Genomic DNA, 103,294 nt, shown 5'->3' on the forward strand with positions numbered 1-103,294 from the left:
GGGGCGGGCGCGCACGGGCGGGTCGATGCGGAACGACACCGTCGACGTCGTCCGACATCGAGCCTGTCGTTCACACGCGCCTGCAACTGTCCGCGCACGCTACAGGTGACCGAGTCGGTGTCGTACGACATCGACCCTGTCGTTCGGCGTCCACACGAAGCCACAGTCGCGCAACGTAACGGGCCCGATCCCTCGTGGCAGAGTGGCACTGCAGCGCACCGCGAAGCCTCGCGCGCGGCCCCCGACTCCCGACAGTCCGCACCCATCGAGAGGAAGGCAGCGCATGCCCTTCGAGAACACCGACCGCATCCAGGCCACCACCGCCGGATCGCTCCCCCGCACCCCGGAGCTCATCGCCGCGAACGCCGCACGGCCCGTGGCCGCCGACGGCTTCACGCTCGAGACCACCGACGAGGTCCGCGCCCTGACGAGCGCGGCCGTCGACGACGTCGTCGCACGGCAGACCGCGCTCGGCATCACGCAGCCCGGTGACGGCGAGTTCGGCAAGGCGATGTCGAACAGCGTCGACTACGGCGCGTGGTGGGGCTACTCGTTCCAGCGCGTCAGCGGCCTGAGCCTGACCGACGAGAACATCTTCTCGCAGCAGCCGGTCCGGTCCACCCCGGGGAACATCCGGCTCACGAGCTTTCCGGACCGCCGCGACTGGACGATCTTTCACGACGCCTACACCGACCCCGAGTCGGGCATCGGCACCGGCAAGAACGCCACCGCGTTCCCGACCACGACCGGTCCGATCACCTACACCGGCCACGAGGCCGCGGCCACCGACGCGGCGAACCTCAAGCACGCGGTGGAGGCCGCCGGCGCGGACAACGGCTTCATCACGGCGCTCTCCCCCGGGTCCGCCGCCCGCATCGCGAACGAGTACTACGCGACCGAGGAAGAACACATCTGGGCGTGGGCGGACGCCCTGCGCGAGGAGTACACGACGATCCTCGACGCCGGCCTCGTGCTGCAGATCGACGACCCCTCGATCGCCGAGAACTGGGACCAGATCAACCCCGAGCCGAGCATCGAGGACTACCGCGCCTTCACCCGCATCCGTGTCGAGGCGCTCAACCACGCGCTGCGCGGCCTCGACACCAGCCGCGTGCGCTTCCACCTGTGCTGGGGCTCCTGGCACGGCCCGCACACGACCGACATCGAGCTCCGCCACATCGTCGACCTGATGCTCGACATCGACGCCGGTGCGTACTCGTTCGAGGCCGCGAACGCCCGCCACGAGCACGAGTGGACCGTCTGGCAGGACGTCGCCCTGCCCGAAGGCAAGGTCATCGTCCCCGGTGTCGTCGGCCACGCGACGAACGTCGTCGAGCACCCCGACCTCGTCGCGCAGCGCATCGAGCGGTTCGCCTCGGTCGTCGGGCGCGAGCGCGTCATCGCCGGCACCGACTGCGGCCTCGGCGGCCGCGTGCACCCGCAGATCGCCGCGGCGAAGCTCGAGTCGCTCGGTGAGGGTGCCCGGCGCGCGAGCGCGAAGCTCTTCTAGCCGCCCGTTCCTTCCCAGAACGGCTGCGGTACCTGGTGAGATCGGGCGTACCTGCCAAGAAGAACACGGCAGGTACGGCCGGTTCCGCCAGGTACGCCCGATTCCGCCAGGTACGCCCGATTCCGCCAGGTACGCCCGGTTCGGGCAGGTACGCCCGATTCCGCCAGGTACGCCCGGTTCGGGCAGGTACGCCCGATTCCGCGAGGTACGCCCGGCTGTGCACGCGCGCACGGACGATCGGGAGGCCCGGTGCCAGCTGGCACCGGGCCTCCAGGCCGTCAGCGGATGCGTCTACCGACGCGAGCGGCCGAGCACGACCGCCGCGCCCGCAGCGGCGACGCCGAGCCACACGAGGGGGCGCGTGACGCGCCGTCGTTTCGCGACCCAGCCGCCGTCCGTCGCGTTCGCGGCGTCGGCGGGGGCGTAGAGGTTCCCGTCGGTCGGCGCGCCCTCGCCACGGAGCGCGAACGTCTCCACCATCGGCTTCGTGATCTTGTGGAACAGGCCCGGGAACACGTACTGCAGCGGCACGAGCGATGCCTGGATCCGTCCGACGAAGCGGTAGCGCTTGGGGTGCGTGGCGGCCTGCACGACGGCACGGCCAGCTCGCTCAACCGAGACGGTGGGCGGCAGCGGGTGCGAGGTCTTGCCGGTGTAGTTGGCACCGTTCTGGTAGATCGGGGTGTCGATCGTGGACGGCAGCAGCGCGGTGAACTTGATGCCGGTGCCCGCGAACTCGTCACCGAGCACGTCGACCAGGCCGAGCGCAGCGTGCTTGCTGGTGACGTACGCCGACTGGTACGGCGCCGAGAGCAGCGACTGGATCGAGCCGACGAGCACGTAGGTGCCCTTCCCGCGCTGCTTCCAGTGCGGCAGCAGGTGCGTGATCGCGTTGAGGTGCCCGTACAGGTTCGTGTCGACGACGCGCTTGAACGCCTCGGTGGGCGTCTGCTCGAACAGGCCGTAGACGAACAGGGCCGCGTTGCCGACGAAGACGTCGATGCGACCGAAGCGGGTCGTCACGGTGCCGATGAGGTCCTTGACCTGGTGCTCATCGGCGACGTCGGTCGGGATCGCGATCGCCTCGGCGCCGAGCTTCCGGCACTCGGCGGCTGCGGCCTCGAGCGAGTCGTGCCCGCGTGCGGCGAGCACGAGCGTGGCGCCCTGCCGGGCGAACTCGTGTGCGGCGGCCCTCCCGATGCCGCTCGATGCTCCGGTGATGACGACGATCTTCCCGCGGTACCGATGTCCCATGTGTCCTTGGTACCCGGCCGTGGTCCGTTCCCGCACAGCCGGGTCGTACCCCTGCACGCGGTGCGAAGATGGAGCATGCGCAAGGACGACCTGACCGTCGACGAAGCCGCGGTCATCGCCGAGCACGCCCGCGCCGGTGTCCTCGACGTCGACGACCCCGAGGTGCGGAAGGTCGTCGAGCAGGCGAACCGGGTGCTGGTCCGTGCACAGATGTGGGGCGAGGAGCGGAGCCCGAAGCTGCGGCGTCGCCGACGGCTCATCGCGGTCGGCGCCCTCGTGATGGTGCTCGTCTGGGTCGCGGGCCTGCTCGTGCCGCTGGCGATGCGCTTCGGCTGACCGGTGCGTCCCGCGGACGAAGCGGGATCCGGGCCTGTTCAGGTGCGGCCGGATGGTGCATGATCCGACGACCACACCACCATCGCGCTGCAGGGAGCACGACATGGACCAGCACATCGATCGACGGCGCTTCATGGCGCTCGGACTCGCCGGAGCCGCGACGACCGCCCTCGGCGCGACGGCGATCGGCTCGGACGGCTCGGCACAGGCCGTGACCGGAGCTGCGGCGCCGACCGCTGCGCCCGTGCTGCTCGCCGCCGACGAGTTCGACGGCCCAGCCGGCAGCGCGCCGAACCCCGGGATCTGGCGGTACGACCTGGGTGCCGGCGGCTGGGGCAACGCGGAGCTGCAGACCTACACGGACTCGCGGCGGAACGCGGCGCTCGACGGTGCCGGCAACCTCGTGATCACCGCACACCGCGAGGCCGACGGCTCGTACTCGTCGGCCCGGCTGAAGTCCGAGAGCACCTACACCGCGCAGTACGGCCGCATCGAGGCGCGGATCCGCATCCCCCGCGGCCAGGGCATCTGGCCGGCGTTCTGGATGCTCGGCGCGGACATCGGGCAGGTCGGCTGGCCGGCGTGCGGGGAGATCGACGTCATGGAGAACGTCGGGGACGAGCCGGGGAGCGTGCACGGCACGGTGCACGGCCCCGGGTACTCCGGCGCGCAGGGCATCTCGGCTGCCTACACGAACCCTTCCGGAGCAGCGTTCGCCGACGACTTCCACGTGTACGGGGTCGACTGGCGCCCCGGCTCGATCACCTGGACGGTCGACGGTGTCGCGTACCGGACGGTCACCCGGGCCGACGTCGGCTCGGCTCCGTGGGTGTTCGACAAGCCGTTCTTCGTGATCCTCAACGTCGCGGTCGGCGGGAACTGGCCGGGTTCGCCGGACGCCTCGACACGGTTCCCGCAGCAGATGACGATCGACTGGCTGCGGGTCCACCAGAACGGCTAGCCGGGATCGCCGAAGCGGACGAGCGTCAGGGACGGCGGTTCGCCCGGGCGACGAGCCACAGGTAGGTGCTGTGCCCGACCAGGGCGAGTCCGAAGAACACCGCGGCGACCGCGTAGACCCGGTCGAGCTTGCCCTGCCCGATCACGAGCATCACGACGCAGAACGCGACGGCGATCGCGAGGACACCGACCTGCACGGTCGACCAGATCCGTCGGAAGCGCGGCATGCCAGTCTCGTTCACACCACCCATTCTGCCCGATGCCGTCAGTGCTTCTCCGGGTCGTGGCCCCAGTTCATGAGCGAGTACCGCCAGGGGGTGTCGTGCACGTCGCCGTCGGGCCGCTGCTCCGAGTGCCGGGCGACGTAGCCGACGACCTTCCGCATGTGCGCCAGGTCGTCGTCGGTGCGGTCGGCCTTGTGCTTCTCGAGGATGCGGACGATGTGCCGACCGCTCTCGTGCCCGGTCGACTCGCCACCGCCCGAGGGCTTCTGCCCGACGGACTTCGACTCGTCGGTGTCGAGCCACTTCCGCAGCTCGGTGGCGGTCATGTTCACCGCGTCGTCGAAGTCGGCTCGGGTCTGCTCGTCGTCGTGCTCGCTCATGCGGTCGAGACAACCCGACGGTGCTGGACGACTGCGCAGGGCGGATGCGCCTCCGACCGCGCCCAGCCCCTCGCGCGTTTCCTGACACTGCGAACCCCGCACCCGAACAGGAAGAGGCATCACATGCGCGCAGTCGTGTGGCACGGCATCGGCGACATCCGGCTCGACGAGGTCCCGCAGCCGACGATCCAGGACCCGGAGGACGCGATCGTCCGGATCACCCGCAGTGCGATCTGCGGCACCGACCTGCACTTCGTCCGCGGCACGATGGCACCGATGGTCGAGGGCACGATCCTCGGTCATGAGGCCGTCGGCGTCGTCACCGAGGTCGGGGACGCGGTGCGCGGCTTCAGCCCCGGCGACCGCGTCGTCATCAACTCCACCGTGTCCTGCGGTGCCTGCCGGTACTGCCGGATGGGCAAGACCGCCCAGTGCGACCGCTCGAACAGCAACGGACCGCAGGCGGGCACCGCGTTCTTCGGCGGCCCCGCCTCGACCGGACCGGTCGACGGCATGCAGGCCGAGTACGTCCGCGTCCCGTGGGCCCGCAACACCATGCACCCGCTCCCGGACACCGTCTCCGACGAGCAGGCGATCCTGCTGTCCGACATCTTCCCCACGGGGTGGTTCGGCGCGGAGCTCGCGGGCGTCACGCGCGGTGACGTCGTGGTGGTGTTCGGCGCCGGGATCGTCGGACAGTTCGCGGCGGCCTCGGCGTACAAGCAGGGCGCGGCCCGCGTCATCGTCGTCGACGGCGAGGAGACCCGGCTCGCCGCCGCGCTCGCCCAGCACTGCGAGGTCGTCGACTACAACGCCGAGGACCCCGTCGAGACGATCATGTCGCTGACCGACGGCATCGGCGCGGACTGCGTGATCGACGCGGTCGGCGTGGACGCCGAACGCCCGAAGCGCGGCCCGGCGGCGGTCGACCAGGACCAGGCGGCGGCGTTCGACGCCGAGGTCGCGGCGGTCGCACCCGATGCCGCGCCCGACGGCTTCGGTGCGCAGCAGCAGTGGAAGCCCGGGGACGGCCCCTCGCAGGTGGCTCGCTGGGCGGTGGCGAGCGTGGCGAAGTACGGCCGCATCGGGATCATCGGCGTGTACGGACCGACGGCCGAGCACTACCCGATCGGCGAGGCGATGCTCAAGAACCTCACCGTGCGGATGGGGAACTGCGATCACCACTCCGTCACCCCGCCGCTGATCGACATGGTGGCCGCCGGACAGTTCGACCCGACGGCCCTGATCACCGAGCACGAGCCGATCACCGACGCGATCGCTGCCTACCAGGCGTTCGACCGACGCGAACCCGGCTGGATCAAGGTCGAGCTCGGCACCTCCTGAACCGAACGCGACGCGCCGGAACGCGACGCACTGGACCGCGCTGCATCGGACCGCGCTGCACCAGACCAGGACGACACCGGGTGGGAATGGAACGGCCCCGCCCGGTGTCGAACTCTCCACCGACCACGAAGGAGCCCACCATGAGCCTCGACCTCCACAAGAGCACCGGCGCCGGAACCGTCACCGACGAGCGCGCCTGCCTGCCGAAGCCCGTCCTGCCCACCCTGCACGACGAGCGCACCCCGTCCTTCGGTCGCTGGCTCGGACAGATCAACCACACCGACTGACCCACCGTCGGGAGCGAGGGCGCCCACGGCCCGGCCCCTCGCCGCGCACTGCTACCGTGCACCCATGTCCTGGGGCCGGCGGTACTACGCGCTGCAAGCCGTCGGCGGAGCGGCCTGGTGGATCGCCGTCGCGACGCTGCCCTGGATCCGCACGGCCACGCTCGGCTCGCTCGACCCGGTGCTCGTCGCCGTGTTCGACGTCCCGCTGTTCGTCGTCGCCTCGGCGCTCGCCGCCGCCGGTGTCCGAGCCGCCGCGGTGGGCACGACGGTGTGGACCGCCCTGGTGCTCGTCGCCCTGAGCGTCTGGGCCACTGTGACCGGCGAGGCCGGCTGGGGCGTGCTCGTCATGCTCGCCGCCACGATCGGCTCGGCCCTCGCCCTCGCCCTGGTGCTGCTCGGACGGGTCCCGACGGAGTGGGTGACGAGCGGTCCGCTGCGGATCCGCACCGCCGACGCCAGCGCCCCGCGCTCCCGGCACGTCACCGCGACCGTGCTGCAGATCGTCGTCTTCTGGGGCCTGTTCCTCGGGGTGCTCCCCCTGCTCATCGCGTTCGCCGAGCAGCGCTGGGGCCTGCACCCGGACCTGCCCGCACCCTTCGTCACCACCCGCACCGTCGTCGGTGTGGTCGTACTCCTGCTGGCCAGCGCGCTCGGCATCGCGTCGGCAGCGGCGATGTCGACGAAGGGCGAGGGCACGCCGCTGCCCTCGGCCACCGCGAACCGCCTGGTGGTCGCCGGGCCGTACCGGTCGGTGCGGAACCCGATGGCCCTGGCCGGCATCACGCAGGGCGTCGCCGTCGGGCTGCTGCTGTCGTCGTGGCTGGTCGTCGTCTACGCGGTCGCCGGTTCCGTGGTCTGGAACTGCATCGTCCGCCCGCTCGAGGAATCGGACCTGGCGGAACGGTTCGGCGACGACTTCCGCCGCTACGCCGAGCAGGTCCGGTGCTGGGTGCCGCGGTGGCCGGTGCCGGCGCGCGTGGGTTCGCTGCCGCTCAGCTCGTCGCGCCGCTGATGTTGACCAGCCACGACACCCCGTGGCGGTCGGTCAGCATGCCGAAGGTGTCGCCCCAGGGCGCGGTGGTGAGTGGTTCGATGATCGTCGCGCCCTGGGCGAGGCCGTTCCACCACCGCGTCAGCAGTTCGTGGTCGTCGCCGCTGAGCGAGAGCGAGATGCTGCTCTCCGCCGGTGTCGGCATGCCGGACGGCGCGTCCGAGGCCATCAGGAGCAGGCCCTGGTCGCCGTCGAGCTGGCCGTGCATCACCTTGTCGGCGTCGGCGGGGTCCTGGCTCATGCCGGCTTCACCGAACGTGCCGATGGTGAGCGTCCCGCCGAAGACCGAGTGGTAGAACTCGAGCGCTTCGCGGGCTCCGCTCCGGAACCCGAGATAAGGGTTGAGGCGAACGGTCATGACGGTCTCCCTCGTCCTGCGCGGGCGCCGTCGCCCGCGTCGTGATCATCGTGGCAGGTCCCGCGTCCCCTCGGAAGGAGACGCCGTCGTCTTCGTCCGGCGCCGCCAGGTCGTCGAGACGCCTCCACATTCGGCGGCGTCTCGACGACGGCAGGGCGTCGCAGCAACACACCGGCGTGTTCGAAGCAGCACCAACGCCGGACTGGAGGCGCGTGGCGGCGCCGCCACGCGCCTCCAAGCCGTCACGCGGCGGGGTCCACCACCCGCGGTCGCGCGGACGGGGCGAGCTCACGGATCCGCTTCGCGGGGACGCCGGCGTAGACGCCGTGCGCCGCCAGGCGGCCGACGACCACGGCGCCGGCGGCGACCACGACGTCGTGCTCGATGTGGGCGCCCGGCAGGATCGTGGCGCGGCCGCCGATCCAGACGTGCTCCTCGACGACCACCGGGCGGCCGGTCGCGACGTCGCTCCACCGGCCCTCGGCGTCGATCTCGTGGTGGCTCGTCATGATGAGCACCTGCATCCCGATCGCGGTGTTCGCACCGATCGTCACGGGGGCCACGGCCTCGACGGTCACGTTGCGGTTGCAGAAGACGCCCCGGCCGATGGTGAGGTGCTTCGGGTCCCCCGTCAGCGAGAACCCGGTCCCCACACCGGACTCGGCGCGTGCCCCGGCGGCACGGAGCAGCAGCCGCCGGACGATCCGGGGCAGCAGCGGGGATCCGAGCAGTGCCGTGAAGACGAGGTGCTCACGGGCGTAGGAGGCGTCCTCCACGAGCCGACGGCCGAACGTCGACGGATCGGTCGTCGGCGGGACGGCCGTGGTCGGGACGGGTGGTGCTGCTGAGCCGGCCATGGGGTCTCCAGTCGTCGTGGCTGCGTGTCCGTGCAGCGCAAACGTAGGGCGACGATCGTCGGCGATCGGCCGGACGGTGAGCGGTTGCGGGATTCTTGCGGGGCCGCGCGGCTGCTCGCTACGCGCGGGCGCCGTCGCGCGCGGTGGACGCCGTCTGCCGGGGCAGCTCGCCGAACTCCTCGCGGTAGCTCCCTGCGAACCGGCCGAGGTGGGCGAACCCGGTGGCCCGGGCGATCTCGGCGATGCTCCGCCCGTCGCCCGACTCGAGCTGTTCGCGGGCGAGCAGCAGCCGGATGCGACGCAGGTACATGGTCGGGGTGATGCCGTGGTGTCGCTGGAACGCCGCCTGCACGCCGCGCACGCTCAGGCCGGCGGCCTCGGCGACGTCGTCGACGGTGATCTGCTCGGTGGCGTGCTCGAGCAGGAAGGTCTCGGCACGGGCGAAGCGGGCGGTGGCGGCCATCGCCGGCTCGTGCTGCCCGACGGGCCAGTGCGGGATCGCGGTGAGCAGCCCACCGGCGGCGAAGCGCGCGAGCTCCCGCTCGCGTTCGACCGGGACGGCGTCCGGTCCGGCCAGGACCTCTTGTGCGATGGACCGCACCATGAGCCACCAGGCAGCGAGCGGCGCGCCCTCGGGGACGTGCCGCGGACGGAACTCGATGGGACCCGGGGCCCAGTCGCCGCGCTCGGCCGCGACCTGTTCGACGATCGAGCGGTCGATCCGCAGGACGTCCTTGTTGCAGGCGATCCAGCGGAAGCGCTGGGGCCCCTGACGGAAGAGCGTCGGCCGGCCGATCTTCACGGTGTTCTCGTCGAGCTGGGCGACCCCGGACTTCATCCAGAAGATCATCATCGCGTCGCCGGGCTCGATCGTGCCGCTCAGGACCCCGGTGCAGCGGGTCGACTCGAGCGACAGCAGCGCCGTTCCGCGCACGCGCTCCTCGAACACGAACTCGGCGTCCGTCGGTTCGACCGACAGTCCGTGGGTGATGTGCGTCCGGGCCATCGCCTCGGCCGCCACCGACGGCTCGGCGGTCTGGATCTCCCGCAGCAGGCGGTGCATGGTCTCGGGCACGTGATGATCCTGACGACAAGTCGGCGTCGGCGCAACGAGCGACGCGCCGTGTTCCTGTACGGCGGCCAGCAACGGCGCTGTTGGCTGTGCAGATGGAGGCCCGGACATGAAGCAGATCCAGTACGACCGTTCCACGATCTTGACGAGCGACGACGTGGCCGATGCCGTGATCGAGTACGCCGCGGCCCTGGCCGGTGGCAACCGGGCGGACACCGTCGCGATCCCCTCGGTGGCGACGGACGGCACCATGACGACCACCAAGGTCCTCATCGGTCCGTCGAGTCAGCTCGTGGTCGAGGACGCCGAGGAGGACGAACTCGAGCGCGAGGACACGGTGTTCGTGGCACGGCTGCGGGCCGCCGCGCTGACGTTCGAGCACGACGAGGTGATCCACGCGGACACCCGGACGGACCTGACCGAGGGGCCGGTGGCGTAGGGGCGCCGGCTCAGCGCCCGAAGTCCGGCGGCGACGCGTTGGTGTCGACGGCGAGCGCGGCCTCGGTGCGCCGGTCGAGTTCGACCAGGAACGCCTCGCCCTCGGGTTCGAGGTCGTCGTCCGGAGCAGGCTCGAGGGCGACCGGGATCGCCGGGGCCAGGAGCACCTCGATCGTGCTCGCCACCCCGAAGTCGTCGGCCGTCGGGATTGACACGACGTCGCTCAGCCGGCTCTGGTGCAGTGCGGCGGCGTACCGGATCACCGCGTCGGCGATCGAGTCGCTCGTCAGGATGCGGACGGTGCCCGCGTAGTTCACGTACTTCAACGTTGCTCCCTGGTGAAGAGGAGCTTCCGTCGCGGTGACGGTTCCCTGATCCGGTGCCACGGTAGGCCGCCGTCGTGCCGGGTACACATCTTCGGGCACCGAACGGGGTACGCCGTGACCCTGGACAGGCGTTCAGTGGCGCCCGCCCAGCATCGGGGACGTCCAGGGAAACCGACCACAGGGAGAGACATGACCGAGCAGCAGCAGCCCCCGGGGAGCGACCAGGAGCTCACCCCGAAGGCCGACCACGGCGAGGAGTCGTACCGCGGCTCCGGCAAGCTCACCGGCAAGCGCGCCGTCATCACCGGCGGGGACAGCGGCATCGGGAAGGCCGTCGCGATCGCGTTCGCGCGCGAGGGTGCTGACGTCCTGATCAGCTACCTGCCGGAAGAGGAGGACGACGCGCAGGACACGAAGCGCTGGATCGAGGAAGCCGGTCGGAAGGCCGTGCTGTTCCCGGGCGACGTGAGCGATCCCGCGTACTGCCGATCCGTCATCGACCAGGCGGTCTCGGAACTCGGCGGGCTCGACGTCCTCGTGAACAACGCCGCCTACCAGATGACCCACGAGACGATCGAGGAGATCAGCGACGAGGAGTGGGACCACACCCTCGCGACGAACCTCAGCGCCTACTTCCACCTCGTCAAGGCCGCGCTGCCGCACCTCGGCCCGGGGTCGTCGATCATCGGGTCGAGCTCGGTCAACTCCGACAACCCGAAGCCGAACCTGGCACCCTACGACGTCACGAAGGCCGTCGTCGCGAACCTGTCGGCCGCGCTGGCGCAGCTGCTCGGGGAACGCGGCATCCGCGTGAACAGCGTCGCCCCCGGTCCGATCTGGACGCCGCTGATCCCGTCGACGATGCCGCCGGAGCAGGTCGAGCAGTTCGGCAAGCAGTCGCCGCTCGGCCGTCCCGGCCAGCCGGCCGAGCTCGCACCCGTCTACGTGCTGCTCGCCAGTGACGACGGCAGCTACGTCTCCGGCGCGCGGGTCGCCGTCACCGGCGGCACCCCGATCCTGTGACGGGACGCCGGTCCGGCAACGGGACACGGTCCGGCAACGGGACACGGTCCGGCAACGGGACCAGGTGACGGACGGGAGGCCCGGGGCACGACGTGCGCCGGGCCTCCCGTCCGTCGTCGGGGGACGCTCCTGGCTGAACCGCCGCCCACCGGGGCCGGCCTACGTTCAGGGCCATGTCCACGCGAGCGAAGACCGTCACGGCGCTGTTCGGCGCCGCCACCGTAGCCCTCCTGCTCACCGCCTGCGACCCCGGCGGAGCGCAGAACATCAACCCCGTCGGCAAGGTCCCCGGCTCCGAGGAGAAGTCGCAGTCGGCCCAGTGCGACGTGGCCGCCAGCGCCGCCGTCGACATGATCGACAAGGCGGTCGGTTCGCACGACACCACCGAGTTCGCGAACATCCAGAAGGGTGACGGCGGCTGGTACCTCGGTGCCGCCATCGTCCCCGCGGACAGCAACGACTCGAACGACGACGAGGTCACCATCTGGGCGACCACCGCCGACCCCACGGCCGACGACTTCGACGGCCCGCTGTACGCCGTGAACGACGTCGCCAAGCAGGCCGTCGCCGACGAGACGACCACCACCTCGGATGCGCCGACGCCGTTCGCCGACGACTCGAAGGCCGCCGAGCAGGTCGAGAGCTGCGTCGTCGAGGCGTCCGACCGCTAGTCGTCGGACACCGCGCAGTGGCCGATCAGTCCTTGGGCTGGTCGGCCACTTCCACGTCCTACGCGGCGCCCGAGATCGGGGACCGGCGGTTCCTCGACGATAGCGGGAAGGTGCGAGGACGTCTGCCACGAGTTCGGGTCAGGAGCAGACGTCCTCGCGCTACGACGCCGTCGGGTTCGACGCGGTGGTCATGACGAGGCCAGCCCGGGAACGGGGGGTCGGGCACCCGCCGGTAGGGTCCGGCGGGGCAGCTTCCGGAGACTGTACGTCGACCACGGCTCAGACGTGTCCATGTTCCGCAGGAACCGGACAGTGCCCGACCGTCCGCCGCGCGCCCGGCTGGGCGTCCGCCCGGGGACTCGTGAAGGCCCGCTCAGCAGCGTCGCAGTTCACTAGACGATCGTCTTCTGAACGCCTACGGTTCCCAGCACCCCGTTCCGCTCCCGAACCGTGAGAGACCGCATGCGCAGCCCCCGCCAGACCACCGAGCTCGAGACCGGCCGCTGACGTGGCCGCGGCGAAGGCGACCGTCCTGCTCGTGAGCGACTTCCCCCTGTCGGCGATGCGGGGTGAACGCGCCGCGCTGGTCGAGCAGGCGAAGGCCTTCGCGGAGTCCGGTCACGTCGTCTGGGTGGCGACTCCGCGCTCGAGCGAGACCGCGGAGCTGCGGAAGCACGGCGTCCGCCTGTTCGAGGTCGAACCGTCGATCAGCGCGCCGGAGAGCGACCTGCCGGTGGTCCGCAACTCGGTCCGTGTCCGCCGGTGCCTCGGCACGCTGATGCTCGAGGAACGGATCGACCTCGTCGTCACCCACTCGGACTTCGGCCTCGCCGCGGCGGCGCTGACCACGGCGCGATCCCTCGAGCTGCCGACGATCCACACCGTGCACGGCTCGGCGCCGGTCCGGGGCCGGACCGCGGCGGCGATGGCGCCCCTCGCACGGCACGCGCACCGTGTGGTGACCGGGATCCGGCCCACGCGGCACCGCTTCACGGGGCACCCCATGGACGACGCTCGCCGCAACATGGCAGTGGCCGTCTCCGGGGCGGCCGACGTCGTCGTCACCCCGACAACGCGGCAGGCCCGCGTCCTGCGCGAGGCCGGCGTCGGCCCGGTCCACGTCGTGCCCAACGCCCTCGGCCGCCGACCGGTCGAACCGCCGCCGGCGCCGGAACTCGGCCCGCTCCGGCTCGTCTGGGCGTCGCGGTTCACCCCGGACAAGCGCCTCGACGTCCTCCTCAACGCGATCCGGCTGGTGGAGATCCGGCTCGGGGCACACGCCGTGCGGGTCGACGTCGCCGGCGGGACCGTTCCCCCGACCCGCACGCCGGTGTCGGTCCGTGTCCACGGCCGCCTGTCGTCGCAGGCCGTCCACGACCTGCTGCTGTGCGGGCACGCGGCGGTGGTCTGCTCGCTCGAGCACGACGGCCAGCCGATGACCGCGCTCGAGGCGTTCCGGGACCACCGTCCGGTCATCGTGTCCGACATCCGCCTGGCGAGCGAGTTCGGCTCCGCCGCCGTCCTGACCGACGACGAGACCGCGTTCGGGCTCGCCACGACGATCATCGAACTCGCCTCGGACCGGACGCTGCTGCGGCCGCACACCGCCGCCGCCATCGAGCACGCGCGGCTCGCGACGGCGGAGCGGCACACCGATCAGGTCCTCCGGCTGGTCGCCGGCAGCTGCCGGCCCTGAGTGACGGCTCCCCCGCGAGCGCGCGCCGCCCTGGGCGCACCACGGGACGGACGGGAGGCACGGTGCGGGCCCGCCCCGGGCCTCCAGTCCGCAGGCGGTCGAGCAAGGAGAACGCCCCGATGAGGAGGGGGGATCTCATCGGGGCGTTCCGTTCGTGGGGCCGCGTCAGGCGGCGAGGCGCGCAGCGAGCGCGGTGGCGCGGGACCGGAGGTCCGCGTAGGTGGCCTCGTACGCGTCCGGCGTGCCGAGGCGCGAGGGGTTCGGCAGCGACCAGTGCAGGCTGTCGCCGTCGTCGATCGACTCGTGCGCGCGGTCGCAGACCGTGACGACCAGGTCGCCGTCGGCGACGAGGTCGCGGAAGGCACGCGGGACGTGGTCGCCGAGGTCCAGGCCGTGGCGTTCCCCGACGGCGACCGCCCCGGGGGCGATGGCGGCCGCGGGACGCGTCCCGCCGGACAGCGAGCCGATCTCGCTGACCTGCGCCCAGACGCCCGCGGCCAGCGGGGAGCGCGCGGAGTTGCCGGTGCAGACGAACAGCACGCGGGACACCGGTCGGCGCACCGCTGCCGAACCGTGCGGGACGCCGCTCGGCTCGAGGTGCAGGTAGCTGCGGCGCCCGTCGCCGTCGGAGCGGCGTCGCGTGACCAGACCGGCCTGCTCGAGGACGCGCAGGTGGTGCGCCAGGAGCGGCCCGGAGATCCCGAGGGCGGCCCGCACCTCGCTCGGGCTGGCGTCGGACGCGGCGAGCAGGTCGACGATCGCCAGGCGGGCGACGTCGCCGAGGGCCGCGTGCTGCGCCGCACGCCGCTCGAGGTCCTGCCGCCCGGTGTTCATCGGTTCAATGTTGACTGAACCATCTGCCGTCGTCAAGATGAGCGGGTGACGACGAGCCCCGAGCCCCTGCGGTCGTCCGCGGCATCGGTGTTCCTGGTGTTCCTGCGGCTCGGGCTGACCTCGTTCGGCGGGCCGGTCGCACACCTCGGGTACTTCCGTGAAACCTTCGTGGTGCGTCGCCGCTGGCTGCGGGACGACGCCTACGCAGACCTCGTCGCGCTGTGCCAGTTCCTGCCCGGACCGGCGTCGAGCCAGGTCGGGATGGCCCTCGGGCTGCAGCGCGCCGGACTGCTCGGGCTCCTCGCGGCGTGGTGCGGGTTCACCCTGCCGTCCGCGGTGCTGCTCGTCGCGTTCGCCCTGCTGGTCTCCGGCACGCCCGACCTGGCCGGCGCCGGGTGGCTGCTCGGGCTGCAGGCAGCCGCCGCCGCGGTGGTGGCGCAGGCGGTGCTCGGCATGGCGCGCTCGCTCACACCGGACCGCCGTCGGGCGACCATCGCGGCCGCCGCCGCGATCGTGGTGCTGCTCGTCCCCGGCCCGGCAGCGCAGGTCGCGGTCATCGCGGTGTGCGGTGTGGTCGGCGCGGTGTGGCTCCGCGGCGTCGTCGCTCCGCCCGAGGACGTCGCCGACGCCGACGTCGCCGTGCGCCTCCCCCGCTGGGTCGCCGTGTCGGCGCTCGTCGCGTTCGCCGCCCTGCTCGTCGCGGCACCCGTCGCCGCGAGCGGCACCGGGGCCGTTCGCCTGTTCGGGGTCTTCGCGCAGGCGGGCTCGCTCGTCTTCGGCGGCGGCCACGTCGTCCTGCCGTTGCTCGAGTCACAGACCGTGGCCACGCACCTGGTGGGCCACGCGGACTTCCTGGCCGGGTACGGCGCCGCACAGGCCGTGCCCGGGCCGCTGTTCACCTTCGCCGCGTACCTCGGCGCCGTCGCCGACGGCAGTCCGAGCGGGCTCGTCGGCGCGGCGGTGGCACTCGTCGCGATCTTCCTGCCGGCGGCACTCCTGGTCATCGGTGCGCTGCCGTTCTGGCACGTGCTCCGCGCCCTGCCGTGGGCCCGGCGCGTGCTGGCCGGCGTGAACGCGGGGGTCGTCGGGCTCCTCGCCGCGGCACTCTGGGACCCGGTCATCACCGAGGGGGTCCGCTCAGCACCCGCACTGGCGCTCGCCGTGGCCGCCTTCACCGCCCTCACCCGCTGGTCCGCTCCCCCGTGGGCCGTCGTCATCGGAGCCGGCCTGCTCGGCGCCGTCGTCCTCTGATCGGAGCACCCCATATGCCCACCGTCCTGTTCGTCTGCGTCCACAACGCCGGCCGCTCCCAGATGGCCGCCGGCTTCCTGCAGCACCTGGCGGGTGGCCGCGTCGACGTCCGGAGCGCCGGCTCCGAACCGGCCGACCAGCTCAACCCCGTGGTCGTCGCGGCGATGCTCGAGGAGGGCATCGACATCCGGAACGAGCAGCCCGCCCTGCTCAGCACCGATGCCGTCCGCGCCGCCGACGTCGTCATCACGATGGGGTGCGGCGATGCCTGCCCGGTGTTCCCGGGCAAGCGCTACGAGGACTGGGAGCTCACCGACCCCGCGGGGCTCGACCTGGACGCCGTCCGGCCGATCCGCGACGACGTGCGCGCGCGGGTGCAGGACCTCATCGCCCGGACCGCTCCCTGACGCGGTCGAGCAGGCGGTCGACGAGCTGCTCGCGCCACGGGACCGACGACCAGACGTGGTCCGCACCCTCGACCGCGGTGAACGTCGCCCCGCTGAGCAGTTCGCCGTAGCGCCGGCCGTACTCGACCGGGACGATCTCGTCGGCGGTGCCGTGCAGCACGTCGACCGGCCCGTCGTACCCGCGTGCCTGGGCGTAGACGTCGAGTCCGTCCCGGACCTCGTCGACGAACCCGCGCCCGAGGGCGGTCCCACCGAAGTCGAACCAGCCGCGGTCACGGACGGGTGCGAGCGGCTGCCCCTGGATGGTGTCGTGCACGGCGATGTCGTCGACCACGACCCCGGCCGGCGACCACAGGGTCAGGCTCCGGACCAGGTCGGGGACCCTCGCCGCCGCCATCGCCGACTCGACGGCGCCCAGGCTGTGGGCGACGACGTCGATCGGTGCCCCCTGGTCGTCCGAGAACGCCCGGATCATCGTGACGACCTGCTCGACCTCGTCGCCGATCGAGATGTCCGCGAACCGTCCGTCGCTCGTGCCGTGCCCGAGACGGTCGTAGGAGCGGACCGTCAGACCGGTGTCGGTCAGGGCGGTCGCGGCCTGCACGAAGAGCTGGCGCGGACCGATCGACGAGTCACCGAACCCGTGCACGAACAGCACCGAGCCACCGGCAGCCGAGGGTGCCGACGGTGCCGACGCCGACGCCGACGCCGACGCCGGGCGGTACTCCCACCCCCGGAGCGCCCCGCCCCGGTGCTCGAGCCGGATGCTCGTCAGGGCACGCTCCAGCGGGCGTTCCGCGGTCATGCTCAGTTGCTCCGGTCGGCGAACCCGGCCGGCAGGTCGGCGGGCGCAGTGTCGACGACGGTCTCGTCGTCCTGGCCGACGAACTCGAACAGGGTGATGTGGGCGAACTCGGGGACGACGTAGATCGGGTAGGTGGGGCCGGCGTCGCGGTACTCGCGCATCCGGTCCAGGTGGTCGTTCTGGAACAGCACGGTCTTGCTGCCGTCCTCCTCGACCCAGTGCGGGAAGAAGATCGTGCCGTGCAGCACGCGCTCCCCCGGCACCACGGTCACGACGACGCTCGTGCCGGTCGGCTCGTTCCACGACACCTTGTAGACGCCGGCGGTGAGCACCACGAGGTCGACCTGCTGGTCCTTGACCCAGCGCCCGCCGACCATGCCGGAGTGGATGCGGTAGTCGATGGTGGTGGCGTTCTTGACGTACATCTCGTACTGCCAGCCATTGGCGTACGTGTAGATGAACCGGTGTCCGACGATGCCGGAGAGGTCCTGCGACGGGACGGGCTGTGCGACTGAGGTGGTGATCGTCATGCACCCATCCTGCGCCAAACATAGTTTTGTTCCAAACCTTTTTCGAGGACCTAAGCTGAGGACATGGGCAGCGAGCACGACACCGCAGGACTCCGGGACATCGCCCGGCGGCTCAGCGACCAGGTCGGCCCGTTCCGCCGCACCCTGCTGAACGCATCACGCCGTGACGGTGCACTGCCGGAACTGCCTGACGCCCAGATCGAGGTCCTGCGACGACTCGACGAGGCCGGATGGCTCACGCCGACGGCGCTCGGCCGGTCCCTCGGCCTCGCCCGCTCCACGGTCAGCAACCTCGTGACCGCGATGGAACGCGGCGGGCTCGTCCACCGGCGGCTCGCCACCGGCGACGGCCGCAGCACCGAGATCGCCCTGACCGAGCTCGCGTCCGAGCGGCTCCGGGTCTACGACGCCTCGGCCGAGCACGTCCTGGTCGGCGCGCTCGAACGCCTGGGCCCGGACGGGGTCGACGCGCTGCGCGCCGCGCTGCCCGTGCTCGCCGAGCTCCGTCTGGCCATCGAGGAGCCCGGAGCGTAGGGATCGGCTGACAGTGCGCGTGAGCCGTCCCACAGGTCCGGACCGTCGATCACCAGCGGGAACGGGTCACCCTGGCAGCGCGTGCACAGGCCACCCTGGAGGCGCGCACCGGGACTGAGAAGCCGGTCACGGTCGCAGCGCGCGGCGGCTCCAGGGCGCACGGCGGCCCCCAGGGACCGGTTCCATCGTTCTGCCGTGCAGACGACATCACTTCTCCCCATCATCGCCAAGGCGTGTGCGGTGGCAGCTCCGGTCGCCATCGCCGTGTCGCTCGTGGCCGGTCCGGCCGTGGCGGCACCCCTCCACACCTCCACCTCCGACACCTCCACCTCCTCGCACCACACGGTGAACCGTGCGGCGCGGACGACCTCGGGTGGCACGGCGGTCTCGCGGCTCGACCGTCGCGCCGAGCAGCGCAACGAGGCCACGGTCCGGCACCTGTTCCGGTGCGCGTTCCGGTCCCCCGCGTCCGCGAAGGCCCGAGCGGCTGCGCGGACCGCCGTCGCGACCGGTGCCGTCGCGCACGGTGCGACGAGCGCCTCGGGTCCGTCCGCGTTGCTCGCCGAGTTCACCGCCGACCGCTCCCGGGTGCCCGGCGCCCACGCCGTGATCAAGCACATCGCCGGTGACGCGGACCTGGTGGCCGTGCACTGGCAGATCACCGCGAAGCCGAAGGACGAACGCACCGGTGACGCCGCCGTCGACCTGTTCCGCATGCGCGACGGGCGCATCAGCGAGTGGTGGGCACTCCGTCAGACGGTGCCGACGGGGACCCCGGCCAGCGGCAACACGAACAGCATGTTCAGCGACCTGTACCCGGCCGCGAAGCGTGACCGTCACCTGACCGAGCGGCAGGAGGAGCACAACCGGGTGCTCGCCGTGACCGCGTACAACCGGCTGTTCCGCGACCACGACGTGTCCGTCCTCGACGAGAAGTTCGACCCGGCGTACCTGCAGCACAACTCGGTCGCCGCGAACGGCACGGCCGCGCTCAAGCAGTTCTTCGCCGGCAGCGCCGCGCAGAGCCTGCCGAAGCAGGAGTCTGTCATCTCGCTCGCCGACGGCGACCTGGTGTGGACGTTCTCGAAGCCGGTCGGAGCGAAGGCCGACGCACCGTTCGGCGCGGCCGACCTGTTCCGGGTCGACCACAACCTGATCCGCGAGCACTGGGACGTCGTCCCGACGAGCTGAGGCTCGACCCCGGAGCCGCGCGTCTCAGGACGCGCGGCTCCGTCGTGCCCGCTCCTTGATCGCGGTGATGACGGCCGTCTTCGCCTCGGCGTAAGCGTTCATGTCGTCCCAGCTCCGGTCGAGCAGCTCCCGCTTCGTCCGTTCGTACAGCGCCCGGTCGTCGGCGTCGGCGCGCAGGTGGTCACGGAGGAGCAGGTACTCGTCGACCGCCGTCGCACCCCGCTCGTAGACGTGCACGTGGACGTCGCGGGCCGGCGTCCGGACCAGGCGGTGGCCCGGCTCGCGGACGCGCAGCTCGTACCCGGCGGCGAGGAGCTGGTCGAGGTACGTGGCCTCGGCGGTGATGTCGGCGACGACGACCACGATGTCGACGATGGGTTTCGCTGCCAGGCCGGGGACGGCCGTGGAGCCGATGTGCTCGACGACCGGAGCGTCCGCGCCGGAACCGGGGAGGGCCTCCAGGATGCGTCGCCGGTGGTCCGCGAAGACCGCAGCCCACCCGCTGTCGGCGGGGTGCAGGGTCACGGTGACCGGCTCCGGGCCGCCGATGATCTCGACGGTCGTGACGTCCGGGCGGGGGTGGTCCTCGTCGTGCTGCACCCGGACATGATCGCAGCCCGTGGTCGCCGTCGTCGATCGCGTCAGAGCTTCGCGGGGAACGCCGATCCGCGGCCGATGACGGTGAGGAGCGCCGCGACCGCCCCGAACACGATCATGACCACGGCGAGCACCAGCCCGTCGGAGGCCGTCAGCAGCGCGGCGCCGAACAGGCCGGCCGCGAAGATCGCGATGTTGAACGCGACCGGCAGGAACGCGCTCGCGACGTCGGCGTCCTCGCCGCCGGCGGTCGTCAGGGCGGCCTGCAGCTGCGTGGAGGAACCGCCGAAGCCGATGCCCCACAGGCCCGCGGCCACCAGGACCGCGACCGGCGACGTGTGGCCGACGAGCAGCACCACCCCGGCCAGGACGAACAGGCCGACGCTGCCGTGCAGCAGGGGTCGGGGGTGCCGGTCGAGCAGCGCGCCCGTCACGACGACGCCGAGGATCGCGGCGATCCCGTAGACCAGCAGCACCAGCCCGGCGCTCAGGTCGGTACCGGTCGCCCGCAGGTACGGTGAGATGTACGTGTAGATCGTGTTGTGCGCCACCATCCACGTCGCGATCACCGCGAGGATGACCGCGATGCCGCGGATCCGGAACACCTGCACGACGGACATCTTCGCGGCGCTCGTCTGCCCCGGGGCATCCGGCACGAACAGCGCGATCAGCGCCAGGACCACCACGCCGACCAGGCTCAGCCCGATGAACGACGACCGCCAGCCCAGGGCGTTGCCGATGAAGGACCCGAGCGGGGTGCCCAGCGCGAACCCCACCGGCGCGCCCGTCGAGACGATCGCGAGCGACACCCCGGCGAAGCGGGCCGGGCTGATCCGCCGGGCGTAGGTGGCGAACATGCCCCAGATCGTCCCCGACATCGCGCCGGCGACGAACCGGGTGACCAGCGCGACCGCGACGTTCGGCGCGAACGCGGTCAGGGTGTTCGCGACGAGGAGCACGGCGATGGCGGCGACGATGAGCGGCTTGCGGCGGAACCCGCGGGTCAGGGCGATCGCCGGGACCGTGGCGATGACCGTCCCCATCGCGCACGCGCTGACGAACAGGCCGACCGTGCCCTCGCTCGTGCCCATGCCATCGGCGATCGCGGGCAGCAGCCCGGCCGGCATCGTCTCCATGGCGACCAGGAGGAACCCGATCGCGGCGAGCAGGGCGAGCGGGAACCAGGGCAGTCGGCCGTCGCTGGCCCGGTCGGTCGTGGGGAGGTCGGAGGTCGTCGTGGTCACGGACCGACGGTAGGGGCATGGTCCGGCGGACAGGGAGGTTCGGCTGGACCCCGTTTCGCCGGAGCCTCACTGGGCGGGTGGTGGTGGGGCTTCGATGGTGGTGTCCACGAACAGAGGGAGCCCCGATGCCCGTCCGCACCAGACGCCGTCCCGCCGCGGGTCCGCACCTCGCGCTGGGCCCGCTCGCGCTGGCTCCGGTCGTCGCGCTGGTGGTGGGGGCGCTCGCCGGGTGCAGCGGCGTCGACCGCGCGGAGCCGCCTGCGTCGGCGCCGGCATCGGCGGCCGCGACTGCGACTGCAGCTCCCACGATCACCACCCCGACGGAGGCCGACCCCGTGCACATCACCATCGAGCTCGACGGCGAGACCCTGACCGGCCGGTTGACGGACAGCGCGACGGCGCGCGCGCTGGCCGCCCGGCTGCCGGCGACGCTGACCTTCGCCGACTACGGCGGGCAGGAGCAGATCGCCCGGCTCCCCGCGCCGCTCGACACCACCGGCGCCCCGAGTACGAGCGATGCGCCGGCGGGCACCATCGCGTACTACGTGCCCGACCAGTCGATCGTCCTGTACTACACGGACGTCGGCAGCTTCCCGGGGATCGTGCCGATCGGCACCGTCGACGACTTCGGAGCGGTGCGCGACCTGCCGTCCGGCGCCGCCACCATCCGAGTGCGCGGCTGACGGGCGTCCGCCCCTTCCCGCGTCCCTGCCTCGCCTCGCGTCCCTGCCTCGCCTCGCGTCCCTTCCACCGAACAGGAACCACACCCCATGACCGGAACCAGCACCTTCCTCATCACCGGCACGACCCGCGGGATGGGCACCGACTTCGCCCGGACCGCCCTCGACGCCGGGCACCGGGTCGTGGCGACCGGACGCGACCCCGAGCGGGTCCGCGCCGTCCTCGGCGACCACGAGCGCCTGCTCGCCGTCGCGCTCGACGTGACCGACCCCGAGTCGGTCCGAGCAGCAGTCGACGCCGCGACCCACCGCTTCGGCGGCGTCGACGTCCTGGTGAACAACGCCGGGAGCTTCCAGGCCGGGTACTTCGAGGAGATCTCGACCGAGCAGTTCCGCGCGCAGATGGAGACGAACTTCTTCGGAGCGCTCGCGGTGACGCGTGCGGTGCTCCCGGTCATGCGACGGCAGCGCTCCGGGCACGTCGTCAGCATCAGCTCCACCGCTGGCATCGTCGCCGGCGCCGGCGGGAGCGCCTACTCGGCGTCGAAGTTCGCGCTCGAGGGCTGGATGGAGGCCCTGCACGACGAGGTGGCGCCCTTCGGCATCCACACCACCGTGGTCGAGCCCGGCTTCTTCCGCACCGACCTGCTGGCCGAGGGCGACTCGACCTTCTGGGGCGACGTCGCGATCGACGACTACGCCCCGCTCTCGGCCGGGTCGAAGGAGTTCTTCCGCGGCATGCGGGGCAACCAGTCCGGCGACCCCGCGAAGCTCGCGCAGGTGCTGCTGACGCTGATCGCGATGCCCGAGCCGCCGCTGCGGTTCGCCGCCGGCGCGGACAGCGTGGCGGGGATCGTGCAGAAGGGACAACAGCTCGTCGAGCAGGCGCAGGCGTTCCCCGAGCTGTCGACGACGCTCAACCTGGATGTGTGACGACTGCCCCTTGCCACCGTCGGCTACGGGTATTAGCCTTTGAGTTACTACCCGTAGCCGAAGGAGCCACGTCATGCTCGAACACCTGGACACCGAGGGCGGCACGATCGCCTACGACCTCTCCGGAACAGGGCCGCTCGTGGTCCTCGCCCACGGCATGGGCGACAGCCGGCACTCCTACCGTTTCGTCGTACCGGAGCTCGTCGCGGCCGGCTACCGGGTGGCGAACGTCGACCTCCGCGGCTGCGGCGACTCGAGCACCGGGTGGGACGGCTACCAGCGCACCGACATCGCACGTGACCTCGTCGCCGTGGCCCGCCACCTCGGTGGCCCGGCCGTGGTCGTCGGGCAGTCCATCAGCGGGGGCGCGGCGACGATCGCCGCGGCGACCGCACCGGACCTGCTCGCGGGCATCGTCGAGCTGGCGCCGTTCACGCGCAAGCAGTCCGTCGACGTGGGCGGACTCCTGCGCAACCGCCGACACCGCGCCGGCACCGTCCAGCTCGCGCGGGTCATGACGAGCGGCAGCCTGCCCGGCTGGCTCGCGTACCTCGACATCGCGGTCCCCGCCAAGCCCTCCGACTGGGCGACGGAGCGCAGCCGGATCGAGACGACCCTGCGGCGACCGGAGCGGATGGCGGCCCTCCGCGCCATGACCCGCACGTCGCCCGCCGACGCCGGCGAGCAGCTGGGTGCCGTCCGGTGCCCCGTGCTGGTCGTCGAGGGCAGCGCCGATCCGGACTGGGCCGTGCCCCGCGCCGAGGGCGAGCGGATCCTCGCCGACCTGCCGGACGGCCTCGGCGAACTCGCCGTGATCGACGGCGCCGGCCATTACCCCCACACCGAGACGCCGGCGGCGCTCCTCGCCCTGCTGCTGCCGTTCCTCGCCCGCACGCTGCCCGTCGCAGGTCCCGTTGCCTAGGGCGGGGCTCGACCCGGCGACCGTCACCGAGGCCGCGGCGACGCTGGCCGACGAGATCGGTCTGGCCCAGCTGAGCATGAGCCTCGTCGCCGACCGCCTCGGGGTGAAGGCACCGTCGCTGTACAAGCACGTCGACGGACTCGGCGACCTCACCCGCAGGATCGCGATCCTCGGCGCGAACGAGCTCGGTGACGCGCTCCGCGACGCCATGCAGGGGCGCAGCGGTCGGAGTGCGCTCGAGGCGGCGGTGCAGACCGTGCGCCGGAGCGTCCAGGAGCACCCGGCGCGGTACCAGGCAGCCGTCGGCGTCCGGCCGACCGGTGCCGATGACCCCCTGGCGGTCGCACTCGGCCGCACCCTGGCGTCCTTCGCCGCGGCGCTCCGCGACTACCCGCTCGACCCGGCCGACGAGGTCCACGCGCTCCGGGTGCTCCGCAGCGTCCTGCACGGGTTCGCCACGATCGAGGCGTCCGGCGGGTTCCAGATGGACACCGACGTCGATGCGAGTGCAGCGTGGATGGTCGACTTCCTGGATCGCGGCTTCCGTGCCGCGACGACACGGTGACCGTCACCACGGCGGCGCGCCCGCCGAGGCCCGTCGGTCACGACCCGCTCCGTGGCGGCCTCCGGTTCCTGGCGGAGCTCGTCGCGTGGGTGGGCGTGCCGTGGGCGCTCTGGCCCCACTCGCCGGTGCTCGCGATCACCGCCGTCCTGGTCCTCGTCGTGCCGCCGGCGGTGTTCGGGACCCCGGGTGACCGCCCCGGAGGCGATCCGCCGGTCGCGGCACCGGGAGCGGTCACCATCGCGTCGGTCCTCGCGCACCTCGTCGGGGCCGTCGCTGCAGCCTGGGTCCTGTGGCCGACGGCGGTCGCGATCGTCGTCACCGCGCTGTGCGTCGCCGTCGTCGTCTCGGAACAGCCGCGGTGGCGCGCGCTGGTCGGACGCGGGCGCTGAGCCGTTCGTAGGCTGACGCCATGGCAGCAGCAGACGAGACCGGTCCGTTCTGGCACGGCACCGTGGCGGCCCTGCGACCCGGGGAGTTCCTCTCCCCCGGTTTCCGCTCGAACTACCGCCCCGACGTCGTGATGAACCACGTGTACTTCACGGCGACCCGCGACGGAGCCGGGCTCGCGGCCGAACTCGCGGCCGAGCTCGTGCCCGGCGATCGTGAGCCGCGTGTGTACCGCGTCGAGCCGACCGGTCCGTTCGAGGACGACCCGAACGTGACCGACAAGAAGTTCCCCGGCAACCCGACCCGGTCGTACCGCAGTGCCCTCCCGCTCCGTGTGGTCGGCGAGGAGACCGGGTGGACACGGCTCACCCCGGAGGCGTTGCGCCAGTGGCGCGAACGACTCGTCGCGCTCCCGCCCGAGGAACGCGGCGAGATCGTCAACTGACCGACGTCAGGCCGCGATGATGTTCGGGGCGAACCGGCACCAGTAGTCCGTGATCGGCCCGTCGGACTCGCGGATGCCGACTCCGAAGGACTCGCCGCCCACGACCCACGACCCGAGCACCGGGTGGTTGTGTCCGTTCGACCCCGGGAAGTCCGGGAGCTCGTGGTACTGCTGCCACACCCGTTCGGCCCCGGTGCCGGGGCGCCGGTACTCGCGACCGTTCGTCGTGACCGAACCGTCGGCTCGGTGCACCGCGATGCCGTCGCCCTCGCGCCCGAACACGGGCTTCACGACGAAGTCGCGCATGCCGTTCGGACCGTCCGCGAAGGCCGGCAGCAGGTTCGGGTGGCCAGGGAACAATCGCCAGAGCGCGACGAGCAGCAGCTTGTTCGACAGGAACATCTTCCACGCCGGCTCGTACCAGCGGCCGAGCCGCCCGCGGTCGCTGACCAGGAAGGCGCCGAACTCCTCGTCGCCCTGCGCCCGGTCGTCCCCGGAGACGAGGTCCTCCCACGGGTACAGCTTGAAGAGGTTGCGGATCACCGGGTACTGGGTCCCCGGCTCGTCCCCGGGCAGCGTGAACACGCTCCGCGATGAACCGGCCGGCTCCTGGTCGCCGACGAACTGGCGGGCCGTCGGGTGCCAGCCGATGTCCTTCATCTCGATGCCGGTGTGCTCCCACCCGGCCTCCCCCGCCAGGTCGCGCATGTAGGCCACGGTGTCCCAGTCCTCGCCCGCCGTGTCGAGGTCGGAGTGCGCCACGAACAGTCGGCCACCGTCCTCGGCGCGCAGGGATTCGTGCAGCAGTGTCCGCCAGCGCGCCACCATCGCCTCGTGGATGCCGTTCCACTGGTCGGTCTCGGCGGACAGTTCGCCGGTGGTGAGCCGGTCCTGCATCCAGTGCCACTGCGTGACCGATGCCTCGATCAACCCGGTCGGGGTGTCCCCGTTGTACTCGAGCATCTTGGCGGGTGAACCGTCTCCGGCGTACGCCAGGTCGAACCGCGCGTACAAGTCGGGCTCATCGTGCTCGAGCGACCACGAGGCGAGGTCGAACCCGGCTCGCGTCAGGCCCAGCGTGCCGAGGGCGCCGGTGGCGAGGTACCGGGCGGCTTCGAGGCACATCCGGTGCAGTTCCTCGGTCTGCCGCTCGAGCGCCTCGACCTCCGGCAGCGTGAAGACGTACGCGGCGGTGTCGTTCCAGTACTCGACGGGCGTGCCGTCGTCGCGGACGGACCGCGAGTAGATCAACCCGGTCTGCTGGATCCGGCGCCGCCAGTCCGGACGCTCGGGGAACTCGATGCGCTCCATCAGCCGCCGAACCCACCGTGACCGCCGGCTCCGCCGAAGCCGCCCTTGGTGACGGAGCTCCCACCGGACGAGAGGCCGGCCTTCGCGGTCTTCCCGGCGGGCAGGGCGCTCGTGCCGCCGGAGACCGCGTCCCCCACGCCGGGGACCCTCGTGGCACGGTTGGCGAAGAGCGGCAGGAAGTACCAGCCGGCGTGCCCGCCGTGGTTGTTGCAGTCGTCGTCCGGCAACCGCTTCTCGGTCGCGTTGTCGCGGCAGATCTTCGCGTAGTCGCTGTCGACGCCGGCTCCCTCGCCACACCCGGTCAACGACGCTGCCAGGGCTGCGACCACCCCGATGGAGACGACACGGGAAGCTCGGCGACGAACACTCACGAAGGGGAACAGTACCGCTCCCCATGGACCGGTGTCCGCGTCGGCACCTCGACCAGCGCAGACGATCGTCTGGCGAACCGGTAGCGTGTGCGGTGGCGGCAGCCGCCGCACACCGTCCACGAAGGGCCGACCATGCCGCGGAGCACCGATCGGGTCCGGGCGTCTCCGATCATCCTCGCCGTGGGGATCGCTGCGCTCGCCGTCGCCATCGCCCTGCCCGCGCCGTCACCGACCACGCCGGGCCCCGAGACGATCGGCCTCGGCGCATCCGGCGCACTCGGCGCCGCACTCGGGGCACCGACCGTGACGAGTGGCGCACACCGGTTCGCGATCCGCCCACCACGGACGGTCGGCACCAGCGGAGTCGTCAGGGTGCGGTTCGCCGGACTGGGCACCCCCGGTGCCGTCGTCGTCGTCCACTACGGCAGCCCCGGGGACGACTCCGGGAACGAGCGCGTCGCGGAGATCGAGCCGGGCAGCAGCGCCGTCGGCTCGACCGGCCGGTTCGCCTTCACGGCGGCGCTGCCCGAGCTGCCCCGTGGAGCCGACCGGGCGTCCTGGAGCGCCCGCCTGATCGACCCCACGTCACTGGACGTCCTCGGCCGCGTCGAGGGCGTTCACCTCGTCGAGCACACCGAGCACTGACCACCGATCCACGGCCGGCACGATGAGAGGGCGCGCAGGATGCTGGCTCCCGTCCCGTCCTGCGGTTACGTTCGCTAGACGAACGTCTGGCCAGCAGTCAGCGGCGAGACCTGACCTCGAGGAGCCCCCGTGTCGACACCCCACCGCACCCCGTCATCCCGACCCGCGTCCATCGCACTCGGGGCCGCACTGCTCCTGACCTTCGGCCTCGCCGGCTGCTCCACGGCCGGATCCGCAGCGCCATCACCCTCTCCGTCCCCAGCCGCGCAGGGCGACGCTCCCGCGACGACCGACTCGTCACCGTCGGTCGACGTGACCGTCGCCGCGACGACACTCGGCAAGGTCGTCGTCGACGGCAAGGGCATGACCGCCTACTACTTCGACGCCGACGTCAAGGACTCCGGGAAGAGCACCTGCACCGGTGGCTGCGCGACCGCGTGGCCCGCGATCGAGGCGACGACCACGACACCGAAGGTGTCCGGCATCACCGGCAAGGTCGGCACCATCACGGGCGTGGACGGCGGACGGCAGATCACGATCGACGGCCGACCGATCTACACCTTCATCGGGGACAAGAAGGCCGGTGACGTGACGGGTCAGGGCGACAAGGGCGTCTGGTACGTCGTGAACCCGGACGGCTCCGAGCAGAAGAAGTAGGCCGGGCACCCCGGCGGGACGGCAGGGATGCCACGCCCGCCGGGGTCAGTCCTCGGGCTCGGCCGGGTGCCCGCCCACGCGCACGGGCTCCACCTGCTCGAGCAACGCGTGCACACCCGGCAGACCGAGCCCGGTGAACAGCGCCGCCCACAGGTCCCGGAGCTGCCCCTCGGTGTCCCGCGTCAGCCGGGCGCTCGTCCGGGCCCACATCACCCCGAAGGTCGACGTCAGCACGAGGTCCGCCGCACGTGCCCACTCGGGGTCGGTGGCCGGTCCGGTGCCACCGCTCGAAGCCGACAGGTGCCGACGGACGTAGTCGTCCCACGTGAAGACCCGTGGAATCACCTCCCCCGCACCGCGGAGTTCGTGACTCAGGCGGATCGCCCCGGCAGCCACCGGACACCGTATGGCGTCGGAACAGGCGGACGTGAGCATGACGAGCAGGTGTTCGAGCCCCTCAGGCTGCCGGATCAGCGAGTCGATCGCCGCCCAGCGCGCCTGCTGCCGCTCGATGACCGCGAAGGCGAGTTCGTGCTTGGACGAGAACACGTGGTAGCCGATCGCCGACTTCGGGCGGTCCATCGCGGCGGCGACCCGTGCGAACGAGGTCCCCGCGTAGCCGTGGCTCGCGAACACCGCCGCCGCAGCCTCGATGATCTGCTCGCGGGTCCGGGTCTTCGCCTGCTGCCGCTGGTTCATCGCACTCCTCGGTCGGGTCTTGGTTCATCATACGAACGTCTGACCAGGAGTCGGCAGCGGTCCCACCGGGCGCAATGCCTCTGATCCCCTCAGCTTCAGGATTTCGCTAGACGATCGTCTGGCGCGTTGTTAGCGTTCACGCACACCGGGCCACCCTGGCCCGTCCCCCCACGAAGCGAGGAGTCCCCATGCGTTCGACCCCGTCCACCCACCGCTCCCCGTCGGTCCGCCGACTGACCGTGCTCGCGACGTGCGTCACCCTCGGCGGTGCGCTCGCCGCCGGCGTCCTGGTCCCCGCGCAGGCCGGAGCCGCCACGATCTCCCACACGGCGCACGCCACACCCACCTCGACCCGGGCTGCGGCCGTGGCGTTCACCGCGAAGACCCACGGCGGGCCCGACCGGAAGAGCTTCACCGGCATCACCTTCGCCGGGACCGGGAAGCCCGGGACCCTGGTCATCGTCTACTACGACGCACCGGGCAAGCCGCGGGGCCTGTTCAACAAGCACATCGCCGAGGTCACCTCGGGCGACGACGTCGTCAGCGCCAGCGGCCACTACCGCTTCACCGCAGCGTTCCCGGACCTGCCGCGCGGCACCACGACACTGCACTGGCACGCCCGTCTCAGCGACCCGGACACCCTGTCGGTGATCGGACGCGTCAACGGCACCCGCACGCTCGGCTGACCCGTGACCCGCCACGCGCAACCGGCGCTCGTCCGCTCCCTGGCCGTCGCGGTGTCACTTGCCGCCGTCGTCGGGGCCACCCTCACCGGGGCTCCGTCGGCCTCGGCCACCACGAACAACCCCGACCGGGTCGCAGCGCCGATCATCGCCGGCACCGAGGTCGGTGTCCCCGGCGGGTCCTGCACGGTCGGTGCCGTGCTGTCCGCCAAGGGCTTCCGGAGCCAGCGCAAGCAGTACCAGCGAGCGACCCGTTGGGTGGTGCTCGCGAAGCACTGCGCGCCGCTGCAGGCACCCGTGCAGCTCGCCGGCGCGACCGTCGGCAACGTGGTCTGGCAGTCCGCGGACTCGGACCTCGAACTCGCCGTCGTCCCGCCCCTGGCGTGCACCCGGGCGCGGACGGCGACCGGGTCGTGCGACCGATCGGTCGCGACCTGGACACCCCGGGCATCGGGTCGTGTGTTCAACCGGGTGGACGGGGGCCTGGTACGCGCCGCCGTCACCGGCATCGGCAAGCCAGATGCCGATCCCTTCTGCACCAGCGGGGCGGCGAGCGGGCTGCACTGCTCCTGGACGGCCACACGCGTGCCGGCAGGGAGCCATCCCGGCGTGCAGCACCTCGCCGCCGCCAGCGCCGGCGCTGGCATCGAGCCGGGCGACGCCGGCGGACCGGTGATGAGCGCCACGAACCGGTTGTACGGGATCATCTCGAGCAGCACGACGAGCACTACGGGTTCGACGGTGCTGCTCTACACGCCCGCCCGGCAGGTCCTCACCGAGCTGTTCCGGTACCGGCTGGCCCCGGCGTCCTGAGCCGCTGGGTGGGCGACTGAGCGCTGCCTCATGACCCGGACACGCCCCGGCCACCTCGCCGCCACACCGCCGACGACCCGCGCCGCGATCCTGCGGGGAGCCGGACGCCACCACGTCCGGCTCCCCCCGACCCCCGGGTCCTGATCAGATCGAGGTTGCCCCGTGTCCCCGCTCCGCCGCTCCCCACTCACCCACTCCCCACGCACCCGTTCGCCGCGCACCACCCGCGTCGCAGCGACCGCCCTCGCCGGCTTGGCCGTCGTCGCCTCCGCCGCGTTCTCCGTCACGGCAGCCCACGCCGACGACGCCCTGCAGCCGGCGCTCACCGCCGCCGACCACCCGATCACCGACGTCCCCGGGCTGGTCAACGGCCGTGAACTCGCCGCGGTCCACGGACGGTCGGGGCAGACCGTGAACGCCCCGCGCCTGATCCGCTCCGAGTCTCTCGACAAGATCACCGCCGCCGGGGCCACGACCCTGGCCGACGAGTACCACGTCGACCTCGTCGTCGACCTGCGCACCCCGTCCCAGATCGCCGCGAAGCCGGACGTCGCGATCCCGGGTGCACGCCACGTCGACATCTCGATGTTCGGCGCGGACGGCGACTACAGCGACGACACCGCGATGTACCACGACCTGGTCGACAAGGGCCGGGTCGACCAGGCGACACCCGGGTCGATGATCACCGCGTACCGCCGCGTGCTGCGGATCCTCGCCACGCACACCAGCGGCACGGTCCTCATCCACTGCTCACACGGCATGGACCGCACCGGCACCGTCGTGGACCTGCTCGACCGGGTCCTCGGCGTCGACAGCGCGGACATCCTGCACGACTACCTGCTCTCGAACACGCAGCTCGGGGTGACCTGGGCGACCCCGCAGCTGCTGCAGGGCACCTTCGAGCAGGACATCGCGACCGAGTACGGCGGCATGGGCTCGTACCTGACCGACACGATCGGCGTGACCAAGCACGAGGCTGCGGCCCTGCGCGAGCGTTTCCTGGTGTCGAACGACCCCACCGTGTCCTCGATCACGGTCGCCGGCGTGCGTGTCCACCTGCCTGCCGCTGCCTCGTCGCACGGTGCGACCGTGACCGCTCCGGTCCGGACGCTGCGCGTCGCCGACGTCCACGTGCACACGACGAACCCGAACGCGGCCGCCGCAGTGCACGTGTCCGGCCGGACGGCACGCATCACGGTCACCGCCCAGGACGGCACCACGACGAAGGAGTACCGCCTGACGCTCCGTCGCCCGGCGACGAAGCGCTAGCCCGGCACCCACGCCGACCGCCCGCTGCCCGCGCCGGGCGGTCGGCGTGACCAACTGTTCACCACCACCGTCGCCCGGTCCGGGCGTCCCTCCGGCTACCGTGACACTCGTGCAGTCCTCCAGACAACGGCGCCCGCGGTGACCGGACACCCCGCCGTCCCGACCATCCACGACGTCGCCGCCCTGGCCGGTGTGTCGAAGTCGGTCGTCTCCCGCGCCCTCGCCGGCGCGTACGGCGTGGCTCCGTCGACGACCGAACGGGTCAAGCGGGCCGCGCTCGACCTCGGCTACGTCGCGAACGCGAACGCCCGCGGCATGTCGGCACACCGCACGCACACGCTCGGGGTGTTCGTCCGCGACGCCTCCACCCCCTTCTACGGGCACCTGCTGACCGCGTTCCAGCTGCAGGCCGCGGCGCGCGGGTACCGCGTCGTCACCGCCACCGGTGCGGGGTCGTTCCCGGTCAGCGAGGAACGCCGGGCGTTGGAGACCCTGGTCTCCCTGCGCGTCGAGGGGCTCATCGTCTGCAGCGGCGCCCTGCCGATCGCCGACGTCCTGCCGTTCGCCCGGCGCATCCCGACCGTGGTCTCCGGGCGCCCCGAGACGAACGATGCGGTGAGCAGCGCGTACTGCGACGAACGCGGCGGTGGACGCGGCCTCGCCGACCACGTCGCCGACCTCGGACACCGACGCGTCGCCGTGCTGACGGTCACACCGTCCGGGTCACTGACGCAGTCGGCACGCACCGACGCGATGGTGCGCCGGCTGCGTGCGCGCGGCGCCGACGTGCTCCGGATCCGCTCCGAGGACCACGGAGCAGACCCCGAGGACCTCGACTCGTTCGTCGAGCAGGTCCTGCGGGCCGGCGGTGTCACGGCGATCATGGCACCGAGCGACCGCTGGGCCGTCGGCGTGCTCGAGTCGATGCGCCGCCGCGGCCTCCGAGCACCGGACGACCTGTCGGTCACGGGCTACGACGGGGTCGCCCCACTCGCCACCGAGCTGCTCGGCATCACCTCGTGGCGACAGCCGCTCGGCCTGATCGGGCGCCTGTCCGTCGACGACGTGGTCGACCAGATCGACGGCCGCTCGACGGGCGTGACCCACAACGCGGTCGACGGCAGCCTGGTACCGGGCCGGACCGCCGCCCGGGTCTGACCCCCTGGCAGAACGCACCCCTGGCCTGCCCGGCCCGCTCCTCAGCCGCGACGTTCGGTCGTTCGAGAGTCCGAGTGACGATGTGGTCGGCGAACACGGTCAGCACGCGGGGAGCGTGACGCTGGCGACGGCACCCCCGGAGGGGACGTTGCGGAGGTCCGCCGTCCCGTTGGCACGTTCGGCGATGCCTCGTACGAGGGAGAGCCCGAGTCCGCTCCCGCCGAGGACGGCACGCCGTGCACTGTCCGCCCGGGTGAAGCGGTCGAAGGCCTGTGGGAGGAAGTCGTCCCTGACGCCGGGTCCGTCATCGACGACGCGCAGCTCGAGCCGCCCGTCGGCGGACTGCTCGAGTGTGACCCGGATCACGCCGCCGTCCTCCCCCGCTGCGATCGCGTTCGCCACGAGGTTGTCGACGACCCGGGCGAACGCCGCGGGCTCGATCCCGTAGTGCTCGTCCGGCGCAGTCAGGCGGACGGCGAAGTCGATGTCGCGCAGACCGAGGGACGAGACGGCGCGAGCACGGTCGATCGATCCCATGAGTTCCGTGACGAGCGCAGCGACCGGAGTCGACGGAACGGCGCCGCCTTCACCCAGTCGACTGAGTTCGAGCAGGGCGTTCGCCAGCGCGACCAACCGGGCGGCATCGCTCTCGGCTGCGCGCAGCGCACGTTCGAGGGCCACGGCATCGCCGGACGAGCGGTGCGCGAGTTCGAGCCGCGCGGTCAGTGCCGCCAGCGGCGTGCGGAGTTCGTGGCTCGCATCGGAGACCATCCGCCGCTCACGCTCGGTGTTCTCGCGCTGCCGGTCGATGAAGGTGTTGAGGGTCCGGGCCAGTGCCGCGAGTTCGTCGTCGGACGCCCCGACGGGCAGGTGTCCACCACCGTTCCCGGCACTGAGGTGCTCGGCGATCCGGCGCATCCGCCCCACCGGGCGCAGGGCGAGCGTCGACAGCAACCACGCCGTCGCGGCGAAGGCGAGCAGCGCCACGATCGTGCCGACGACCAGTGACCGGTCCACCCGCGCCACCGTCTCCTCTCCGGCCCGACCGTCGTGCGCGGCCCAGACGACGAACGACCCGGCGGCGTTCCGCACCGGCACACCGACGACCGTCACGACCCGGTGTGCGGTGTGGAGTCTCAGCGTGTCGCCGTCGTCCGGCACCGTCGAGGGCAGCGCCGCACGGACGTCGCGCGGCAGGGAGTCCACGACCCATCCGCCGGACGACGACCGGATCCCGACCAGGACGTCCTCTGCCGGACGGTCCGGCGCCTCGTCCGGGTTGCGCCGGAGATCGGAGACGAAGGGCGCGGCGTCACCGGAGGCGAGGGACCGGTCGGTCGCGAGCGTCGCGCGTTCGATCTGCACGTGCAGGACGACCGCGACCCCGGAGAGCACGACTGCACCGACCATCAGACTCCCGAGGGTGATCCGGGCACGGATCGACAGACGGCGCAGGAACCTCACCTCGCCGACACGACCTCGAGGGCGTACCCCACGCCGCGCACCGTCCGGATCACGACGTCAGCGCCCGAGGCCTGCAGTTTCTTGCGGAGGTAGCTGACGTACTGGTCGACGATGGTCGGATCGAAGTGCTCGGGGCTCCCCCAGACCTCCTCGAGCACCTCGGTTCTGGTGCGCGTGTCAGGGGCGCCCTGGATCAGGAACCGCAGCAACGAGAACTCCTTGACGCTCAGCGGCAGGTCCCGCCCGCGCACCGACGCACGCACGGCCAGGGTGTCGAGCCGCACCGAACCGGCCTCCACGATGGTCACCCCACCCGCGGCGCGACGCCGCAGGTGCGCCCGGATCCGCGCGTTGAGCTCGGTGATCGCGAACGGCTTCGTGAGGTAGTCATCCGCCCCGGAGTCCAGCCCGAACACCCGGTCGTCGACGGCGTCCCGTGCGGTCACCAGGATCACCGGGAAGTCCTGGCCGAGCTCACGGAGCCGCCGACAGACCTCGAAGCCCGTCATCCCGGGCAGCATGACGTCGATCGCCGCCGCCTCGAACGACTGGGCCCGGGCCTGGACGAGTGCGGCGATGCCGTTGGTCACGACCGTGACCACGTGTCCTTCACCGGTCAGGCCGCGCTCGACGAGGGCACCCATCTCCGGGTCGTCCTCCACCACCAGGATGTTCGCCATCTCAGACGACCCCGCTCGTGCCGAGCAGGGACCCGATGACGAAGGTCGCCGCGAGGGCCAGGGCTCCACCGACGACCACCCGGGTGGTGGCGCGGCGCAGCGAGCCTCCGCCGATGCGGGCTCCCGTGGCTCCGGTCAGGGCCAGCGCGAGGAGGACGACGACGAACGTCGCGGGCACCCGGATCGCCTCCGGGAAGAGGAGGATCGCCAGGAGCGGAAGGAGCGCGCCGATCGAGAACGCTGCGGCGGATGCGAACGCGGCGTGCCACGGGCTGACCACCTCGTCCTCGTCGATCCCGAGTTCGGTGGTGAGGTGTGCGGCGAGGGCGTCGCGCTCGGTCAGTTCCGAAGCCACCTGTTCGGCCGTTGCTCGTCGGAGACCGCGGGCCTGCCAGAGCTGCGTGAGCTCCTCGAGCTCGGCGGCCGGGTCGTCGGCCAGTTCGCGGCGTTCCTGCTCGATGAGGGACTGCTGGCTGTCCTTCTGGCTGCTCACCGACACGTACTCGCCGAGCGCCATCGACACCGCGCCGCCGACGAGGGCCGCGATGCCGGCCGTCGCGATCGCCGGCACGGACGACGAGGCACCGGCGACGCCGACGACGATGGAGGCCGTCGACACGATCCCGTCGTTCGCGCCGAGGACTCCGGCGCGCAGCCAGTTCAGACGTGCCGCGAGGTCGCCGGTGTGCGCTTCTCCGGCGTGCGGCTCCGCGGTGCTCATGGTCTCAGCGAACCATGTCCGGGACGCCCTGTTCGTGTGAGGTTTCGAACGATCCGAGCCGCCAGATCCTGTTGTCTGGTCGAACCGCGCCTGCACCGTCGGGCGCTCGACGTGAAAGGCCGTCATGGACTGGCAGTTCGGCGGGATACCGCTCCACCCCCTCTTCGTCCACCTGACCTCGGTCGCCGTCCCGGTCGCGGCGTTGACCGCGATCGTGGTCGCGGTGTGGCCCGCGGCACGACGGTGGCTCGCGGTCGGCGCACCGATCATCGGCCTCATCGCCCTCGTCTCGGTCCCCCTGGCGACGTCCTCGGGTGAGTGGCTCGAGCACCGAGAGCGCGAGAGCGCACTGCTCGAACGGCACACCGAACTCGCCGACGGCCTCTTGCCGTGGTCGATCGCGGTCTTCGCGCTCCTGCTGCTGTGGTGGGCCTGGCACAGGTTCGCGACCGACCGGGTGACGAGCGGCGGGGCGCTGCGCGCGGTCGCGGTCGTGGGTCCCGTGCTGCTGCTCGCCGCCGGCGTCGTGTCGATGATCGAGGTCATCGTCATCGGACACGCGGGCGCCGCGTCCGTCTGGAAGGGCTGACCGCACGGACAGCGACGGCACCTGTTCGGCACCGCCGACACCCATCGTTCACCGTCCTGTCACGGACCGACGGGTGAGATCCGGACCCGTCCGGTCGATCATGGGGAACGTTCCCGACCATCGGGAACGTTCCCCATCGACCGACCACGGACGGACCCATGCCCCAGAACGTCACCGCCAAGCTGCCGCGCGACCCGAGCGACCCGTACCGCCACGGCATCTACCTGCGCCCGGACGCCCGCACCTGCCGGGCCGTCACGGTCGTCACCGACCAGCTCCGCGCGCAGTACGGCCTGCTGTCGGCCGGTGCCTTCCCGCCGCACGCGACGCTCGTCGGCAGCCAGCCGTTCGGCAGCCACGAGGACCAGGTCGTCGCGGCGGTCACAGCGCTGCTCGACAGCCGACCGGCGTTCGACGTCCACAACGCCGGCGTCCGTGAACAGGGCATCGGGTTCGTCTACGACGTCGCGACCCGACCGGACGGCTCGCACAACGACGACTTCGTCCGGCTCGCCGCCGACATCGAGGCCGTGGTCGCACCGTTCCGGCAGCCGATGCAGGTCCCGCTGGCGAACGACTACGACCCGGAGCAGTACCGCGCGCACCTCTCCCTCGCCTCGCACGACCTGTACGGCCGACCGGACCTGCACGACGAGGTCGGCGCGTTCATCCGCGAGCTCGACGTCGACGTCCCGACCGGGTTCCGCGGCGACACCGTCGCGCTCTACCGCACCGCGAGCCCGGACTGGTCCGGTCGCTGGTGGCAGACGATGACGTGGGAGCACGTCCACACCTGGAAGCTCGTCTGACCGTGGCCGCGACCCTCCGCGACGTCGCCGAGCGGTGCGCCATCTCGCGATCGCTCGTGTCACTCGCCCTGCGGGGCGACGACGGTGTGTCCCGGCCACGTCGGGAACTCGCGGTGCGGACGGCGGACGAGCTGGGCCTCCCGGTCGGTTCGCTCGCCAGGCGACGCGCGCAGGGCGCGCCGCTCGTACTCGGGGTGGTCGTCACCGAAGCCGCGAACCCGTTCCACGACGAAGCGCTCCGGAGCGCACGCGCGACCGCGCAGACCCTGGGGTTCGCGCTCCGGGTCGTGGACGGGTTCCGTGACCCTGCCCGGCTGGCCGACGGCCTGGAGGCCCTGCACGCCTCCCACGGATCGGCCGACGGTGTCCTCGGGGTCGCGGTCCTGAGCAGTCGGCTCGCCCCGGCACGGCTCGCGGCGGTCGCGCGCGACCTGCCGGTCGCGGTCCTCGGGTCGAGCGGGTCGGCGCTCGCCGGCCTCGGACTCGACACGGTGCGCGCCGACGAGGAGTCGGGCATGCGCGCGCTGGTGCTCCACCTCGCCGCACTCGGCCACCGACGCACGTGCTTCGTGGCGGAGTCCGACCACCCCTCGACGACCCGTCGTGCCGTCGCGCACGCCGCGGTCACCGCGCAGCTCGGCGAGCCCGGCGACCACCGCGTCGACGACGTCGAGGCCCTGGCAGCCGACCCGGCGCGGATCGCGCGACACCTCGGAGACGGGGTGACGGCGTTCGTCGCGACGAACGACGCGACCGCGGCTCGGCTCGTGGCGATCGCCGACGGCGCGGGGCTCGCGCTCCCCCGGATGGCGGCGGTGACCGGGTTCGACGGCACCGGTCTCGGCGAACGGCTCGACCTGACGAGTGTCGACCAGCCGCGCGTCCGGATGGGCGCGCGGGCGGTCGAGCTCGTGGTCGAGCGGCTCCGGGGTCGCCGCGGCGACCGGCACGAGGTGCTCCCGACGCACCTGCTGCCGCGTGGGTCCACCGCCAGGGCGGTCGCCGGGCACCCGCTCGGCTGACCGCTCGCGACGCCCGCGTTCAATCGGTCGGCGGCCCGGTCTGCGGCTCAGTCGGCGGGCCGGCTGGCGGCCCGGTCGGCGGCTCAGTCGGCGGCGGTCGTGGCCGACAGCTCCTGCACCCGGCGCACCAGCTCGGCGTGCGATCCCCCGGCGCCGGCGGCGACGTAGTCGTCGGCCAGGTGGGCGCGGCCGACGGCTTCGCCCCGACGGAAGCCCCGAAACCACCCGCCGGCGCGCTCGAGCACCAGTGCCCCGGCGGCGACGTCCCACGGGTGGGTGGCGAAGCCCATCGTCACGTCCGACCACCCGGCGGCGACGTGCACCAGGTTGAGGGCGCCGCTGCCGAGGCTGTGGTGGTGGCGGTACCGGAGCGTCAGGTCCCGGAGCAGGTCGAACGCCGCTGCTTCGCCGAGCAGGTCGAGGTCCTGCTGCACCGGGAAGCTCGTCAGGACCGTCGCTGCGTCGTCGGGCCCGGACGACGAGTGCATCGGCGCACCGTCGAGCCAGGCACCGTCGTCGTCCGCCGCGAACACGTGGTCGGCGACCGGGTCGAAGACCACGCCGGCGACGACCTCGCCGTCGACCTCGGCCGCGATCGAGATGCACCAGTACGCGAGTCCGCGGGCGAAGTTCGCGGTGCCGTCGATCGGGTCCACGATCCACCGCACCACGGGGTCCGCGGTGCTGCCGACGCCCCCGGCGGTGCCGGTGGTGTCGCTGCCGCCGGTGGTGCCGCCTTCTTCGCCGAGCACGACGGAACCCGGCACGGCGGCGGTGAGCACCGCCGTGATCGCCTCTTCCGCCGCGCGGTCGTGCAGGGTGACCACGTCGTGCGCATCGCGCTTCGTGCTGATCGTCATCGGGGCGCGGAACACGGCGAGCAGGTCGGGAGCGACGGTGCGCGCGGCCTCCTCGGCGATCGCCCGGAGTGTCTGGGGAGCAGGAACGGTTCGCATGGTCCCCGGTTCTACGACGTCGAGGCCCCTGGACAGCGAACCACGCCGGTCGACGGACCGAACCCGAGGTGAACGCGCGGCGTGCGGCGGTGAACGACGGCGCCCGTTCGGCGGAGGGGTTGAACGCGGCGTGAACGGGTGACGGCGGGTGGCCGACGTGCCTTGACCGGTCTCCGGCCCCCGCCGCACAGTGGAGTCGTTCCCGGTTAGGGAACGTTCCCTACTCGGAGGAGTCCGCCCCATGACGGTCCCCGTCAGGTCCGGCCTGGTCGCCGGTCCCCCGCGTACCGCAGGGTCGCCGCGGTCGCCGCGGTCGCCGCAGTCGCCGCGTCCACCCCGGGCGACCCGGACGACGCGGTCCTCGTTGCGCTCGGACCGACGGCTCGGTCTGGTGCTCCTCGCACCGGCGCTGCTCGCGTTCGCGGTCTTCGTCTTCTACCCGCTCGGCCGCGTCCTGGTCCTCAGCACCCAGGGCACCGACATCTTCGGCCAGCCGGCGGGCTCGGTGGGGCTGCAGAACTACGTCCGCACGTTCACCGACCCCGCGTTCGGACGGACGATGCTGACCACCGCGGTCTTCTGCGTCGGCGTGGTCGTCGGCCGCATCGTGTTCGGTCTGCTCGTCGTGATCCCCCTGACCGTGAAGCTCCGCGGCCTGCCGGTCTTCCGCGCACTCCTGACGGCACCCATGGTCGTGTCCGTGTCAGCGGGGTCCGTCGCGTTCGCGGCGATGCTCGCACCCGGCAACGGGCTGCTGAACACGGTGATCACCCAGTTCGGCGGCGCGCCCGTCCCGTTCCTGACGAGCACGCAGTGGGCCTTGGCGAGCGTCATCGTCGTGACGATCTGGGGGTCGCTCGGGTTCACCGTGCTGCTCCTGCTCGGAGCGTTCGGTGCCATCGACCAGGACGTCATCGAGGCGGCGCACCTGGACGGTGCCGGGCCCGTGCGGACGCTCTGGTCGATCTCGTTGCCGCTCGTCACGCCGACGATCTTCTTCGTCGTCGTGACCGGAACCGTCGAGGCACTCACGACCTTCGGGCAGATCCAGATCCTCACCGGCGGCGGTCCGGCCGACTCCTCGAAGACCCTCGTCTACGCGATCTACCAGCAGGCCTTCGGGTCCGGCAGCGCGAACTTCGGCCTCGCCGCCGCGCTCGGGGTCGTGCTGTTCCTGCTGGTCCTCGGGCTGTCGCTCGTGCAGTTCGGCGTGCTCGAGAAGCGGGTGAACTACTGATGCGCCCCGTCACCGCGCGCCGGCTTCGGAGCGTCTTCGTCTACGCCTGGCTCGTCATCGCGGTCGTCGTCGTCTGCTTCCCGCTCTACTACGTGTTCGAGGGCGCGCTCACCCCGACCCGGTACCTGGACCAGAGCCTCGCCGGTCTCGTGCCGATCCACCTGACGCTCAACAACATCGTCCGCGCCACGCAGGTCGTCCCGCTCGGGCAGCAGTTCCTGAACAGCGTCGTCGTCACCCTCGCCCAGACGGTACTGCAGGTCGGCATCGGCATCATCACCGCCTACGCCCTGGTGTTCTGTCGGCTCCGGGGCACCCGTGCCCTGTTCCTCGTCCTGCTCGCCAGCATGATGATCCCCGGCGAGACGACCCTGATCGCGAACTACCTGACCGTCTCGTCGTGGCACCTCATCGACACGCTCCTGGTCGTCTTCCTGCCGTTCGTGGCCTCGGCGCTGACGATCTTCCTGTTCCGCCAGGCGTTCCTGAGCTTCCCGGACGAGCTGCGCGAAGCCGCGGTGCTCGACGGCGCCGGACACTTCCGGTTCATCCGGTCCATGCTCCTGCCGCTCACCCGCCCGACGCTCGTCTCGGTCACCCTGGTGAGCGCGACGGCCGCCTGGAACGGGTTCTTCTGGCCGCTCCTCGTCACCAACTCGCCGGAGCACCGCACCGTGCAGGTCGGCATCGCCCAGCTGTCCGACGCCGAGGCCGCCGACATCGGCGTGGTCCTCGCCGGCGCTGCCATGGTGACCCTCCCCGTCCTGGTCCTCGTCCTCGTCGCCCAGCGGTTCCTCGCCGGCGGCCTCACCGCCGGGGCGCTCAAGTGACGACACGCTCGATCCCCTCCCCGACCCCCGCCCGCCCCACACCCGAAGGACGCACCATGCCCGCACGTCGTTCCACCGCCCTCACCGCACTCGCCACCGGGGCCGTCGCGGTCCTCGCCCTGACCGGGTGCTCCACGTCGAGCTCCGCGTCGGACAGCTCCGGCCCCGTCACCGTCGACTTCTGGCACGCCATGTCCGGGCCGCCCGCGACCGAGCTCGACGCGCTCGTCGCCCGCTTCAACAAGGAGAACGACCAGCACATCACCGTGAAGTCGTCGTTCCAGGGCGACTACGCGGCCGTCCAGACGAAGTACACGGCGGCGGTGCAGTCCGGCTCGACGCCGGACCTGCTCATGATGAACGACGTGTCGACCGGTTTCATGATCGACTCCGGCCAGACGGTGTCGCCCGCGAAGATCAGCGGCTCGACATCGGGCGCCGACACGATCGCCCCGGCCGCCGCGACCTACTACAGCGACGGCAAGGCACTCGCGGCGATGCCGTTCTCGGTCTCGATGCCCGTGCTCTACCTGAACAAGGCACTCGTCGCGAAGGCCGGCCTCGACGCGACGAAGCCGCCGAAGACGTTGGCGCAGGTCGCGACCTGGGCCGAGAAGATCCACGCCGCGACCGGTGGCTACGGCATGAGCATGAACATGGGCGACTCGTGGATGCTCGAGGAGCTCAGCGCCTCGGGCGGCCAGCCCTTCTGCACGCCGGACAACGGGCGGAAGGGCAAGCCGGTCACCGGCGTCTCGCTCACCTCGGACACCCAGGTGCAGTTCATGACCACGCTGCAGAAGCTCTACCAGGACGGCGCCGCCCTGAACCCCGGCACCGACTCGACCGTCCAGAACTCAGCGTTCTCGAGCAACAAGGTCGGGATGCTGCTGACCTCGTCCGGTGCCTACACGACGGTCGACCCGAACGGCTCGAAGTCCGTCGTCGCCCGGTTCCCCACGACGTCGGCCTCCGACGACGCCGGGCAGGTCATCGGCGGCAACGCGCTGTGGATCTCCGGCAAGGGCCACTCGTCCGCCGAGCAGCAGGCGTCGTACACGTTCGCCAAGTGGCTCCAGACGCCGGACGTGCAGGCCGAGTGGGCGAAGGCGACCGGCTACGTCGCGATGAACACCGACGCCCAGGACACCACCGTGGGCAAGCGCTCCCTGTCCGACCCGAACATCGCCACGATGTACCAGCAGCTCGCCGACGACCCCACGAGCGTCGCCGCGGCCGGCTGCATCACCGGAGCGTTCCCGACGGTGCGCGCCACCGTCATCGGCGCCTTCAACCGGATCGTCGAGGGTGCCGACGTCGAGTCGACCATGACCGATGCGGAGCAGCAGGCCGGCAAGCAGATCGAGTCCTACAACGAGGCCGCTGGCAAGTGAGCACGGTCGGCGCGTGAGCGCCCCGCGAGGCTGACCAAGGGTTCATGGAGCACGACCGTCGTTCGCCATACGGTTGTCTGACGAAGCGGGCAGGCAGCCCGCGCGACGATCGGAGCCCTGTGGTGTCTGCTGCGAACGGCCGGCCCGGCTACGGGGATCCGGAACCCCTGCGCATCGTGTTCTCGTTCCCACGGGGGCGGGGACACCTCGCGCCGATGCTGCCGCTCGCCCGCGCGGCCAGTGCTGCCGGACACCGGACCGCACTGAGCGGCGCACGCGAGGCGGTCCTCGAACAGACCGGGTTCTCGCACCGGCAGCCGCGGGACGTGGAGCTGCCGGCGAGCAGGCCGGGCACCGGCACCCTGACCCCGATCGACCCGAGCACGGTGCTCACCCGCGTCCCCCAGGTGTTCCTGGGAGACGCGGCCGCCGGGGCCGTCGTCGACGTCGGACGGCTGGTCACACGGTGGACGGCCGACCTCGTGGTCTGCGGGGAGTTCGACTTCGGCGCGATGACCGCCGCCGAACGAGCCGGGGTGCCGTGCGTGGTGGTCCTGGCCTTCGCCTCGGCCGGTGGGACCTGGCGCGACGCGGTGCGAGAGCCGCTCGAGGCGCTCCGCCGACGCGCGGGACTCGGGCCCGACCCGCAGCAGCACATGCTCGGCGGCGCGCTCACCGTCATCCCGTTCCCGGCGTCGATGCGATCCGGGCAGGAGCTGCATGGTCCGGTGATCCGGATGCGACCGGACACCTGGTCGTCACCACCGTCGGACGCCGCGGCGTGGTTGGCCGCCGGCAACGGACCGCGCGTCTACGTCACGCTCGGCACCGAGTTCAACACGAAGTCAGGTGACCTGTTCGCTCGGCTCATCGACGCCCTCGCCGCCCTGCCGGCACGGATCCTCGTGACGACCGGACCCTGGGTCGACCCGACGACCTTCCCGGTGCCGGCGGGGCCGGGAGCGATCCGGATCGAGCAGTACGTCCCGCAGGACTCGGTGCTCGGGCTCGTGGACCTCGTGGTGAACCACGGCGGGTCCGGATCGGTGACCGGGGCACTCGCGCACGGGGTGCCCCTGCTGGTCCTGCCGCTCGGTGCGGACCAGTTGCCGAACGGCGGCTGCGTCGAGGCCCTGGGCGCCGGACTCGTCCTCGACGCAGCGACGGCGACCCCGGCGGACATCCGCACCACCGCGTCGCGACTCCTGACCGAGCCGTCGTTCCGCGTCGCAGCCGGACGGGTCCGGACCGAGATCGCGACGGGCGAACCTCCGGCCGTCGTCCTGGCCGCCGTCGAGCGCCTGGTCGGCTGGACGCCCGCCCCGCGGTGAGGAGCGCAGGTCCCGCCACACCACGGCGGCGCGGCTGTCCGACGGTCAGCTCGTTGGTGAGCGAGGGTCTGTCGGCGCCTGCGGCCTTGGGCGAGTTCGGCGCGAGTTCCCAACCTGCATCGCTACCGCTGTCCGGCCGCGCATGACCCTCCTCCGCGGCCGTCGGTATGCCTGCGGCGCCGAGCTCATAGCTGAACAGCCGATGCAGGACCGCGAAGCGGCCATCGAGGCACCTCGCCGCTCACGTCTCGGATCGTCAGCAGGTTTCCTAGGGGGCAAGGTTGCGCTTCTCGAGCCAGTTCTCGGTGACGGTCATCTTGACCTGGCCGCCGATGCTGTCCTCTGTGGCGTCGAATCCGTGCCAAGCGAAGGGGACCTGCACGATCGTCGCGTCGGCGCCCGCTTGTTTCGCCTGTTTCATCACCTCGTCGTTGCCCTTGGCGGGGATGAAGTCATCTCGCTCGGGCTGCAGGACGAGAGTCGCCGGGATCGCGGCGCTGAGGTAGGTCGAGGGCGACACTGCTCGGACGTGGTCGGGGACATCAGCAGGTGCGCCACCGAGGAAGAACCGCGTGAACTCCTGCGGGTTGAAGCTCGGCAGGGGTGAGGCGCCGTGGTCGTACGTGTAGTCGATGTTGCTCACGGGATACCCGGCCACGACGGCGTCGGGAACGGGGACCTTGCCAGCTCCGGGGCACGTGGAGGGGGCGGCACCCGCGGCGGCGGACCAGCCGAGGAGCATGGCGAGGTGGCCGCCTGCGGAGTCACCCATGACGGTCAGCTTGCCGGTGTCAGCGCCGACGTCCTTCGCCAGCTTGTCCGTCCAGGTCAGGGCGCAGGCGACGTCGGCGGGGGCTTCGTCCCATGTTGCGTGCGTGGCGTCCGCGAGCCGGTAGTCGACGTTGACGACGTACCAACCCCGATCGGCCCACCGCTGCGCGAGACTGTCGGACTCTTCCGCAGTACCGCCGTACCAGCCGCCGCCATGGATGTACATCATCACCGGCGCGCCCTTCGGGCCGCCCTTGGGTTCGTAGATGCGCGCTTGCTGGGCCTTGCCGCCAGCCGTGACGTAGGTCGTGATCTTGGTCGGGGTCACGGGCGTGTTCGTCAGCGCCAGAGTGCGGGCGAAGTTCACGGAACCGCCGTTCGCCGTCGCCGAATGCACCAGGGCTGCGGTGATGCCGGTCGAGGCGACCAGCGCCCCAAGGGCGAGAACAGAGGCGATGCCCCGGATCACGGGTCGTCGCCGTGCCCGCCAGAGGGGAACGCAGAGAAGAACAGCGATGACACTGACGATCACCAGGTGTGGCGCGAAATAGCCCCAGGCCATCGAGCCGCCGAGCGTCACGATGTTGCTCGTCGCGGGAACGAGGTTCCCGGCAGCGAGGACGACAACAAGGCCCCCCAGGACGGCGCCGACCACGGCAGCGACGGTCCGCGCCCACCGGAAACGCGCCGGACGGTCTCTGCCAGTCCGCTCGTCCTGCGGAGGTAGGGACTGGGGTGACTGCTCGTTCGTGCTCATGGTGCCCTTCATGCAAGCCGACGTGGTGAATCGAGACTACGTCTAAACATCGACGCCGTCTAGCTCTTGGGCGTTACACTCGGCGTATGAGTTCCCCTGCAATCCCGCGCGGACGCCGCGAGATGTTGAAGGCCCGCTCACGACGCGCGATCCTCGACGCGGCCATCGCGTTGGTCGCCGAGCGGGGTGGCCCCGCCTTCACCGTCGAAGAACTCGCCGAGCGTGCTGACATGTCTCGGGCGACGGTGTTCAACTACTTCCCTTCGGTGTCAGACGTCTTGGTGACGGCGAGTGTCGAGCAGTTCGAGACTGCGTGGGCGACGTTCGACGAAGTGAGTGCGGCCGCGCCAGGGACCGACGGTTCTCGTGCCGCTGTCTTTGACGAGGTGTCTCGGTCATTGCGCGCCACGAGCATGCCCGACGTGATCGTGTCCGTCGGAGCAGTCGTCGGGCGAGGCGACGAAGCGTCACCCCGGCACGAAGCCCTGCTCCGACAGGTCATGGACCGAACCTCGCTGCACCTGGCCGAGCACGTCTCCACCCGCTACCCGAGTTGGAGCCGTCTCGAAGTCGATCTGCTCGTTGGATCGCTCATGAGCGGCGTCACGGTCGCCTCGAGCCACTGGCTCCTGAACGAGGGCGGGGACCTCAGCACAGAGTCCAGGGCCACCTGGACCCGGATGCTCGACAGCGCAATCGAGGGGTCACGAACCGGCTACGGCCAGAACAACCGACCCACCTGAGCTGTCGATCCACTGCGCCGGAGCGACGACCCGACGACTCCCGGGTCAGCGCACGAGGCAGATCGTGCGGAAGTCGACGTCCGGACCGGGCCGTGTGTACGACGAGCCGCTCTCGAGCCAGTCGGCGGTCGGCGCGATCTGGTCGGGCACCGTGTCCTCTTCCGACCGCGCGTCGATGCCCTCGGACGCCCAGTACTCCCGGACTCCGTCCACGTCGCGGTTCGCACCCTCGATCAACGTGTGGTCCTCGGGCAGCAACTCGTTGCCCTGCTCGTCGGTGTACTCCCCCGGGTCGTACCAGTACATCCACCGCACCCCCTGGTGGGCGTTCGACAGCTGGCACTCCTCGCTGTACGCACCACCGGCTCGCTCGCCATCGCGGTAGGCGGACTTCCGGTCGCCGCCGAGGATCCGCACGGTGCGGTCCCCGATCCGCTCGAGCGTGGCCCGGGCGTCACCGTGGGCGAAGTGCCGCTCGGCGGCGGTCGCGGGCTGCGCGCGCTGTCGGGCATCGGCGACCATGCTCCGCACCTGTGACGTCAGGACCAGGCCGTTCCACGGTACGGCGATGACCAGCACGACGATCGCCGCGACCACGGCGGCCAGCGAGTGCCGCGGTTCGCGCCGACGAGCCCGGACCTGCACGACGAGCACGACCACTGGGATCCCCACGGCGAGCACGGCGCCGATCACCAGCCGTGCCAACACGCCCCCGGCACCGAGCCGGTCGTCCATCGACCCGAAGTCGCGCGCCAGGTACGCCCCGATCTGGACCGCCCAGCTCACGACGAGCAGCACGGGCAGCACGAGTGCGATGGCGATCGCGTTCCCTCGCCCCGTCGTCGGGCCCGTCCCCTGGTCACGCCAGTCCTGCTGTTCCGTGCCCATGCCGGCCCCCGCCCCCGTGGTGTCGGGGACCATCCTGCCAGCAGAACGAGCCCCGGGTCCGCGGGCGACGCCTCCGCCCCACCCCCGAAGCGGTGGTGTCCAAGCGGCCTCTGTTGCTGCCAAGATGACCGACGTGACCACGACCACGCCTCGCGCCGATCCCGACGCCGCTGCCGACGGCTTCGAAGGCGGCTGGTTCCGCGTCGACGACGACCTGGAGCACCTGGACGACGTGGTGTGGCGACCCGCCACGGACGCGGACGACACAGCGACCACCCCCGGCCCTGCCGCCGTCATCGTCGGTGGCGAGCCCCGCGAGCACGTCGGTTCGACGCTGCCGTTGGCGCAGCTGGCGGAGATCGACGTGGCACGTCAACGCACCGTGCGGAAGCTCTGGCTCAGCCCGATCACCATCGTGGTTTGTCTGCTCGTCTTCACCGCGCTCGAGGTCTCGGGTCTGCCGTGGCGGACGGACCTCGGCAGGCAGCTCCTGGTCGGACTCGGCACGGCTCTGCCGGTCGACGCGCTCTGCATCGCGATCTGGTGGCGGATCACGCGTGACCCCTCGGGCGCCGTCGTCCGCAAGATGGGCGGCCACCGGACCCGCCAGCAGTACGACCAGCAGCGCGCCGTCCTCGAACGCTGACCGTGCCGCGAGCGCGCCCCGACCCCTCAGCGAACCGGCGCCGACACCGCCGCTGCGGGCGATGGCTCCGACGACGGCCGCACCCCGCGCCCGGGCCGCAGCACCGCGTCCACCCGATCACGGTCGAGCTCGCCCTGCCACCGCGCCACCACGAGCGTCGCGACGCAGTTGCCGAGCAGGTTGACGCTCACCCGCATCGCGTCCATGATCCGGTCGGCACCGAGCAGCAGCGCGACGCCCGCGACCGGGAACAGCCCGAGACTCGTCGCCGTCGCGGACAGCGCCAGGAACGACGAGCCCGGCACCCCGGCCATGCCCTTCGACGTCAGCAACAGCACCCCGAGTGCGGCCACCTGCTGCTCGAGCGTCAGCGGCACCCCGAACGCCTGGGTCAGGAACAGCAGCGAGATCGACAGGTAGATCGCCGCCCCGTCCAGGTTGAACGAGTACCCCGTCGGCACGACGAGCCCGGCGACGCTCCGTGAGACGCCGACCTCGGTGAGCCGCGTGATCATCCGCGGCAGCACGGCCTCGGTCGACGCGGTGCCCAGGGCCAGCCCGAACTCGGCCCGGGTGTGCCAGACGAACCGCCAGATCGGCACCCCGGACAGCAGTCGTCCGCCGACGAGCAGCGCCACGATGAACACCGCCGCTGCGCCGTAGCAGGCGGCGATCAGCAGCCCGTACGAACCCAGGGTGTCGATGCCGTACTGCCCGACCACGTACGCCATCGCCCCGAACGCACCGAGCGGCGACAGACGCATCACCCAGCCCAGGATCCGGTAGACGACCTCCAGGCACAGGTCGAGGCCCCGCACGAGCGGCCGCGCACGGTCACTGCCGATCGCGGCGATCGCCGCGCCGACGAACACCGCGAAGACGAGCACCTGCAGGATGTCGTTCGTCGCGAACGCGTTCACGACGCTCGACGGGATGAGGTCGAGGATGAACGTCCCCGCGTCCGGAGCCGTGCCGCCCGCGGTCTTCGCCGCCACGGCCGAGGCGTCGAGCGACGACGGGTCGATCCGCAGGCCGGCCCCGGGGCGCACGAGGTTGCCGACCAGCAGGCCGAACACGAGCGCGCACGACGACGCGAGCAGGAAGTAGATCATCGCCTTGCCGGCGATCCGTCCCACGGAGCGCAGGTCACCGACGTGCACGATGCCCGTCACCACGACGATGAACACCAGCGGCGCGATGACCATCTCGATCAGCCGGATGAACCCCTGCCCCACCACGTTGAGCACCGGCGCGGCCGCGGGGAAGCAGACCCCGACGGCGATGCCGAGGGCCACCCCGATCGCGATCTGCACGAACAGCGAGTGGTACCAGCGAGCGGGAGCACGATCCGTGGTGGTGACGTCCATGGATCCACCCCACCGCGCGCGTGTTTCGTCGACGTTGCGAGTCTGTTCCCACCTGCCGCGCCGCACGTCCACCGAAACAGGGCCGCACGCCCACCGAAACAGGGCCGCACGCCCACCGAAACAGGGCCGCACGCCCACCGGAACAGGGGTCAGCTGCCGCCGACGACCGTCAGGGTCGGCCGGTGCCGAGCACCGGACTCGTCCTGGCTCGTCAGCACGCTCCACGACCGGACGACTCCGACCGACGGACCGACCAGGGTGTGGTCGATGGGCATCGCCAGCCGCGGATCGAGCCACGTCGGCCACGTACCGAGCGCCGCGGCGTGCACGGTGGACGCGGCGTCCCGGCACGAACCGAGACGTCCGTCGTCGAAGCTGTCGACCGATCCGTTGAAATCCCCCGACACGACCACGTCAGCGCCGCGGCCGCACTGCTCGCCGATCCACCGCAGATCGGTCCGCCAGCCCGCCAGGCCCCGCCCGATCGGTTGCGGCGCGTGCACGGCGACGATCGTCGGGATCGACGGCCCGGACACCGTCATCGTCTTCACCCGATCGATGCCGGGCGACATCGAGGCGCCGGACGCGCGGTCGGCCCCGACGAGCACCGCCACCTGCGTGCCGGCACCACCCATGAACACCCGCACCGGCCGACCGTGCTGCCCCATCGACCGCGCCACCGCGGTGGCGGCCCGTCGGTCCCCCGCGTCGGGGAGCACGACGACGTCCGCCCGTGCGGACAGCGCCGCACGGGCGATGCCCTGCGCACCGACGAGTCCGCCGTTGGTGTTCCACTCGAACACCCGGAGCGCACCCCGGGCACCGTCGACCGGCCGCACGTCCCATCCCCGCACGCCGAGCACCGCCGTGTTCGCCACGGCGACGACGAGCAGGGCCGCACCGAGCGACGCAGCGACCAGCCGCACGGCTCGCGTGCGTCGCAGGACGACGGCGACGAACACCAGGGCGAGACCGGCAGCGACCAGTCCCGCGGTCACGAGGGACCGGGCCGGCAGCACGGCGGCGAGCACCGGAGCCCGCCCGACACCGAGCCACGGAGCAGCGACGAAGACGGCACCGAGGACGGCGACCAGCAGCACGATCACGACCACCACGGCGGTCCGGACGGCAGCACGACGACGAGGCACCCTCGGATCCTCGTGCACGGCAGCCTGCAGCCGCCGGTGAACGGCGACCTCGCGCTGAGGATCCTGCTGGGTCCCAGCACCCGCCGCACCCGCAGCGGCGTGGGGCACCAGCCCACGCCGTGGGGCGTCACGACACCGGACTGGAGGCCCGGTGCCAGCTGGCACCGGGCCTCCAGTCCGTCACCCGCGCACGTCGCGAGCCGCACACGCGACCGCGGGCAGCTAGCTGCCGTTCGCCTCGACCACGTGCCACACGAGCATGCCGACCGTCACGAGGGTGCCGAGCACCGAGACGATCGCCGCGACGACGCCGAGCCGGCGTCCGCGACCGGGCCGCACGATCGCGACCACCGAGAGGATCGACGCGACGAACTGGAACGGCCACCCGAGCACGAACACTGATGGCCAGCAGCTGCTGTACAGCCCGGTCAACGCGAGGAACAGCGCGAGGAGCGCGACCCCGAGTCGGTTCGCTCCCGTCTCGCGAATTCCGGCGGTCCCACCGTCCGGGTCGTCGTCGAGTGGGCCGCCCGGGTACGGGTTGTCGGGGCGGAGCGCCTGCAGCGCCCGGATCCGTTCGGCGTCGAGCGCACCGTCGCGGGCACGGGCCGCATCGGCCAGCGCGAGGCCGTCGTTGCCGTGCCCCGCAGCCTCGTGCTGGGCGATGGCCCACGCGAAGAGCGCGCGCTGCCGGGGGTCCGAGCGGGTCGCGGCGTCGACCGCCCAACCGAGCGTGGTGAGGAAGAGCAGGCCCCCGAACGCGAGCAGGACCGCTCGCCCCGGCTCGTCGGGGTCCACCCGGAAGAGCACCACGCTGCACGCCACCAGGCCGACGCCGAACAGGGCCGTCGCCCCGATCTGGCCGCGCCAGTAGCCGTTGCCCGAACTCGCCCCCGCGGGTGTGGTCATGCAGCGACCCTAGCCCCGGGCTCAGCGACGCCGACAGGGCTCCGGTCAGGCGGCGGGTCGGACTCCGTCGAAGGTGACACGGAGCTCACTCGGACCCCGGAGGAGCGCGTTGCGGCGGTACGGCGGCGGGTCGAGCACCAGCCTCGGGTTGACGAGCCGCCGGAACAGGGTGGCGAGGGCGATCTGGGTCTCCAACCGCGCCAGTGGGGCGCCGAAGCACGCGTGGATCCCGGCGCCGAAGCTCAGGTGGTCGTTGCCCGCGCGGTGCGGGTCGAACCGGTCCGGCTCGGGGAAGTGCCGGGGGTCGCGGTTCGCTGCAGCCCAGGCGATCCAGACGGGTGCGCCCTCGGGGATGGTGACGCCTGCGACGGCGACGTCGGCGAGGGCGATGTACTTCGGGGTCACCTGCGCCGGCGGTTCGACTCGGATGAGCTCCTCGAACACCTGCGCGATGGTGTGCGGGTTGTCGCGGATCAGCTCGATGGTGTCGGGGTGGCGCAGCATGGTGAGGGTGCCGTTGGCGATCATGTTGACGGTGGTCTCGTGCCCGCCGACGAGCAGCATGATGGACGTGTTGAGCACCTCCGTCTGCGACATCGGCCCGTCGGGGCCGTGGTCGTTGACGAGTCCGGAGAGCAGGTCGCCCTGCGGTGTGCCGCGCCGCGACTCGGCGAGTGCGCCGAGGTACGCAGCCAGCTCACGGCTGGCCTCGTCTGCTTCGCGCCGCTTGACCGCGGCGTCGGCGTCGTCCGTGGCCTCCGGCGGCGCGATGATGGCTGAACTCCAGGCGTGGAAGCGGGGCTCGTCCTCCGGCGGGACGCCGAGCACGTCGCAGATCATCGCGACCGGCAGCGGGTACGCGAACGACTCCACGACGTCGATCTCGGTGCGTCCGGCGAACCCGTCGATGAGGTCGTTCGTGATGGCATCGATGTCCTGTCGGAGCCCGTCGATGTAGTCGGCGGCGTGCGGCGGTCCGAAGTGGCGCATCGTCTGCCGGCGCAGGCGGTCGTGCACGGGCGGGTCCGTCATGACGAACGCCGACGTCAGCGCGGGTTCGCCCGGATCGGCACCCTCGGCGCGGTGCTTCGCCATGGGGTCGGAGCTGATCCGCGGGTCGTGCATGAGCTGCACGACCTCGTCGTACCCGGTGACGAGGAACGCGTCGTTGTCCAGCTGCTGCACCGGGTGGGTGCGCAGCTGCGCGTAGAGGGGGTTGGGGTCGTGCCGGTTGTCCTGCTCGAGCAACGTGTCCCACGTCGTCGACGCGGTGTGCGGGTTGTTCGTCATTGGGTTCTGCTCCTGTCGTCTGGCTCTGATCGGTGGTGGTGGGAGCGGTCCGCTAGCGTGCTGCGGCCACTCCGGGATCCCGTGACGGGTCGACGGTCGGGTCCTCGAGCGGGAAGGTCGCACCAGCGGCGATCTGCGCGCGGTAGTACGGCAGCCACTTCGCCTGGTTGACGGCGACGGCGGCCACCAGGCGTCCGTCCCTGCCGAACGTGACGACACCGGATCGCTCGTCGAGGGACCCCTGGGCGACCTGCGCGGAGTCCGCGACGGACGGCTCTCCGACGGCCTTGAGGACGTTGCCGAACTGCATCGTCCAGAAGACCGCGGTGCTCTCGTGCGGCACGTGGCTGTCGTGCACGAGGTTCCGCGCTGCGACGTCGGCCTGGCTGACCGCGGCACCCCAGTGCTCGCTCGTCCAGGGGCCGGGGCCCGCCGACGGGTTCGGGTGCCGCGCGACGTCGCCGGCGACGAAGACGTCGTCCATCGGTTGCCCGTCGGTGTCGAGCGCCCGTTGCGCGACGTCGCACAGCACCCCACCGGCGTCCTGTGCGACACCGGACCCGGTGAGCCATTCACTGTTGGGAACGGCCCCGACAGCGACGACCGCCAGGTCGACGTCGACGGTGGAACCGTCGGTGAGTCGAGCACCGCAGAGCCGTCCGCTGTCGTCGTCGAGCAACGACACCACGCCGGTGCCGGTCCGGAGGTCCACACCGTGTTCGCGCTGGACATCCGCCATCATCCGTCCGATCGCGGTCCCGAAGACCTTCACCATCGGAGCCGGCCCGCGATCGACGACGGTGACGGGGATGCCGAGCGTGCTGCACGACGACGCGATCTCGCCGCCGGTGAACCCACCGCCGATCACCAGCACTCGACCAGGTCGGTCCTCCAACCGGGTGCGGATCCGTGCGGCGTCGTCTGCCGTCCGCAGCACGAAGACGCCGTGCAGGGCGGCCTCGGACTCGACGGGCCACGGCCGGGAGCGACGTCCGGTGGCGATCAGCAACCGGGTGTACCGGACGCGCTCCCCACCGTCGAGGACGACCTCCCGGGCGGACGTGTCCAACGAGACCGCTGCGTGGCCCAGGCGCCAGTCGACGTCCAGGTCGGCCGCGTGCGGGAGGGTCGTCGTGGTGGTGCCGACGACGCCGGTGAGCACCTGTTTCGACAGCGGCGGGCGGTCGTAGGGCCGGTGCGGCTCGTCCCCGACGATCGTGAGCTCGCCGGTGAACCCCATTGCGCGCACCGTCTCTGCGGCACGGAGGCCGGCGAGCGATGCACCGACGATGACGACCGCGTCGCTCGACGTCAACGGCGCGGCACCGCGCACGGCGGTATCGGCGTGACGGACCGGGAGGCGCGTTCCCCCGACACGGATCGCCTGCACCGGACACGCCGCCGCGGACTCCAGGACGCGAGAGCGTTCCTCGTCGCTCGGGTTCGGGTTGTAGACCAACGCTTCCTCCCCCTCGAACCGGAACACGCCGGGTGCGAGGAAGCAGCACTGGGCGTAGCTCTGGCACTTCGTCATGTCGACTGCGATGTCCATGGAGTCCTCTCGTCGGGGTGTGGTGGTCCTCAGCGTGCGCCGATCCGGAGCGCGAGCGGTACTGCAGCGGGAGCGCCCCGACTACTGCGGACGCAGTACGTCAGCAATGCGCCGACGTGTGTGCCGTCCTGTGCTCGAGGACTCTCACCCACTCCCAGTCCGTGCCGCGCCACGCGCCTGCTCGCCGCGCCTACGCTCCGAACGTCCGGCCATCCCCCGACGGAAGCGGCCCCCGTGTCCTCGTACCTGCTCTGCGCCCCGCCCGTCTACGGCCACCTCGCACCCCTCGTCGACGTGGGCCGCGACCTCGCCGAACGCGGCCACGAGATCACCGTGCTGACGGGGTCCAAGTACCGCGAGCTCGTCGTCGGCGCCGGGCTCCGGTTCGTGGCGCTGCCGACCGACGTCGACTTCGACGACGCCGACCTGCAGGACCGGCTCGCCGACGCCACTGCTGCACGCGGGATCGCTGTTGTCCGCGAGGGCATCATCGCGATGTTCGTCCGGCCGATCCCCTCCCAGTACCGCGCGCTGACGGCGCTGCTGGCAACGAGCCGGTTCGACGCGGTGCTCGGCGAAGCGACGTTCACCGGGCTCGCGCCGTACCTCGCGCTGCCGCCGGGCGACCGCCTGCCCGTGCTCGGGATCGCGACCACCCCGGTGACGCTCACCAGCGTCGACGCCGCCCCCTTCGGCACCGCACTCGCGCCGGGTCGCGGGCCACTGGCGCGGGTGCGCAACCGACTGCTCACCGCCGCGATCCACCCCGTGCTCACCCGGCCGCTGCGTCGAGCGGTGGACGCCGTGCTCGCCGAGGTGGGGGCACCGCCGTCGACGATCGACACCTTCGACTTCGCGTACCGCGCGTTCGACACCCTGTTCCAGCTGAGCGTCGCGGAGCTCGAGTACCCCCGGCGCGAGCTCCCCGACTCGGTCCGGTTCGTCGGTCCGGTCGTGGCCCGGGCGGCACCGACGCCCGCGGCCGACCTGCCCGCGTGGTGGGGCGACCTGGACACCGACACTCCGGTGGTGCTCGTGACCCAGGGCACGATCGACACCGTCGACCTCGGCCGGCTCATCGCGCCGACACTCCGCGCGCTGGCGGACGAGGACGTCCTCGTCGTCGCGACCACCGGTGGCCGCCCCGTCGACCAGGTCGACCGCGCGCTCGGCACGGCACTGCCCGCCAACGCCCGGGTGGCGACCTTCCTGCCCTACGACCAGCTGCTGCCGCGGTGCAGCGTCGTCGTCACGAACGGCGGGTTCGGCGGCGTGCAGCGTGCCCTCGCACACGGCGTGCCGCTCGTGGTCGCCGGGTCCACCGAGGACAAGCCGGAGGTCGCCACCCGGGTCGCGTGGGCCGGCTGCGGGCGGAACCTGCGTTCCGGGACGCCACGACCGGCGGCGATCCGTCGGGCGGTCCGCGAGGTCCTGGCGACGCCGACCCACCGCGCCCGCAGTCGACAGGTCGCGGCGTCGATCGCGGCCCTGCCGGACCCCGTCGACGTCATCGAAGCAGGGTTGGCGGCGGCCGCCGCCGCGGACGGCGCACAGCGACGCTGACCCCGCCTGCCGGCCCACGTCGTGGGGTCGCGTGGAGACGGACGGGAGGCCCGGTGCCAGCTGGCACCGGGCCTCCCGTCCGTCTCATCCCGCGTCGTCGTGCCCGGTGCCGGTCCGCGGTGCCGGTGCCGTTGCGGACGCCGTCCGGATCCGGAGCGGCACCGTCCCGGCGACGTACCGGTCGTCGCCGGCCTCGAGCGGGCGGCCGTCCTCGGCGGTGCTGGACCGGCGCACCTGCAGGAGGGCCGCGCCGGGCCGGACCCCGAGGAGCGCGGCGTCGGCGTCGTCGGCCAGCAGCGCGTCCACGGTGGTGACGGCGGCACCGACCCGGATGCCGAACCGGTCCTCCAGGGTCGCCGACACCGACGTCTGCCCGCCGGGGATCGTCCGGATGACGGCGGCGACCCACGGCGCGTAGGCGGTGCGCTCGAGCATGACGTCCACACCGTCGAGGGAGCGCACCCGCACGACGTGCAGGACGGGCTCGTCGTGCGCGGCGCGGAACAGGCGCCGCTCGCGCACGGTGGCCGGCCGTTCCTCGACCGCCACGACCCGCCCGCCGGGCTCGTGCCCCCGGGCCCTGGCCAGTTGACCGAAGGACTCGAGCGCGCCCGCGTCGTGACCGAGCGTCGTGGTGCGCACGCGCCAGCGGGAGCCGGCACGTGCCGTCAGGACCTGCCGGTCGCGGAGCAGCTCGAGCGCGTTCCGCACGGTGCCACGCGCGACGGCGTAGTCGGCCGCCAGGTCGTGCTCGGCCGGCAGGACACCCGTGGCGTCGAACTCACCGCGGAGCACCCGGTCGGCGAGGTCCTCGGCGATGTCCCGGAACAGTGGTCGCACCCGGTGATCCTCCCCCGCTGCAGCCCGAGCTGTCCAGGTGCGTCGGAGTCCCCGCGGGATCGACACCGGAACCGCTGGGCCGAGCCACGGCGCACCTGGACAGGTCGATCCCGACTCCACCGGACGCGTTCACCCCGCCGCCACGGCCGGGCAAGGCACGGTTCAGCGCACCTCGTTGTCATGCTGACGGGCGCTCCTCCCCCGCAGCGCCCGCACTCCCACCGACCTGGAAGGCCTGCGATGAGCACGAGGAAGCCCGAACACGGCGCACCCGACGTCAGCCTGGACGCCGCACCACCGCTGGCCCCGGACGCGGCGTACACCGCAGCGGTCCGCCCCGGCCTGAGCCGCCGGACGGTCCTGGTCGGCGGCGCAGCAGCGATCATGGCCGGCGTCGCGGCAGGGTCCGCGTTCGGACCGGGCGCGGCCGACCGCGCCAGCGCCGCGACCGCCCGTGCCGTCCCCACCGGCACGATCGCCGACGTCAAGCACGTCGTCGTGCTCATGCAGGAGAACCGGTCGTTCGACCACTACTACGGCACGATGCCCGGGGTCCGCGGGTTCTCGGACAAGCAGGCGCTCGAGCTGCCGACCGGACACGACGTCTTCCACCAGCCGGCGGCGGCCCGCACCGACGGTGGCGCGATGCTGCCGTTCCGGCTCGATACCACCCGGTTCAACGCGCAGAACGCCGACGGCCTCGACCACTCCTGGGGCGGTGGGCACACCGCGTGGAACGGCGGTGGCTGGAACCGGTGGGTCGACGCGAAGAGCGCCCAGACGATGGGCTACTTCACCAGCGAGGACATCCCCTACCAGCGCGCACTCGCCGGGGCCTTCACGGTCTGTGACGACTACCACTGCTCGCTCAACGGGCCGACGACGCCGAACCGCCTGTACCAGTGGTCCGGCACCATCGACCCCCGCGGCGCCCAGGGCGGACCGGCGACCGACAACCCGGCGGACTACGAACCGGTGTTCGCCTGGACCACCTACGCCGAACGGCTGCAGGCGGCCGGCGTCACCTGGAAGACCTACGCCAACGACGAGGTCGGCGACAGCTCCGCCGACCCGTACGTCGGCGACTACGGCGACAACCCGCTCTGGCTGTTCGAGCAGTACCACCGCGCGCTCGCGTCCTCCGATCCCGCGCAACAGGAGCTCGCCGCGCGTGCCGGGCTGCACGACGGGTGGAAGCCGAACTCCGGCAAGGGCCTCGACGTCACCCACCTGCTCAGCCAGTTCGGGCAGGACTGCGCGACCAACAGCCTGCCGACCGTGTCGTACGTCGTCGCCCCCTACGGCTGGAGCGAGCACCCGGCCGCCAGCCCGGACTACGGCGCCCACTACACGAACGCCGTGGTGCAGGCGCTCTTCAGCAACCCGGACACCTGGGCCTCCACCGTCCTGCTCGTCAACTACGACGAGAACGACGGGTACTTCGACCACGTCGTCCCCCCGTTCGCCGAACCCGGCACCCCCGACGAGTACGTCGACGGACTGCCCATCGGCATGGGCGCCCGCGTGCCGATGACCGTGGTGTCCCCGTGGAGCCGTGGCGGGTGGGTCAACTCGCAGGTGGCGGACCACACGTCCGTGATCCAGTTCCTCGAGCACGTCACGGGCGTCCGCGAGCCGAACATCTCCGACTGGCGGCGGACCGTCTCCGGGGACCTGACGAGCTGCTTCGACTTCAGCGCCCCCGACGCGAGCATCCCCGGCGCCGACGTGGTCCCCGGCATCGAGCAGACCCGCGCGCTGGTCGCGGCCGCCGACGCCGACCAGGCGAAGCCGCCCATCGAGGAACCCGCGATCGGCGCGCAGACCGTGCCCGTCCAGGAGCCCGGCACCGTCCGCCGCCGGAGCCTGCCCTACCGACAGCACGCGGACGCGACCGTCGACCACCGGACCGGCCGGGTCACGGTGACGCTCGCGAACGACGGCCGCCAGGGGGTCAACTTCCTGGTGTACCCGAACACCGCGATGCCGTTCGCCGCCCACCCGAAGACCGTCACGGTGGGCGCCACCGCCGACTGGGCATGGGACACCACGACGACCGCCGGCGCCTACGACGTGAGCGTCTACGGACCCGACCGGTTCCTCCGGCGCTTCGCCGGCACCGTCGAGGTCGGTGGTCCGGCGACCGGCGGTATCCCGCACGTCTCGGTCGTCCGGGACACCCGCGGTCGGCGCACCCTGCAGCTCCTGCTCGAGAACACCGGCCGGGCCGAGCTCCGCTTCGTGCTCGTGGCCAACGACTTCGTGGAGCACCGCGAGACCGCGCACGTCCGCGGCTCCGGGCACAAGACGATGCACTGGCCGCTCGACGAGTGGGGGTACTACGACGTGGTCGTCACCGCCGACGGTGTGCCCGGGTTCCGGTACCGCTTCGCCGGGCGCGCGGAGCGCTGAGGCGGGCCGACCCGCGTGGGTCGGCAGGGGCGGTCAGGCCGCGTCCACGACGGACGGGAGGCCCGGTGCCAGCTGGCACCGGGCCTCCCGTCCCGTCTCGTGACCGTCACACGTCCGTCCCGCGTGCCGTCTCGCTTGCCGTCTCACGCGTCGGCGGCGGTCCCGGCGGGTGCCACCGGTGTGACCGGGGTCGCGGCGTCGGCGGCGTCGGCGTCGGCGTCGGCGTCGGCGTCGGCCTCGGCGTCGGCGTCGGCTCGCGCAGCCTGTCGGGCCAGCGCCGCGTCCAGGAAGCGTTCGACGAACGGCAACGCCACCACGATCGCACCGATGACGGCCGCGACGGGGACGATCACCGTCCAGCCGCGCAGGATCGAGTAGATGGTGGCGCCGAGGACGACCCACACCACGACCGTGAGCGGCCGCACCGGACCGGCGTCGGCGAGCAAGTTGATCGCGTCGACGGCCGCGGGCAGCCCTCGCCGTCCGAGCAGTGTCAGCATGACCCCGATGACGATGAACCCCATCGCCCGGACGGTGCCGACCCACGCGACGTCGCTTGCCGGATCTGCCAGCACACGCTGGATGAACACCACTGCCGCAAGGACCCCGACGGCGAACAGGGCGACGATCACGATGACGGTCAGGAGACGGACGGAGCGGCGCACGAGGACTCAGCATAGGGACCCGTCGGGGGCGCCCGTCGCGGCGCCCCCGACGCACCAGCTCGACTCGCTAGGCGACGACCACCTGCGCGTTGACCAGGATGTCGTGCAGGTCGGGACGGAGCGCATCCTGCGAGGTCGTCCGGACCTTCACGATGAGCGCCGCTCCGGGCTTCGCGAAGGCGCGTGCGACCGTCGCCGACCAGGACCCGTCCGTGTTGTGCCCGGCGATCGACAGGAACTGCGCGGTGCCGCCGGTGATCGTCGGCAGCAGCTGCTCCTCGAGCCGGTCGGCCGGGAGCCCCGCAGCCGTGAACAGCTGCTCGGTGGCGGCACGGTCCCCGATCGTCGGGTCGAGGTCGGTGAGCCGCTGCTGCGTGATCGTCGCCACGGAGCCGTCGGCGTTCGTGTACTCCCGCGACCCGGTGGTCGGGTCCTCGCCGGTCTGCTCCCAGCCGTCGAGTGCCGAGACCTGGAGCCCGAACGCGGGCAGCGTGCTCGCCGAGAGCGCGTCGCCGTCCTCGAACGTGAGGTCCTTCGTTGCCGAGTCGACGGTGGCCGGCGCGGTCGGCGTCTCCGTCGGTGCCTGGGTCGGCGCTTGTGTCGGTGTCGATGACCGCGGTGTGGCCCGCTCCACTCCCGGTGCCGTGGTGCCGGTCCCGGCGCAGCCGGAGAGTGCGAGCACGACGATCACGGTCGCCGTCCCCGCGGTGGTGATCCTGGATGTGATGGACATGTGGTTCCCCCTCGGATCCCGCCGTGCGCCCCGTGCACCGGTGGGTCCGCCTGGAGCCTACGGGTCCCGGCGGCGGCGCGCCGCTCGGGTCACACGTCCGGGTTCTGTCCAGAAGCGCCGAGCGATCTCCGGAGCACGACGAAGTGCAGCCCCGCGACGCGAGCGACGTGTGCCGGGAACGGTCGGGTCTCCCCCGTCGCGATGAACCCGCTTCGCTCGTACACGCGTCGCAGTCCCTCGTGCACGCTGAGCACCTCGAGCTCGACGGACTCGCACGCCATGGCTTCCTCGGCGTACGCGATCGCCGCGGTCCGGAGCCGCCGGGAGATGCCTCGGGACTGCCACGCCGGGTCCACAGCGAGCATGCCGAGGTGCGCCGTCGCCCGGTCGGAGGCCCGCAGGTGACACGTCGCGACGATGGTGGCGTCGTGGACCGCGACGAGCACCACCGACCGCGGGGCACGGATCATCGCACGCACCTGGTCCGGGCTCGTCCGCTCCCCGGTCACCAGCTCGGCGTCGCTCACCCAACCCTGTTGGTTGGCGTACGCACGGACGACGACCGCAGCGACGGATGCCGCGTCCGTCTCGGACGCCGACCGGATCTCGAGCAGGGGTTCGTCTGTCACGACCGCATGCTCTCACGCAGCGCACAGGCATCTCGCCGAGCTCTGCGCACGCTCATGCACTGGGCGGGCGTGGGCGTGCTCTGGGCGCCGGCGTCGGGCCGGCTACGAGTCGTCGCCTGCGTTCCGAGCACGCTTCCGCGCCTGCGCACGGGCGTAGGACACCGAGCCGATCTGCACGGCGGCGAGGATGATCCAGAGGACCGCCATCTGCATGTGGAACCGGGACGGTTCGACGACGGCCAGGACGAGCCAGACCAGCGCGATGACCGCCCACACCCAGGCGAGCCACGGCAGGGGCTTGCCGATCAGCCGTTCGAGCAGAGTGCGTCGCTGCATCTCGGTCATGGCGCTGACGCTACCGGACGCCAGGGTGATCGCCGAGGACCCGGGGCGACGATCGGTTGGATCCTTCCGGATCTGGTGGCTGCCGTTCCGGGAAGCGGGCCGAAGCGGTCAACCCGCCGGCAGCGCGCGGCGTCAGGGTCCGCACTCTCTGCGCCACGGGTTTGGGACAGAGTTAGTCGAAGCGAGGTGGACATCCGTGTCGTGCAGGAACTCATGATGCATGAGTCCCTTGACACGACGCAGATCTACACCGGCGCCAGTGAACGACCGAAGCGCAATGGCATCGCGGCCCTGCTCCCGCGGGCAGTGCCGGTTAGCTCCGGCCGTCGGGCCGCTTAGCGCGTCAGCCGGAGATCGTCGGGCGGACTGATGTTCGCCGCAGCGTCGTGCCCGTTCGAACACACCAACCGTTCGCGCGAGCGGGCTAGGCGGCCGTCATTGACCGGCGTGATCGTCAAGGTCGCGGGCTGATCGCAGCCAGGGACAGGGCAGTCGAACGTCGTCATGCCGCTCAGTCTCCACAGCTTCGAGGGTGACGCAACAGGTACTCGCTTATTGACCCGCGGTCGCGGGCCTTCCTCGGGAATGCGCCGACCAGCAGGTGTGTGGTTCCGGAACATCAGCGGAGGAACGGAGAGCGCGATTCCGCGTCCCCGCGAACATGCTCAACAGGATACAGGAATTCACCCCACACATTTCGTTCCGTTGCGACGTCACCACCGAAGGTCCATTGCACACTCCAAGCGGTTGGGCCGGTGCGCCCCGCGTACCAGGCTGTGACCTGAACTGGAAACTGAAGATCGATTGACGCGCCGATGTTGTGCGAAACTATCTCGCCGCGAGTGCCGAACATCATTCCCTCAGAGGTCAAGGGCATCGCGTTAATCCCGGGCAGGAATTTTGTGTCTTGCATTCCTGACGCGTCAGACCACTGCAGCTTCAACTCGGCGACCGGCTGCGGGGCCACATTCTCGACCGCAACGATAGCATCGCCGTCCTTGTTGTGCAGATGAAGTCGAATCTCCGGCTTCGAAGCGTAACTGAGAGCACGGATGGCATCGGAGGCGGCGCGCTCACTGCTAGCAGCCGCACGAGAGCTATTGACCGCCGAAGTCAGAGCGACGATCGCGGCCAACGCCGTGGCAACCGCTGCTACTGCTTGCAGGCGTTTAGGGTCGAGCGGGATAAACCAGGCGGCGACGAGCACGACAACGGCCGCGCTCATGAGCGCCCAAGTGGTTCCTTGCTTCACCCTCTCAGCATAGGACGATTACTCCTGGGAACTACGACGGCGCACCCGCGAGAGAGTCGTGGGCTCGACGCCCGCGCGGAACGTAGTTGTCGCCGCTTTTGGCGAATCGCACAACGAATCAGATAACGGTCGTCCTCGAGCGATCTACGCCATGCCCGTCCGCGGAAGTGGCTACCGGTTCGGCTCGCGGGCACACCGCGTGAACCGCGACCTGGCCGTCGTGCAGGACCTTCTGGGTCACGCTTCGCCAGCCACGACGTGCATTTACGTCGCCACCGATGACACGGACCGACGGAGAACGAGCGAAGCGATTGCTTCGTGAGGCTAACTTGCCTCAGGCAGCGTGCCCGCCTGACGCGACTTCTCTACCAGGTAGGCCACGAAACTTGCACTGGTACCGAAGACATATTTTGCCAGCGCTTGGTCCGGCTCTGCGACAGTCTCTCCACCATGGCGGAGTCCATCTTCATCAGAAGCCCACCCGTACATCTTCTCCCAACTACCAAGGAGCGCTCGATGGGACGGGATACCCGCGGCCGGCAAGGCTCTTACCGCATTAGCGAACTTGTCCTGCCCGGTAAGCGTCTTCACTGCAGATTCAACAGCCTGTATCGATTCCTTGATGACATTGCGATAGTCAGGGCTGTCGCGGTCAGCGAGGTGCGCGAAGGCCTGCGTGAGATGGTGGTGCGCCGTCCGGAGGGGAACTGCGCTGGCGAACGCTGTTTCGATCGCCGTGACCTCTTCCTCGCTGTCGATCCGGAGTAGCCGGTCATTCACGAACCGATACCCAACGAGGTGGTCTTCCAATGTCAGGTTGATCGTGTCTCGCAGATCACCGGGCGCGTTCTGCATCTGCGTATTCGCCGTAAACGGCCTAAGTCCCGTGACAAGGCGCTCTAGAAGGTCCATCACCCTAGGGAAGGTGCCCGCTAGAAGGGTCTGCTTAATGACCTGCCAGCAGTGATAGGGCGAGTCCGGTCGCTCATCGACAGGGAACCCCAGATAGTGAATCCACAGGTAATCCAGAAGCCCCCTCTCTTCACTATAGAGGCTCTTCTGACTAAAGCGACTGACAACGATCACGTGAACGACATTCCAAAGCTTTGTGCGCGTCGCAACATCCAAGTCATTTACTTGAATTAAGGCACTCGGCTGGACGAACCCGTTACGTTCAGAGAAAGTTTGCACTGCGCTCCTTTGCTGTGACACACGATGCCACACTCGGGGCGCAAGGCACTAGCTGTTATCCCAGTGCATCCTCCGGCTCCGTCTTGAGCGCATCGGGGTAGCCGGCGCTGGTGGTCCGGTCGGTCGCGTCATCCGACTGCCGATCCTCGAGCGCTGCGGCCCGCGGGACGGACCCAACAACGATGTGGGTGAGCCACGTGTTGACCAACGGGATCGCCATGAGCTTCGACAAGGCGGTGGCGATCGCGATGACGAACGCGAACGCGCCACCGCGCCACGCGAGCGAGGAGGCGGGCAGAACGTCAGCGAGGGCGTCGAGCACCTGCGGGGCTACGGCCCGGAGCACAGCGACGGATCCGCCGACCCCGACCAGGAACGCGAGCGCGGTCTGCACCGCAGTGCGGATCCAGCGCTGCCGGGCGTACCAAATGGGCTGCACCGGCACGGTGCGCACGTGGGCGCCCATCAGCCGATTCGCTTCAGGTAGCGGGCCACGATGTCGAGCTCGGCGGCGAGCATCGTGTCGGAGCCTTCGTTGTCGCGGTACCGGACGAGCAAGTCGCGGTGCTCGTCGCTGGCTATCGGGGCGCGCTTGCCGCGGAAGAGACCGGCGTTCCGTCATCTTCGCCTGTGGGCCCTGCCGGGATCGAACCGACGACATCCACGGTGTAAACGTGGCGCTCTACCAGCTGAGCTAAAGGCCCTCACCACGATCCTAGGGCGTCAGCGCTCGATCGTCGCCGAAACGAGCGGGCACGTCACGACACCCCGCACCGGGGTCGATCGCAGCGGATCACGAGTCCCTTCGCGTCCTCGTCCCGGTCCTCCGACACGCCCCCGGACAGCACGATCGGGGTGTCGTCGGCGCTGAGGCCGATCGCCAGCGTGCTGGTGCCCGACCGTTCGTCCTGTACCGGCGGGAACCGGGCGATCGTCGTCTGCTCGGAACTGGTGCACCGTGCGTCACGGCACGAGAGCAGTCCCAGAGTGCCGCGTTCCTCGTCACGGACCGCGACGAGTGGCCGCCCCGATCGGTCGATGACGAACGCCGGAAGCAGGTTCGTCGGCCCCTTCGGCGTGATGTCCGTGTGTGACGAAGACGAGCACGACGCATCCGCGCAGAACGTCAGCCGTTGGGTCGCGATCCCGTTCGACCGCGCGAGCACGACCGGGTTCCCGTCGCCGCCGATCGCCACCCGGGCGTCGTACGCCTCGTCCCACGCCCGGACCGGCTCCCCCGGCGGGATCGCATGCGACAGGTCGCGGACGACGGGCTGGCCGCCGTCCGGGCTGAACGACACGAGCCGAAGGGCGGTGAAGGTCGGCGAACGAGCGTCGGTCTCCGACACCAGCGAGACCACCGCGGTGCCGTCCGGCGCGACGGCGACGTCCACACCCTGGTGGTCCAGCGGCGGGATCCACGGCAGCGCCACCTGCCGAACCGTGTGTTCGACGCAGGACACGTCCTCGCAGAACACGGCGACCAGGTGCGAGCGTCCTTCCGGTTCACCGCCGCGGGCGATCCCGACCACCACCGGCCGGTCGCCGGAACTCGCGACTGCCACGTCGGTCATCCAGTAGCTGACGCGCCCCTGATCGGTCTCCACGATGTCGATGGCGGCGACCGTGGTGCGGCGCCCCTCCGGGCGATCGACGGCGGGTGCCTCGTCGGCGGAGTCACGCTGCTCCGCCCGTCTCCCCGCGGGCCAGGCGGCACCATCCGACTTCGGCGCCGCATCGAGTTGATCCGCCCGGGAGTGCACGACTTCGAGCTCGTACTCCTGCGCGACCTCGTCCTCGAACCGCACCTTCCACTGGGCGGTGAGCAGCCCGCCGTCGCCGGCGCTCCCGATCGCGGAGCCGCCGGTCAGGCCGGGCATCTCCACGGGGGTGTCGCACGACGCATGCCCACACATCCGCAGACGGCTGGGCGGTGTCGACGGCGTGCTCACGACCGCCGTCCGGCCTCCGACGTCTGCGATGTCGCCGCCGAGCAGGGCGCGCGCGTCGGCAGGGGCGGCGTCGTACTGCACAACGCCGAGCGGATTGCTCGAGACGATCACCGCGAACACCACCGCCGGGACGAGCACCACGCCCGCTCCGACGAGTCCAGGCCGCGCCCGTCGTCCCCGGGCCATCGGATCGGCCGGGTCGACCGCCAGCGGTGACCGAAGCCGACCGCCTTCGTTCCGCGTTGCGGCTCCGCGGACCGCGATCGCGACGATGACCAGCACCAGACCGGTCACGGCGACGCAGCACCAGGCCACGATGACGCTGCTCCGGAGCACGGACGGCGGCAACAGACGCAGCAACAACAGGACACCGACCCCGAGCACCGTCACCAGCGCCGCTCCCCCGACGAGCGCACGACGCGGCGTCGCCGTCGCCTCGTGCCCACCACGGACGATGACCCGACCAGATCCCCAGGCGCGACGGAAGGCCGATCGACGGGGCACACCGGCCACGAGCAACGCCCAGCCGAGCAGCAGCGGCGCCACGATGACGACACCGACCGCCAGCACCACGACGATCACGACGGTGCCCCAGACACTTGCCCGCCACGACACGGCCGTGGCTGTCCCCGCCGCCACCGCCACCAACGCGACAAGAGCGGCCTCGACGACGAGCCGCCAGTGGTGGACCGACCACCGCCACGCATCGCGCGGCCCCGCGGTCGCATCATCCGTGGCCGCGAGCATGACCACGGTGGTTGCGGTCACCCCGAAACCGAGCCCGAGCGCCGCGATGACCGTGCCCACGGCGAGCAGGGCCACGGGCACCCCGGTCCCGTCGAGCGCCGCGAACGCACCGTTCACCAGGGCGACGCGACCGCCCGGCACGCCGAGCAGGAGCACCACCCCGGCCAGCAGCAGCCCGGCCGTGAACGGCACGACGAGGGCGAGCCCCGCGCGGCCCCCGCTCCACGCAATCGACGGCACGGGTGGTGGACCGTACTGCCGCCGCACCGCGGTCTCGGTCGAACCCGTCCTGGCGACACCCGTCCCCGGTCGTGCACCATCCATCTGCTCGTCCCCCTCCGACAGCGTCCGCCCATGCTGGCAGGTTCGACGCCAGACGTCCAGAAGGTGACATTTCAGCCGCGGACCCGTGCGCTGGCGAGAGTGCCCACCCCAAATGGTTTAGCCCCAGGCTTACTTTCGACGATATGAAGCTCTACGCTTAACCCATGCAGCCCGAGCCCGTGATCGCCGTGATCGTCGACCTGGTCGACTCCCGCACGCTCGAGGACCGCTCCGCAGCCCAGCAGGACGTCGAGCACGCCTTCGACAGTACCCCTGGCGTCACCGCGCTCGACCCCCTGCGCGCGACGGTCGGCGACGAGTTCCAGGTCATCTACGCCACGCTCACCGACGCGCTGCTGGCCACGACGGCCGCGACCCTCACACTCCCCCCGACCGTGCAGATCCGCCTCGGCATCGGCCGCGGGCAGGTCCGGACGATCGGCACCGGCGGCGCCGGCCCGCTGCAGGACGGCCCGGGCTGGTGGTCGGCTCGGGACGCCATCAACGAGACCCACCGGCGCGAGGACGGCCGGACCGCGTTCCTGCGGTCCTGGTACCACGACGCCGACGACCGCCACGGAACGACGGAGCGACTCGTGAACGCCTACTTCCTCAGCCGCGACCACGTCGTCTCGCGACTCGCACCCCGCGCCCGCCGGATCGCACTCGGTCTGGTGCAGGGCCGCACGCAGGCGCAGATCGCCGCAGACGAGGGGATCACCCCGTCGGCGGTGTCCCAGTCCGTGCAGAAGTCGGGCGTCGCCGCCCTGGTCGAGGGCCTGCGTGTCCTCGGGGACGGGGGCAGCTGATGCTCGCCGGAGTCCTCCTCACCCTCGTCGGGCTCGCCGACGTCGTCCGCGCACGGACCGGGACCGATGCGGCTCCACGGCGCGGGCTGACCGCCACGGTGATCGTCCTGCTCTGGGCCGCCGTGACGGCCGTGGCGGTGCTCGGCCTCGGCCTCGCCGTCTGGTCGGTGCTCGTCACGGTCGTCCTCGCAGCCCTGTGGGTCGCGACGACGATCCCGGTGCGGTCCGGGGGCGCACCCGGCGGTCGTGGTCGGGCACTCCCCTGGCTCCGACGCTCCGGGTCCTGGCCGGCCGTCCTGCTCGCGGTCGCCGTCGCCGTGCTGCTGCTCTGGGTACCGGCTGCCGACGCCTCCGGCTTCGTGGTGGACTGGCGCCGGGACGTCGGCCCGTCCTTCGTCGGCGCGGTGCCGCTCGCCGCGATCGTCGCCGGGATCGGATCGGCGCTGTTCCTGGTCGACTCGGCCAACGTGGTCGTCGCCCAGGCACTGCCAGCAGAACTCTCCCCGGACGACCAGCGCACAGCGGCGGCGGCGGCAGCAGCAGCAGCCGGCCGACCGAAACGCTTCGGCCGACGACGCACCGGCAGGGCGTCGGACGAAGACGACGACCAACCCGGAGACCGCACGGTCACCCTCAAGGGCGGACGCATGATCGGCCCGATCGAGCGCCTGCTGCTCGCCGGGTTCTCGTTGGCCGGCGCCTTCCCCGTCGTCGCCGCACTGATCGCCGCGAAGGGGATCGTCCGGTTCCCCGAGATCCGCCGCGAGACGACCGGGTACCAGGCCGAGTACTTCCTGATCGGCAGCCTGGTGAGCTGGGCGATGGCCTTCGCCGCCGCCGGCATGTGCTGGTTGCTGGCACTGGGCTGACGAACGCCCCCGGCCCCCGATCACCGCAGGTACGCTCTCCCCCGTGAACGGTGTCGGAGTCGGTGTCCTCGACGAAGCCGGGCGGCTCCGCCTGCTCGGCGCCGGTGTGACGGGCGCGGCCTTCGCCGTCGTCCTGGTCATGCTGGTCCTGTCCTCGTGGACCGAGGCGACCACCACCGTCCTGGTCTCGGCCGGCATCCCGACCGCCGTGGCTGGTGCCGCGATCGCCGTCGTCCTGCAGCGCCGCGCCTGGCGTGCCGAGGGCGGCTACGAACGGTCGATCGTCGTCCGCGAGTGGATCGCCGACGGTCAGGTGCCCGCGGGTGTGCCGGCGGACCAGTGGATCCCGCTCGTGCAGGCCCAGGCCGACCGCGAGGGCGCAGGCTGGGGCAAGGTCGTCCTCGGCGTGCTGTGGATCGCGATGACCTGGTCGATGCGCGACCAGCACGGCACGCTCATCACGACGATGCTCATCCTGCTCTGGAGCGCGATGGCCCTGTGGGCAGCCGTCTGGGTCATCCCCCGCGCGCGGGCAGCGCGAGCGCTCCTGCGCCGCGGCGTCTCGACGATCGGCTGAACCCCGCCCGTCCGCGTCTGACTACGCTCGGACCCATGCAGAGTCGCCCCCTCGGCCGCACCGGCCGCTCCGTCTCCCCCATCGGTCTCGGCACCTGGCAGTTCGGCGGTGACTGGGGTCCCGTCTCCGAAGCCGACGCCAACGCCGTCATGGACGCCTCCGTCGAGTCGGGCGTCACCCTGTTCGACACCGCCGACGTCTACGGCGACGGCCGGAGCGAGCAGCTCATCGGCGCGTGGCGTGCCGCGAACCCCGACGTGCCGCTGACGATCACCACGAAGATGGGCCGTCGCGCCGACCAGGTCCCCGAGAACTACGTCGCCGCGAACTTCCGCGAGTGGGTGGACCGCTCGCGGAAGAACCTCGGGCAGGACACCCTCGACCTCGTGCAGCTGCACTGCCCGCCGACCCCGGTCTACGAGGACGACGCCGTCTACGACGCCCTCGACGCGCTGGTCGCCGACGGCTCGATCGCCGCCTACGGCGTCAGCGTCGAGACCGCCGACCAGGCCCTCACCGCGATCGCCCGACCCGGCGTCGCGAGCGTCCAGATCATCCTCAACGCGTTCCGTCTCAAGCCGCTCGACCGCGTGCTGCCGGCCGCACTGGAGGCAGGGGTCGGCATCCTGGCGCGCGTCCCGTTGGCCTCGGGTCTGCTCTCCGGCAAGTACACCACCGACACGTCGTTCGCCGAGGGCGACCACCGCAACTACAACCGCCACGGCGAGGCCTTCGACCAGGGCGAGACCTTCAGCGGCGTCGACTACGACGACGGCGTGCGCGCCGCGCAGACCTTCGCGGCGTCCCTGCCGGACGCCGTCTCGGTCCCGCAGGCGGCGCTCGCGTGGATCATCGCGCAGGACGGCGTCACCGCGGCGATCCCGGGCGCGCGCAACCCGGAGCAGGCGCGCTCGAACGCCGCGGCCGGCGACCTGCCGCCGATCGAGGGGCTCGACGCCACCGTGCACGACCTGTACGACACGTGGTTCCGCGCGAGCGTCCACGACCGCTGGTGAACCTGCGGAGCGTCGCGGTCGCGGTGGCCGCACTCCTGCTGCTGTCCGGGTGCGCCGCACCCGGAGCGGTGACCACCCGCGACGCTCCACCCTGGCCACGGCCGTCCGACCTGACGGCCCGCGCCGAGTCCGCCGGGCTCCGGAACGTCTGGGGCGAACGGCTGGCCGAGCACGTGCACACGCACCTGACGATCCTGGACGGCGACGAGCCGGTGACCGTCCCGGCGAACATCGGGCACTCCGACGACCGGAAGTTCGCCGCGGAGATCCACACGCACGACACGTCGGGCATCGTGCACGTCGAGTCCCCGACGGAGCAGACGTTCACGCTCGGGCAGTTCTTCGACGAGTGGGGCGTCTCGCTCGGTCCGGAGCACGTCGGTGGTCTGCGCGGCGAACTGACGGTGTGGGTCGACGGGCACCGGAGGATCGGCAACCCGCGCTCGATCGAGCTCACGGACCTCCGCCAGATCGTCCTCGTCGTCACGACCGTCGGCGAGGTCCCGCACCTGCCGGCCCCCTTCGACTGGCCCCCGCAGTACGACTAGCGCCGGAGCCGGCTCGACTCAGGCCTCCTTCGCCGCGACCCACGACAGGTCGAGTTCCCACTGCTCGACCGACGCGGCCGGCAGCTGCCACACGTACTCGTTCTTGAGCTTCTTGCCGTCCTCGCGGAACGGCCCCGTCCGGTACGGGTAGAACGCGACCGTCGGCAGCGTGCCGGGCGGGGCCGTACGGATCGCGTTCGAGAAGTCCTTGTTCAGCCGCCGCAGCTCGGCGATCACGTCGCCCCGGGCGGAGTCCGCGTCGAACTCACCGGCGCCCGACGCGAGCTGGAACGCGATGTGCAGCTGCCGGTCGCCGTGGTCGTCCTCGTAGCTGATCAGCCGGTGGTTCTCGACGGCCTCGAGCAGCTCCGGGTCGCCGTACACGACGTCCCGCACCACGTCGGGTGCGACGACGGCCCCGTTGTAGTCGACGGACAGGTCGGACCGGCCGTAGTGGAACAGCAGCGGCAGGTCGAGCTCGGCCTCGGCGGCGAGCGCCGCGTGCCCCGTCGCCCGCAGCACGGAGCGGAGTTCCTTCATCCGCACCACGTGTCCGCGGTCGTGGATGTTGTAGCGGATGCGTGGGCTGATGTTCTCGGAGCGGGCGATGGTCACGACGAGTTCGCCGAGGTCGTTCGTCTCGATCAGGTAGCCGAACGGGTTGAACTGGAACACCATCGGCAGTACCCCGTACTCGCCCTGCTTGGTCAGGGCGGCGGAGAGTTCCGGTGAGGCGGCGATCGCCCGGCGCAGCTGCACGCTGAACGGGGTCTCGATGCCGAGGTTGATCTCGAGGTCGCTCGCCCCGTAGGAGCCGAGCACGGCCTGCGCGTACTGCTCGATGTGGGCGCGCATGTTCTCGCTGATGCCCTCGCCCCCGAACGCGGCGACGATCGTGTACTGGCTCCAGTCGAGCCGGTCGTCCTCGAACAGGGCCTTCAGGAACGGCGGGTAGCTGCAGATGATGTAGGTGAAGTCGGTGCCGAACTCGCGCATCGTCTGCACGATCTTGTCGCGGTCCGGGCCGATCGACTTGATCATGGAGGACTCGGTGAGCGAGGCGGTCACGTTCATCCCGGTGGCCCAGGCCCCGAGCGAGAAGGCGTTGAGCACGAAGGGCTGCTTCGACAGGTCCTTCGCGGTGCGGGAGAACCCGAGTTGCAGCAGCTGTCGGGTGGCCTGGCGTTCGTCGGGGCCGCGCACCCAGCTGGTCGGGGTGCCGCTCGATCCGCTGGACTCGTCGACGACGACGCCGCGTCGGGGCAGGCGTCCGTCGATGCAGCGCTCGGGGATGCTCCAGCGCTTGACGTAGGAGTCCTTGTCCATCTCGGGCAGTCCCGAGATCGCTGTGGCGATCCCACCACGGGTGTCGAGCCGGGAGGCCCGTCCGGACTCCGCCAGGAACGCGCGGTACGCGGGGACCCGCTTCGCAGCCCGTTCCGCGGTCCGCCAGGCGCGCCAGCGTCCGAGGGTCCAGCGGAGCGGCTCGATGCCGGGCGTGAGCAGGAGCTTGTGGGTGCCGACCCGGGGCATGAACAGTGCGACGAAGGTCTCGACCACCCACACCACCGAGAACACCGCTGCGCGCTTCACCGGTCACCGCCCACGGTCATCGATGCTGCGGGTCGGCGGTGTGCCAGGGGTGGTGGGTCGCTGTGCCCGAAGCGGAACAGCATCCAGGCCATCCGCCCGTCGGACTCGTCGACGCCCGCACGTTCCACGAACGCGGCGTGTGACCGCGGGTTGGTGATCACGGTGCCGAAGGGGTGCATGGCGATGCCGCGGGCGGAGAACTCCAGCCAGATGCGCATGAAGACCCGTCCGGCCTCGACGTACTCGGCCGGGGTGCTGAACGGTCCCTCGAGCCAGGCGAGCTGTCGGACGCCCCGCATGGTGGACAGGTACACCCTGCGGAAGACCCCGCCGATGCCCGGGGCCTGCCAGAGTCCGCGGTGCTCCATGGCGAACCGGAGCACCGGGCCGGGCATGAGCATCGTCTCCGCGGACAACCCGTCACCGGTGGCCGCTGCCTGTCGCTTCGAGAACCGCAGCCAGTGCAGGATCTCGTCGTGCACGGCGTCGTGCTGCAGGTCGTCGAACAGGGTCTCCTGGTTGACGCGCACGATCTCGTCGACCGTGGCCCGGTCGTCGGTGGTGCGGAAGCGCTGCCCGGCCGCCGACGCGATGGCGGACGCGGCCTCGATCGCGGAGGCGTCGACGAGCGTTGCGTCGTAGGGCCTGCGTGAGGTGCGCCGTGCGAGGAAGCCGGCCAGGGCCTCCCGGTCGTCCGCGGTGACCACGTGCGGACGCAACGTCACCGTGCCCAGCCGGTGCAGGTGGTCGTCCGCCGTCGCGTCGTGCCCCGGACCAGCGTCGAGCCGACCGAAGTCCATCTCGGCGTGGTCGAGCCGTTCCTGCACGGTGAACCCGTGCGCTCGTGCCACCACGTCGAGCCCGGCCAGGAACACCCCGGCGCAGACGTGGCCGAACGGGATGCCGAACGACTCCGCCGGCAACCCCCGTCGCAGGTCGTAGAACACGGTCGCGGTGCGGTCGTCCTCGACGCGCACGACGATCGGTTGCGAGTTGTGCGGCGACGGGTAGTGCCGCGCGTCCTCGATGATGCCCGTCCACGGTGATGCCATCGTTCCCCCTCGGTGGTCCCTGGCGACGATCATACGAACCCCCTCGGCGCCCCATGCCCCTCGGGGAATGCGCTGTGGAGAACTCGTGCGTAGCCTGCTCCTCGTGATGACCATCCGCACCGGCACCGACCTCGCCGCGGTCGAGGACGTCGTCGACGCCGTGACGGCGCACGGCGAGCGGTACCTGGACCGGGTGTTCACCCTGCGGGAGCGCACCGACACCGGCGACGACCCGGAGCGCCTCGCTGCCCGGTTCGCGGGCAAGGAGGCCGTCGTGAAACTGCTCCGGCCGGCTCCGGACCAGGCGATCCCGCTGCGTGACGTCGCCGTCGTGCTCGACGCCGGCGGTGCCCCCACGGTCGAGCTGTCCGGGGCGGCCGCGGCCCTGGCGGAGTCGATCGGGTGCGGCCCGATCGCGGTCTCGTTGGCACACGAACGGGGGCTCGCGGTGGCGACGGCGGTGGCCCTCTCGGAGCGCTGACCCGGCGCTCCGGACAGGGGTGCGGTTTCCCGCACCGGCACGGCGGTTTCCCGAGGGCCGTTCCTCTTTACGGTTGCAGTCATGGAACAGGACCCGAACCCCTCCAGCACCACCGCGACGATCGCCGACCCGGCCACCGACCGGGCCGTCCGTCGCGCCCTCGCCGAGCACGGCAGGCTGACGGTCGACGCGTGGGACGTGGCGTCGATCGCCGACCTCTACGCCCTCGGCATGACCTCGCACGCCACCGTCAACGTGATGCTCGCGGTGGAGTCGGACCTCGACGTCGAGTTCCCCGACTCCGTGCTGAACCGGTCCACCTTCGCGACCGTCGAGTCGATCGTCGCCGCGGCGGAGCTCGCCGCGGAGCTCGCCTCGTGACCCTGGTCCTGCCGGCACCGTCGGTCGTCGACCGCTTCGCCGAGCGTGCGAGCGCGGTGGCCGAGGTCGCCGCACAGTTCGCCGACGAGGTCGACCGCGACGCCCGGCCCCCGCGCGAGGCCATCGCCGCGATGCGGGAGTACGGCCTGCTCGCGGCAGCGGTGCCGACCGAGCACGGTGGCGAGGGTGCCTCCGTGGCGGAGCTCTCCGCGATCGCGACCGAACTCGGCCGCGCCTGCGCCGCGACCGGCATGGTGTTCGCGATGCACCAGGGCCAGGTCATGGCGCTCTGGCGGCACGGCGGCGACGGTGCCGGCGTGCTCGAGACCATCGAGGCCGTCCGTGGCGGTGCGCTCGTCGCGTCGGCCACCACCGAGCGTGGCGTCGGCGGCGACGCCCGGCGGTCCACGTGTTCCATCGAGCCGACCGACGACGGCCGGATCCGCCTGCGCAAGGACGCGCCGGTGATCTCGTACGCCACCGAGGCCGACGCGGTGTTCGTCACCGCCCGTCGCGACCCGGACGCCCCGGCGTCGGACCAGCGACTGCTCATCTGCCGCACCGACACGATGGTCCTGTCGCAGACGTCCACCTGGGACACCATGGGGCTCCGCGGCACGTGTAGCAACGGGTGGATCCTCGACACCGAGACGACGACCGACCGGGTGTTCCGCGACGACTACGCCGCGATCTCCGCCCAGACCGTCCTGCCGGTGTCGCACGTGCTCTGGGCCTCGGTCTGGCTCGGCATCGCGGTCTCGTCCGCCGAACGTGCCCGCAGCGCCGTCCGGAAGCAGGCCCGCGCCGCCGTCGGGACGACCCCGCCCGGTGCCCTGCGGCTGGCCGAGCTCCTGGTCGACCTGCAGGCTCTGGCCGACTCGGTGCGCCACGCCGCCGAACGGTTCGACGCCGCCGCCGACGACCCGGACGTGCTGGCCTCGAGCGCGTACGCCCTGGCCGCGAACGCCCTGAAGATCGGTGCGTCCGAGCGCGTCACCGACATCGTCACGAAGGCGCTGCGCATCGTCGGGATCGCGGGCTACGCCGCCTCGGGTCCGATGAGCATCGCCCGACACCTCCGAGACGCCCACGGTGCCGCCGTCATGGTGAGCAACGACCGTCTCCTCAAGAACGACGCCGACCTGGCCATCATGACGGGAGTGATCCTGTGACCATCACGGACACCACCACGCACACCACCGACACCACCACCGCGGACAGCGCCGCCGCGGACACCACCGCCGCGCTCGACGCCGCCCGCGCCGCCCTCCGCGCCCGCCTGCTCACCGACGGCGTCCTCCTCGACCTCGGCACGCCCGGCCTCTACGGCCGCACCGGGGTCTTCGAGCGCGTGTACGCCGCGGTCGACGCCGCTGCGGTCCGCAGCCAGCAACACCTCGGCGCCGAGGTCCTGCGCTTCCCGCCGGTCGAGCCGCTCGCGTCCTTCGAGCGCACCGACTACATCGCGTCGTTCCCGGACCTCGCCGCGTCGATCTCCGGGTTCACCGGCGACGACCGCACCCACCGCGCACTGCTCGCCGCCCGCGAGCGCGGTGAGCGCTGGGAGGGGTTCCTCGAGCCGGCCGACCTCATGCTCACCCCCGCGGTCTGCCACCCGGTCTACGGCCTGATCGGCGACACCGTGCCGCAGCAGGGCCGGTTCTTCGACGTCCTCGGCGACTCCTTCCGCCGTGAGCCCTCGCTCGACCCGATGCGCCTGCAGGCCTTCCACATGCACGAGTTCGTGCACGTCGGCGCCCCCGCGTCCGCAGCGGCCCACCGGGACGGCAGCATCCCGGTGATGCGCGCGCTGCTCGAGTCGTTCGGGCTCGAGATCGACGTCGTCCCCGCCAACGACCCCTTCTTCGGCCGCGTCGGGCAGATGCTCGCCCGCAACCAGGTCGAGCAGGCGCTCAAGTTCGAGTTCGTGACGAAGGTCTACGGCCCCGACCACGACGCCACCGCGATCAGCTCCGCGAACCTGCACGAGGACCACTTCGGCACCTCGTTCGGCCTCCGCACCGAGGACGGAGAGGTCGCGCACAGCGCCTGCATCGCGTTCGGCCTGGAGCGCATCACCATCGCCCTGTTCGCCGCCCACGGCACGGACCTCGACGCCTGGCCGGCGTCCGCCCGCGCCGCCCTCGCCCTGTGACCACGCTGCACGGCTGGTCCGGATCGCCGGCGATCCGCGCAGCGGTCCAGCTCCCCGCCGCCGCGCGCGCCGGCGTCGTGATCTGCCCGCCGCTCGGGCAGGAGGGCGTCATCGCGTACCGCACGCTCCGTCTGCTGGCCGACCGCCTGGAGGCCCGTGGCATCGCCTCGGTGCGCTACGACCCGTCCGGACGTGGTGACGGCGCACCCGACACCGCGCCCGACGCGCAGGTCCGGTCCGCACGCCACGCCGCCGCCGTGCTCCGCACGACGGGGGTGCAGTACGTCGCCTTCGTCGGGCTGGCCTCGGCCGCGCTCGTCGCCGCGAACGCGGCCGCGGACACCGACGGCCTCGTCGTCTGGGACGCCCCGGCATCGGGCAAGGGCTGGCTCCGTCGGCAGCGCGCCCTCGCGACCATCACGATCGGTGCCGACCGCGTGGTCGACGGCGTCGAGAGCCTCATCGGGTTCGACGTCGAGCCCGACGAGGCCGCCGCGCTCTCGGACCTCGCCTTCGCCCCGCGCACCGGGCCCACCGTCGCGCTCGTCCGTCCGGGTGCGCGGCCGCCGAAGCCCCTCGGTGGCGTCGAGGTGACCGAGGTCACCGGCAGCGCCGAGCTCCTCGACGGCACGAGCATCCACGCCCGCATCCCCGGAGCCGCCGTCGACACCGTCGTGGCCTGGCTCGACACCTGGGCACCTGAGACTGCGGTGCCCGTCCGCACCCCCGTCCTCGACGAGGTCCTCGACGTCGACGGCCGCGTGTCGGAGCGCATCGTCCACCTCGGCGTTCAGGGCCTGTTCGGGATCGAGACCGTCTCGTCCGCCCAGCACCACGACGCCCCCGTCGTCGTGCTCCACAGCGGCGGCGCCGAACACCGCGTGGGGGCCACCGACTACCAGGTCGAACTCGCCCGCGCCCTCGCCCGCGACGGCGCCCGGGTCGTCCGGGTCGACCGTCGTGCCACCGGCGAGAGCACCGGCGTGCACGAGGACGAGCGGAGCTTCCTGTTCGCGCAGGAGTGGGTGGAGGACCAGTCCGCCGTCGTCACCGCACTCGCCACGCCCTCGGACCGGCTCGTGCTCGTCGGCATGTGCGCCGGCGCCTGGGTCGCGGGCCGCGCCGTCGAGGAGGCCCCGCGCCTGGTCGTCGAGATCAGCCCGAACGACTACCGTCGCGTCCCGGCCGAGCCCGGCTCGTACGCCGACGGGGTCCGGGCCATCGACGCCCCGTCGCCCGCACGGATGTGGGTGCGTGAACGCTACAACCGCTTCGTGCCGAAGGCCGTCCGCGACCGGATCGCCCGTCGCGACCGGATGGGCGGGGTCGTCGGCCACGTCCGCCCGCTCGTCGAGCACGGCACCGACGTCGTCGTGATCGTCGCTCCCGAGGACGCCGCCCTGTTCGACCGACTCGGTGGGCAGAAGGCCGTCCGGCGCTGGCCCGGCGACGACCGCCGCGGATCGGTGTCCGTCGTCCGCGTCGAGGACGGCGACCACTCGCTGTTCTCCCCGACGATGCGCGAGGCCGTCGTCGCCGAGGTGCGCTCCCGCGTCGCGGCGACGTTCCCCGTCCACACCTGACGCGCCCGCCCGGCTCAGCGCAGGCCGAGCTCCCGCGCGACGGCGTCGGGACGCTCGACGTGGGCGAAGTGCCCGCAGTCCTCGAGCAGCACCGTCCGGACCTGCGGCACGAGCGCCCGCAGCGCCTCGAGGTCCGTGACCCGGGCGAACACGTCGTCGCGCCCGGCGATCGCCGTCACCGGGCAGGTGATCGCGCGCCACCGGTCGACGTCGTACACCGCCGCCGACCGTGCCGCCTCGGTGAACTGCTCCGGCCGGAGCTCCTCGACGAAGGCCTCGAGCACGCTCGGGTCCAGACGTCGAACGTGCGTGAACACCGGCGCCGCGACGAGCGGCAACAGACCGATCCGCGCGATCCACCGGAGCAGCGGACGAGCGGAGCCACCGGTCACCGTGAGGCCCGCACGCAGCAGGGTGAACGCCGGCAGGGTGCCGAGCGCCCGCACCGGGTGCCGAGCCGCGCCGGCGGTCGCGACCGTGGTACCGGACACCAGGGCGAGCGACCGCACCCGCTCGGGCGCCACCACCGCCAGGTGCAACCCGACGAACGCTCCCATGGAGTGCCCGACCACGTCGACCGCGCCGACGCCCAGCGCACCGAGGACCGCCGACACGGCACCCGTGACGGCGTCGAGCCCGAGCGGACCGTCGGGAGCCGGCGAGGACCCCCAGCCCGGCAGGTCGACGAGCACCAGCCCGCGGTCGCCGATCCCGTCCGCGGCGCGCAGCAACGGTGTCCACGTCGACCAGGACCCGGCGACGCCGTGCAGCAGCAGGAGCGGGTCCGGGCCGGCGCGGTGGTGCACCACGACTGGCCCGGTCGGGGCCTCCACGACCGTGCGGGTCAGCCCCCATGCGCCGGGCGTGACGCGCACCGGGTACGGGGCGTAGGCATCAGCGGTGACCCCGTGATCACGTGGGTCGGTGTCGATGGCGTGCACCGGGCCTCCTGTCCGACCGTCGACGCGGACGCGTCCGTCAGGAGGGATTCGGAACGCTAGCCGACGGGGACGGGTGCCGAGCAGGCGGCGAGCCGGTCGAGGGCCGCCTTGTACTCGGCGACGTCGCGCTGCAGACCGGGCTCGGTGATGATCGAGGCCTTGATGCGGCCCTGCACGTCGATGACGAAGGTCGCGCGGGTGGCGAAGCCCTTGTTCTCGAGGAACACGCCGTACTCCTTCGAGACCGCGCCGTGCGGCCAGAAGTCGGCGAGCAGCTCGAAGTCGTAGCCGTTCGTCTCGGCGAACGAGCGGAGCGTCGCCTTCGAGTCGACCGAGATGCCGAGCAGCTCGATGCGCTGGTCCTGGAACATCGTGATGTTGTCCTGCAGGGTGCAGAGCTCGCTCGTGCACCCGGACGAGAACGCCAGCGGGAAGAAGACGAGTGCGACCGGGCGGTTGCCACGGAAGTCGCTGAGTCGGACGTGCTCACCGAACTGGTTCGGGAGCTCGAAGTCCGGCGCGAGTGAGCCGATCTCCAGTGCCATCGCTACGTGTGCTTCTTCCTCGGGCGTGGGGTGTGCCCGTCGGGTCCGTGCGCCGCGGATCGCGTGTGCACGATCGGCCATGCTACGCCGACGACACGCGAATGCAAGCACCCGTCCACCTGCACGTCACCATCAGCATCAGCATCAGCGTCGGTCCTGGGGCCTAGAGTGGACGGGGCCCCAGCCGGTCGCGACCCGACCACCGGAGCCACCATGTCCACCACCACGAGAACGAACGAGGTCAAGGGTGACGGTGAACGACCAGGACCCGTACAGCGCCGGGGCGAACGACCAGGATCCGCAGGAGACCGCCGAATGGCGTGAGTCCCTCGACGGGCTGGTCCAGACCCACGGACACCAGCGCGGTCGCGAGATCATGCTGAGCCTGCTCAAGCGGTCCAAGGAACTGCACCTCGGTGTGCCGATGGTCCCGACGACGGACTACGTGAACACCATCGCGCCGGAGAACGAGCCGGAGTTCCCCGGCGACGAAGAGCTGGAGCGCCGGTACCGCCGCTGGATCCGCTGGAACGCGGCCATCACGGTGCACCGCGCACAGCGTCCCGGCATCGGGGTCGGCGGGCACATCTCGACGTACGCGTCCAGCGCTGCGATGTACGAGGTCGGCTACAACCACTTCTTCCGCGCGCAGGACCACCCCTCCGGTGGCGACCAGGTCTTCTTCCAGGGCCACGCCTCCCCCGGCATGTACGCCCGCGCGTACATGGAAGGTCGCCTCTCCGAGGACCAGCTCGACGGGTTCCGGCAGGAGAAGTCGCACGCCGGCGGCGGCCTGTCGTCGTACCCACACCCGCGCCTCATGCCGCACTTCTGGCAGTTCCCGACCGTGTCGATGGGCATCGGCCCGATCAACGCGATCTACCAGGCGCAGCAGGCCAAGTACCTGTCGAACCGCGGCATCAAGGACGCCATGGACCAGCAGGTCTGGGCGTTCCTGGGCGACGGCGAGATGGACGAGGTCGAGTCCCGCGGGCAGCTCCAGGTCGCCGCGAACGACGGCCTCGACAACCTGAACTTCGTCATCAACTGCAACCTGCAGCGACTCGACGGTCCGGTCCGTGGCAACGGCAAGATCATCCAGGAGCTCGAGGCGTTCTTCCGCGGTGCGGGCTGGAACGTCATCAAGGTCGTCTGGGGCCGCGAGTGGGACGACCTGCTCGCCCGTGACACCGAGGGCGCGCTCCTCAACCTGATGAACCAGACGCCGGACGGCGACTACCAGACGTACAAGGCCGAGAACGGTGCCTACGTGCGCGAGAACTTCTTCGGGCGCGACCCGAAGGCGCTCGAGCTCGTCAAGGACTACACCGACGACCAGATCTGGAACCTCAAGCGCGGTGGCCACGACTACCGCAAGGTCTACGCCGCGTTCAAGGCCGCGACCGAGCACAAGGGCCAGCCGACCGTCATCCTGGCGAAGACGGTCAAGGGCTACGGCCTCGGCCCGAGCTTCGAGGGCCGCAACGCGACCCACCAGATGAAGAAGCTCACGCTCGACAACCTCAAGCAGTTCCGCGACGAGATGCGCATCCCGATCTCCGACGCGCAGCTGGAAGAGAACCCCTACACGCCGCCGTACTACCACCCGGGCAACGACGACGAGGCGATCCAGTACATGCACGAGCGTCGTCGCGCGCTCGGTGGCTACGTGCCGGAACGTCGCACGAAGTACACGCAGTTCACGCTGCCGGACGACTCGAAGTACCAGGTCGTCAAGAAGGGCTCCGGCAAGCAGGAGGTCGCCACCACCATGGCGTTCGCACGCCTGCTGAAGGACCTGCTGCGCTCGCCCGACTTCGGCGACCGCGTGGTCCCGATCATCCCGGACGAAGCACGCACGTTCGGCATGGACGCCTACTTCCCGTCGGCGAAGATCTACAACCCGAACGGCCAGCACTACACGTCGGTCGACCGCGAGCTCCTCTTGGCCTACAAGGAGAGCCCGCAGGGCCAGATCATCCACGTCGGCATCAACGAGGCGGGTGCCCTCGCGGCGTTCACCGCCGTCGGCACCTCGTACTCGACGCAGGGCGAGCCGCTCATCCCGGTCTACGTCTTCTACTCGATGTTCGGGTTCCAGCGCACCGGCGACGCCATCTGGGCCGCCGGCGACCAGATGACCCGTGGCTTCATGATCGGCGCGACCGCCGGCCGCACCACGCTGACGGGCGAAGGCCTGCAGCACGCGGACGGTCACTCGCCGCTCCTCGCCACGACGAACCCGGCCGTCGTCTCGTACGACCCGGCGTACGGCTACGAGATCGGCCACATCGTCAAGGCCGGCCTCGACCGCATGTACGGCACGAACGAGGACGGCTCGCCGAAGCACGCCGACCCGAACGTCATGTACTACCTGACGGTCTACAACGAGCCGCTGGTGCAGCCGGCCGAACCCGAGGGCGTCGACGTCGAGGGCATCCTCAAGGGGATGTACCTGCTCAAGGCGAGCGAGCACGACGGCCCGAAGGCCCAGCTGCTCGCGTCCGGTGTCGCCGTGCCGTGGATCCTCGAGGCGCAGCAGCTCCTCGCCGAGGACTGGGGCGTGTCGGCCGACGTCTGGAGCGTCACGAGCTGGGGTGAGCTCTACCGCGACGGTGTGGCCGCCGAGCAGCAGGCGTTCCTCAACCCGAACGAGCCGGCCCGCACGCCGTTCGTCACCGAGCGGCTGCTCGGCACCGAGGGTCCGGTCGTCGCCGTGAGCGACTTCATGCACCTGGTGCAGGAGCAGATCCGCCCGTTCGTGCCGACCGACTACGCCACCCTCGGCGCCGACGGCTTCGGCTTCTCGGACACCCGTCCGGCCGCTCGCCGCTTCTTCCACATCGACGGCCCCTCGGTCGTCGTGCGGACGCTGCAGCAGCTCGCCCGCCAGGGCAAGGTCGACGGCGCGCTCGTCCAGCAGGCGATCGACAAGTACCGCCTGCACGACGTGACCGCCGGCACCACCGGCAGTGCGGGCGGCGAGAGCTGATCAACCCGTGACGACGGTCCGCCCGGACCACGAGAGCCAGGAGAGCGCGCGCGAGCGTGCGCTCTCCTGGCTCCGTCAGGTGTCCGGAGAACTCTCCACCGCCACGATCAAGCGGCTCGAGGACACGCTCCCCTGGTACAGCGAGATGCCCCCGGGGCGCCGCTCCGCCGTGGGCCTCGTCGCCCAGGCGGGCATCACCTCGTTCATCAGCTGGCTCGAGGGCACCGCGTCGACGCCGTGGATCGCCGCGGCCGACGTCTTCGGGTCCGCCCCGCGGGAGCTCCTGCGCTCGGTGAGCCTGCAGCAGACCCTGCAGCTCATCCGCGTCGTGGTCACCGTGGTCGAGGAACGCGCCGCCGACGACGAGATGCTGCAGGAGGCGATCCTCAAGTACTCCCGCGACATCGCGTTCGCCGCCGCCGACGTCTACGCCCGCGCAGCCGAGGCCCGCGGCCTGTGGGACGCCCGGCTCGAAGCGCTCGTGGTCGACTCGATCCTCTCCGGCGAGTACGACGACGAACTGCCGTCCCGCATCGCCGCCCTCGGGTGGCACGGCCACGGCGAGGTCGCGGTGCTCGTCGGCACCGCGCCGAAGCAGCTCGAGGTCGACCAGGTCCGGCGGACCGCACGGCACATGGACGCCGACGTGCTCGTCGGGGTCCAGGGGTCGCGGCTCGTCGTGGTGATCGGCCGCGCCACCCCGCGCGACGACGTCCCCGAGGGCGAGGAGCCCGTCTCCTTCACGACCATCGCGCAGGCCCTCGAACCGCTGTTCGGCGAGGGGCACCTGGTGCTCGGCAACGAGGTCCCCGGGGTCGTCGACGCGTCGACCAGCGCGAAGGCCGCCCTCGCCGGGTTCGCCGTCGCGCGTGCCTGGCGCGGCGTGCCCCGCCCGGCCCTGGCCGACGACCTGCTGCCCGAACGTGCCCTGGCCGGCGACCCGCTCGCCCGGTCGGCCCTGGTGCAGCGCATCTACGTCCCGCTCAAGGACCAGTCCACCGAGCTCCTGCAGACGCTGTGGTGCTACCTGGACACCGGCCGGTCGCTCGAGGCCACGGCGCGCGAGCTCTTCGTGCACCCGAACACCGTGCGCTACCGCCTGCGCCGGGTCGCCGACATCATCGGGTGGGACGCCACGCACGCCCGGGACGCCCTGATCGTGCAGTCGGCGCTCATCCTCGGCGCGATGTCCGAGTCCGCGACCGGCCGTCGCCGCATCACGCCCCGACGCTAGAGCGCTCCGGACGGTAGAGAACCGACAATGTCCCGCGGGGATTCGTGTGGGAAGTCCACACGGGCCCCGCGGGGTGAGAACGCGAGGATTGTCCGGTGATCGTCGTCGTCGCGCCCGGACAGGGCTCCCAGACCCCCGGCTTCCTCGCCCCCTGGCTCGAGGACGCCACCGTTCGTGAACGAGTCGGGCAGTGGTCGGAGTCGATCGGCGTCGACCTCGCCGAGCACGGCACGAACTCTGACGCGGACACCATCAAGGACACCGCGCTCGCACAGCCCCTCATCGTGGCCGCCGGCCTGGTGACCGCCGACGCACTGCTCGCCGAGGGCCGTCGTGCCCTGGTGGGCGGGGTCGCCGGACACTCGGTGGGCGAGTTCACCGCCGCCGCGGTCGCCGGGATCCTCGAGCCGACCGACGCCGTCGCCCTGGTCGCCGAGCGCGGCCGGGCCATGGCCGACGCCGCAGCGCTCGAGCCGACCTCGATGGCCGCCGTCCTCGGTGGCGACGCCGACGCGGTCGCCGCAGCCCTCGCCGAGCACGGCCTCGTGCCCGCGAACCACAACGGTGGCGGCCAGACCGTCGTCGCCGGTGCCGCAGACGCCATCGCGGCCCTCGCCGCCGACCCGCCCGCCAAGGCCCGGGTGATCCCGCTCGCCGTGGCCGGTGCGTTCCACACCCGCTACATGGCCCCCGCCGTCGAGCGGGTCGCCCCGGTCGCGGCCGCCGCCACCGTGCAGGACCCGACCCTGCCGATCTGGACCAACGCCGACGGCTCCCGCGTCGACGACGGGCGCCGCTTCGTCGACCTCATGGTCCAGCAGATCGCGAGCCCCGTGCACTGGGACGCGGTCATGGAGTCCTTCTCCGCCGCCGGCGTGACCGGCATCATCGAGCTCGCACCCGCCGGTGCCCTCGTCGGCCTGGCGAAGCGCGGCCTCCGCGGCACGCCGACCGTCGCCATCAAGACCCCCGACGACCTGCCTGCAGCGATCGACCTGCTGCAGCGCGCGGGCCAGGAAGCAGACGCAACCGCATGACCGACCCGACCACCCCGACGGACGCCCCCACGGGCCTCCCGACCGGATCCGCGCGCCCGCTGCTCCAGCAGCGCCGCGGCCACGAGTTCACCCGGATCCTGGCGTTCGGCGCCGCCCGCGGCGAGAACGTCGTGCCGAACGACGACCTCGTCGGCCCGATCGACTCGTCCGACGAGTGGATCCGCCAGCGCACCGGCATCATCACCCGCAAGCGCGCGGGCAAGGACGTCGAGGCCGTCGACCTCGCCGAGGCCGCTGCGCGCGAGGCAATCGAGAAGGCCGGCATCGAGCCGTCCCAGATCGGCGTCGTGCTCGTGAGCACCGTCACGCACACCGTGGCGACCCCGTCGATGGCGTCGCTGCTCGCCGAGCGCATCGGCGCCACCCCGGCCGCCGCGTACGACATCAGCGCCGCCTGTGCCGGGTACGCCTACGGCATCGCCCAGGCCGACTCGTTCATCAAGTCCGGGCTCGCCGACCACGTGCTGGTCGTCGGGGCCGAGAAGCTCAGCGACGTCGTCGACCCGACCGACCGCTCGATCTCGTTCCTGCTCGGGGACGGTGCCGGCGCCGCCGTGATCGGCCCGAGCGACTTCCCGGGCATCGCCCCCACCATCTGGGGTTCCGACGGCTCGAAGTGGGACGCCATCGGCATGACCGCGACCTACAACGAGTGGGAGGCCGGCGCACCGCGTCCGACCATGCGCCAGGCCGGGCAGACGGTGTTCCGCTGGGCCGTCTGGGAGATGGTCAAGGTCGCTCGCCAGGCGCTCGAGACCGCCGGCGTCCGCCCCGAGGACCTCGCCGCGTTCGTGCCGCACCAGGCGAACATCCGCATCATCGACGAGTTCGCCAAGCAGCTCGGCCTGCCCGAGACGGTGACGATCGCCCGCGACATCACCACCACCGGCAACACCTCCGCCGCGAGCATCCCGCTCGCCACGCACCGCCTGCTCGAGGAGCACCCGGACCTGTCAGGCGGCCTCGCCCTGCAGATCGGCTTCGGCGCCGGACTCGTGTTCGGTGCCCAGGTGGTCGTCCTCCCCTGATCCCCGTCCGGTCGCGCAACCGCGCGCCCGGCCCCCATCCCGACGAGCCTCCGCGCACCCGGACCCCGCGTGCCCTAGGCTGGTCAACGGTCAAACGACACCCCCCTTCAAGGAGAACACTCATGGCCCTGTCCAACGAAGAAGTCCTCGCCGGCCTGGCCGAGCTGATCAACGACGAGACCGGTATCGCCACCGACACCGTCGCCGCCGACAAGTCCTTCACGGACGACCTCGACATCGACTCCATCTCGATGATGACCATCGTGGTCAACGCCGAGGAGAAGTTCGACGTGAAGATCCCGGACGAAGAGGTCAAGAACCTCAAGACCGTGGGCAACGCGGTCGACTACATCGTCAAGGCCCAGGCCTGACACGAGCTTCCTGAGCGCCGCGGCCCGCGGACCCCTGCGGGCCGTGGCGCTCATCTTGTTCACCCCAACGAAAGAGCACGTCGTCCCATGACCAAGAAGACCGTCGTCGTCACCGGGATCGGTGCGATCTCACCCCTCGCCGCGACCGCCCCGGACACCTGGGACGCGCTGCTCGCCGGCAAGTCCGGCATCACCCGCATCGAGGACCCCCGCTACGCCGAGCTGGAACTCCCGGTGGAGTTCGCCGGCCAGGCGCGCCGGTTCCTCACCGACCAGCTCACCCGCCCCGAGTCGAAGCGCCTCGACCCCTCGTCGCAGCTGTCGCTCGTCGCGGCGCGCGAGGCCTGGGCCGACGCCGGCATCGACGACGAGTCGGTCGTGCCCGAGCGCCTCATCGTCGACTGGGCGACCGGCATCGGCGGCGTGAACACGCTGCTCGACGCCTGGGACACCCTGCGCGAGAAGGGTCCGCGTCGCGTCCTGCCGATGACGGTCCCGATGCTCATGGCGAACGGCCCCGCCGCCGCCATCGAGATGGAGTTCGGCGCCCGTGGTGGTGCCCGCACCTACCTGTCCGCCTGCGCGTCGTCGACCGAGTCGCTGGCCGAGGCGTACCGGCACATCGCCGACGGCGACGCCGACATCGTCATCACCGGTGGCGCCGAGGCCGCGCTGCACCCGCTCCCGCTGGCCGCGTTCGCCGCGATGCAGGCCCTGTCGCGCCGGAACGACTCCCCCGAGACCGCGTCGCGTCCCTACGACGTCACGCGTGACGGCTTCGTGCTCGGTGACGGCGCAGCGGCGCTCATCCTCGAGTCGAAGGAGCACGCCGAGGCCCGCGGCGCGACGATCTACGCCGAGGTCGCCGGCTCCGGCATCACCTCGGACGCCTTCCACATCACCGCGCCGGACCCCGAGGGCAGCGCCGCCGCCCGTGCGGTCCTGCAGGCCCTCGAGCACGCCGACGCGAGCATCGAGGACGTCGTGCACGTCAACGCGCACGCCACCTCGACCCCCGTCGGTGACGTCGCCGAGTACCACGCGATGCGTCGGGTCTTCGGCGACCACCTGGACGACGTCGTGGTGTCCGCGACCAAGGCCTCGACGGGCCACCTGCTCGGTGGTGCCGGTGCGATCGAGGCGGTCTTCACCGTCCTCGCGCTGCACAACCGCGTCGCCCCGCCGACGATCAACCTGCACGACCAGGACCCGGAGATCGTCATGGACGTCGCCCGCGAGCCGCGCGCGCTGCCCGAGGGTGACCTGCTCGCGGTCAGCAACTCGTTCGGCTTCGGCGGCCACAACGCCGTGGTCGCGTTCCGTAGCGTCTGATCCGTCCCACCCTGCCAGGAGGCCCGTCCCGCGTCGTCGGGGCGGGCTTCCGTCGTTCCGGTGCCGGTTGGAGTCCCGGCAATACGCCGTCGTGTCGCTGAGGCGCCCCGGAAACGACGAGACGCCGCCGTATTCGGCGGCGTCTCGAGTCTTCGGCGGCGTCAGGACAGCACGCCGGCGTGTTGCGCACCCGACGTCGGCGTCCGGCGCACCCGAGACGCCGGCGTGTTGCGAGTTGGCTCAGCCGACGCGGTGCAGCCAGACGACCGGGTTGCCCTCGGCCGCGTGGCGGAAGGGCTCGAGCTCGTCGTCCCAGGCCTGCCCGAGGGCGAGCCGGAGCTCACGGTGCAGCTCGAGGGCGTTGCTGCCCGCGACCTCCATCGCGTAGCGCACCCGGTCCTCGGGGATGACCATGTTGCCCGTGACGTCGGTCTGCGCGTAGAACACCCCGAGGTCGGGCGTGTGCATCCAGCGACCGCCGTCCGAGGCGCTCGTCGGCTCCTCGGTGACCTCGTACCGCAGGTGTTCCCACCCGCGCAGGGCCGACGCGATCGCGGCACCGGCGCCCACCGCACCGGTCCACGTGTACTCGGTCCGGCGCGCACCGTCCTGCGCGGGCTGGTCGAGCCACGAGAAGTTCACGGCGCGGTTCATCGCGCGACCTGCTGCCCATTCGACGTGCGGGCAGAGCGCGCGGGGTGAGGAGTGCACGTAGAGCACTCCTGTCGTCGTTCCGTTCACGGTTCCTCCGATACGTCAGGTGCGACTTCCCCATCGACCTGGTGCGGAGGATCCTGACCCGAGGGGCCACGGAACCATCGGTATGCGATTGTGATGTCCCGACGGGACACGCCCATTATGCAGCGCTGCGGCTGGGAACGGCAAGGAACCGACCCCGATCAGTGCAGGACGGCACCGTTGGCGTCGACCGGGTGTCGCTCCCCCGCCGTGATCGGCACCGGGACGCGGTTGTCCTCCGGTGGGATCGGGCACGCGTACTGGTACGAGAACGCGCACGGCGGCAGGACCAGCAGGTTCCAGTCGAGCTCGACCGTCGCCTGCATGCCGGGGTCGTCGAGGTACAGGAACCGACCCATCGAGTAGGTGCTGCCCGGGTCGTCCTCGGGCAGGGCACTCGTGGCGTCCTGCACGATGAGCTGCAGCCGCGGGGCTCCGCGGTGGGCAGCCGACCGGACGGCGACGAACCGCACCGTTGCACCACCCACGACGGTCTCGACGTGTCCGGCGACCGGCAGGGCGTCGCCGGCGGCGTCGCGGACGCTGCCACGGGCCTCCAGGTCGTCTCCCGCCAGCGGGACGTACGTGCCGGACGTCACCCAGTCGCCGGACCACGCGAAGCGGGCGATCTGCGCGAAGCGGGCGATCGCCTCGGACGACGGGTCCCAGACGCGCAGGGTGTCGCCGCTGACGGTGCCGGCGAAGCCGTCCGGCAGCGCGACGGTCGACGGCACGACGGCGGTGTCCCCGGCCACCAGGACCGAACCGTCGACCGGGACGCCGTCGACGACGACACCGTCGGAGGCCTCGGCCGTCACGGTGAGTCCGCCGACGGCCGGGGCCCACGTCCCGGGGACCGGCCAGACCGGCTGCGGGTGGTCGACGTGCTGGGCGTTCACCAGGGCGAGCGGCCCACGGACACTGCGCGCCCAGCGGTCACGGTCGTGGACGTGCTCGGCGAAGGCGGCGACGACCGCGTCGTCGGGTGCGCCGGTGCCGCTCGTCACGCCTGCTCCTGGCGGGGGTAGATGACCTTCTGCACGATGATGATGACCGACGCCGCGACGGGCAGCGCCACGAGTGCGCCGAGCACGCCGCCGATCGTGCCGCCCGCGACCGCCGCGATGACCACGAGCGCGCCGGGCACCTGGACCGCCCGCGACATGATGCGCGGGGAGATCAGGTAGGCCTCGACCTGCATGTAGACGAGGTAGTAGATGGCGGCGGCGAGGGCGGTGGCCGGCGACGCGAAGAAGCAGAGCAGCGAGATGACGATCGCGGCGGCGAGCGTGCCGACGAGCGGGATGAGCGAACCGAGGAACGCGAACGACGCGAGCAGCACGGGCAGCGGCGCCCCGATGATGATCAGGAAGATGAAGCTGAGGATGCCGTTGATGAGCGCCTGCGACACCTGCCCGACGACGTAGCGGCCGACGGCCTGCGTGATCTGCTCGCTCACGTCGATGAAGTTCTGGCGGCGCGACGCCGGCACGAACCGGTACGTCGCACGCTTCATGCCCCGCATCGACGCGAGGAAGTAGAGCATCAGGATGATGACGATGAGCGCCCCGGTGACGCCGGACAGGATGCCGCTGCCGACCGCCAGGATCCCGCCGCCGACGCTGAGCAGGTTGCCCGGCTTCTCGACGAACGACTGCAGCGACTGCAGGGCGTGGTCGATGTCGAACGACCCGGCGAACTGCTTCGACAGGTCCTGCACCCACTGCTGCTGCGAGATGTCCTGCACGATGTCGGGGAAGTTCTGGATCAGGTTCGACGCCTGTTCCACCAGGATCGGCACCACGGCGAACACGATGCCGGCGAAGGCCCCGAGGACGGCGACCACGACGATCGTGATGGCGGACCAGCGCGGGATGATCCGCTCCAGGAACGACACGAGCGGGTCGATGCCGAGTGCCAGGAACAGCGCGACCCCGATGTAGACCAGGACCGTGCTGAGCTCGTTGATGATCGCACCGGCGAGCAGCGCGACGAGCACCCCGATGGCACCCATGAACCCGAGACGGAAGGCGTTCACGCGCACACCGGTACCGCCACGGGTCACCTCGAAGGTGACGTTCGGTGTCGGTGCGTGGTCGTCCTGCGACGTGTCGCGCTTCCTTGGCATGTGCACGTAGGGCGGGCGGGACTCGAACCCGCGGATCGTTCGGTTATGAGCCGACTGCCTTGACCAGCTTGGCTACCGCCCCTCGCCGGAGACCCTCAGGCCACCGGCTCACCACGATACAGCGACTCGAACGTCGACAGCGTGCGGTTGATGTCGTGTGCCTCGATCATGGCCAGACTGCGATCCCGCATCGCCACGTACTCCGACTCGGGCGCGGTGAGCACCGTCGTGAGCTTCGCCGCCAGGTCGTCCACGTCGCCCGGGGTGAACAGGTACCCGTTGCCGTCGATCAGGTGCGGCAGCGCCATCGAGTCGGCGGCGACGACCGGCAGCCCGGACGCCATCCCCTCGAGCGACGAGATGCTCTGCAGTTCCGCCGTCGACGGCATCGCGAACACCGTCGCGTTGGTCAGGGCCTCCTGCTTGCGCTCGTCGGAGACGAACCCCAGGAACCGCACGCGGTCCTCGAGCCCGAGCTCCTTCGCCAACGCGGTCAGCTTCGGGATCATCTCGCCGTCGCCGACGATGGTCAGCGTCGCCGACAGCTCGGCGGGCAGCAGCGCCACCGCGCGGACGAGCACGTCGAGGTTCTTCTCGGGGGCCACACGGCCCACGAAGACGATGTCGTTGTTGACCGGGCGTCCCTCGCGCGCCACGTACCGGGACGCGTCGATGCCGCACGAGATCGCGAGGACCTGCTGGCCGGCGATGGCCTTCCGCAGGTAGTCGGCGGCCAGGTTCGTCGGCGTCGTGATGGTGTCCGCCAGCCGGTAGGTCTTGGCGGCGTCGCTCCACGCGATCTTCAGCGCGAGGGGCAGCGTCCACTTGCCGAACGGCGTGTACTCGAGCAGGTTCTCCGGCATGAAGTGGTTCGTCGCGATGACCCGGATGCCGCGGTCGTTCGCCTCGTGCACGATGCCGCGGCCGATGACCACGTGCGACTGGATGTGCAGCACGTCCGGCTTGACGGCGTCGAGGATCGGGGCGGTCCACTTCCGGACGCTCCACGGCCACACGAAGCGCAGCCACGGGTGCAGCGGCCACTTGTACGACTTCAGGCGGTGCACGACGAGCGTGACGCCGTGGTGCTCCTCGTCGAAGGTGCCGTAGTGGCGGCTCGAGGCCGGGGCCACGACGTGCACCTCGTGCCCGCGCTCGGCCAGGCCGACAGCGAGCTGCTCGGCGAAGGTGGCGGCGCCGTTGACGTCGGGGGCGAAGGTGTCCGCTGCGATCAGCACGCGCAACGGTCGGTGACCGCCCGTCGCTTCCGTCGGTCCGGCGGTGGCGGTGGTGGCGTCTCCTGACACGGCTGAGTTCGTCCTCTCGTGGGCGATGGCTGGTCGGCAGTGACGCTATCGCACCAGGATCGACGGTCGCGTCAGCCGCGCGGATGAGGGCGGCACCACCGGACGCGCTGCGTCAGCCCCGGCTCTGCGGGTGGTGCTTGGCGAGCAGGAACACCCCGGTGATGGCGATGCCCGCGGCCACCACGAAGCCCGCGACCGCGAACCACGGCGCCCCCGAGGCCTCGCCGAGCACGATCACGCCGATGCCGACCGCGACGATCGGGTCGATCACCGTCAACCCCGCGATCACGAGGTCGGCCGAGCCGCTCGAGTACGCGTTCTGCACGAAGTACCCGCCGAGCGACGCCGCCACGACCACCCCGACGATGGCGAGCACGGTCAACCAGTCGAAGGTGCCGTTCACGAACCGGTTCAGCACCACCTTGGCCAGCGTCGCCACGAACCCGTAGAGCACCCCCGCCCCGACGATGTAGTAGAGCGCACTGCGGTGCTTGGCGACCAACCGGAACGACACCAGCACGAGTACCAGCACGACGGCGAGGATCACCAGCACGGTGACGAGCTGCTGGCGGGTGATCGCGCTCTCGTGCCCGACGAACGCCGCGATCCCGACGAAGATGCCGACACCGATGATGCACGTCCACACGGCCCGCCGCGCACGCCGACCGAGCGGCACACCCGACGACCGCGACGAGAACCACGTCGTGATGACGAGGGCCACAGCACCCAGGGGCTGCACGACGATCAGGGGCGCGAACGTGATGCTGATGAGCTGGAGCACCACCGCGATGCCGAGCATGAGCGTGCCGAGCACCCAGTAGCCGCTCGAGACGAGCCCGACGACGTGTCGGACGCTCAGCCCCTTCGACTGCCGACCGAGACGCGCCTCGACCCGCTGGACCCCGCGGCTCTGGAACTGCGCCCCGAGCGACAGGAACACCGCACCGATCAGCGCCACCGGGATCATCAGCGCCTGGAACGGCGTGAGGTTGCTCACGGCGTCGGGCAGCTGGAGGTCCGTCGTCACGCGTCGAGGCTACCGTCCCCCGCCGGATAACCTGGGTGAATGGCCGTTCTCCCGATCCGCATCACCGGCGAACCCGTCCTGCACGAGCGTGCAGCCGAGGTCACCGCGTTCGATGACGACCTCCGCACCCTCGTCGCCGACATGCTCGAGACCATGGACCTGGCACCGGGCGTCGGCCTGGCCGGTCCGCAGGTGGGCGTCGGCAAGCGCCTGTTCGTGTACTCCTACACCGACGACGACGACGTCCTGCACCGGGGCGCCGCCGTGAACCCCGTCCTGTGGATCACGCCCCCGGTCCCCGAGTCCGTCGAGGAGCTCGACGAGGACGAGGAGTCCGAGGGCTGCCTGTCGATCCCTGGTGAGCGGTTCCCGCTCCGCCGCTCCGAGGGCGCCCTGCTTCGGGCCTTCGACGAGCACGGCACCCCGTTCGAGGTCGAGGCGCACGGCTGGCTGGCCCGGATCTTCCAGCACGAGTACGACCACCTGGACGGCTGGCTCTACGCCGACCGCCTGGTGCACCCCTACGGTAAGCAGGTCGCCAAGGCGATCCGCAAGAGCAGCTGGGGCGGCCCCGGCCAGTCCTGGTTGCCGGGTCGCGACCACCCCGAGGGCTGACGCCCGTCGGCGTCGGCACCCGGTGCCGTCCAGCCCGTCGCTGGTCCGGCGGGCGGCCTGGAGGCCCGGCTCAGCCCCGGTAGGCAGCCAGTGCGTCCCGCAGGCGGTCGGTCTCCGGGTGCCCCGGGCAGTACCGCAGGAGCCCGGCGGCCACGTGCGCACCGCGCGCGTCGGCGACCGCCGACGTCCACGGCGCCGAGCCGCGGACCGCGCACGTGCTCGCGAGCTCGACCAGGGTCGCGTCACCGCGCGCCGCCGCCACCGCGGCCTGCTGCTGGCTCGACGGCACCGACCCGGTCAGGCGCTTCGCCGAGCAGTCGGCGCGCTCGGCCTCCCACACCGCCGAGTAGGTGGTGTAGGTCTCGCTGTCCGATCCGTCGGCGGCGCAGACGAACGCGAAGACCACGGGCGACGCGCCCGAGCCCAGGCCGGTGTCCGAGCTCGTCGGGTCCTCGGACGCGTCGGTGTCCGGGCCGACACTGCTGCAGCCGGTGAGCACCGCCGTCACGGCGACGACGACACCGAGGAGCGTGAGTCGAGGCGAACGGGAACGGTGCACCTGTGAACGCTAACAGCAAGCGCTGCGGACGACCCGTACGGCGGCTCCTGCGATGATGGTCCGGCATCGCCCTGTCCTGGAGGTCCTCATCCCCCGCCTGCACTCCCGCCCCGTCCGTGCGACGGCCCTCGTGGTCGTCGCCCTGGCTGCTGTGTTCGTCGCCTACTGGCACCTCGGCCGTCCGACCATCGTGAACGACGAGTTCGTGTACCTCCGCGCGAGCTGGGCCTACGTGCACGGGAACTTCTCGCTCAACCTCGAGCACCCGCCGCTCGCGAAGTACGTGTACGGCGTGGCGCAGCTCCTGGTGGGACAGGGGCCGCTCGGGCCGAGGCTGGTGGCTGCGACCGCGATGCTCGGCACGGGTGTCGTCCTGTTCCTCTGGCTGCGACGCGAAGTCGGCTTCTGGACCGGCCTGACCGCGGCGGCGATGTGGTGGCTGACGCCGCGTGGCTCGGGCTCGTCCTGGGCGGAAGCCGGGTCGGTCATCGGTGTCCGCATCGACCGGTTCGCGATGCTCGAACCCCTCATGGTCTTCTTCGCCGTCGCCTCGCTCGCCGCGGCCTGGCGCTGGATGCGGACCGGCAACCGGTGGTGGGTGGCCGCATCGGGTGCGCTGCTCGCACTGTCCGTGACCTCGAAGGTGTCGACGGCAGTGCTCGTCCTCGCCGTGGGAGCACTCCCGCTGCTGTTCCGTCGGTGGCGCGACCTGGGGGTCGGTGCGCTGTACGGCGGCATCGCGTTCGTGGTCGTGTTCGTGGTCGTCTACCTGCCGGTCGGGCTCTTCGGGGCCATCGGGCAGATGCTCCGGTTCCAGGCGCAGCAGAACGCCCACGGGCACCCGACGACCATCCTCGGGACGATCTACCCGGCGGCACCGTGGTGGGCGAACTTCGCCTTCCTCGCCGACGGCACGGGCTGGTTGCTGCTCACCGTCCTGACCATCGGTGTGGTCGCCGCCCTCGTCGTCCGACCGGACCGCCTGGTCGCGTACCTCGGCATCGCCCTCGGTGTCTTCCTCGTCTTCTACGTCATCGTCGCCAACGTCTCGCTGCCGTACTACTACGACGCGTGGATGCCGTTCATCATCGCCTTGGCGGCGATCGGGTACGGGCGACTGGCGACCGTCCGGCCGCCCGTCGGACGCATTGCGGCGGCAGTGCTCGTCGCCGCGCTGCTCATCCCGGTCGCACGGCTGGGCGTCGCCGTCGTGCAGACCCGTCCGAGCGGGATCGCGATGTTGACGGACGCGCTCGAGGTCCGTGGCAAGGACGACGAGAACGTCCTGTTCGCCCGGTTCAGCGCGAACACCTGGCGCATCTACTTCGGCGACCGTGGCACGCAGAAGCCGCAGCTCGGACCGTTCGACGCGGTGGTGGTCGGCCACGACGACCGGCGCCCCATGCCGAAGCAGGTCCGCACGTTCCTGACGGAGTACGACGACCAGCTCGAGCACTTCCGGCTCGACTACCTGGACGTCTACGTCACGAAGACCGGCGTGATCAACGACAACAACCGTGACGGCACCCTCAGCATCGAGCCCGAAGAGCCCGACGACCGCTGACCCGCACACGCCGGCGTCCCGCGCAGACGCCGGCGTCCCGCGCACACGCCGGCGTCCTGTCAGGACGCACCCGAACCGGCGAGACACCGCCGAATCCGGAGGCGTCTCGAGCACGGGGCGGGGTGCATCGAAGACGCCGGCGTCTTCCTCACCGTCCGCAACGCAAAAGGTCCCCACCCCCGAAGGGATGAGGACCTGTCGCTCCCCGAGTTGGACTCGAACCAACAACCTGCCGGTTAACAGCCGGCTGCTCTGCCAATTGAGCTATCGAGGATCACTGTCCGCTGGCGAATGACGTGCGAACAACGGGTAACAGCATAGCAGGACGCCGAGGCCCTCCACCGCATCGGACACGCCGCCCGGGCGCGCCGCGCCCCGAGGCCCCCGTGTCAGTACCCGGCGACCGGGTCGACGACGCCGACGAAGCCCTCGCCGTCGCCCCCGAGGAACGCCGCGGCGTTGAGCCGGACGCGCTCGGCGAGCAGCGGTGCGACCATCTCCGGGGTGTCGGCCTGGTGCGGGGTGATGACCGCGCCGGGCTCCGACCACAGCGGGTGCCCGTCGGGCAGCGGCTCGGGATCGGTGACGTCGAGGCCGACCGCGGCGATCTCCCCCGCGCGCAGGGCGGCGACCAGTGCATCGGTGTCCACGAGGCCCCCGCGGGCGATGTTCACGAGCCGGGCGGACGGCTTCATGATGCGGAACTGCTGCTCGCCGAAGAGCTTCGCGGTGCCCGAGGTCATCGCCGCCGCGATCATCACGACGTCGGCGTCGGGCAGGACCCGGTCGAGCTCGTCGGTGGTGACGGTCCGCGCGGCTCCGGGCACGGGCTCGGGCGAGCGGCGCACGACCGTGACGTCGACGTCGAACGGCGCGAGCAGCCGGAGGTACTCGAGGGCGATCCCGCCGGCACCGATCACGACGACGTTCCGCCCGTACAGCGAGACACCCTCGGGCTCGGTCGCCCACGACGACGCACGAGCGCGCTTCTGCAGGACCCGGAGCGTGCCGAGGGTCAACGCCAGCGCGTGCTCGGCGACCGGCTCCGCGTAGGCACCCTTGGCCGAGGTGAACAGCACGCGGTCGCCGTGCTCCTGGATCAGGTGCGCGAAGGCGTCGACGCCGGCGAACGGCAGCTGCACCCACCCCACCCCCGGTGCCGACGACAGCGCGTCGGCGAGGCCGGCCGGGTCGCGGGGGTCGAGCCAGACGACCCCGCGGGTGTCGGCGTCGAGCGGCGCGACGGTGCCGCCGGCCTCGGTCACGGCGTCCACGTGCAGGTCCGTCGGTTCCGGCAGCACGGCGACCGGCCCGGGCTGCGGAGCGTCGATCGGCAGCGGTGCACCCGACGTGGGGACGACGGCGCGGTGGCCGCGGGGGCGCTGGTCGGTGGTGCTCACGCGTTCTCCTGACGGTCGGTGCGCGGGCCGGTGCCGGCGGCGAGCGGACGGCGCGGCGCGGACGAACGGCGGGCCGTCGTCGGTGCCGGACGACGCTTCACGCCGCGGGCCGCGGTCGAGGCGAGGGTCTTCACGTAGGGGTCGACCGGGTTGTCGAGGACCTCGTCGAAGGTGCCGAGCCCGACGAGCCGGGCATCGGCCATCACGGCGACGCGGTCGGCGAGGGCGCGGGCCTCGCGCAGGTCGCTGGACACGACGACGGCAGAGAACTGCCGGCCGCGCTGCAGGGTCGCCAGGGCCTCGAGCACGGACTGCCGCACGAGTACGTCGACGCCACGCGCCGGTTCGTCCGCGACCAGCAGCTGGGGCTCGAGCACGAGCGCCTTCGCCAGGGCGACACGCTGACGCTGCCCGCTCGAGAGCTCCCAGGTGTTCAGGCGCATCGCCCCGAGCGGCAGGTGCACCGCGTCGAGCAGCCGGGCGACGATGAGCCCGGCCTCGCGCCGGTCGAACCGGCGGTCGCGGGCGTAGATCGGCTCGGCGACGGCCTCGCCGACGGTCAGGTCCGGGCTGAGCCGGTCGGCGCCGTCCTGCGGCAGGTACCCGATCCGGCCGCTCAGCCGTTCGAGCTTGCGCGACGAGGGACGGAGGCCCCGGGTCTTCTGGCCGAGCACGGTCAGCTCGCCGCCGACGATGTGCCGACGGAGGGCGCCCTCGCCCTCGCCGTGGGATCCGAGCTGGCCGGCGATGGCGGCGGCGAAGGTCGACTTGCCCGATCCCGACTCACCGAGCAGGGCGAGGATCTCCCCCTGCCGGACCGTGAGGCTCACGCCGTCGACGGCCCGGATGGACTCGCCCCCGCGTCCGCCCCGGTACTCGATCGACACGTCGTCCGCGACGACCGCCGGTCCGTTGACCGCGATCATGGGTCCCCTTCCACGCCGCCCCCTGGCGGCGGTTCGCGACGGGCCGCCCTGGCAGGTCCGTCGTGCGTGCAGCAGTGGAGACGACCGCCCTGGAGGCCCGGCGTGCGTCGACGACGCTGGGCGGGCCTCCAGGGCGGGTCACGTCGGGTCAGGACCCGACGTTCTCCAGTCGCTCCAGCGTACGCCGTCGCTCCGCCTGCTCGGCTGGGTCCGGCACCGGCAGCGACGCGAGGAGCCGCTGCGTGTAGGGGTGCTGCGGCGCGCCGAGGACCTGCGCCGTCGTGCCCGTCTCGACCAGGTCGCCGCGGTACAGCACCGCGATCCGGTCGGACAGCGCGCCGACGACCGCGAGGTCGTGGCTGATGAACAGCGAGGCGAAGCCGAGGTCCTGCTGCAGCTCGAGGAAGAGCTCGAGCACCCGGGCCTGCACGGAGACGTCGAGCGCACTCGTCGGCTCGTCGGCGATGAGCAGCTTCGGCCGGAGCGCGAGCGACCGGGCGAGCGATGCACGCTGGCGCTGCCCGCCGGAGAGCTCGTGCGGGTAGCGGTCGCCGTAGGCGGCCGGCAGCTGCACGGCCTCGAGCAGCTCGTCCACCCGCTTGCGCGCGGCACGGGGGCTCGAGACCTCCTTGTGCACGACCAGCGGCTCGGCGACGCACTCGGCGATCGTCAGCAGCGGGTTGAACGAGGTCGCCGGGTCCTGGAACACGAAGCCGATGTCCTTGCGCAGGTGCTTGAAGTCGCGTTCGCGGTACCCGAGCATCTCGGCGCCGAGGACCTTGAGCGAGCCGCCGGTGACCTTCGTCAGGCCCGCCATGGCCCGGCCGATGGTGGTCTTGCCCGAGCCGGACTCCCCCACCAGGCCGAGGACCTCACCGGGACGGATCGCCAGGTCGACGCCCTTGACCGCCTTGAACGCCGGCGAGCCGAGCCGCCCGGGGTACTCGATCTCGAGTCCCTTCGCCTCGACCAGCGGCGTGACGTCCTCGGAGATCGCGGCGCGCCGGGCCACCCCGGTGGACGCCTCGAGCCGAGGGACCGCCGCGAGCAGCCGCTTGGTGTAGTCGGCCTGGGGCGTCGCGAAGAGTGCCGTCGCCGTCGCTTCCTCGACGATCTCGCCCTGGTACATCACGGCGACGCGGTCGGCCAGGTCGGCGACCACGCCCATGTTGTGCGTGATGACGACGATCGCGGTGCCGAACTCGTCGCGGCACCGGCGCAGCAGGTCGAGGATCTCGGCCTGCACCGTGACGTCGAGTGCCGTCGTCGGTTCGTCCGCGATGATGACGCTCGGCTCGAGGGCCAGTGCGCTCGCGATGACCACGCGCTGCTTCTGCCCGCCGGAGAACTGGTGCGGGTAGTGGTCGACGCGGGTCTCGGGGTCGGGGATGCCGACGCGACCGAGGTAGTCGATGGCCTTCGCCCGTGCTTCCTTCTTGGACACGCCGCCGTGGGCACGGAGCCCCTCGGCGATCTGCCACCCGACGGTGAAGACCGGGTTGAGCGCGGTCGACGGCTCCTGGAACACCATCGCGCCGGCGGTCCCGCGGAGCTCGCGGAGCTTCTGCGAGCCGACCGACACGACGTCGGTGCCGTCGAGCAGCACCGCGCCGCCGAGTGTCGCCGTCTCCGGCATGAGCCGCAGCATGCTGCGGGCCGTGACGGACTTGCCCGAGCCGGACTCGCCGACCAGGGCGAGGACCTCGCCGGGGCGGACGTCGAGGCTGACGCCCTTGACCGCGTCGACGGCGCCGCCGTCGGTCGCGAAGGTGACGGTCAGGTCGTCGACGACGACGACCGGCTCGGTGGTGGTGTCGCCCGGTTGCAGGCGGGTGGTCGGGGTCATGCGCCCGTCCCTTCCGTGTCGTTCCCGGCGGTGCGCGGTGCCTCGGGGTTGCGCGTGTCGCGCGTCGACACGAGCTGCTTCAGGCGTCGGCGTGCACGCAGGCGGGGGTCGGAGATGTCGTTCAGGCTCTCGCCGATGAAGGTCACACCGAGCACGAGCACCACGATCGCGACACCCGGGTAGACACCGGTCCACCAGACGCCGCTCGCGACGTCCGAGAGTGCACGGCTCAGGTCGTAGCCCCACTCGGCGCCGGACGTCGGGCCGATGCCGAACCCGAGGAAGCCGAGGCCGGCCAGGGTCAGGATCGCGTCGCTCGCGTTGAGCGTCAGGATGAGCGGCAGCGAACGGGTCGAGTTCCGCAGGACGTGACGCGTCATGATGCGCCACGGGTTCGTGCCCATCACGCGCGCCGACTCGACGAACGCGTCGTTCTTCAGCCGGACGGCCTCGGCGCGGACCACGCGGAAGTACTGCGGCACGTACACGACGGTGATCGAGATCGCCGCCGCGATGATGCCGCCCGAGTAGCTCGAGTTGCCGCCGGAGATGACGATCGACACGATGATCGCGAGCAGCAGCGACGGGAACGCGTAGATGGCGTCGGCCACGACCACCAGGACGCGGTCGAGCCAGCCGCCCAGGTACCCGGAGACCATGCCGAGCAGGACGCCGACGATGATCGAGACGATCACGGCGACGATGACGACGAGCACGGCCGTGCGGGCGCCGTAGAGCACGCGACTGAACACGTCGAAGCCGCCGACCGTCGTGCCCCAGATGTGCTCGGCACTCGGTGCGCCGGTGCGCGGGAAGCTCTGCCCGTCCGCGCCCTGCAGCTGGCCGAAGCCGTACGGGGCGAGGAGCGGTGCGAAGACCGCGACGAGCAGGTAGAGGGCGCAGATGACCACGCCGACGATGAGCATGGCGCGCTGCCAGCCGGTGCTCCGGCGGAGCTGGACCACCACGGGGAGCCGCTTCCAGAGCGGCTCGTGGCGGTCGACGAGGGTGGTGTCGGCCATCGTCAGAACCTCACTCTCGGGTCGATCAGGGCGGCGACGACGTCGACGATGAAGTTGGTCACCGCGACGATCACCGCCAGCATCGCGACGATGCCCTGCACCGCGACGAAGTCACGGGCCGACAGGTACTGGTTGAGCTCGAAGCCCAGACCGCGCCACCCGAAGGTCGTCTCGGTGAGCACCGAGCCGCCCAGGAGCATCGCGATCTGCAGCCCCATCACGGTGATGATCGGCACGAGTGCCGGACGGAACGCGTGAGTGCGCACCAAGCGCGACTCGCGCACACCGCGGGACCGGGCGGCGTCGACGTACTCGGAGCCGAGCGACCCGATCATGTTCGCGCGCACCAGGCGCAGGAAGATGCCGGCGGTGAGCAGGCCGAGCGTCAGCGCGGGCAGGACGGCGTGCTGGAGCACGTCGCCGATGACCTGGGCGTTGCCGGTGCGGAGCGCGTCGATGATGTAGATGCCGCTCGCGCCGGGGATGCCGTCCAGGATGAGCGACACCCGGGTCGAGGCCCGGTCGCCGAGGGGCAACCAGCCGAGCCACACCGAGAACACGAGCTTGAGCAGCAGACCACCGAAGAACACCGGCGTGGCGTAGGTCAGGATCGCCAGCGCGCGGAGCAGCACGTCCGGCCACTTGTCACGCGTGTACGCGGCGAGCATGCCGAGCGGGATGCCGAGCACCAGCGCGACGATGAGCGCGTAGAACACGAGCTCCGCCGTCGCACCGCCGTACGTGACGATGATGTCGGTGATCGGACGGTTGTCCGTCGACGAGGTGCCGAAGTCGCCGCGCAGGATGTTGCCGAGGTACTCGAAGTACTGCACGAGCACCGGCCGGTCGTACCCGGCCGCGTGCAGGCGTTCCTGCAGCTGGCTGGGCGTGAGTCGACCGCCGACCGACGCGGTGATCGGGTTCCCGATGACGCGCATCAGGAAGAACACGAGCGTCACCAGGATGAAGACGGTCGGGATGATGAGGAGGAACCTGACGAGGATGTACCGGCCGAGTCCGCCACCACTGTTCTTGGCACTGCGTTGTGCCTGTGGCTTGGTGGGATCGGTGCCGTTCACGTCCTGCGTCGCCTCGGGAGTGCTGAGGGTCACGGGGTGTGTGCCTTTCGTCGCCGTTGCACAGGCACGCGGGCGTCCCTCGTGGGAACGCCCGCGGCCTGCACGTGGGGCTTGGTGCTACTTGCTCAGGGTGGCGTACCGGAACTTGAACGAGGCGTCGAGGGTCAGGCCCTTGACGTCCTTGCCGGCGACCGCGACGGACTTGCCCTGCAGCAGCGGCAGCGTCGAGATCTGGGTGGCCTCGCGCTCCTGGGCCTGCTCGATCAGGTCAGCACGCTTGTCCGGGTCGGACTCGGCCTGCTCCTTCGCGATGAGGTCCTGGATCTCCGGGTCGTCGTAGTGGTTCTGGACGAAGTTCTCCTTGGTGAAGAACGGCGACAGGTAGTTGTCGGCGTCGGAGAAGTCCGGGAACCAGCCGAGCTGGTACACGGGGTAGGCGTCCTTGGTGCGCTCCTGGGCGTAGGTCGTGTAGACCGTCGACTGGATGTTGACGGTGAACAGACCGGAGTCCTCGAGCTGCTGCTTGAGCAGCGCGTACTCGTCGTCCGAGGCCGAACCGTAGTGGTCGGGCGCGTACTGGATGTCGAGCTGCACCTTGCCCTTGACGCCGGCGTCCGACAGCGTCTTCTTCGCCTTGGACACGTCCGCGCCGCCGTCGCCGTCGCCGTACATCTCCTTGAACGGCTGGACCGCGCCGGTCAGGCCGTCCGGGACCATCGAGTACAGCGGGGTGAAGGTGTCGTTGTAGACCTCCTTCGCGAGCTGGGCACGGTCGACCACGTCGGCCGCGGCCTGGCGCACGGCCAGGGCCTTCGCCTCGTCGGCGTCGTCCTGCCCGGTGCCGAACGGCTGCGTCTTGAAGTTGAAGACCACGTAGCGGATCTCGCCGCCGGGGCCGTCGGTGACCTTGAGGGAGTCGTCCTTGCGCAGGTCCGAGATGTCGGTCGGCGTCAGGGAGCGGTACGCCACGTCGACGTCGCCCTTCTGCACGGCGAGCTTGAGGTCGGTCTCCTTGGTGTAGTAGCTGGCGGTGACCTCGTCGGTCTTCGCCTTGCCGAGCAGGCCGTCGTACTTCGGGTTCGTCTTGTACTGGATCGTGTCGTTCTCCTTGTAGGAGCTGATCTGGTACTGCCCGGCGAAGGCCTTGCCCTTGACGATGTCGTCGGCGCTGGTGAGTTTCGTCGCGCTGAAGACGTCCTCGTCGACGATCGGACCCGCGGGGCTCGAGAGCACCTGCGGCCAGGTCTGGTCGGCGTGGTCGAGGTTGAACACCACGGTGGTGTCGTCCGGGGTGTCGATGCTCTTGAGGTTGGCCAGCAGCGACTGCGGACCGTTCTCGTTGTTGATCTTCAGCTCGCGGTCGAACGAGAACTTCACGTCGCTCGACGTGAGCTTGTTGCCGTTCGCGAACTCGAGCCCGTCCTTGAGGGTGACCTCGTAGGTGGTCGGGTTCGTGAACTCCGCCTTCGTGGCGATGTCCGGCTCGACGTCCGGGCTCCCCACGGGCGTGTTCATCAGGAACGGGAACACCTGGTTCTGCACGGCGAAGGAGCCGTTGTCGTAGGAACCGGCCGGGTCGAGGGACGTGATCTTGTCCGTCGTCCCGATGCTCAGGCCGTTCAGTTCGGTGTCACTCACGCTGCTGCTCGCGCAGCCGGTCAGCACCAGCGCCGTCGCTGCTGCACCGGCGCCGAGCGCGATGCCGCGCTTGCCCCACTTGGTCACGGATGCCATGTCCGCTGCCTCTCTGGTCATGATTGCAAGAGTCCTGAGCCGGAGGGTGGAACGTCTGTGTGCCCGGCCAGGAACGCTCATTGGTATCACCCTGTCACGGAACAGAACGAACCGGGGGCGATTTGTTTACACCGCTGTAATGCACGGGCCCGCCGCGTGATGCATGATTCCGCCGGAGTCGAGCGGCGCGTCACGCACGAAAGTTGCGTGGTGCAACCGAGGCGGTCTGGCACTCGAAAGCGCCTGTCGAGCGACGGTTCGTGCGATCTCGGCCGCCCAGCCGGGAGCCCCACCCCCTGTCTCTTATAC

107 protein-coding genes and 3 tRNA genes are annotated in these 103,294 nt (G+C 71.4%); 55 read left to right on the top strand and 55 right to left on the bottom strand.

Going from position 1 to position 103,294, the window contains the following annotated elements:
• Positions 1 to 283: 283 nt before the first annotated feature.
• A complete protein-coding gene (locus DEJ05_RS08995; protein WP_110863887.1) occupies positions 284 to 1,510 on the top strand; it encodes a cobalamin-independent methionine synthase II family protein in 1,227 nt (408 codons plus the stop codon).
• Between the two features lie 291 nt (positions 1,511 to 1,801).
• On the opposite strand, the gene DEJ05_RS09000 is transcribed toward DEJ05_RS08995, so the two are convergent.
• Positions 1,802 to 2,764, bottom strand: a complete 963-nt coding sequence (locus DEJ05_RS09000; protein ID WP_111235116.1) for an SDR family oxidoreductase — start codon at positions 2,762 to 2,764, stop codon at positions 1,802 to 1,804.
• 75 nt (positions 2,765 to 2,839) lie between these two features.
• On the opposite strand from DEJ05_RS09000, the gene DEJ05_RS18065 reads away from it, so the two are divergent.
• Both DEJ05_RS18065 and DEJ05_RS09005 read left to right on the top strand, forming a co-directional pair.
• Positions 2,840 to 3,100, top strand: coding sequence for a hypothetical protein (locus DEJ05_RS18065; protein ID WP_071405277.1), 261 nt, complete (start codon positions 2,840 to 2,842; stop codon positions 3,098 to 3,100).
• A 103-nt stretch (positions 3,101 to 3,203) separates the two neighbouring features.
• Positions 3,204 to 4,061 carry a family 16 glycosylhydrolase gene (locus DEJ05_RS09005; RefSeq protein WP_111110301.1) on the top strand — a complete coding sequence of 286 codons (858 nt, stop codon included), beginning with the start codon at positions 3,204 to 3,206 and terminating at the stop codon, positions 4,059 to 4,061.
• Between the two features lie 25 nt (positions 4,062 to 4,086).
• Here DEJ05_RS09005 and DEJ05_RS09010 read toward each other — a convergent pair whose 3' ends face one another.
• Positions 4,087 to 4,287, bottom strand: a complete 201-nt coding sequence (locus DEJ05_RS09010; RefSeq protein WP_111110269.1) for a hypothetical protein — start codon at positions 4,285 to 4,287, stop codon at positions 4,087 to 4,089.
• Between the two features lie 38 nt (positions 4,288 to 4,325).
• Positions 4,326 to 4,664 carry a DUF3140 domain-containing protein gene (locus DEJ05_RS09015; protein WP_111110270.1) on the bottom strand — a complete coding sequence of 113 codons (339 nt, stop codon included), beginning with the start codon at positions 4,662 to 4,664 and terminating at the stop codon, positions 4,326 to 4,328.
• A 123-nt stretch (positions 4,665 to 4,787) separates the two neighbouring features.
• On the opposite strand from DEJ05_RS09015, the gene DEJ05_RS09020 reads away from it, so the two are divergent.
• The 3 genes from DEJ05_RS09020 (at position 4,788) to DEJ05_RS09030 (ending at position 7,307) form a co-directional block, all read left to right on the top strand.
• Positions 4,788 to 6,008 (top strand): alcohol dehydrogenase catalytic domain-containing protein, encoded by a 1,221-nt coding sequence (locus DEJ05_RS09020; RefSeq protein ID WP_071405280.1) that lies wholly within the window; start codon positions 4,788 to 4,790, stop codon positions 6,006 to 6,008.
• Positions 6,009 to 6,148: 140 nt separating this feature from the next.
• Positions 6,149 to 6,295, top strand: a complete 147-nt coding sequence (locus DEJ05_RS18070) for a hypothetical protein (RefSeq protein ID WP_164941096.1) — start codon at positions 6,149 to 6,151, stop codon at positions 6,293 to 6,295.
• Between the two features lie 64 nt (positions 6,296 to 6,359).
• Positions 6,360 to 7,307 (top strand): isoprenylcysteine carboxylmethyltransferase family protein, encoded by a 948-nt coding sequence (locus DEJ05_RS09030; protein WP_111110272.1) that lies wholly within the window; start codon positions 6,360 to 6,362, stop codon positions 7,305 to 7,307.
• Here the strand turns inward: DEJ05_RS09030 and DEJ05_RS09035 are convergent.
• The 3 genes from DEJ05_RS09035 to DEJ05_RS09045 all read right to left on the bottom strand — a co-directional run bounded on the left by DEJ05_RS09035 (position 7,288) and on the right by DEJ05_RS09045 (position 9,636).
• The gene (locus DEJ05_RS09035) at positions 7,288 to 7,704 is read right to left on the bottom strand and encodes a VOC family protein (RefSeq protein ID WP_110863892.1); all 417 of its coding nucleotides are present in this window, start codon (positions 7,702 to 7,704) and stop codon (positions 7,288 to 7,290) included. The two genes, DEJ05_RS09030 and DEJ05_RS09035, sit on opposite strands and share 20 nt — an antisense overlap.
• Before the next feature lie 242 nt (positions 7,705 to 7,946).
• Positions 7,947 to 8,561 carry a DapH/DapD/GlmU-related protein gene (locus DEJ05_RS09040; protein WP_111110273.1) on the bottom strand — a complete coding sequence of 205 codons (615 nt, stop codon included), beginning with the start codon at positions 8,559 to 8,561 and terminating at the stop codon, positions 7,947 to 7,949.
• 118 nt (positions 8,562 to 8,679) lie between these two features.
• Positions 8,680 to 9,636 carry an AraC family transcriptional regulator gene (locus tag DEJ05_RS09045; protein WP_181433108.1) on the bottom strand — a complete coding sequence of 319 codons (957 nt, stop codon included), beginning with the start codon at positions 9,634 to 9,636 and terminating at the stop codon, positions 8,680 to 8,682.
• A 106-nt stretch (positions 9,637 to 9,742) separates the two neighbouring features.
• Here DEJ05_RS09045 and DEJ05_RS09050 point away from each other — a divergent pair, with 106 nt between their 5' ends.
• Positions 9,743 to 10,072: a hypothetical protein gene (locus tag DEJ05_RS09050; RefSeq protein WP_071405284.1), complete on the top strand. Its 330-nt coding sequence runs from the start codon at positions 9,743 to 9,745 to the stop codon at positions 10,070 to 10,072.
• 10 nt (positions 10,073 to 10,082) lie between these two features.
• On the opposite strand, the gene DEJ05_RS09055 is transcribed toward DEJ05_RS09050, so the two are convergent.
• Entirely contained in the window at positions 10,083 to 10,397 is a 315-nt protein-coding gene (locus DEJ05_RS09055) for a hypothetical protein (RefSeq protein WP_146245063.1), read from the bottom strand.
• A 189-nt stretch (positions 10,398 to 10,586) separates the two neighbouring features.
• Between DEJ05_RS09055 and DEJ05_RS09060 the strand changes: the two genes are divergently transcribed.
• The 3 genes from DEJ05_RS09060 (at position 10,587) to DEJ05_RS09070 (ending at position 13,787) form a co-directional block, all read left to right on the top strand.
• Positions 10,587 to 11,420 carry an SDR family oxidoreductase gene (locus tag DEJ05_RS09060; RefSeq protein ID WP_111110275.1) on the top strand — a complete coding sequence of 278 codons (834 nt, stop codon included), beginning with the start codon at positions 10,587 to 10,589 and terminating at the stop codon, positions 11,418 to 11,420.
• Between the two features lie 173 nt (positions 11,421 to 11,593).
• Entirely contained in the window at positions 11,594 to 12,091 is a 498-nt protein-coding gene (locus DEJ05_RS09065; protein ID WP_110863897.1) for a hypothetical protein, read from the top strand.
• A 538-nt stretch (positions 12,092 to 12,629) separates the two neighbouring features.
• Entirely contained in the window at positions 12,630 to 13,787 is a 1,158-nt protein-coding gene (locus tag DEJ05_RS09070; RefSeq protein WP_146245064.1) for a glycosyltransferase family 4 protein, read from the top strand.
• 165 nt (positions 13,788 to 13,952) lie between these two features.
• On the opposite strand, the gene DEJ05_RS09075 is transcribed toward DEJ05_RS09070, so the two are convergent.
• Positions 13,953 to 14,621 (bottom strand): ArsR family transcriptional regulator, encoded by a 669-nt coding sequence (locus DEJ05_RS09075; RefSeq protein ID WP_111110276.1) that lies wholly within the window; start codon positions 14,619 to 14,621, stop codon positions 13,953 to 13,955.
• 45 nt (positions 14,622 to 14,666) lie between these two features.
• Here DEJ05_RS09075 and chrA point away from each other — a divergent pair, with 45 nt between their 5' ends.
• Together chrA and DEJ05_RS09085 are read left to right on the top strand one after the other, a co-directional pair.
• Positions 14,667 to 15,872, top strand: coding sequence for a chromate efflux transporter (gene chrA, locus DEJ05_RS09080; protein ID WP_111110277.1), 1,206 nt, complete (start codon positions 14,667 to 14,669; stop codon positions 15,870 to 15,872).
• A gap of 14 nt (positions 15,873 to 15,886) precedes the next feature.
• The gene (locus DEJ05_RS09085) at positions 15,887 to 16,279 is read left to right on the top strand and encodes an arsenate reductase ArsC (RefSeq protein WP_111030197.1); all 393 of its coding nucleotides are present in this window, start codon (positions 15,887 to 15,889) and stop codon (positions 16,277 to 16,279) included.
• Here DEJ05_RS09085 and DEJ05_RS09090 read toward each other — a convergent pair.
• Positions 16,257 to 17,084, bottom strand: a complete 828-nt coding sequence (locus DEJ05_RS09090; RefSeq protein WP_111110278.1) for an alpha/beta hydrolase — start codon at positions 17,082 to 17,084, stop codon at positions 16,257 to 16,259. The genes DEJ05_RS09085 and DEJ05_RS09090 overlap by 23 nt on opposite strands.
• Before the next feature lie 2 nt (positions 17,085 to 17,086).
• On the bottom strand, positions 17,087 to 17,614 hold the full coding sequence (locus DEJ05_RS09095) for a phenolic acid decarboxylase (RefSeq protein ID WP_017885669.1): 528 nt from the start codon (positions 17,612 to 17,614) through the stop codon (positions 17,087 to 17,089).
• A 63-nt stretch (positions 17,615 to 17,677) separates the two neighbouring features.
• Between DEJ05_RS09095 and DEJ05_RS09100 the strand changes: the two genes are divergently transcribed.
• Both DEJ05_RS09100 and DEJ05_RS09105 read left to right on the top strand, forming a co-directional pair.
• Complete coding sequence (locus tag DEJ05_RS09100) at positions 17,678 to 18,148, top strand: MarR family winged helix-turn-helix transcriptional regulator (RefSeq protein WP_111030199.1); 471 nt, start codon at positions 17,678 to 17,680, stop codon at positions 18,146 to 18,148.
• 240 nt (positions 18,149 to 18,388) lie between these two features.
• The gene (locus tag DEJ05_RS09105) at positions 18,389 to 19,339 is read left to right on the top strand and encodes a nuclear transport factor 2 family protein (RefSeq protein WP_111030200.1); all 951 of its coding nucleotides are present in this window, start codon (positions 18,389 to 18,391) and stop codon (positions 19,337 to 19,339) included.
• Between the two features lie 24 nt (positions 19,340 to 19,363).
• Here DEJ05_RS09105 and DEJ05_RS09110 read toward each other — a convergent pair whose 3' ends face one another.
• Positions 19,364 to 19,939, bottom strand: a complete 576-nt coding sequence (locus DEJ05_RS09110) for a GrpB family protein (protein WP_111030201.1) — start codon at positions 19,937 to 19,939, stop codon at positions 19,364 to 19,366.
• A 41-nt stretch (positions 19,940 to 19,980) separates the two neighbouring features.
• Positions 19,981 to 21,180 carry an MFS transporter gene (locus DEJ05_RS09115; protein ID WP_258370570.1) on the bottom strand — a complete coding sequence of 400 codons (1,200 nt, stop codon included), beginning with the start codon at positions 21,178 to 21,180 and terminating at the stop codon, positions 19,981 to 19,983.
• Positions 21,181 to 21,305: 125 nt separating this feature from the next.
• Here DEJ05_RS09115 and DEJ05_RS09120 point away from each other — a divergent pair, with 125 nt between their 5' ends.
• The 6 genes from DEJ05_RS09120 to arr all read left to right on the top strand — a co-directional run bounded on the left by DEJ05_RS09120 (position 21,306) and on the right by arr (position 25,112).
• Entirely contained in the window at positions 21,306 to 21,863 is a 558-nt protein-coding gene (locus DEJ05_RS09120; RefSeq protein WP_181433109.1) for a cyclophilin-like fold protein, read from the top strand.
• Between the two features lie 87 nt (positions 21,864 to 21,950).
• Positions 21,951 to 22,793 (top strand): SDR family NAD(P)-dependent oxidoreductase, encoded by an 843-nt coding sequence (locus DEJ05_RS09125; RefSeq protein ID WP_111030203.1) that lies wholly within the window; start codon positions 21,951 to 21,953, stop codon positions 22,791 to 22,793.
• A 73-nt stretch (positions 22,794 to 22,866) separates the two neighbouring features.
• Complete coding sequence (locus DEJ05_RS09130; protein WP_111030204.1) at positions 22,867 to 23,715, top strand: alpha/beta fold hydrolase; 849 nt, start codon at positions 22,867 to 22,869, stop codon at positions 23,713 to 23,715.
• Positions 23,708 to 24,280, top strand: a complete 573-nt coding sequence (locus DEJ05_RS09135; RefSeq protein ID WP_111022959.1) for a TetR/AcrR family transcriptional regulator — start codon at positions 23,708 to 23,710, stop codon at positions 24,278 to 24,280. Before DEJ05_RS09130 ends, DEJ05_RS09135 begins: the two co-directional genes overlap by 8 nt.
• Positions 24,277 to 24,669, top strand: coding sequence for a hypothetical protein (locus DEJ05_RS09140; RefSeq protein ID WP_111030205.1), 393 nt, complete (start codon positions 24,277 to 24,279; stop codon positions 24,667 to 24,669). Before DEJ05_RS09135 ends, DEJ05_RS09140 begins: the two co-directional genes overlap by 4 nt.
• Before the next feature lie 20 nt (positions 24,670 to 24,689).
• Positions 24,690 to 25,112: an NAD(+)--rifampin ADP-ribosyltransferase gene (gene arr, locus DEJ05_RS09145; RefSeq protein WP_071244431.1), complete on the top strand. Its 423-nt coding sequence runs from the start codon at positions 24,690 to 24,692 to the stop codon at positions 25,110 to 25,112.
• Positions 25,113 to 25,118: 6 nt separating this feature from the next.
• Here arr and DEJ05_RS09150 read toward each other — a convergent pair whose 3' ends face one another.
• Positions 25,119 to 26,423: a glutathionylspermidine synthase family protein gene (locus tag DEJ05_RS09150; protein ID WP_111030207.1), complete on the bottom strand. Its 1,305-nt coding sequence runs from the start codon at positions 26,421 to 26,423 to the stop codon at positions 25,119 to 25,121.
• Entirely contained in the window at positions 26,423 to 26,794 is a 372-nt protein-coding gene (locus DEJ05_RS09155) for a tRNA-dihydrouridine synthase (RefSeq protein WP_258370571.1), read from the bottom strand. Before DEJ05_RS09155 ends, DEJ05_RS09150 begins: the two co-directional genes overlap by 1 nt.
• A 132-nt stretch (positions 26,795 to 26,926) precedes the next feature.
• Here DEJ05_RS09155 and DEJ05_RS09160 point away from each other — a divergent pair, with 132 nt between their 5' ends.
• Together DEJ05_RS09160 and DEJ05_RS09165 are read left to right on the top strand one after the other, a co-directional pair.
• Complete coding sequence (locus DEJ05_RS09160; RefSeq protein ID WP_111030208.1) at positions 26,927 to 27,439, top strand: hypothetical protein; 513 nt, start codon at positions 26,927 to 26,929, stop codon at positions 27,437 to 27,439.
• A 129-nt stretch (positions 27,440 to 27,568) separates the two neighbouring features.
• Positions 27,569 to 28,096 (top strand): hypothetical protein, encoded by a 528-nt coding sequence (locus tag DEJ05_RS09165; RefSeq protein WP_111030209.1) that lies wholly within the window; start codon positions 27,569 to 27,571, stop codon positions 28,094 to 28,096.
• Positions 28,097 to 28,141: 45 nt separating this feature from the next.
• On the opposite strand, the gene DEJ05_RS09170 is transcribed toward DEJ05_RS09165, so the two are convergent.
• Complete coding sequence (locus tag DEJ05_RS09170; protein WP_111030210.1) at positions 28,142 to 28,795, bottom strand: helix-turn-helix domain-containing protein; 654 nt, start codon at positions 28,793 to 28,795, stop codon at positions 28,142 to 28,144.
• A 188-nt stretch (positions 28,796 to 28,983) separates the two neighbouring features.
• Here DEJ05_RS09170 and DEJ05_RS09175 point away from each other — a divergent pair, with 188 nt between their 5' ends.
• The 4 genes from DEJ05_RS09175 to DEJ05_RS09190 all read left to right on the top strand — a co-directional run bounded on the left by DEJ05_RS09175 (position 28,984) and on the right by DEJ05_RS09190 (position 32,718).
• Positions 28,984 to 29,481: a hypothetical protein gene (locus DEJ05_RS09175; protein ID WP_111030211.1), complete on the top strand. Its 498-nt coding sequence runs from the start codon at positions 28,984 to 28,986 to the stop codon at positions 29,479 to 29,481.
• 3 nt (positions 29,482 to 29,484) lie between these two features.
• Positions 29,485 to 30,291 (top strand): trypsin-like serine protease, encoded by an 807-nt coding sequence (locus DEJ05_RS09180; RefSeq protein ID WP_111030212.1) that lies wholly within the window; start codon positions 29,485 to 29,487, stop codon positions 30,289 to 30,291.
• Positions 30,292 to 30,453: 162 nt separating this feature from the next.
• A complete protein-coding gene (locus tag DEJ05_RS09185; protein WP_111110279.1) occupies positions 30,454 to 31,560 on the top strand; it encodes a tyrosine-protein phosphatase in 1,107 nt (368 codons plus the stop codon).
• A 138-nt stretch (positions 31,561 to 31,698) separates the two neighbouring features.
• On the top strand, positions 31,699 to 32,718 hold the full coding sequence (locus DEJ05_RS09190; protein ID WP_111110280.1) for a LacI family DNA-binding transcriptional regulator: 1,020 nt from the start codon (positions 31,699 to 31,701) through the stop codon (positions 32,716 to 32,718).
• Between the two features lie 99 nt (positions 32,719 to 32,817).
• Here the strand turns inward: DEJ05_RS09190 and DEJ05_RS09195 are convergent, their stop codons facing one another.
• From DEJ05_RS09195 to DEJ05_RS09205, 3 genes are read right to left on the bottom strand one after another with little or no spacing between them, the layout of a single operon-like run.
• Entirely contained in the window at positions 32,818 to 34,128 is a 1,311-nt protein-coding gene (locus tag DEJ05_RS09195) for a HAMP domain-containing sensor histidine kinase (protein ID WP_146245065.1), read from the bottom strand.
• Between the two features lie 50 nt (positions 34,129 to 34,178).
• Positions 34,179 to 34,862 carry a response regulator transcription factor gene (locus DEJ05_RS09200; RefSeq protein ID WP_111110282.1) on the bottom strand — a complete coding sequence of 228 codons (684 nt, stop codon included), beginning with the start codon at positions 34,860 to 34,862 and terminating at the stop codon, positions 34,179 to 34,181.
• A gap of 1 nt (position 34,863) precedes the next feature.
• Positions 34,864 to 35,583 carry a VIT family protein gene (locus DEJ05_RS09205; RefSeq protein WP_111110283.1) on the bottom strand — a complete coding sequence of 240 codons (720 nt, stop codon included), beginning with the start codon at positions 35,581 to 35,583 and terminating at the stop codon, positions 34,864 to 34,866.
• Positions 35,584 to 35,707: 124 nt separating this feature from the next.
• On the opposite strand from DEJ05_RS09205, the gene DEJ05_RS09210 reads away from it, so the two are divergent.
• The 3 genes from DEJ05_RS09210 to DEJ05_RS09220 all read left to right on the top strand — a co-directional run bounded on the left by DEJ05_RS09210 (position 35,708) and on the right by DEJ05_RS09220 (position 38,003).
• Positions 35,708 to 36,172: a DUF2231 domain-containing protein gene (locus tag DEJ05_RS09210; protein WP_111030218.1), complete on the top strand. Its 465-nt coding sequence runs from the start codon at positions 35,708 to 35,710 to the stop codon at positions 36,170 to 36,172.
• Between the two features lie 158 nt (positions 36,173 to 36,330).
• The gene (locus tag DEJ05_RS09215) at positions 36,331 to 36,981 is read left to right on the top strand and encodes a 2'-5' RNA ligase family protein (RefSeq protein WP_111110284.1); all 651 of its coding nucleotides are present in this window, start codon (positions 36,331 to 36,333) and stop codon (positions 36,979 to 36,981) included.
• A 2-nt stretch (positions 36,982 to 36,983) separates the two neighbouring features.
• Complete coding sequence (locus tag DEJ05_RS09220; RefSeq protein ID WP_181440695.1) at positions 36,984 to 38,003, top strand: LacI family DNA-binding transcriptional regulator; 1,020 nt, start codon at positions 36,984 to 36,986, stop codon at positions 38,001 to 38,003.
• 83 nt (positions 38,004 to 38,086) lie between these two features.
• Here DEJ05_RS09220 and DEJ05_RS09225 read toward each other — a convergent pair whose 3' ends face one another.
• Complete coding sequence (locus tag DEJ05_RS09225; protein ID WP_111110285.1) at positions 38,087 to 38,959, bottom strand: inositol monophosphatase; 873 nt, start codon at positions 38,957 to 38,959, stop codon at positions 38,087 to 38,089.
• Between the two features lie 391 nt (positions 38,960 to 39,350).
• On the opposite strand from DEJ05_RS09225, the gene DEJ05_RS09230 reads away from it, so the two are divergent.
• The 4 genes from DEJ05_RS09230 to DEJ05_RS09245 all read left to right on the top strand — a co-directional run bounded on the left by DEJ05_RS09230 (position 39,351) and on the right by DEJ05_RS09245 (position 43,751).
• A complete protein-coding gene (locus tag DEJ05_RS09230; protein ID WP_258370572.1) occupies positions 39,351 to 40,196 on the top strand; it encodes a carbohydrate ABC transporter permease in 846 nt (281 codons plus the stop codon).
• Entirely contained in the window at positions 40,196 to 41,026 is an 831-nt protein-coding gene (locus DEJ05_RS09235) for a carbohydrate ABC transporter permease (RefSeq protein WP_111110286.1), read from the top strand. Before DEJ05_RS09230 ends, DEJ05_RS09235 begins: the two co-directional genes overlap by 1 nt.
• A 56-nt stretch (positions 41,027 to 41,082) precedes the next feature.
• Positions 41,083 to 42,420 (top strand): ABC transporter substrate-binding protein, encoded by a 1,338-nt coding sequence (locus DEJ05_RS09240; RefSeq protein WP_111030223.1) that lies wholly within the window; start codon positions 41,083 to 41,085, stop codon positions 42,418 to 42,420.
• Between the two features lie 122 nt (positions 42,421 to 42,542).
• Positions 42,543 to 43,751: a glycosyltransferase gene (locus tag DEJ05_RS09245; RefSeq protein WP_258370573.1), complete on the top strand. Its 1,209-nt coding sequence runs from the start codon at positions 42,543 to 42,545 to the stop codon at positions 43,749 to 43,751.
• A 268-nt stretch (positions 43,752 to 44,019) separates the two neighbouring features.
• Here DEJ05_RS09245 and DEJ05_RS09250 read toward each other — a convergent pair whose 3' ends face one another.
• Positions 44,020 to 45,177, bottom strand: coding sequence for an alpha/beta hydrolase (locus DEJ05_RS09250; protein WP_181433111.1), 1,158 nt, complete (start codon positions 45,175 to 45,177; stop codon positions 44,020 to 44,022).
• Between the two features lie 188 nt (positions 45,178 to 45,365).
• Here DEJ05_RS09250 and DEJ05_RS09255 point away from each other — a divergent pair, with 188 nt between their 5' ends.
• Entirely contained in the window at positions 45,366 to 46,022 is a 657-nt protein-coding gene (locus tag DEJ05_RS09255) for a TetR/AcrR family transcriptional regulator (protein WP_111030226.1), read from the top strand.
• Positions 46,023 to 46,067: 45 nt separating this feature from the next.
• Here DEJ05_RS09255 and DEJ05_RS09260 read toward each other — a convergent pair whose 3' ends face one another.
• Positions 46,068 to 46,943, bottom strand: coding sequence for a hypothetical protein (locus DEJ05_RS09260; protein WP_146245066.1), 876 nt, complete (start codon positions 46,941 to 46,943; stop codon positions 46,068 to 46,070).
• 100 nt (positions 46,944 to 47,043) lie between these two features.
• Here DEJ05_RS09260 and DEJ05_RS09265 point away from each other — a divergent pair, with 100 nt between their 5' ends.
• Positions 47,044 to 47,556, top strand: a complete 513-nt coding sequence (locus DEJ05_RS09265; protein ID WP_146245067.1) for a hypothetical protein — start codon at positions 47,044 to 47,046, stop codon at positions 47,554 to 47,556.
• 26 nt (positions 47,557 to 47,582) lie between these two features.
• Here DEJ05_RS09265 and DEJ05_RS09270 read toward each other — a convergent pair whose 3' ends face one another.
• The 5 genes from DEJ05_RS09270 to DEJ05_RS09290 all read right to left on the bottom strand — a co-directional run bounded on the left by DEJ05_RS09270 (position 47,583) and on the right by DEJ05_RS09290 (position 53,822).
• The gene (locus DEJ05_RS09270; protein ID WP_111110287.1) at positions 47,583 to 48,923 is read right to left on the bottom strand and encodes a cation:dicarboxylate symporter family transporter; all 1,341 of its coding nucleotides are present in this window, start codon (positions 48,921 to 48,923) and stop codon (positions 47,583 to 47,585) included.
• Positions 48,924 to 49,072: 149 nt separating this feature from the next.
• Complete coding sequence (locus DEJ05_RS09275) at positions 49,073 to 50,071, bottom strand: endonuclease/exonuclease/phosphatase family protein (protein ID WP_111110288.1); 999 nt, start codon at positions 50,069 to 50,071, stop codon at positions 49,073 to 49,075.
• A 222-nt stretch (positions 50,072 to 50,293) separates the two neighbouring features.
• The gene (locus DEJ05_RS09280) at positions 50,294 to 50,980 is read right to left on the bottom strand and encodes a hypothetical protein (RefSeq protein WP_111110289.1); all 687 of its coding nucleotides are present in this window, start codon (positions 50,978 to 50,980) and stop codon (positions 50,294 to 50,296) included.
• A gap of 45 nt (positions 50,981 to 51,025) precedes the next feature.
• Positions 51,026 to 52,270, bottom strand: coding sequence for a cytochrome P450 (locus DEJ05_RS09285; protein ID WP_111110290.1), 1,245 nt, complete (start codon positions 52,268 to 52,270; stop codon positions 51,026 to 51,028).
• 52 nt (positions 52,271 to 52,322) lie between these two features.
• Positions 52,323 to 53,822: an FAD-dependent oxidoreductase gene (locus DEJ05_RS09290; RefSeq protein ID WP_111110291.1), complete on the bottom strand. Its 1,500-nt coding sequence runs from the start codon at positions 53,820 to 53,822 to the stop codon at positions 52,323 to 52,325.
• A 234-nt stretch (positions 53,823 to 54,056) separates the two neighbouring features.
• Here DEJ05_RS09290 and DEJ05_RS09295 point away from each other — a divergent pair, with 234 nt between their 5' ends.
• Positions 54,057 to 55,385 (top strand): nucleotide disphospho-sugar-binding domain-containing protein, encoded by a 1,329-nt coding sequence (locus DEJ05_RS09295; protein ID WP_111110292.1) that lies wholly within the window; start codon positions 54,057 to 54,059, stop codon positions 55,383 to 55,385.
• 84 nt (positions 55,386 to 55,469) lie between these two features.
• On the opposite strand, the gene DEJ05_RS09300 is transcribed toward DEJ05_RS09295, so the two are convergent.
• Positions 55,470 to 56,225 (bottom strand): GntR family transcriptional regulator, encoded by a 756-nt coding sequence (locus DEJ05_RS09300; RefSeq protein WP_111110293.1) that lies wholly within the window; start codon positions 56,223 to 56,225, stop codon positions 55,470 to 55,472.
• A 240-nt stretch (positions 56,226 to 56,465) separates the two neighbouring features.
• On the opposite strand from DEJ05_RS09300, the gene DEJ05_RS09305 reads away from it, so the two are divergent.
• Entirely contained in the window at positions 56,466 to 58,637 is a 2,172-nt protein-coding gene (locus DEJ05_RS09305; RefSeq protein WP_111110294.1) for a phosphocholine-specific phospholipase C, read from the top strand.
• Between the two features lie 143 nt (positions 58,638 to 58,780).
• Here the strand turns inward: DEJ05_RS09305 and DEJ05_RS18075 are convergent, their stop codons facing one another.
• The 10 genes from DEJ05_RS18075 to DEJ05_RS09345 all read right to left on the bottom strand — a co-directional run bounded on the left by DEJ05_RS18075 (position 58,781) and on the right by DEJ05_RS09345 (position 66,391).
• A complete protein-coding gene (locus DEJ05_RS18075) occupies positions 58,781 to 59,302 on the bottom strand; it encodes a hypothetical protein (protein WP_181433112.1) in 522 nt (173 codons plus the stop codon).
• Positions 59,303 to 59,369: 67 nt separating this feature from the next.
• Positions 59,370 to 60,035: a hypothetical protein gene (locus DEJ05_RS09315; RefSeq protein ID WP_111030238.1), complete on the bottom strand. Its 666-nt coding sequence runs from the start codon at positions 60,033 to 60,035 to the stop codon at positions 59,370 to 59,372.
• Positions 60,036 to 60,124: 89 nt separating this feature from the next.
• The gene (locus DEJ05_RS09320) at positions 60,125 to 60,664 is read right to left on the bottom strand and encodes a GNAT family N-acetyltransferase (protein ID WP_111030239.1); all 540 of its coding nucleotides are present in this window, start codon (positions 60,662 to 60,664) and stop codon (positions 60,125 to 60,127) included.
• A 102-nt stretch (positions 60,665 to 60,766) separates the two neighbouring features.
• Entirely contained in the window at positions 60,767 to 61,009 is a 243-nt protein-coding gene (locus tag DEJ05_RS09325; protein ID WP_111030240.1) for a hypothetical protein, read from the bottom strand.
• A gap of 335 nt (positions 61,010 to 61,344) precedes the next feature.
• A complete protein-coding gene (locus tag DEJ05_RS18080) occupies positions 61,345 to 61,515 on the bottom strand; it encodes a hypothetical protein (protein ID WP_181440696.1) in 171 nt (56 codons plus the stop codon).
• 113 nt (positions 61,516 to 61,628) lie between these two features.
• Positions 61,629 to 62,261, bottom strand: a complete 633-nt coding sequence (locus DEJ05_RS17860; RefSeq protein WP_146245068.1) for a hypothetical protein — start codon at positions 62,259 to 62,261, stop codon at positions 61,629 to 61,631.
• Between the two features lie 324 nt (positions 62,262 to 62,585).
• Positions 62,586 to 63,452 carry an AbiJ-NTD4 domain-containing protein gene (locus tag DEJ05_RS09330; RefSeq protein ID WP_146245070.1) on the bottom strand — a complete coding sequence of 289 codons (867 nt, stop codon included), beginning with the start codon at positions 63,450 to 63,452 and terminating at the stop codon, positions 62,586 to 62,588.
• 55 nt (positions 63,453 to 63,507) lie between these two features.
• Positions 63,508 to 63,918: a hypothetical protein gene (locus DEJ05_RS09335; protein WP_111110298.1), complete on the bottom strand. Its 411-nt coding sequence runs from the start codon at positions 63,916 to 63,918 to the stop codon at positions 63,508 to 63,510.
• A gap of 165 nt (positions 63,919 to 64,083) precedes the next feature.
• Positions 64,084 to 64,156, bottom strand: a tRNA-Val gene (locus tag DEJ05_RS09340).
• A gap of 54 nt (positions 64,157 to 64,210) precedes the next feature.
• Positions 64,211 to 66,391, bottom strand: a complete 2,181-nt coding sequence (locus DEJ05_RS09345) for a hypothetical protein (RefSeq protein WP_111110299.1) — start codon at positions 66,389 to 66,391, stop codon at positions 64,211 to 64,213.
• Between the two features lie 248 nt (positions 66,392 to 66,639).
• Here DEJ05_RS09345 and DEJ05_RS09350 point away from each other — a divergent pair, with 248 nt between their 5' ends.
• Genes DEJ05_RS09350 through DEJ05_RS09370 form a run of 5 tightly spaced genes read left to right on the top strand, consistent with a single transcriptional unit; the run spans position 66,640 to position 70,294 of the window.
• Positions 66,640 to 67,284 carry a SatD family protein gene (locus tag DEJ05_RS09350; protein WP_111030248.1) on the top strand — a complete coding sequence of 215 codons (645 nt, stop codon included), beginning with the start codon at positions 66,640 to 66,642 and terminating at the stop codon, positions 67,282 to 67,284.
• Entirely contained in the window at positions 67,284 to 68,153 is an 870-nt protein-coding gene (locus tag DEJ05_RS09355; protein ID WP_111030249.1) for a hypothetical protein, read from the top strand. Before DEJ05_RS09350 ends, DEJ05_RS09355 begins: the two co-directional genes overlap by 1 nt.
• A gap of 43 nt (positions 68,154 to 68,196) precedes the next feature.
• Positions 68,197 to 68,730 carry a hypothetical protein gene (locus DEJ05_RS09360; RefSeq protein ID WP_071405333.1) on the top strand — a complete coding sequence of 178 codons (534 nt, stop codon included), beginning with the start codon at positions 68,197 to 68,199 and terminating at the stop codon, positions 68,728 to 68,730.
• Between the two features lie 35 nt (positions 68,731 to 68,765).
• On the top strand, positions 68,766 to 69,746 hold the full coding sequence (locus DEJ05_RS09365) for an aldo/keto reductase (protein ID WP_111030250.1): 981 nt from the start codon (positions 68,766 to 68,768) through the stop codon (positions 69,744 to 69,746).
• Positions 69,743 to 70,294 (top strand): hypothetical protein, encoded by a 552-nt coding sequence (locus DEJ05_RS09370; protein WP_111030251.1) that lies wholly within the window; start codon positions 69,743 to 69,745, stop codon positions 70,292 to 70,294. The genes DEJ05_RS09365 and DEJ05_RS09370 overlap by 4 nt, the downstream gene beginning before the upstream one ends.
• Before the next feature lie 18 nt (positions 70,295 to 70,312).
• Here DEJ05_RS09370 and DEJ05_RS09375 read toward each other — a convergent pair whose 3' ends face one another.
• Together DEJ05_RS09375 and DEJ05_RS09380 are read right to left on the bottom strand one after the other, a co-directional pair.
• Complete coding sequence (locus DEJ05_RS09375; RefSeq protein WP_258370576.1) at positions 70,313 to 71,887, bottom strand: CoF synthetase; 1,575 nt, start codon at positions 71,885 to 71,887, stop codon at positions 70,313 to 70,315.
• Positions 71,884 to 72,939 (bottom strand): hypothetical protein, encoded by a 1,056-nt coding sequence (locus DEJ05_RS09380; protein WP_111030252.1) that lies wholly within the window; start codon positions 72,937 to 72,939, stop codon positions 71,884 to 71,886. Before DEJ05_RS09380 ends, DEJ05_RS09375 begins: the two co-directional genes overlap by 4 nt.
• A 106-nt stretch (positions 72,940 to 73,045) precedes the next feature.
• Between DEJ05_RS09380 and DEJ05_RS09385 the strand changes: the two genes are divergently transcribed.
• The 5 genes from DEJ05_RS09385 (at position 73,046) to DEJ05_RS09405 (ending at position 77,539) form a co-directional block, all read left to right on the top strand.
• Positions 73,046 to 73,420: a holo-ACP synthase gene (locus tag DEJ05_RS09385; protein ID WP_171907809.1), complete on the top strand. Its 375-nt coding sequence runs from the start codon at positions 73,046 to 73,048 to the stop codon at positions 73,418 to 73,420.
• An 81-nt stretch (positions 73,421 to 73,501) separates the two neighbouring features.
• Positions 73,502 to 73,801 carry an acyl carrier protein gene (locus tag DEJ05_RS09390; RefSeq protein WP_111030253.1) on the top strand — a complete coding sequence of 100 codons (300 nt, stop codon included), beginning with the start codon at positions 73,502 to 73,504 and terminating at the stop codon, positions 73,799 to 73,801.
• On the top strand, positions 73,798 to 74,973 hold the full coding sequence (locus DEJ05_RS09395) for an acyl-CoA dehydrogenase family protein (protein ID WP_071405339.1): 1,176 nt from the start codon (positions 73,798 to 73,800) through the stop codon (positions 74,971 to 74,973). Before DEJ05_RS09390 ends, DEJ05_RS09395 begins: the two co-directional genes overlap by 4 nt.
• On the top strand, positions 74,970 to 75,956 hold the full coding sequence (locus tag DEJ05_RS09400) for an amino acid--[acyl-carrier-protein] ligase (protein ID WP_220034802.1): 987 nt from the start codon (positions 74,970 to 74,972) through the stop codon (positions 75,954 to 75,956). The genes DEJ05_RS09395 and DEJ05_RS09400 overlap by 4 nt, the downstream gene beginning before the upstream one ends.
• The gene (locus DEJ05_RS09405) at positions 75,953 to 77,539 is read left to right on the top strand and encodes an alpha/beta fold hydrolase (RefSeq protein WP_111110300.1); all 1,587 of its coding nucleotides are present in this window, start codon (positions 75,953 to 75,955) and stop codon (positions 77,537 to 77,539) included. The genes DEJ05_RS09400 and DEJ05_RS09405 overlap by 4 nt, the downstream gene beginning before the upstream one ends.
• A 14-nt stretch (positions 77,540 to 77,553) precedes the next feature.
• Here the strand turns inward: DEJ05_RS09405 and DEJ05_RS09410 are convergent, their stop codons facing one another.
• Together DEJ05_RS09410 and DEJ05_RS09415 are read right to left on the bottom strand one after the other, a co-directional pair.
• A complete protein-coding gene (locus DEJ05_RS09410) occupies positions 77,554 to 78,480 on the bottom strand; it encodes an alpha/beta fold hydrolase (RefSeq protein WP_181433115.1) in 927 nt (308 codons plus the stop codon).
• Positions 78,481 to 78,536: 56 nt separating this feature from the next.
• The gene (locus tag DEJ05_RS09415) at positions 78,537 to 79,025 is read right to left on the bottom strand and encodes a peroxiredoxin (RefSeq protein WP_111030255.1); all 489 of its coding nucleotides are present in this window, start codon (positions 79,023 to 79,025) and stop codon (positions 78,537 to 78,539) included.
• A gap of 247 nt (positions 79,026 to 79,272) precedes the next feature.
• On the opposite strand from DEJ05_RS09415, the gene aceE reads away from it, so the two are divergent.
• The 6 genes from aceE (at position 79,273) to DEJ05_RS09445 (ending at position 87,040) form a co-directional block, all read left to right on the top strand.
• Positions 79,273 to 82,017, top strand: coding sequence for a pyruvate dehydrogenase (acetyl-transferring), homodimeric type (gene aceE, locus DEJ05_RS09420; RefSeq protein ID WP_071405343.1), 2,745 nt, complete (start codon positions 79,273 to 79,275; stop codon positions 82,015 to 82,017).
• Between the two features lie 7 nt (positions 82,018 to 82,024).
• Entirely contained in the window at positions 82,025 to 83,251 is a 1,227-nt protein-coding gene (locus DEJ05_RS09425) for a CdaR family transcriptional regulator (protein ID WP_027465341.1), read from the top strand.
• Between the two features lie 95 nt (positions 83,252 to 83,346).
• Positions 83,347 to 84,288 (top strand): ACP S-malonyltransferase, encoded by a 942-nt coding sequence (locus DEJ05_RS09430; protein ID WP_071405344.1) that lies wholly within the window; start codon positions 83,347 to 83,349, stop codon positions 84,286 to 84,288.
• Positions 84,285 to 85,337: a beta-ketoacyl-ACP synthase III gene (locus DEJ05_RS09435; protein ID WP_071405345.1), complete on the top strand. Its 1,053-nt coding sequence runs from the start codon at positions 84,285 to 84,287 to the stop codon at positions 85,335 to 85,337. Before DEJ05_RS09430 ends, DEJ05_RS09435 begins: the two co-directional genes overlap by 4 nt.
• 122 nt (positions 85,338 to 85,459) lie before the next feature.
• Complete coding sequence (locus DEJ05_RS09440; RefSeq protein WP_017886710.1) at positions 85,460 to 85,708, top strand: acyl carrier protein; 249 nt, start codon at positions 85,460 to 85,462, stop codon at positions 85,706 to 85,708.
• An 87-nt stretch (positions 85,709 to 85,795) separates the two neighbouring features.
• Positions 85,796 to 87,040, top strand: coding sequence for a beta-ketoacyl synthase (locus DEJ05_RS09445; protein WP_027465338.1), 1,245 nt, complete (start codon positions 85,796 to 85,798; stop codon positions 87,038 to 87,040).
• A 240-nt stretch (positions 87,041 to 87,280) separates the two neighbouring features.
• Here the strand turns inward: DEJ05_RS09445 and DEJ05_RS09450 are convergent, their stop codons facing one another.
• The 6 genes from DEJ05_RS09450 to DEJ05_RS09475 all read right to left on the bottom strand — a co-directional run bounded on the left by DEJ05_RS09450 (position 87,281) and on the right by DEJ05_RS09475 (position 92,240).
• The gene (locus tag DEJ05_RS09450; RefSeq protein WP_081827276.1) at positions 87,281 to 87,760 is read right to left on the bottom strand and encodes a DUF3145 domain-containing protein; all 480 of its coding nucleotides are present in this window, start codon (positions 87,758 to 87,760) and stop codon (positions 87,281 to 87,283) included.
• Between the two features lie 179 nt (positions 87,761 to 87,939).
• Positions 87,940 to 88,785, bottom strand: coding sequence for a DUF1684 domain-containing protein (locus tag DEJ05_RS09455; RefSeq protein WP_111030256.1), 846 nt, complete (start codon positions 88,783 to 88,785; stop codon positions 87,940 to 87,942).
• A complete protein-coding gene (locus tag DEJ05_RS09460; protein ID WP_181433116.1) occupies positions 88,782 to 89,906 on the bottom strand; it encodes an AI-2E family transporter in 1,125 nt (374 codons plus the stop codon). Before DEJ05_RS09460 ends, DEJ05_RS09455 begins: the two co-directional genes overlap by 4 nt.
• A gap of 7 nt (positions 89,907 to 89,913) precedes the next feature.
• Positions 89,914 to 89,988: transfer RNA gene (locus DEJ05_RS09465), tRNA-Ile, on the bottom strand.
• A gap of 13 nt (positions 89,989 to 90,001) precedes the next feature.
• A complete protein-coding gene (locus DEJ05_RS09470) occupies positions 90,002 to 91,213 on the bottom strand; it encodes a glycosyltransferase (protein WP_111030257.1) in 1,212 nt (403 codons plus the stop codon).
• Positions 91,214 to 91,325: 112 nt separating this feature from the next.
• The gene (locus DEJ05_RS09475; protein ID WP_181433117.1) at positions 91,326 to 92,240 is read right to left on the bottom strand and encodes a DMT family transporter; all 915 of its coding nucleotides are present in this window, start codon (positions 92,238 to 92,240) and stop codon (positions 91,326 to 91,328) included.
• A gap of 39 nt (positions 92,241 to 92,279) precedes the next feature.
• Between DEJ05_RS09475 and def the strand changes: the two genes are divergently transcribed.
• The gene (gene def / locus DEJ05_RS09480; protein ID WP_071405349.1) at positions 92,280 to 92,855 is read left to right on the top strand and encodes a peptide deformylase; all 576 of its coding nucleotides are present in this window, start codon (positions 92,280 to 92,282) and stop codon (positions 92,853 to 92,855) included.
• 70 nt (positions 92,856 to 92,925) lie between these two features.
• Here the strand turns inward: def and DEJ05_RS09485 are convergent, their stop codons facing one another.
• Positions 92,926 to 93,414: a hypothetical protein gene (locus tag DEJ05_RS09485; RefSeq protein ID WP_071405350.1), complete on the bottom strand. Its 489-nt coding sequence runs from the start codon at positions 93,412 to 93,414 to the stop codon at positions 92,926 to 92,928.
• A gap of 52 nt (positions 93,415 to 93,466) precedes the next feature.
• Between DEJ05_RS09485 and DEJ05_RS09490 the strand changes: the two genes are divergently transcribed.
• On the top strand, positions 93,467 to 94,978 hold the full coding sequence (locus DEJ05_RS09490; RefSeq protein ID WP_111030258.1) for a glycosyltransferase family 39 protein: 1,512 nt from the start codon (positions 93,467 to 93,469) through the stop codon (positions 94,976 to 94,978).
• A gap of 201 nt (positions 94,979 to 95,179) precedes the next feature.
• Here DEJ05_RS09490 and DEJ05_RS09495 read toward each other — a convergent pair.
• From DEJ05_RS09495 to DEJ05_RS09525, 7 genes are all read right to left on the bottom strand, one after another.
• Positions 95,180 to 95,252, bottom strand: a tRNA-Asn gene (locus DEJ05_RS09495).
• A 115-nt stretch (positions 95,253 to 95,367) separates the two neighbouring features.
• A complete protein-coding gene (locus tag DEJ05_RS09500) occupies positions 95,368 to 96,378 on the bottom strand; it encodes a D-isomer specific 2-hydroxyacid dehydrogenase family protein (protein ID WP_258370577.1) in 1,011 nt (336 codons plus the stop codon).
• Positions 96,375 to 97,304, bottom strand: coding sequence for an ATP-binding cassette domain-containing protein (locus DEJ05_RS09505; RefSeq protein ID WP_110864664.1), 930 nt, complete (start codon positions 97,302 to 97,304; stop codon positions 96,375 to 96,377). Before DEJ05_RS09505 ends, DEJ05_RS09500 begins: the two co-directional genes overlap by 4 nt.
• 148 nt (positions 97,305 to 97,452) lie before the next feature.
• Positions 97,453 to 99,150: an ABC transporter ATP-binding protein gene (locus DEJ05_RS09510; RefSeq protein WP_110864663.1), complete on the bottom strand. Its 1,698-nt coding sequence runs from the start codon at positions 99,148 to 99,150 to the stop codon at positions 97,453 to 97,455.
• Positions 99,147 to 100,172 (bottom strand): ABC transporter permease, encoded by a 1,026-nt coding sequence (locus DEJ05_RS09515; RefSeq protein WP_111030259.1) that lies wholly within the window; start codon positions 100,170 to 100,172, stop codon positions 99,147 to 99,149. Before DEJ05_RS09515 ends, DEJ05_RS09510 begins: the two co-directional genes overlap by 4 nt.
• Positions 100,173 to 100,174: 2 nt before the next feature.
• Positions 100,175 to 101,284, bottom strand: a complete 1,110-nt coding sequence (locus DEJ05_RS09520; protein ID WP_372439454.1) for an ABC transporter permease — start codon at positions 101,282 to 101,284, stop codon at positions 100,175 to 100,177.
• Positions 101,285 to 101,368: 84 nt separating this feature from the next.
• Positions 101,369 to 102,985 carry an ABC transporter substrate-binding protein gene (locus DEJ05_RS09525; RefSeq protein ID WP_071405356.1) on the bottom strand — a complete coding sequence of 539 codons (1,617 nt, stop codon included), beginning with the start codon at positions 102,983 to 102,985 and terminating at the stop codon, positions 101,369 to 101,371.
• Between the last annotated feature and the right edge of the window lie 309 nt (positions 102,986 to 103,294).

Origin of the sequence: Curtobacterium sp. MCLR17_045 (assembly GCF_003234405.1) — a bacterium.
Classification (GTDB): Bacteria; Actinomycetota; Actinomycetes; order Actinomycetales; family Microbacteriaceae; genus Curtobacterium; species Curtobacterium flaccumfaciens.

Excerpts from the sequence above, each read along its gene's own strand:
- DEJ05_RS08995 (WP_110863887.1), top strand. The coding sequence starts at position 284 with ATGCCCTTCGAGAACACCGACCGCATCCAGGCCACCACCGCCGGATCG.
- DEJ05_RS09000 (WP_111235116.1), bottom strand. The coding sequence starts at position 2,764 with ATGGGACATCGGTACCGCGGGAAGATCGTCGTCATCACCGGAGCATCG.
- DEJ05_RS18065 (WP_071405277.1), top strand. The coding sequence starts at position 2,840 with ATGCGCAAGGACGACCTGACCGTCGACGAAGCCGCGGTCATCGCCGAG.
- DEJ05_RS09005 (WP_111110301.1), top strand. The coding sequence starts at position 3,204 with ATGGACCAGCACATCGATCGACGGCGCTTCATGGCGCTCGGACTCGCC.
- DEJ05_RS09010 (WP_111110269.1), bottom strand. The coding sequence starts at position 4,287 with ATGCCGCGCTTCCGACGGATCTGGTCGACCGTGCAGGTCGGTGTCCTC.
- DEJ05_RS09015 (WP_111110270.1), bottom strand. The coding sequence starts at position 4,664 with ATGAGCGAGCACGACGACGAGCAGACCCGAGCCGACTTCGACGACGCG.
- DEJ05_RS09020 (WP_071405280.1), top strand. The coding sequence starts at position 4,788 with ATGCGCGCAGTCGTGTGGCACGGCATCGGCGACATCCGGCTCGACGAG.
- DEJ05_RS18070 (WP_164941096.1), top strand. The coding sequence starts at position 6,149 with ATGAGCCTCGACCTCCACAAGAGCACCGGCGCCGGAACCGTCACCGAC.
- DEJ05_RS09030 (WP_111110272.1), top strand. The coding sequence starts at position 6,360 with ATGTCCTGGGGCCGGCGGTACTACGCGCTGCAAGCCGTCGGCGGAGCG.
- DEJ05_RS09035 (WP_110863892.1), bottom strand. The coding sequence starts at position 7,704 with ATGACCGTTCGCCTCAACCCTTATCTCGGGTTCCGGAGCGGAGCCCGC.
- DEJ05_RS09040 (WP_111110273.1), bottom strand. The coding sequence starts at position 8,561 with ATGGCCGGCTCAGCAGCACCACCCGTCCCGACCACGGCCGTCCCGCCG.
- DEJ05_RS09050 (WP_071405284.1), top strand. The coding sequence starts at position 9,743 with ATGAAGCAGATCCAGTACGACCGTTCCACGATCTTGACGAGCGACGAC.
- DEJ05_RS09060 (WP_111110275.1), top strand. The coding sequence starts at position 10,587 with ATGACCGAGCAGCAGCAGCCCCCGGGGAGCGACCAGGAGCTCACCCCG.
- DEJ05_RS09065 (WP_110863897.1), top strand. The coding sequence starts at position 11,594 with ATGTCCACGCGAGCGAAGACCGTCACGGCGCTGTTCGGCGCCGCCACC.
- DEJ05_RS09075 (WP_111110276.1), bottom strand. The coding sequence starts at position 14,621 with ATGAACACCGGGCGGCAGGACCTCGAGCGGCGTGCGGCGCAGCACGCG.
- DEJ05_RS09085 (WP_111030197.1), top strand. The coding sequence starts at position 15,887 with ATGCCCACCGTCCTGTTCGTCTGCGTCCACAACGCCGGCCGCTCCCAG.
- DEJ05_RS09090 (WP_111110278.1), bottom strand. The coding sequence starts at position 17,084 with ATGACCGCGGAACGCCCGCTGGAGCGTGCCCTGACGAGCATCCGGCTC.
- DEJ05_RS09095 (WP_017885669.1), bottom strand. The coding sequence starts at position 17,614 with ATGACGATCACCACCTCAGTCGCACAGCCCGTCCCGTCGCAGGACCTC.
- DEJ05_RS09100 (WP_111030199.1), top strand. The coding sequence starts at position 17,678 with ATGGGCAGCGAGCACGACACCGCAGGACTCCGGGACATCGCCCGGCGG.
- DEJ05_RS09120 (WP_181433109.1), top strand. The coding sequence starts at position 21,306 with ATGCCCGTCCGCACCAGACGCCGTCCCGCCGCGGGTCCGCACCTCGCG.
- DEJ05_RS09125 (WP_111030203.1), top strand. The coding sequence starts at position 21,951 with ATGACCGGAACCAGCACCTTCCTCATCACCGGCACGACCCGCGGGATG.
- DEJ05_RS09130 (WP_111030204.1), top strand. The coding sequence starts at position 22,867 with ATGCTCGAACACCTGGACACCGAGGGCGGCACGATCGCCTACGACCTC.
- arr (WP_071244431.1), top strand. The coding sequence starts at position 24,690 with ATGGCAGCAGCAGACGAGACCGGTCCGTTCTGGCACGGCACCGTGGCG.
- DEJ05_RS09150 (WP_111030207.1), bottom strand. The coding sequence starts at position 26,423 with ATGGAGCGCATCGAGTTCCCCGAGCGTCCGGACTGGCGGCGCCGGATC.
- DEJ05_RS09160 (WP_111030208.1), top strand. The coding sequence starts at position 26,927 with ATGCCGCGGAGCACCGATCGGGTCCGGGCGTCTCCGATCATCCTCGCC.
- DEJ05_RS09170 (WP_111030210.1), bottom strand. The coding sequence starts at position 28,795 with ATGAACCAGCGGCAGCAGGCGAAGACCCGGACCCGCGAGCAGATCATC.
- DEJ05_RS09175 (WP_111030211.1), top strand. The coding sequence starts at position 28,984 with ATGCGTTCGACCCCGTCCACCCACCGCTCCCCGTCGGTCCGCCGACTG.
- DEJ05_RS09195 (WP_146245065.1), bottom strand. The coding sequence starts at position 34,128 with ATGGTCGGTGCAGTCGTGCTCTCCGGGGTCGCGGTCGTCCTGCACGTG.
- DEJ05_RS09200 (WP_111110282.1), bottom strand. The coding sequence starts at position 34,862 with ATGGCGAACATCCTGGTGGTGGAGGACGACCCGGAGATGGGTGCCCTC.
- DEJ05_RS09205 (WP_111110283.1), bottom strand. The coding sequence starts at position 35,583 with ATGAGCACCGCGGAGCCGCACGCCGGAGAAGCGCACACCGGCGACCTC.
- DEJ05_RS09210 (WP_111030218.1), top strand. The coding sequence starts at position 35,708 with ATGGACTGGCAGTTCGGCGGGATACCGCTCCACCCCCTCTTCGTCCAC.
- DEJ05_RS09215 (WP_111110284.1), top strand. The coding sequence starts at position 36,331 with ATGCCCCAGAACGTCACCGCCAAGCTGCCGCGCGACCCGAGCGACCCG.
- DEJ05_RS09225 (WP_111110285.1), bottom strand. The coding sequence starts at position 38,959 with ATGCGAACCGTTCCTGCTCCCCAGACACTCCGGGCGATCGCCGAGGAG.
- DEJ05_RS09235 (WP_111110286.1), top strand. The coding sequence starts at position 40,196 with ATGCGCCCCGTCACCGCGCGCCGGCTTCGGAGCGTCTTCGTCTACGCC.
- DEJ05_RS09240 (WP_111030223.1), top strand. The coding sequence starts at position 41,083 with ATGCCCGCACGTCGTTCCACCGCCCTCACCGCACTCGCCACCGGGGCC.
- DEJ05_RS09255 (WP_111030226.1), top strand. The coding sequence starts at position 45,366 with ATGAGTTCCCCTGCAATCCCGCGCGGACGCCGCGAGATGTTGAAGGCC.
- DEJ05_RS09260 (WP_146245066.1), bottom strand. The coding sequence starts at position 46,943 with ATGGTCCCCGACACCACGGGGGCGGGGGCCGGCATGGGCACGGAACAG.
- DEJ05_RS09270 (WP_111110287.1), bottom strand. The coding sequence starts at position 48,923 with ATGGACGTCACCACCACGGATCGTGCTCCCGCTCGCTGGTACCACTCG.
- DEJ05_RS09280 (WP_111110289.1), bottom strand. The coding sequence starts at position 50,980 with ATGACCACACCCGCGGGGGCGAGTTCGGGCAACGGCTACTGGCGCGGC.
- DEJ05_RS09285 (WP_111110290.1), bottom strand. The coding sequence starts at position 52,270 with ATGACGAACAACCCGCACACCGCGTCGACGACGTGGGACACGTTGCTC.
- DEJ05_RS09290 (WP_111110291.1), bottom strand. The coding sequence starts at position 53,822 with ATGGACATCGCAGTCGACATGACGAAGTGCCAGAGCTACGCCCAGTGC.
- DEJ05_RS09305 (WP_111110294.1), top strand. The coding sequence starts at position 56,466 with ATGAGCACGAGGAAGCCCGAACACGGCGCACCCGACGTCAGCCTGGAC.
- DEJ05_RS09315 (WP_111030238.1), bottom strand. The coding sequence starts at position 60,035 with ATGTCCATCACATCCAGGATCACCACCGCGGGGACGGCGACCGTGATC.
- DEJ05_RS09325 (WP_111030240.1), bottom strand. The coding sequence starts at position 61,009 with ATGACCGAGATGCAGCGACGCACTCTGCTCGAACGGCTGATCGGCAAG.
- DEJ05_RS18080 (WP_181440696.1), bottom strand. The coding sequence starts at position 61,515 with ATGACGACGTTCGACTGCCCTGTCCCTGGCTGCGATCAGCCCGCGACC.
- DEJ05_RS09335 (WP_111110298.1), bottom strand. The coding sequence starts at position 63,918 with ATGGGCGCCCACGTGCGCACCGTGCCGGTGCAGCCCATTTGGTACGCC.
- DEJ05_RS09350 (WP_111030248.1), top strand. The coding sequence starts at position 66,640 with ATGCAGCCCGAGCCCGTGATCGCCGTGATCGTCGACCTGGTCGACTCC.
- DEJ05_RS09355 (WP_111030249.1), top strand. The coding sequence starts at position 67,284 with ATGCTCGCCGGAGTCCTCCTCACCCTCGTCGGGCTCGCCGACGTCGTC.
- DEJ05_RS09365 (WP_111030250.1), top strand. The coding sequence starts at position 68,766 with ATGCAGAGTCGCCCCCTCGGCCGCACCGGCCGCTCCGTCTCCCCCATC.
- DEJ05_RS09380 (WP_111030252.1), bottom strand. The coding sequence starts at position 72,939 with ATGGCATCACCGTGGACGGGCATCATCGAGGACGCGCGGCACTACCCG.
- DEJ05_RS09385 (WP_171907809.1), top strand. The coding sequence starts at position 73,046 with ATGACCATCCGCACCGGCACCGACCTCGCCGCGGTCGAGGACGTCGTC.
- DEJ05_RS09390 (WP_111030253.1), top strand. The coding sequence starts at position 73,502 with ATGGAACAGGACCCGAACCCCTCCAGCACCACCGCGACGATCGCCGAC.
- DEJ05_RS09415 (WP_111030255.1), bottom strand. The coding sequence starts at position 79,025 with ATGGCACTGGAGATCGGCTCACTCGCGCCGGACTTCGAGCTCCCGAAC.
- DEJ05_RS09435 (WP_071405345.1), top strand. The coding sequence starts at position 84,285 with ATGACCGACCCGACCACCCCGACGGACGCCCCCACGGGCCTCCCGACC.
- DEJ05_RS09440 (WP_017886710.1), top strand. The coding sequence starts at position 85,460 with ATGGCCCTGTCCAACGAAGAAGTCCTCGCCGGCCTGGCCGAGCTGATC.
- DEJ05_RS09445 (WP_027465338.1), top strand. The coding sequence starts at position 85,796 with ATGACCAAGAAGACCGTCGTCGTCACCGGGATCGGTGCGATCTCACCC.
- DEJ05_RS09460 (WP_181433116.1), bottom strand. The coding sequence starts at position 89,906 with ATGCCAAGGAAGCGCGACACGTCGCAGGACGACCACGCACCGACACCG.
- def (WP_071405349.1), top strand. The coding sequence starts at position 92,280 with ATGGCCGTTCTCCCGATCCGCATCACCGGCGAACCCGTCCTGCACGAG.
- DEJ05_RS09490 (WP_111030258.1), top strand. The coding sequence starts at position 93,467 with ATGATGGTCCGGCATCGCCCTGTCCTGGAGGTCCTCATCCCCCGCCTG.
- DEJ05_RS09505 (WP_110864664.1), bottom strand. The coding sequence starts at position 97,304 with ATGATCGCGGTCAACGGACCGGCGGTCGTCGCGGACGACGTGTCGATC.
- DEJ05_RS09510 (WP_110864663.1), bottom strand. The coding sequence starts at position 99,150 with ATGACCCCGACCACCCGCCTGCAACCGGGCGACACCACCACCGAGCCG.
- DEJ05_RS09515 (WP_111030259.1), bottom strand. The coding sequence starts at position 100,172 with ATGGCCGACACCACCCTCGTCGACCGCCACGAGCCGCTCTGGAAGCGG.
- DEJ05_RS09525 (WP_071405356.1), bottom strand. The coding sequence starts at position 102,985 with ATGGCATCCGTGACCAAGTGGGGCAAGCGCGGCATCGCGCTCGGCGCC.